Here is a 110,746-nt window from a genome sequence, read left to right on the forward strand (position 1 = left end):
ACAACGCGGTCGGCGGCGCGCACCCGCTGTCGCCGGCGGCGGTGTCCGCGCTGGTCGGCGCCGTCCGGGAGGCGTCCGGGACCGCGCCGGAGCCGGCATCCGCCGAGCCCCGGACGCCGCCGGACGCCCCGCACGGCAACTTCGGGCTGTCGGCGCGCGAGGCGGAGGTGATGCGGCTCATCGTCCAGGGCGCGTCCAACGGCGAGATCGCGGCGCGGCTGTTCCTGGCGGAGAAGACGGTGAAGAACCACGTCAACCGCATCTACGCCAAGCTCGGCGTCACCTCGCGCGGCGCCGCGATCGCCCGCTGGATCGGCACGGCCGGTGACCTGGGGCGGGACCGGTGACCGCTGCCGCGGCCGGGAACCGGTCCCCGGCCCCTGGGCCCACCCGCCCGGGCCGCCGATTGGGACGGCGGGCCCTGGGAATGGCGCCGCCCGCTCCATATTTTGGAGGTCGTAAAACGGCCGGGCGTACGTTCCCGGCCGGAAATCCGGCCGACCAGGAAAGGGCGTCGATGAACCTCGAATCGGTGCGGGAAAGGGTTCTGGGCGACGATCGCGGGGCCGACGTCTTCGAGTGGGCCGGGATGCTGATCCTGGTGGCGGCGGTCATCGCCGGCCTCTACGGCCTCGGCATCGTCGACACCACGACGAACGGCGTCAAGGGCGCGCTCACCAGCATCTTCGACGGCGACCCGGGCGGCGGTGGCGGCGGGGGCGGCGACAACGGCGACGACAAGACCTGTGTTATCGGCATCTGCTGGTAGAGGGAATCGGTGATGAACGTTCTGCTTCCGGCCCTGGTGCGCGCCGGCTCGTCGATGCGGGCGGGCGGGGAACAGGCCGCGCGCTTCTTCCGGGACCGCGTCGAACGGTTCGGTAATTCGGGCGACCGCGGGGCCGACATTTTCGAGTGGGCCGGGATGCTGATCCTGGTGGCCGCGATCATCGCGGGGCTCTACAGCCTCGGGATCGTCGACACGGTCACCAAGGCGGTCGAGGACGCGCTCAAGCAGATCTTCGAGGGCGACCCGGGCGGCGCCAAGGGCGACACCTGATGGGCTGCACGTGATGAGCGGCGCCGCGGCCTCGGGAGCGGCGGCCGCGGCGGCCGCGGTCGCGGGCGCGGCCGCCGGCTGGCTGTGCGCCCCGGTCACGGTCGCCTACCGGGGGCCGCTCACGCCCCGCGCCCGGACCGGGGTCGCAGTGCTGACGGGCGCGGTGCTCGCGGCGCTGGCGGTCCGGCTCGGCGGACGGGCGGACTCCGTGGCGTTCGCCTACCTCGGCGTGGTCGGCGTCCTGCTCACGGTGATCGACGCCGGGGTGCGGCGGCTCCCGGACAGGCTCACGCTGCCGTCCTACCTCGCGGGCGGCGCACTGCTGGCGGCGGCCGTCCCGGTCACCGCGCACGGCGCGCTCCGCTTCGCGCACGCCGTGATCGGGATGGCGGTGCTGTGGGCCTTCTACTTCGTCCAGCACTTCCTGCTGCCGCACGCGATGGGCGGCGGCGACGTGAAACTGGCCGGTGTCCTCGGCCTGTACCTCGGGTGGCTCGGTGAGGCGGCATGGGTGACGGGCGTGGTCGCCGGTTTCCTGTTCGGCGGCGTGTACAGCGTGACCTGGCTGCTCCTCGGCCGCGCCGGACGCAAGGACGAACTGCCGTACGGCCCGTTCATGCTGGCCGGCGCGTTGACGGGCATCCTGTTCGGCGGCTGGTTCGCGCGATGAACCGGGCGGGCCGCCCAGGGCGGCGGGGCAGGCCGGGTCGGCGGGGCGACGAGGGCGCCGCCACCTCCATCCTCGTCGTCGGGATGGCGCTGTGCCTGGTCGCGGCCGTGCTGCTGTTCGGCCGCGTCGCGCAGGCCGGCGACATGCGCAGCCGGGCGCAGCGCGGCGCGGACGCGGCGGCCCTCGGCGCGCTCGAACCGCTCCGGCTGCGGCTGGCGGAGATGGCGCTGTCCGGGACGCCGCCCGCGGGCCTCGGCGCCTGGCTGCTCGCCGACGACGCGCCGCAGAACGCGGCCGAGCGCTACGCCCGCGACAACGGCACGCGCGTCGACGGCGAGGTGCACCTCACCGGGCTGGACGGGACGTACGCGAAGGTCAAGGCCGTCACCGCCGACTGCCAGCTCAAGAAGGACGGCGAGCTCACCGAGCAGGAGAAGGACGACCTGCGCCACGGCCGCCACCTGTGCACCGACTCCAAAGGCGACCGGGGCATCGGCCGGGTCGGCAACGCCGTGGCGATCGCCCGGCTCGTCGTGCCGGACTGCACCTACGAGTTCTCCCCGGTCCCGCCCGGCGAGTCGGCGCCCGAGGAGCAGCCGACGGCCCCGGCCCGGCTCGTGTGCGACGGCACCGTCGCCTGGCCGGGCGGGGACGCGGCGGCCGTGGAGAAGAAGTTCAAGCTCAGGCTCGTCGACAAGGAGAGCGACGTCGCCTACAACGGCTTCCCGTACCAGAACATCGGATACGGCGGCGCGATGCCGCCGCCGGGCCCGCTGCCCGCGGGAACGCCGGAGATGATCCGCCGCGCCATCGCGTTCGCCGAAGCGCAACTCGGCACCCCGTACCAGTGGGGCGGGACATGCACGTCCCCGAGCCGCCTCGCCGCCACGATGGGGAACTGCGACTGCTCCTCGCTCGTGCAAATGGCGTACCGCGCGGCCGGAATTTCCATTCCCCGCGTCACCTACGACCAGTGGCGATTCGGGCAGGGCATCCCGGCCGGCCAGGAGAAGGCGGGCGACCTGGTGTTCTTCAGGATGGGTCCGCGCGGCCCCGAACATGTCGGCATGGTCGTCGATCCCGCCACGCACACGATGATCGAGGCGCCACACACGGGCGACGTTGTGAAGTTCGCCCCCTACGACGGCAACATCGGTTTCCGTCGCCCTTACGCGGGCTGATGAGAAAACCTGGGAATGGGCCCGGATTTGGGTCTCCGGACTCATTCGCGAAGGAATGGCGCGTGCGAGCCTGCGAGGCGTGTCCCCCCAGCAGCGCAGCCCGGACCGGCTCCCCGACCGCGGCGCGTCCGTTCCGGAGTACGCCGGGATCCTGGCCCTCGTCGCGGCGGTCTGCGCGTCGCTCTTCGTTCTCGGAGTCCCAGGTCAGACCAGTGACGCGGTCTGCCGGGCGCTGCACCGGATGCACCTGCGCGACGCCTGCGCGGCGGGCGGCGGGAACGGCGGCCGGACCGACCCCGACGAGCCCACCACCGCGTGCACGACGGGCATCGAGACGAAATACCTCGAAGAGACCGTGACGATCCCGACCCGCATCAACGTGCGGACCAACAGCCGCGGCACCGTCCAGCTCACCCGCAGGGTCGGGGCGGACGGAAAGACCACCTGGGAGGTCACCGACTTCACCTGGGGCGAAGGGGCCGCCGCGAGCCCCGATTTCGACTTCGGATTCGGCAAGTTCGGCATTTGGGGCGGCGGGCAGTTCACCAACGGGACGGTCTACTCCTTCGACAACGAGAAGGACGCGAAGAAGTTCTTCGACGACCTCGTCGACCACCGCATCGGGAACACCGCGAAATTCGTCGTCCGGACCAATCCCATCACCGGCGGATTCTCCTGGCTCATCGGCAAGACCCCGTGGGTCGGCAAGTACTACGACCGGTGGATCGGCGGCAGCGAGCCGGAGAAGAAGCCGTCCGCCGACTACCAGGAGGGCGGCCCGACCGGCGGGTTCAAGGGCGAGCTGAACCTGTGGAAGGTGAAACTGCCGTTCAAGGGGCGCGGCTGGCTGATCGACGGCACCCGCACCGACCACGAGACGGGGCAGCGCACCACCTACTTCACCCGGAAGGGCGAAGGCGAGGTCGGCGTCCTCGTCGACCTCGGCGACGTCTGGAAGGCGCTGCCCAAGGGCACCCGCGAACGCGCCGCCGCAGGCGCCGCCGACGCCCTCGCCCTCGCCGTCGACGAGATCGGCAAGCGGCTCGCCGGCAAGGGCGTCGAGCTGTCGCCCGCCGAGATCGACAAGATCAAGGGGCAGATCCGGCTCAACCCCAACATCGGCCTGAACGTCAAGCACCGGGGCCAGACCACCTGGGCGTACACCGAGGACAAGGACGGTGACCCGATCAGCCTCACCAAGACCGGCAACTCCCAGAACGTCATCTACTTCCGCGCCGATGGAAAGGCCAAGGGCTCCCTCGAGGGCGACAAGGGCGAGCTGACCGCCGGCAAGCAGTGGATCCTCAGCTCCCAGCGCACCGTCACCGACAAGACCCTCGACTACGACGACCCGCAGGACCGGCAGGCCTTCGAGGACTACGCGCGCACCGGCGACGACGGCGCCCTCGACCGCTACTTCGACGGCGGCGGCGGACGGATGTCCCGGCTGACCTACGACGTCGGCGGCGACACCGGCAAGCTCGACGCCAAGGGCGAGGCCGGCGGCAGGAGCAAGTTCGGCGGACTTTTCGAGAGCTCCACCGAACACCAGGTCAACACCCTCACCGGGGCCCAGTACTACAAGCCGGGGGAGGGATGGGTGCCGTGGAAGCGCTGCCTCGGCTGACCGCCTGCGCCGCCCTCGCCCTCGCCGCGGGCTGTTCCGCGCACCACGACCCGCCGCCCGTGCCGGCGGGGTTCCGCGAGTACCGCACCGGCGCCTACGCGTTCGGCTACCCGGCGGGCTGGACGCCGCACGGCGGCACCGACGACAGCGGCGCGCCCACGCTCGACGTCGACGGCCCGGAACTGCCGTCCGGCGTCGACGACGGCCAGATCCACCTCGCCCGCCGCGACCGCTTCACCGGCGGACTCGACGGCCAGATGGCCCAGTTCCGCGGCCTCGCCCTGCTGAACGGGTACCACCTCACCGCCGTCCGCCGCACCGCACTGGACGGCGCCGACGCACGCCGCGTCGAGGCCCGCTACACGATCACCTCGACCGACGGCACCCGCACCCCCATGCACCTGACCGGCCTCTACGTCCTCACCGGACGGCGCACCCTGCTCGAATTCATGATCCGTTCGCCCGACGGCGGTAGCGCCGCCGCCCGCGTCCCCGCGATCCTCGGGTCGTTCCGGCTGAGGGAAGGACGATGAGACGCCGCGTCGTGGTCCTCGCCGTCGCCGCCGCCGTCGCGTGGTCGGCGCTGTCCCTCCTGGGCCTCGCCTCGGTGGGCCGGGCCGCGCTGCTGGTCCTCGGGGTGATCCTGCTCGCCGCCGCGCCGCTCATCGTCGCCGCGGACGCCGCCGCCCGCCGCCGCACCCCCGTCCGCGCCACCGGCACCGTCCTGGCCTGCGAAGGCGAGGGCGTCGAGCCGTCCGGCTGGGAGTACACGCTGACCGTCCGCTTCACCTCGGCGGACGGCCGCGACCACGTCGTCACCGAGTCCGGCCGCCCGCGCCGCCGGCCGTCCGACCCGATGCCCGTCCGCTACGACCCCCGCGACCCCGCCCGCGCCCGCCTCGACCTCGGCACCGCCCCCGCCTGGACGGCCGCCGCCGTGGTCCTGCTCACCGGCGCCGTCGTCACCTGGTTCGCCGCCCGCTGAAGGAGACCGATGCCCGACCGCCGCCGCGCCGCCACGACGGTCCTGCTCACCGCGGCCGCCGCCCTGGCCGCCCTCGTCGTGCTCGCGGTCGTCGTGGCCGCCGCCGCCTTCGCCGCGCCGGGGTTCGCGTCCTCGGACGCCTTCTACTGGACGTCCGCCGCCGCGGCGGCCCTCGTCCAGCTCCCCATCGGCCTCCTCGCCGCCCGCCTCACCGCCCCGCGCCTGCGCCGCGCCGGCGTGTCCGGGGCCGCCGTCCCCGTCCTCACGGCGCTCGGCCCGGCCGTTCCCGCCGTCCTCGCCAACCTCCGCCCCGTCGAGCACATCGCCCCGCCGCTGAACGTCCTCGCGCCCCTCTGCGCCCTCGCCGCCGGCGTCCTCCTCGGCCTTCGCCGGCCCGCCCGCGAAAGCACGTCGCTGTACTGATTTGGGTCCCCCGTTGGGCCTCGAGACCCATGTGCCCCGCCCTCCCCTCTCGTTTCAATAACGGCACCATGCCTCCTGAAGACGGTGTCGACCTGCCGCCTCTCCCGCTGGACCTCCCGGGCTTCTCCATCACCCCGACACCCGACCCGGCGCCGGACGCACCCGAGCCCGGCCCGGCGGTGCCCGCTGAGCCGCCGTCCGCCCCGCTGGTGCCGGCGCCCTGGTCGGCCGTCCCCACGCCCCCCGCGGACCCGCCTGCCGCCGCCCCAAGCCGAGCGCGGCCCGGCACGCACCCGCGCACCACGCCACCACCGGCCGAGCCGCCCCTTGCCGAGCCCGCGCAAGCCGCCCCCGCGCCTGCTGAGTCCGCGCCTGCTGGCCCGGCGCGTGGCGAGCCCGCACCTGGCGAGCCCGCGTCCGAAGGACCCGCTCTTGCCGAGCCGGCACTGGACGAGCCGGCACTGGACGAGCGAGCGCCTGCCGGCTCCGCGTCTGCTGGCCCCGCGCGTGGCGAGCCCGCGTCTGATGGTCTCGCGTTTGCCGAGCCTGCGCTGGACGAGTCGTCACCGGACGAGGCGGCGGCTGTTGGCCCTGCGCCTGGTGAGCCCGCCGCTGGGGCGGGGCCGGCGGCCGTCGAGCCCGGCGACAGCCTTCTGCCTGCGCCGTGGTGGGGTGTCCCTGAGGCTCAATCCGCCGCGGGCACCGCCGACTCCGCTGCCGCCGTGTCGCCGGATCCCTCGGCCGCGTCCGCTGGGTCGGTGGGCGCGGCGGGGGAGGTGCCGGACGCGTCTTCTTCCGCGTCGGAGGACGTGCCGTTCCTGTCGGCGCCGCCGCCTCCTGACCAGGACCTCGGCGCGTCGGCGGAGGACAGGGCGCGGCCCGCGCCCTTCGGCGTTCCGAAGACCGGGCCGGCTGCGCGGCCGATGGCAGGCGCGCCGACAGTGGGCGTGTTGCCGCAGGCCGGCTTCCAGCAGCCGGGCCCTGAGATGGGGGCCCCGGCTCGGGGTCCGGAGGCGCCGCGCCGGAGAGGTCCGCGCCGTCCTCCGCCGGTGCTCATCGCCGGCGTCGCCGCGTTGCTGGTGGTCGCGGTGCTCGCCGCCGTGAAGTCGTTCGGCGGCGGGGGGTGCGGGGGACGGCTGGCGCTGCGCGTGGCGGCCGATCCGGCGGTGGCGCCCGCGGTGACCGCGCTGGCCGAGAAGTTCAACGGCGCGGACCACGAGGTCGGCGGGCGGTGCGTCGAGGTGTCCACGAACACGCTTCCGTCGTCGGCGATGGCGCTGGCGCTCGGCGGGGACCGGTCCGCCGCGCAGGCGCGCGCGGACGCCTACGTCCTCGACTCGTCGCTCTGGCTGGAGATCGCGGGACGGACCGCGGAGCGGACGGGCACCGCGCTGCCGAGGCCGGTCGGCTCGGTCGCGAGCTCGCCGGTGGTGTTCGCGGTGGCGCGGGACGTGGCGCCGGGCGCGCTGTCGTGGCGGGCGATGGCGCCGGGCGGGAACGCGTCCCTCCGGCTGCTCGCGCCGGAGCAGAGCGCGGCCGGCATGGTCGCGCTGCTGATGGCGAAGCAGGCGGCCGGGACGGGGGACAAGGCGATCGCCGGGTTCACCGGCATCCTGCAGTCCGCGCAGAGCGTGGACGGCTCCGCGCAGGGCGAGGCGGCGGCGTTCGACGGGCTCGTGCGGTTCGGCGGCGGGAGCACGCCCGTGCTGGCGGTGCCGGAGCAGACGGTCTGGCGGCACGCGGTGGCGGGCGGCACGCCCGTCCGGGCGGTGCTGCCGGCGGACGGCACGCTGAGCCTGGACTTCCCGCTGGTCACCGCGCCGGGGAGGAAGGCGGACGCGGCGCGCCGGTTCCTGGCGGAGGTCCGGTCCCGGGCGGGGGCGAGCGCGCTGGCGAAGGCGGGCCTGCGGCCGGCGGGCGGCGGCGCGGCGCCCGCCGTGTCGGCGGTGACGGGCCTGGCGGCGGCGCCCGCGACGGCCGCGGCGGCGCCGGGCGCGGTCAGCGAGGCGCTGGAGATGTGGCGGCGGATGCATCTCGGCACCCGCATGCTCACCGTGATCGACGTGTCCGGTTCGATGCTGGAGCAGGTGCGGGGGACGGGCCGGTCGCGGATGGCGGTGACGACGGGCGAGGTGGAGAAGGGGATGTCCCTGCTGCCCGACTCCGCCGACATGGGGCTGTGGGCGTTCTCGACCGGGATGGACGGCCGGCTCCCGTACAAGGAGCTGGTCCCGGTGGGGCGGCTCGGCGCGGCGGACCGGGGGCTCACGCACCGGGCCGCGATGCAGCAGGCGCTCGGCCGGATGCGGGCGAAGCCGGACGGGGACACCGGCCTGTACGACTCGGTGCTCGCCGCCTACCGCAGCGTCAAGGCCGGTTACCGCGGCGACATGATCAACATTGTGCTGGTGCTGACGGACGGGCGGAACGACTTCGCGGGCGGCCTGTCGGAGCAGGCTCTGCTGGGGCAGTTGAAGGCGGAGTACGACGCGAGCCGGCCGGTGCAGGTCGTCGGCCTCGGTTTCGGGCCGGGCGTCGATCTCGGCGCGCTGCAGCGCATCGCGCAGGCCACCGGCGGCGCGGCCTACCAGATCCGCGATCCGCGGCAGATCCACGAGCTGTTCCAGCAGTCGGCCGCGTTGAAGATCTGCGACGACCCGCGCCAGTGCCCCGTGGGGTGACCGGGCTCCGCCGACGGGCGCGAAAGCGGGTCGGCGGGTTGTTATCGTGCCGGAAGCTCCCTCAATCGGGCGAGGTGCGATGGTCGCGTTGGTGCTGGTTCCGGCGGGTCTCGTCGCCGGCCTGCTCCTCGCCCCGCTGGCGGTGCCGTTCACCGGCGCCGTGCCGTGGACGCGGCGGACGGCGATGGGGGCCGTCGCCGCGGCGGTCTTCGGGGTGCTCGGGTGGCGGGTCGGGGCGCATCCCGTCCTCGGCGCGCTGCTGTACCTCGCCGCTGCGGGCACGCTGCTGGCGTTCGTCGACGTGCAGGTCAAGCGGCTGCCCGACCGGTTCACGCTGCCTTCCTACGGCGCCGTGGCGGCGCTGCTGGCCGTGGCGGCGCCGTTCACCGGCGGCGGGTGGCGGCATTTCGAGCATGCGCTCATCGGGATGGCGGCCATGTTCGCGCTCTATGCCGTCCAGGCGTTCGCGGTGCCGTCGGGGATCGGGCTGGGGGACGTGAAGCTGTCGGGCGTGCTCGGCTTGTGCCTCGGCTGGTTCGGTGCGCGGGCGTGGGTGACGGGCCTGCTGGCGACCTATCTGCTCGGCGGCGTCATCGCGGTCGGGGTGCTGGTCGTCCGGCGGACGCGCAAGGGGGAGTTCCCGTTCGGGCCGTCGATGCTGGTCGGCGCGCTCGTCGGGGTGCTCGCGGCCGCCGGGTAGGACCGGGGGTCACGTGCAGGGGTTCTTCTGCCCCGCCTTCACGCCTCCGGTGATCTTGTTGAGCGTCTGCGGGGCGAGGCGCACGCCGTTCTTGCCGAGGACGAGCCGGACGCCGCCGGCGGGGGCGGAGCCGTCGGCGGTGAGCAGCGCGTCGGGGACGTCGCGGGCCAGCGCGGACGCCTGGGCCTCGGCGGACGGGTTGTAGACGAGCCGGCTCTCGGCGGCCGGCGCGGCCTGCTCCGTCTTCTTCGCGACCTTGAACCCGCGCTTGCCGAGCTGCTCGACGACCCGCCGGACCATCGCCTTCGGCGCGCCCGCGGCGACGACGGTGACCGCGACCTTGCCAGGGTCGGGCGGGGCCTGCTCGGCGGGGGCGGGCTTGGCCGGCGCGGCGGGCAGGTCGTTGTCGTGCCGGATCGCGTCGAAGAGCGGCTCGGCCTCGGACCGGTTCCACTGGACGCGGTTGGGGTCGGGTGCGTAGCCCTCGACCGGGACCGTGACGAACCGGACCTTGCCGGCGTCCATCCCCTTGAGGCCGTCCGCGAGCTTCTTCATGGTCGCGAGGTCGAGGCCGTCGTCGGTGGTGAGCGACTTGGTCGCGGCCTTGAGGAACTTGTAGGTCTTGGCCGGGTCGGTGAGCACCGAGCCGCTGGTGGCCTTGTCGACGACGGCGGCCATGAACTTCTGCTGCCGCTGGATGCGCTCCAGGTCGGAGCCGTTGCCGAGGGAGTAGCGGGCCCGCACGTAGCCGAGGGCCTGGGTGCCCTTGACGGTCTGCTTGCCGGCCTTGAGGTGCAGCTCCGCGCGCGGGTCGTCGACGGGCTTGTCGACGCAGATCTCGACGCCGCCGAGCGCGTCGACCATCCGCTTGAAGCCGGAGAAGTCGATCTGCACGAAGTGGTCGATGTGGATGCCGGTCAGGCTCTCCAGCGTCTTCCAGGTGCAGGTGGGGCCGGCCAGCGCGAACGCCGAGTTCAGCATGCCGAACTGGGCGGGGACGGTGCCGCCGCCGTCCTTCTCGCACGCGGGGATCTTCACCATGGAGTCGCGGGGGAAGCTGACGCCGACGGCCTGGTCGCGGTTGGGCGACAGGTGCAGCAGGATCGCGGTGTCGGAGCGGGCGCCGGTGACGCCGTCGGCGGCGTACTTGGCGTTGTCGCCCGCGCGGGTGTCGGACCCGAGCAGCAGGATGTTGAGCGACTTGTTGAGCTTCTTCGGCCGGTTCGTGCCGAGCCGCCCGTCGACGTGCTTCTTGTCGATGCCGCCGACGAGGTCGTGGTAGAGCCAGGCGGCGCCGGCGCCGCCGAGCAGGACGACGGAGGCCGCGCCGATCGCGGTCCAGCGCAGGAACGTGCGGCGGCGCGCCCGCGCCGCCACGGCGCGCCGCGGCGGGACGCCGTCGCCGTCGGGCGGGGTTCCGCCGCCGGCGGTGGAGGGAGTGGCGGTGTCGCTGTGGGCGGCGTCGTCCCCCGCGAGGTCGTCGCGGCCAGGGTCTTTGTCGCTCATTGGTCCAGTTTCGGGCGGGCCCTGTCCGGGGCGCGTGGTCTGGGAGGTGCGGGCGGGGGGCGGAGGTCACGTGTGTCTGCTTGTTTGATGCGCGATACGCCCGATCTGTTGTCATGTTCGGCCGAATTGTGGCCCGGATCCCTTGCGGCCGGGTTTTCCGTACGATCTCGGTCGTGGACGAGGCGTGGGTGATCGGCGGCCGGTTCACCATGCTCGACCGGATCGGCGCGGGCGGGACGAGCCGGGTGTGGCGCGCCTATGACGGGGCGGAGGAGCGGTACTGCGCGGCGAAGCTCGTCCGGCGCCGGGGCCGGACGTCGGTGCTGCGGGCGATCCGCGAGCAGGCGCTGAGGTCGGCGCATCCGCACGTGCTGACGCCGTACGCGTCGTGCACGGCCGGCGAGGACGTGCTGCTGGCGATGGACCTGGTGAGCGGCGGGTCGCTGGAGACGCTGCTCGGCGACTACGGGCGGCTGCCGCCGGCGTACGCGGCCGAGGTGCTGGACCAGGTGCTCGCCGCGCTCGGCCACATCCACGGCGCGGGGATCGTCCACCGGGACGTGAAGCCGGCGAACCTGCTGCTGGATCCGAGCCCGGTCGGGGCTCCGCACGTGCGGCTCGCCGACTTCGGGATCGCGCTCGGCGACGACGGTGTGCGCCTCACCACGACCGGGTTCGCGGTCGGCACGCCGGGCTACCTGGCGCCGGAGGTGCTCGACTGGGACCGTCCCGGGCCGCGGCAGGACCTGTACGCGGCGGGCATGGTCGGCTGGCGGATGCTCACCGGTGCGGGCGATCCGGAGCCGCGCCAGCGGATCGGGGCGCGGCCCGAGGGCGTCCCGCCGATGCTGTGGACGGTGCTGTCGCACCTGTGCGATCCGGATCCCGGACGCCGTTTCGTCGACGCCGCCGCCGCGCGCCGCGCGCTGTCGTCCTGCGACCTGGAGCTGCGGTTCCCCGTCCTGACCCTGGACGGCGAACCGCTCCAGATCTTCGAGCACCTGGGCCCGCCCCCGCCGCACCCCTGACCCGCGCGGCCTCAGGCCTTCTCGTAGCTGATGTCGACGCGGCGGTTCTTGGCCCGCCCGGACGGGTCGTCCTTGCCGCCGACGCTGTTGGGCGCGATCGGCCGCGTCTCGCCGTAGCCCTTGGCGTCGATGCGCAGTGCGGTGCCGCCGAGCGCCTTGGCCAGTTCGGCCTTGACCGCCTCGGCGCGCCGCCGCGAGAGGTCGAGGTTGTAGGGCGGCGAGCCGACCGCGTCGGTGTGGCCGGAGACCTGCACGGTGCCGCGCGCGTCGCGCAGGCGCGGCACGAGGTCGGCGATGCGCCGGCGGGCGGCATCGGTGAGCGCGGCCTTGCCGAAGTCGAACAGGACGTCCGCGGAGATGTGCACGGTGACCTGGGAGCCGTTGACGTCCTCGGTCTCGAGCGGGACGACGGCCCGGGTGAGGTCGATGGACCGGATCCCGCCGGCCGCGTCGATGGTCTTGATGGACCCGGGGATGTCGGGGGTGGGGGCGGCGGCCCCGGCCTGCCCGGAGGCCGAAAGGAGGACGGCGGCGGCCGGCAGTACGGCGGCCGCGAGGGCGATCGTCCGGCGCATGCCGCTCACCTCTCGATGGGGACGTCGCGGAACGCCGGCCACGAGCCGAGCTGGAGGTCGATGCTCTTCACGTTCGACGGCGGCGCCGCGAACGTGTGGCTGGTCATGGTGGTCCGGTCGTTCGGCAGGGTGGTCAGGACCTCGTCGCTTTCGAGGCGGCGGGTGCTGGAGTCGGTCACGACGACGTAGCGCTTGAGGTTCACCGGGTCGATCAGCGAGGCGTCCACGCCGTGCTTGCCGTTGAGGCGGTAGGGGGTGGGGTCGTTGCCGGCGCCGGTCACGTGCGGCGTCCACTGGAGGGTGAGGGTGGCGAGCTTGCCCTTGACCCGCAGGCCCATGACCGCGATGTCGACCTTGGCGCCGGGCGCCATCGGGCTGTCGAAGGTCGCCTTGGCGATGGGCTTGTCGAAGCGGTCGACGCTCGCCTTGGAGGCCGATCCCTGCACCGCGCCGCCGCCGGAGCCGCCGCCGGAGTCGCCGTCGAACACGGAGCAGCCGGTCAGGGCGCCGGCGAGGAGGAGGGCGGCCGCCGTCGTCGCGGCCAGGCGGTGTGACAGGCGCATGTGCTGCCCTTTCCGTTTCGTCGCATATGCAAAGTTCGTTCGCCATGGCACCATGGTGGCGGGGACATGATGCGTGATTGCGGTCGAGAATCTATCGTTTGCATCTGCGAATAGTCAAGGGGGGGCGGCGAAAGTGGGCGTTGCCGCGGAGACGGTCGATCGGAACCGGGCGCTCCAGACCGAGTGGTACGGCGAGCCGCTGGGCGATCGCGTCCGCCGGCTCCTGGACCGGCTCGGCCTCTCCCAGTCGGCGCTCGCCGGCGTCCTCGGGCTGTCCGCGCCGATGCTCTCCCAGCTGATGTCGGCGCAGCGCGCCAAGATCAGCAACCCGGCCGTGCTGCACCGGCTGCTGGCCGTCGAGGAGCTCGCCGCCGGTCCGGGCTTCGACGCGATGGCGGCGGCCGAGGTCAAGGAGCGGCTGGCGGCGATCAGCGCCGAGCAGGCCGCGACGACCTCGGGCCTGCGCGCCGCGCCGTCCGGCCGCGTCCCGGCGGGCGGCGCGGCGCCGGACGGCCGGGACGCGGCGGGTGCGGCGGGCGCGGGGGGCGGTGCGGCGCCGGGCGGCGGGGTCGCGGACGGCGCGCCCGTGCACGCCGAGCGGCCGGCGCGGCTCGTCCAGGCGCTGCTGCGCGAGGTCGCCTCGGCCGCCGAGATCGAGGCCGCCGCCGCGCTCATCGGCGACCGCTTCCCCGACCTGGCGGAACTGCTGCGCGTGTACGGCAACGGCCGCACGAGCGAGGCCGAGGCCCACTACGCCCGGATCATCCGGAACGCCCGAGGTCACTGAGCGCGTCCGCCGCCGGCCCGCCCGTCCCTCGCCGGCGCGGCGGCCGGGCGGTCATGCCCCGGCGTGCTCGTCTCCATTCCGCTGGGCCATAACGACTGGTTATGGGAACCGGGCGGTGCGGGAGCGCGTTTCCGGGGCTAAAGTCTGTGGTCAGGGTCACATACGGGTCTGCCTGTTATGTATGTCACAGCGCCCGTGGGGTGGCGTAAGGTCGCTTCGCTGGAAGCGCACACGAGGCGTCACCGCGCGCGTGCGGACGCCGCCTCAGGCCGGGGCGCGACGGCCGCGCGAGTGCGCTCAGACCGTGGTACGGGGACACGACGACCCGAGCTCAGGAGAGCGATCGATGAGCACTTTGGAGGCGCCGGCCAAGTCGCGCGCCCAGATCAAGGAACGCACGCTCCGCAAGGACAACTGGCGCCTGTATCCGATCACGACGTTCGTGATCTTCACGGCATGGGTGGTGTACGCGACCATCAGGGCCTTCTGGGGCGCGGCGTTCTACGTCCCCGAATACCACTACCTGACGCCGTTCTACTCGCCCTGCCTGAACGACATCTGCAGCAACGTCACCGTCAACGGCCACACCGGCGACGCCGCCGAGTTCGGCACCTTCCTGCCGGCCGGCACCCGGGGCTGGATCCCGTTCGCCATCATCACGCTGCCGTTCCTGCTGCTGTTCCGGCTGACCTGCTACTACTACCGCAAGGCCTACTACCGCTCGTTCTGGGCGTCGCCGCAGGCCTGCGCGGTGCGCGAGCCGCACGGCAAGTACACCGGAGAGCGCCGCTTCCCCCTCATCGGGCAGAACCTGCACCGCTACTTCTGGATGGCCGCGTTCCTCATCTCCGTCATCAACACCTGGGACGCGGTCCGCGCGTTCCACGGCAAGGACGGCGGGTTCGGCATCGGGCTCGGCACGATCATCCTGGTCGCCAACGTGGTCCTGCTGTGGCTGTACACGCTGTCGTGCCACTCGTGCCGGCACATCGTCGGCGGGCGGCTGAAGAACTTCTCCAAGCATCCCCTCCGGTACCGCATGTGGGGCTGGGTCTCCAAGATCAACCAGAACCACGGGACCTACGCCCTGATCACGCTGGGCTCGCTGGTGGTGGCCGACGCCTACGTCGCGTTCGTGGCCGGCGGCGTCTTCTCCGACCCCCGCATCTTCAACTGAGGCCAAAGGATCATGACTGAGATCGAGAGGCATGCCTACGACGTCGTGGTGATCGGTGCCGGCGGCGCCGGGCTGCGGGCGGCGATCGAGGCCCGCCTCCAGGGCAAGAAGACCGCGATCATCTCCAAGTCGCTGTTCGGCAAGGCGCACACGGTGATGGCGGAGGGCGGCGCCGCCGCGGCGATGGGGAACGTCAACCCCAACGACAACTGGCAGGTCCACTTCCGCGACACCATGCGCGGCGGCAAGTTCATGAACAGCTGGCGGATGGCCGAGCTGCACGCCAAGGAGGCCCCCGAGCGCATCTGGGAGCTGGAGCACTGGGGCGCGCTGTTCGACCGCACCAAGGACGGCAAGATCAGCCAGCGCAACTTCGGCGGGCACGAGTACCCGCGGCTGGCGCACGTCGGCGACCGGACGGGCCTGGAGCTGATCCGCACCGCGCAGCAGAAGATCGTCGCGCTGCAGCAGGAGGACCGCGCCGAGTACGGCGACTACGAGGCCCGGCTCAAGGTGTGGGCCGAGACGACCGTGACGCGGCTGCTCAAGGACGGCGACCGGATCTGCGGCGCGTTCGCCTACGTTCGCGAGACCGGCAGGTTCGTGGTGTTCGAGGCGCCCGCGGTGGTCCTCGCGACCGGCGGCATCGGCAAGGCGTTCAAGGTCACCTCGAACTCCTGGGAGTACACCGGCGACGGGCACTCGCTGGCGCTGCTCGCCGGCGCGACGCTGCTGAACATGGAGTTCGTGCAGTTCCACCCGACCGGCATGGTCTGGCCGCCGTCGGTGAAGGGGATCCTCGTCACCGAGTCGGTGCGCGGCGACCGCGGCGTCCTCAAGAACTCCGAGGGCCGGCGGTTCATGTTCGACTACGTCCCCGAGGTCTTCAAGGACCAGTACGCCACCACCGAGGAGGAGGGCGACCGCTGGTACGACGACCCCGACAACAACAAGCGGCCCCCGGAGCTGCTGCCCCGTGACGAGGTGGCCCGCGCGATCAACTCCGAGGTGAAGGCCGGCCGGGGATCGCCGCACGGCGGGGTGTTCCTCACCGTCGTCGACCGGATGCCGGGCGGCGCCGCGGAGATCGTCCGGCGGCTGCCGTCGATGCACCACCAGTTCAAGGAGCTGGCGGACGTCGACATCACCAAGGAGCCGATGGAGGTCGGCCCGACCTGCCACTACGTGATGGGCGGCGTCGAGGTCGACCCGGACACCGGCGCGGCGAAGGTGCCGGGTCTGTTCGCGGCCGGCGAGGTGTCCGGCGGCATGCACGGCTCGAACCGGCTCGGCGGCAACTCCCTGTCGGACCTGCTGGTCTTCGGCCGGCGCGCCGGACTCGGCGCGTCGGAGTACGTGGACGGCCTGCCCGAGCGTCCCGGCGTCCCCGAGGCGGAGGTCGAGGCGGCGGTCGCCGAGGCGCTCGCGCCGTTCGAGCGGGAGGGCGGCGAGAACCCCTACGCCGTCCACGCCGAGCTGCAGCAGACGATGAACGACCTGGTCGGCATCATCCGCAAGGAAGAGGAGCTGAAGCAGGCGATCGAGGCGCTCGGCAAGCTCCGCGAGCGGGTCGCCAATGTCGGCGTCGCGCCGGTCGCGGTGGGCGACGACGGCCGCGGCTACCACCCGGGCTGGCACCTGTCGCTGGACCTGCGGAACATGATGCTGGTGTCGGAGGCGGTCGCGAAGGCGGCGCTGGAGCGGCAGGAGAGCCGCGGCGGGCACACCCGCGACGACTACCCGCAGATGTCGGCGGAGTGGCGGAAGGTCAACCTGGTCTGCAGCCTGGCCGGGGACCCGTCGTCCCCGCACGTCGAGCTGAAGCGCCAGCCGATGGTGCCGATGCGCGAGGACCTGCTGGCGCTGTTCGAGACCGACGAGCTGAAGAAGTACCTCACGGCCGAGGAGCTGCCGGCCGACGTGGCCGCGGAGAGCGGTGCGACCGCCGCGGGCGCCGGGGACGACGAGGAGGGCGACGAGTGAGCTACGAGGCCAAGTTCAAGGTCTGGCGCGGCGACGACGGCGCGGGCGAGCTGACCGACTACACGGTCGAGGTGAACGAGGGCGAGGTCGTCCTCGACATCATCCACCGGCTGCAGGCGACGCAGGCGCCGGACCTCGCCGTCCGGTGGAACTGCAAGGCCGGCAAGTGCGGGTCGTGCTCGGCGGAGATCAACGGCATGCCGCGGCTGATGTGCATGACGCGGATGTCCACCTTCACCGAGGACGAGACGATCACCGTCACCCCGATCCGGACGTTCCCGGTGATCCGCGACCTCGTGACGGACGTGTCGTTCAACTACGAGAAGGCGCGGCAGATCCCCTCGTTCGACCCGGGCGACACCAAGCCCGGCGAGTTCCGGATGCAGCAGCAGGACGTCGAGCGCTCGCAGGAGTTCCGCAAGTGCATCGAGTGCTACCTGTGCCAGAACGTCTGCCACGTGATCCGCGACCATGAGGAGAACAAGCCCGAGTTCGCCGGGCCGCGGTTCCTCATGCGGATCGCGGAGCTGGAGATGCACCCGGCCGACCAGGCGGACCGGCGGGAGATCGCGGCGAAGGACCACGGCCTCGGGTTCTGCAACATCACCAAGTGCTGCACCGAGGTGTGCCCCGAGCACATCAAGATCACCGACGACGCGCTGATCCCGATGAAGGAGAGGGTCGTCGGCCGCAAGTACGACCCGGTCGTGTGGCTCGGCAGCAAGCTCGGCATCGTCAAGAAGGGCCAGGACACCCCGTCCGCCTGACGCGGTGGCGGCGGGCGGCGACGGCGGGCGGCGATGCCCCCGGACCGCCGCCCGCCGTACCGCCGTTCCCCATGAACGCCGTGCTCGCCGCCGGGGGCACGGCGCCCCCGTCCACCGTGCCTCCGCGCGAGCCGGGCGCCGGCGACCCACCGGTCGCACACGCCGCGATCAACCCTGGCGCCCGCGCGGCCGGGTGAATAGGGAAGAGTGCACATAACGCGTGACAAATTCGTGATTATCCCCCGGGACTCGTGCCGCCGGGTTCCCCTTAGCGTGGTGGACATGAGCCCCCTCGAACCGGGTTCGTTCCTTGCCGAGCTCACCCCGGCGGAACGCGGCGACCTGGAATCGCGCGGACGTGTCCGCGACTTCGCCCGGGGGGACACGCTGTTCGTCGAGGGGGACCGCTCCAGCTGGGTGGCGGTCCTGCTGAGCGGCCGGGTCAAGGCGTTCTCCTACCGCGAGCACGGCGGCGAGGCGCTGCTCGCGGTGCGCGGTCCCGGCGCGCTGCTGGGGGAGGTCGCCGCGATCGACGGCCTGCCCCGCTCGGCGACCGTCTCCGCGCTGGAGCCGGCGCGCGCGCTCGCCGTGACGGCCGAGGAGTTCATGGCGTTCCTGCAGGCGCACGGGCGCGTCTCCATCATCATCATGCGCATGCTGTGCCAGCGCTGGCGCGACGCGGACCGCAAGCGCGTCGAGTTCGGCATGTTCGACGCGACGGGACGGGTGGCGCAGCGTCTCGTCGAGCTGGCGGAGCGGTTCGGGCAGCCCTACGAGGGCAGGGCGGGCGCTGCGGGGCGGGCCGGCGGGCAGAACGGTGCGCCGAGCGGCGGGCCGAGCGGAGGGCAGAGCGTCCGGATCACGCTGAACCTGTCCCAGGAGGAGCTGGCCGGGTGGGTCGGCGCGTCGCGGGAGGCGGTCAGCAAGGCGCTGCGGACGCTGCGCCGGCACGGCTGGATCGAGACGGGCCGCCGCCGGCTGATCGTGCACGACCTCCAGGCCCTGCGCCGGCACGCGCGCTGACGGCCGCGCCGCCGCGCGCCGACGGCCGAGGCGGCACGCGGGCCAACGGCCGAGGCGGCCGCAGGCGGGCCCAAGTCCAGCCCGTACCCTGTGCAGGATGCAGCTACAGCAGCTCGCCTACTTCGTCGCGGTCGCGGAGGTGCGCCACTTCACGCAGGCCGCCGAGCTCCTGCGGGTGGCGCAGCCGTCGCTGTCCAAGCAGATCCGCGCGCTGGAGACCGAGCTGAACGCGCCCCTGTTCAGCCGCGCGCGAGGGAACATCACCCTGACGCCCGCGGGGGAGGCGCTGCTGCCGCTCGCCAAGCGCATCCTCGCCGACGTGGACACGGCGCGGCTGGAGGTGCAGGAGCTGACCGGGCTGCGCCGGGGGCGCGTCCGGCTGGGCGCCACGCCGTCGCTGTGCGCGGGGCTCCTCGCCGACGTCCTGCGCCGCTTCCACGACGACTACCCCGGCATCCAGCTGCTGGTGGAGGAGGGCGGGTCGCGGGACCTGGTGAAGGAGCTGACCCGCGGCTCGCTGGACCTGGCCCTGGTCATCCTGCCGCTGCACGGCGACCCGCCGCTGGACACCACACCGATACTGCGCGAGTACCTGGTGGTCGCCTCCCCGGTGGGGAGCGACGACGCCGACTCCCGCGCGACGCAGATGCCGCGCCGCTCCTACCTGCGCATCGAGGACCTGCGGAACCGCCCGCTGGTGATGTTCCGGCCCGGCTACGACCTGCGCGAGGCGACGATCAGCGCGTGCCGGGCCGCCGGGTTCGAGCCCCGGTTCGCCGTCGAGGGCGGCGAGATGGACGCCGTCCTGCGGTTCGTCGAGGCGGGCCTCGGGATCGCGGTCGTGCCGAGCATGGTCCTCGCGGGACGGCCCGGCCTGCGCGGGACGCCGCTCGTCCTGCCCGACGAGGAGGCCCGGCGCGGCCACCACGGTCCCGGGCTCCTGCGCACGATCGCGCTGGCGCACCGCAAGGACGTCGACCTGACGCACGCGGCGCGCGCCTTCCAGGACCTGCTGCTGACGTTCCTCGTGGAGGCGGGCGCGGCGGCCCGCCTCCCCGCCGGCGTGGAGACCCTCCTCCGGGACTGACCCGCCGCCCGCGACCGGCGCCGGCAGGCCGCTGATCAGGTTCGGCGGCAGGGCGGTCGCGGGCGTTGTACGGTTGCGGGACGGACGGCGGGCGGCGGCGAGGGGAGGCCGGTGTGGACGACCGCACCTCCCGGCAACGCCGCCTGCTGATGCTGCTGGCAGGCCTCTTCGGCTTCGCCATGACGGCCACCCTGTCCGCCGTCCCGAACGCGGCGGCCGTCGAGATCGTCCGGGTCGGGACAGCGGCGGCGGCGAGCGGCGCGGGCTCGCGGGGCATCGCGCCCTCGCTCGCCCGGGACCGCCGCGCCGCGCCCGCCTGGCCGCGCTTCTCCGCGGCGGACGTCCACCTGTGGAAACGGCTCGGGTTCGGCGCGGGCGAGACGCGGAGCCCGCACGCGGTCCTGCCGTCCGCAGCCGCTCCCGACCCGGCGCTCCGGCGGGTCCGCGCCGCGGCCGCCTGGTCGCGCACGGTCGTCCCGGCGTCCGTCCACACCGGCACCGTCCAGGTGCGAGGGCCTCCCATCGGTACGGGTTCCTGACGCTCATCCGTCATCGGCCGCAGTAGTCCTGCGGACGCTGCGGCGTCCCCGTATGGAGGCCTGTCATCTTCCGCTTCGCCATGCGGCGAGCGCGCCATGCGCTCGCCCGTTTCACCCTGCCCGTGCACGGTTTGGACGCGGCGTGCTGACCGCGTTCGCCCGCGCGTTCCGGACCCCGGATCTGCGCAAGAAGCTGCTGTTCACCCTGTTCGTCGTCCTCGTGTTCCGGCTGGGGCAGAACCTGCCCCTGCCGAACGTCGACGTGGCGGCGCTGAAGTCCGCCGCCGACGCCGCGAAGAAGAGCAACCAGCTGTACGGGCTGCTCGACCTGTTCAGCGGCGGCGCGCTGCTGAAACTGTCGGTCTTCGCGCTCGGCATCTACCCGTACATCACCGCGAGCATCGTCCTGCAGCTGCTGACGGTGGTCGTCCCGAAACTGGAGGCACTGAAGAAGGAGGGCCAGTCCGGCACCACGAAGATCACGCAGTACACCCGCTACCTCACGGTCGCGCTGGCGGTCCTGCAGGGCGCGAGCGTCGTCGCGATGACGTCCGCCGGGCAGCTGTTCCAGGGCTCGGACGGCATCCTGCGCGACACGGGCGTGTTCCCGGTCGCGACGATGGTCGTGTGCATGGTCGCCGGGACGGCCGTCACGATGTGGCTCGGGGAGCTGGTCACCGAGCGGGGCGTCGGCAACGGGATGTCGGTGCTCATCTTCACGCAGGTGGTGGCCGTCTTCCCCGGCCAGCTGTGGGGCATCTACCAGGCCAAGGGCGGGTTCGTGTTCGCGCTCACCATCGTCGTCGGGCTCGGCATCATGGCCGGGGTCGTCTTCGTCGAGCAGGCGCAGCGGCGCATCCCGGTGCAGTACGCCAGGCGGATGGTCGGCCGCCGCGTCCACGGCGGCACCTCGACCTACCTTCCGCTGAAGGTCAACCAGGCGGGGATCATCCCCGTGATCTTCGCCTCGTCGGTGCTGTACCTGCCGCTGCTCGCCACGCGGCTGTGGCCGGACGCGAAGTGGTCGCGGCAAATCCAGCCCTACCTGGACCAGGCGAACCCGTGGCACATGAGCGCGTTCTTCGCGCTGATCGTGTTCTTCACCTACTTCTACGTGGCGATCACGTTCAACCCGGTGGAGGTCGCCGGGAACATGCAGAAGTACGGCGGTTTCGTGCCGGGGATCCGGCCGGGACGTCCCACCGCCGAGTACCTCGACCACGTCCTGACCCGCGTCACCGCGCCCGGCGCGGCCTACCTGGGGCTCGTCGCGCTCATCCCGATGGCGGCGCTGGCGCTCCTGGACGTCGGCGACCAGTTCCCGTTCGGCGGGACGACGATCCTCATCGCCGTCGGGGTCGGCCTCGACACCGTCAAGCAGATCGAGAGCCGGCTCCAGCAGCACGACTACGAGGGGTTCCTGCGCTGAACCGGGCCCGCCGCCGGGACGCGCCGTCCCGGCGGCGGGCTTGCGTCACCGCGGGTCTAAAGGTGCGGGGTGAGGGCCGCGAGGAGGTGGCGCTTGGGCTTGGCGCCGACCATCTGGTGGACGACCTCGCCGTCCTTGTAGAGCGCCAGCGTGGGGAAGCCGAGGACGCCGTACCGGCTCGCGATGTCGGGGTTCTCGTCGCCGTTCAGCGACGCGATGGTGAGGCGGTCGCCGAGTTCGGCGTCGAGCTGCTCAAGGATCGGCGCGATCATCTTGCACGGCGGGCACCAGTCGGCCCAGAAGTCGACCAGGACGGGGCCCGGGGCGTTCAGGACCCGCTCGTCGAAGGTCGCGCTGGTCACGGTGATCATCGGTCGCCTCCTGGGGGACGGTGCAGCCCGGGCAGGCCCGGGCGAGTTGGGCGGCCACGTCGGCGCGGCGCCGGACGAGGGTGGCGATCTCCGCGTCGATCTCGGCGAGCTTGCGGCGGTAGACCGCGACCGGCTCGGGGCACGCGTCGCCGGTGGCGTGCCCGGAGCGCAGGCAGTCCACGAACGGGCGGGTGTCCTCCAGCGTGAACCCGGCCGCGAGCAGCGAGCGGATCTGCGCGACGAGCCGCAGGTCGGACTCGTCGTACTGGCGGTACCCGTTGGCGGCGCGGCGCGCGGTGATCAGTCCCTGCTGCTCGTAGAAGCGCAGCGTGCGGGTGCTGACGCCGGCGCGTTCGGCCAGCTCGCCGATCAGCATCGGAGACCTCCTTCGGTGGCCGTCAGCGACCGTACGCCTTGACGTGCGCGTCAAGGTCAAGCGGCGCGGGCCCGGGACGGAGTCTAAGCACCCCCGCGCACGCGCACGGGTTCAGCGGAATGGGACGGGTGAAGGGGCAGGATGTCCACGCCGGGAGAGGCGGAGCCGCCGGGTGAAGCGGAGCCGCCGCGCCGGGCGGAGCCGCCGGACGAGGTGGAACAGCGCGGCGGGCGTCGCGGCGGCGCACAGGATCGCGGCGCCGGCGTGCTGGTCGTCGAGGGGAGCCGCGCCCCAGCGGCGTCCGAGCCCTTCGTACCAGCCGCCGCCGAGGACGGTCCCGTCCAGCATGAGGACGATCCCAGCTGCGGCCAGCAGCACCGGCAGGACGACCGGTACCCGCGTACTGCTGAAGAACGCCAGCCCGATGCCGAGGAAGCAGGCCATCGCCAGCGAGTGGAGCGCGTGGTTGGCGAGCGCCGCGCCGAACAGGGGCGAGATGTAGTACGCGTAGAGGCTCAGAAGGAACAGCGCCGAGGACACGACCGGTTCCCTGAGGATCCGCACACCCCGGCTGTCGAGGACGGCGGCGAGCAGCGAGCCGGCCGACACGAGCCGCGCGGGACGCCCACACAGAAGGAGTATGGGCGCCACCACTCCGACCAGTACGTGCTGCAAGGCGTGGGCACTGAACAGGACCATGCTGTAGCGGGCGATGCCGCTGCCCATGGCGAACAGCAGGACGCTCAACCCGGCGGCCCACGCGACGCTACGGCGAACGGCCCACCGCCCTGCCCGCACCACGCCGATCCCGTAAAGGACGGCCCCAAGGAGGACGAGCACGAGGAACAGCGGGTCGATCCACCAGTGCGTCACGTACGCGGCGACGCCGGCGGGTCCGGGCAGCGGGAAGCCGAGCCGCAGCGCGACCGCGTCGATGGTGCCGGGCGACACCTCGGGCGGCGGGGTCCGCGACAGGCCGGTCGCCAGCGCCATCGTCGCGGCCATCGCGACGATCTCGGCCGAGCCGAGCCGGACGAACGGCCGGGGCGCCGACGCCAGCACCGGGATGGTGGCGCGGCGGTGCCACCAGCCCATGGCGCCGAGGGCGGCGAGCGCGGCGGTCTTCGCCACGATCAGCGCGCCGTAGCGCGATCCGAGGTGGAGGCCGCCGAGCCGGATCCACGCGTTCACCGCGCCGCTCGCCCCGACGACGGCGAACGCGGTCAGCGCGAGCGTGCTGTAGCGCTGCACGACGCCGGGCAGCCGGTCGCGGATCTCCGGCGCGAGCAGGACGAGGGCGACGAGCCCGCCGATCCACAGCGCGGCGCCCGCGATGTGGGCGGCGAGGCTGAACACGGCGAGCGCGTGGTGGGAGCCGGTCGCGGCGTGGCCGGTGAACAGCGGCGGCATCAGCCCGGCGAGCGCCGCGAGCAGCAGGTATCCGGCGGCACCGGGCGCTCCACGACGCCCGGCCGCCCACCAGAGCGCGGTGGACGTCCCGAAGACGAGGACGAGCGCGCGTCCCTGCGGCAGGTCGAGCAGGAACGTCCGCAGCATGGCGCCGTTGATCCCGGTGAGGCCGGTCCCGAACAGGTCGGACACGCTGAACGCCACGAACGCCAGCGTGCACAGCGCCCACGCCGCCGCGCTCAGCGACGCCGCCCGCAGGCACCGGCCGGCGGTCCCGGTCGCCGGGACGAACACGGCGGCGGCCAGCAGCCAGCCGACCGTCACGGTGGACGCGGCGTTCACGCCGAGCTTGGCGACGGTGAGGCCGGTCTCGGTCAGCGCGCCGGCCTGCGACAGGCCGGGCGCCGCGGCGGCGCCGAGCGACCCGCCGAACCGCACGACCAGCGCGAGGACGAGCAGGGCCGCGGCGAGCGCCGCCGTCACGAGGAGGGGCCGGTCGGGGCCGGGCGCCTGCCGCGGTTGCGTTGCCACGGCGGAAGATACGCACGGACCGGGACGGAAGGTTCATCGCCCACTAAAGTGTCCGCCATCCCGGCGACGCGTACGGGCATCAGGTGAGGGGACGATGAGCGCCAACGACGGTGGCAACACCTACCTGGAGAAGGTCGTCGCGCAGCAGGCCGTCCTGGAGGGCGACCTGCGGTCGCGCCGGTCGGCCCCGCCGCCGCCCGGCGCGGTGCCGCCGCCGGGGCCGCTGGCCAAGCGGGACCGCGCGCTCGGCGGGGCGCCCGCCGCGTCCCCCGAGCACGCGGAGGCGGGCCCGGTCGAGGTGCGCATCAAGGGCTTCTGGCGGTGGAAGAACGTGCTGGTCCCGCCGAACGCCTTCGTCGTGCACACCCGCCGGGGGCGCGCGGAGCCGCTGCACATCGGGCTGGGCGTGTCGTTCCGGTTCAACCCGTCCACGGACTCGTTCCTGGTGGTGCCGGGCGCGACGCAGACCATCCTGATCAACGCGTACTGCATCTGCAGCGAGCTGCAGGGCGTGCTCGTCCAGGGCTACGTCCAGTGGATCATCCAGGACTTCGCGACCGCCTACCGCAAGCTCGACTTCGGCGACGCGCAGGACCCGATGCGGGTGGTGAACCTGCAATTGCGCGAGCAGGCGGAGGCGGCGATCAAGGACAAGGTCTCCAGCATGGGCGTGCGGGACGTGCTGAGCGACAAGCAGCCGATCATCGAGGAGCTGACCGCGCGGCTGCGCGCCGTCGCCGAGGGCGAGGACCACAGCGACCGGGGACTCGGGCTGCGGATCGTCACCGTGCAGATCAAGGAGGCGGTGGTCAGCTCGTCGCGGCTGTGGGAGAACCTGCAGAAGCCGTACCGGGCCGAGCAGGGCCGGATCGCGCGGCTGGCGGAGCTGGAGGCGGAGGAGGCCGTCGCGCAGCGCGAGATGGCGGCGCAGCGGGTGAAGGAGACGCAGCGGCTGGAGCACGAGCGGGAGCTGGCGGAGCTGCGCTCGCGCAACGAGGCGGAGCGGTTCGACCTCGAGACGGCCGAGAAGCAGCGCCGCACCCGCCGCGAGCACGACGACGCCCGCGAGGTCGCCGAGCTGGAGACGGAGACGACCCGGCACGCGCTGCGGATGGAGCGCGAGCGGCACGCCGAGGAGGCCGAGACGGGCCGGCTGCGGATCGAGCGCGACCACGAGCTGAACCGGCTGCGGGTCGAGGGCGAGCTGGCGTTGCAGGAGACGCGGGCGCGCGCGCAGCACGAGACGGCGCTGCTCGGCCTGGAGCGCGAGCGGATCCGCGCGGCGATGGACAACGAGCAGGCGCCCGCGGCGATCCAGGCGCGGCTGATCGCCCGGCTGCCCGACATCCTGGAGCGGCTGCCGAAGCCGGACGAGCTGCGCACCGTGACCGTCAACGGCGCCGACCAGACCAGCGTCGCCGGGCTGCTCACCCAGCTCGCCGCGGTGATCGGCGCGCTGCGCGCGGCGACCGCCGAGTCCCCGGCCGTCACCGGCGGGGCGGCTCCGGAGGGAACCGGACGGGCAGCGCGGTGAGCGCCCGCTGGAACGGGCCGGGACGCCACCGCAGCTCGTCCACCGGGACGGCCAGCTCCATCTCGGGCAGCCGGTCGAGGAGCTTCTCGATGGCGACCGAGGCGATGAGCCGGGCCTGGCTCTTGGCCGGGCAGGTGTGCGGGCCCGCGTTGAACGCCAGGTGGGCGCGGTTCCCGGCCCACCCGGCGGCGGCCCGCGACGGGTCGGTGTTCGCCGCCGCGTAGGAGATCACGACCGGCTGGTCGGCGGGCAGCAGGCGGCCGCGGAACTCGACGTCCTGCCGCGGGTAGGTGATCCCCATGTTCGCCAGCGGCGGGTCGGTCCACAGGATCTCGTCGAGGGCGTCCTCGACGGGCAGGCTGCCGCCGGACAGGTCGCCGCCGAACCGGTCGTCGGACAGCAGCAGCCGCACGCCGTTGGCGATGAGGCTCTGCTCCGGCTCGATGCCGGCGCCGAGCAGCGTGACGAGCTGGTGCAGCATCTCCTCGTCGGTCAGTTCGGACGAGTGGGACAGCATCCACGACGTCACGTCCGCGCCCGGCTTCTCGCGCTTCAGCGCGACCAGCTCCATGATCGCGCCGCCCAGCAGCGCGTTGCTCGCCTCGGCGTCGACGCCCTCGATGATGCCGCTGAAGCCGATCCGCATCCGCTCGCCGAGGTCCGGCGGGCAGCCGAACATCTCCAGCATCACCAGGGTCGGCAGCGTCCGTGCGTATCCGGACATCAGCTCGACCTCGCCGTCCGCGGCGAAGCCGTCGATGATGAGGTCGGCGTTGCGCTCGACGTTCTCGCGCAGAGCGGACGGGTCGAGGCGGTTGAGGCCGTCGACGACCGGGGACCGCAGCCGCGTGTGCGCGGGGCCGTCCGCCGCCTGGCAGTTCTCCCGCCACATCATCACCGGCAGCACCGGGCAGTCGGCGGGCACGCCGGCCTGCCAGCGCCGCGCGTCCTTCGGGAACGTGGCCGGGTCGCGCAGTACCTCCAGGGCCGCGTCGTAGCCGATGACGAGCGTCGCGGGGACCCCCGGCGCCAGCTCGACCGGGGCGAGCTCGCCGTACTCGCGCAGCCGCGCGTAGACGCGCTCGGGCGCCTCCGCGAACTCCGGCCCGTAGATGGGCACGCGGTCGGTCTTCACGTGCGTTTCGGTCATTGCTGGGGGAACCTCACGGGCAGCGCGACCAGCGCGCGGTGGAAGGGGCCGGGACGCCATTCCAGCTCGTCCGGCGGGACGGCGAGCTCCATGTCGGGCAGCCGGTCGAGCAGCATCTCGATCGCGGCGGACGCGATGAGCCGCGCGTGCCCCTTCGCCGGGCACGTGTGCGCCCCGGCCGCGAACGCCAGGTGCGCGCGGTTGCCGGTGCGCTGGTGCGGGGTCCGCGACGGGTCGGTGTTCGCGGCGGCGTAGGAGATGACGACGGGCCGGTGGGCGGGCAGGACGCGGCCGCGGAACTCGACGTCCTGGCGCGGGAACGTCGCGCCGAAGTTCGCCATCGGCGGGTCGGTCCACAGGATCTCGTCGAGGGCGTCCTCGATCGGCAGGCTGCCGCCGGACAGGTCGCCGCCGAACCGGTCGTCCGAGAGGAGCAGCCGCAGCCCGTTGGCGATCAGGTTCTGCTCCGGCTCGGTGCCCGCGCCGAGCAGCAGCGCGATCTGCTCGGCCATCTCGTCGTCGTCCAGCTCCGCCGGATGCCCGATCATCCACGACGTCACGTCCGCGCCCGGGGTGGCGCGCTTGTGGGCGACCAGGTCGCGGGTCGCCCGGTTCAGCACCGCGTTGGCCTCCTCCGCGGACGTGCCGTCGAAGATCCCGCTCATCCCCTCGACGAGCCGGTCGCCGATCTCGGGCGGGCAGCCGAACAGCTCGTTGAACACCAGCAGCGGCAGCACCCGCGCGTACTGGCCGATGAGGTCGGCCTCGCCGTCGGCGGCGAAGGCGTCGACGAGCCGGGCCGCGGCCGTCTCGACATGGCCGCGCAGCGCCCCGGTGTCGACCCGGTCCAGGCTGTCGGTGATCACCGATCGGAGCCGGGCGTGCACCGGGCCGTTGGCCGACAGCGTGTTCGGCCGGTACATGAGCATCGGCAGGACGGGGCAGTCGGCGGGGACGTCCTGCTGCCAGCGGCTGCCGTCGCGCGGGAACCGGCCCGCGTCCCGCATGACCTCCAGCGCGGCGTCGTAGCCGATGACGAGCGTCGCGGGGATCCCCGGCGCCAGCTCGACGGGCGCGAGGTCGCCGTGCGCGCGCAGCGCCGCGTACACCCGGCGGGGGTCGGCGGCGAACTCCGGCCCGTAGAGCCGCCCGGGCTCGGTGCCGTCCGCTCCGGCGCCGTCCACGGGACGGGTCCGGTCGACGGTCACCGGGCCTCCCCGCCGAGCGTGAGCAGATGGTCGACGAGGGCGATCAGCGCGTGCGTGGACGACGCGCGGTCCCGCGCGTCGCAGGTGACCAGCGGCGTCGACGGCGCCAGGTCGAGCGCCTCGCGCACCTCCGCGTCGGGGAACTCCGGCGACCCTTCGAACCGGTTCACCGCCACCGCGTACGGCAGGCCCTGCTTCTCCACGATGTCCATGACGGCGAACGACTCCTGCAGCCGCGCCGTGTCCACCAGGATCAGCGCGCCGAGAGCGCCGCGCGCCAGGTCGTTCCAGAGCCGGGTGAAGCGCTGCTGGCCGGGCGCCCCGAACAGGTAGAGGACGAGGTCGTCGCTCAGCGTCAGCCGCCCGAAGTCCATCGCGACGGTGGTCGTCGTCTTGTCGTGGACGCCGGCGAGGTCGTCGACGCTCGCGCCGGCCTGCGTCATCCGCTCCTCGGTGCGCAGCGGCCGGATCTCCGACAGCGTCCCGACGTAGGTCGTCTTCCCCACCGCGAAGTGCCCCACGATGAGGATCTTGACGGCGGTCCGGACGGTCTCGCGCAGGTAGGGCCCGTCGTCGGCCGCCCGGGTTCCGGGGACCGGGGTGTCAGAGACTTGCGCGGAGTCCATCGAGCACCTCCTGCAGGAGCCGGGTCCGGGACGTCGGGGCGGCCTGCGCGGGCGCCCGTGTGGCGAGGTGGCCGCTGTCGACGAGGTCGGACAGCAGCACCTTGGTCACCCCGACGGGCAGCGACAGATGCCCGGCGATCTCCACGACCGACAGCGCGCCGCCCCGGCACAGCTCCACGATCCGCAGCTTCTCCGGCGACAGCCCCGTGCGGGGCAGGTCGCCGGCCGAGATCACCAGCGTGACCAGGTCGAACACGTTGCGGGACGGGTGCGCCCGGCCGCCGGTGACCACGTGCGGGCGCACCAGCGCGCGCTCGTTGCGGCGGCTCATGCGCGGCTGTCCGCGCCGGGGCGGGGCGGGCTGGTCAGCTCCTTGCCCAGCCGCTGCACCAGCTCCTGGAGCCGGAACGACACCGTCTCCATGTCCACGTGCTGCGTCGCCGACACCGCCAGGTAGGCGCCCGGTCCCGCCGCGACGAGGAACACGTACCCGTCGTCGAACTCGCTGACGGTCTGCCGCCACATCGTGCCCGCGTCGCCGCAGAACTCGGCGGTGCTGCGGGCCAGCGACTGCAGCCCGGACATCCCCGCGGCCTGCCGTTCCGCCTCGTCCCGGCCGATGCGCTCCGAGTGGGCCATCAGCAGCCCGTCGGCCGACAGCAGGATCGCGTACCGCGTCTCGGGCATCCGCAGGGCGTCGTCGAGCATCCATCCGAGCCGGTTCGTGCCGTCGTCCATCGCGCCGTTCCCCTCGTTCATGGCCGCAGGTCCTTTCCTTCAACGCCCGGCGGCGGCACCGGGGTGCCGGCCGCCGGCGTGCCCGCGCGGCCGGACCGGGTGCCGCGCTGCCAGGCGCCGAGCCCGGCGGCGGTCTCCCGCGGCGGGCGCACCGGCTCGGCCCAGGAGGCCGGGTCGGCCGCGTCCGGCTCCTCCGGTTCGGCGGCGCGGTCGGCGACCGCGACGCGGCTGCGTTTGGGGAGCCCATGCCGGGTGGACGGGACGTCCGCCGCGTCCGCCGCCCGCGCGCGCTCGCCGCCGCCGTTCGACGCCGCGGGCCGCGCGCGCGGGTCGTCGGCAACCTCGGTGAGCAGCTCGTCCGGCACGAACACGACGGCGCGCACACCGCCGTAGGGGGACCGCGAGTCGACCGACACGGTGAACCCGTACCGGGCGGCGAGCACGCCCGCGACGGCGAACCCGACGCGGGGCGGGTCGCCGAGCCGGTGCACGTCCACCGACGCCTCGCCGGACAGCAGCTCGGCGGCGCGCTGCAGCTCCTCGGCGTCCATCGCGACGCCCGCGTCGTCGATGGTGATGGCGACGCCGTTGTGCGCGGTGCGGAAGTTGACCTCGACGTTGGTGTCGGGACGGGAGTGGCGGGCGGCGTTGTCGAGCAGCTCGGCGAGCGTCAGCACGACCGGCTCGACGGCCCGCGCGGTGACCGCGACGTTCACCGGCCCCTCGAGGTTGACCCGCAGGTAGTCGCGGATGCGGGAGGTGGCGCCGCGCACCACGTCGGTCATCGACGACGCCGAGCGCTGCTGGCCGGGCCACGACCCGCACAGCACGGCGGTGGCCTGCGCGCGCCGTCCGAGCTGGGCGTTCATGTGGTCGATGCGCAGCAGGCCGTCGAGCACGTCGGGGTCGTCGTGCCGCTCCTGCATGGTGGAGATGGCGAGCTGCTGCTCGTTGGCGAGGCTCTGCACGGCGCGCATCATCGCGCGGAGGGTCGACTTGGCGGACTGGTCGGCCCGCTCCCTGACCCGCTCCGCGGACCCGGCGAACAGGTCCATCACCGTCTGCAGGGACTGGCCGAAGGCGGGCGCCTTGCGGGTGAGGTCGTGCAGCGGCCCGGCGACGCGCATGCCCGGGTTGTGGAGGGACTCCATCAGCTCGGGCAGCCGCACGCCGGCGAGGTGCCGCAGCTCCTTGTCACGCAGCTCGACACCGGCCGCGAGGGCGGCGTTCTGGTCGCGGAGCTCGGCGGTCAGCCGCCGCTGGCGGGCCAGCTGGACCGCGGCGGCGACACCGGCGGCGGCCACGACGACGAGCGCCGCCGCCAACAGGATTTGCACCATCAGGTCCTCGTGCACAGGAAGTCGGGCGAGGCGGGCCGGTGTCGGACCGTCTCTCGGTTGGTGGTTCGGGTTCCGGCGGCGTCGGCCGGGGAGGTGATACGCCGCGGTTTCGTGACCGTAAGACGAGGTGAGGGGGGTGCGCTTGTGCGCGCGCGCAGAGAATTTGCCGCGGGGCGCACGCCATGATCACTGGCAGTCCGATACGCGTTACTTTCCGGCGTGTCCTCCTGATTTAGCGGCGGTGATCGTACTACGCTCGCCTGCGGCGGACCGCCGTGGCCAGCGCGTTCCCGACGCCTGCTCCGGCGCGCCCGCCCGGGTACGGAACGGCGGCGGGGGGCAGCGGTGGACGACGGCGCCTACCAGCTCGTCCTGCGCTGGTCGGAGCAGATCGACTGCGTCCGCACCGCCGGCCAGGCGCGCCGCGAGCGCGCCGACGGCTACCGCTTCGTGCTGCCGCTCGACGGCGAGCTGACCCTGGCCCAGGACGGCCGGGAAGCGCGGCTGCGCCCCGGCACCGGCGGCCTCGTCACGCTGGCCGAGCCGTTCCGGATCAGCCTCGCGTCCGGGACCGGGCCGACGGCGGCCGCCCGCGCGCGGGACACCGGCCGGCGCGGCGCCCCCGCCCGGGCGCTCGTCATGACGATCCCGGCGCGCGAGATGGACCGCAGGCTGCGCCGCCCGTCGCCGGTCGCGACGGGCCTCGACCTGTCCAGCGGCCTCGGCCGCGTCGTCGCCGACATGGTCCGCGCCGTCGGCGAGGAGCGCCGCGCGCTCAGCGCCGCCCAGTTCGACGCCGCCTGCGACCGCATCACCGAGCTGCTCTGCGTGATCGTCGCCGGCCGGCAGCGGCCCGCCGCGCCCGGCCACCTCGCCGAGGTCGAGGCGGTGGTGCGCCGCTACGTGCGCGAGCACGCCACCGAGCCCGGCCTCACCGGCGCCGCCGTGGCGCAGGACCTCGGCTGGTCGCTGCGCCAGGTGCAGCTCGCCCTGCAGCACGCCGGGACGACACCGCGCGAGCTGATCCGCGAGGAGCGGCTCCGGCTCGTCCGGGACCGGCTGCGCAACCCGCAGGACCGCGACGTCACCATCACCGACATCGCGCACGCCACCGGGTTCTCCTCGGCCAGCGCGCTCAGCACCGCGTTCCGCCGCCGGTTCGGCGTGAGCCCCCGCGAGCTCCGGCACACCGCGCACTGACCGGTCAGGGCGGAGCGGCCGGGAGGGTGACGGTCACCGCGAGGCCGCCTTCGGGGCGGGGGCGGGCGGTGACCTCGCCGTCGTGGGCGCGGACGATCGACTGCACGATGGACGGGCCGAGGCCCGCGCCCTTGGCGGTGACGACGCGGTCGGCGTCGAGCCGGCGGAACGGCTCGAACAGGCCCGGCACCTCGTAGGACGGGACGGGCGGGCCGGAGTTGGCGACATCCAGGACGGCGCGCCCGTCCCGCGTGCCGGACGTGACGCGCACCCAGCCGCCTTTACCCGAAGGCGCGACTGCGTCGCCGCGGCCTGGTACTCGTCGTGCTGCCTGCGCATCAGGCGTTCGACGTCGGCGGCGGCCTTGGCGGAGTCGGGCGGGGTCCCGGGCGTCCCCTGCACGTCCACCACCGTCCGGTCGCGGCCGTCCGGCGCCCCCGGCTGGTGGGTCGTGACCCGCGCGAGGACCCGCGTCCCGGACCGGTCGAGCTGCTGGGTGAACAGCGCGTAGGTGACGGCGAGGAGCACCAGGCCGGCGGCGAGGAACAGGCCGCCGTAGGTCAGCGTGAGGCGGGCGCGCAGCGAGACCCGGCGCGGCCGGCCGATCGCGGCGATCTTCACGGGATCCGGTACCCCGCTCCCTTGACGGTCTCGATGACGGGCGGGCGGCCCCTGACCGCATTTGACATAGTGATCACTATCCGAATATCGTCCGCTATATGGATAGCGAAGACGATGAGAAACCGAGGCGGCTGACCCGCGCCGAGGCCAAGGCGCGCACCCGGCGCCGGCTGCTGGACGCGGCGGCGCGCACCTTCGCCCGCAAGGGGTACGCGGGGGCGTCGGTCGAGGAGATCGCCGAGGCGGCGGGCTACTCGATCGGCGCCCTGTACTCCAACTTCGGCGGCAAGGAGGAGCTGTTCGTCGAGCTGATGGTCGGCGGCGCCCGGGCCCGGGTCGAGCGCGGCAGGCAGACCATGGATGCCGTGCACACCGGGAACGAGGATCCCGAGTCGGCGCTCGGCCGCTTCTTCATGGAGGCCGCCGACAAGGACGACGACCTGCCCCTCCTGCAGGCCGAACTGTGGCTCTACGCCATGCGGAACCCGCAGCTGCGGGAGGCGCTGGCGGCCGCGCAGCGCGAGCCGCAGGCGGCCCTCGCCGAGCTCATGGAGCCGATCCTCGCGCGCGTCGGCGCCTCCGGCGCGGTCCCCGCCTCCGACGTCGCCACGGTCGCGAGCGCGATGTTCCAGGGCCTGCTGCGGCAGCGCCGCCTCGATCCGCCGAGCGTGCCGGACGACCTGCTCCGCCAGGCGATGCGGTGGCTGTTCGTCGGCATCGCCAACTCCCCCCACCCTTCGTCCGAGGAGCAGTCGTGACCCGTCAGGACATTCCCGTCGCCCGCCCCGCCGCCGTCGCCGGACCCCGAGCCGTCAAGCGCGTCTACCGGATGGCCGGCCTGATCATGGGCGGTATCTGGGCCTGGAACGCCGGCGAGCCGGTCTGGGAGCACGCCCTCAAGTTCGGGCTGCTGCTCTTCGTCGGCGTGCCGCTGCTGCACCTGGTCCAGAAGCGCCGAACGGCGGGGCGCCCGCGGCCGGGCCCGCAGCTCTCGCTCGCCCGCGCGGTCGTCGCCAAGGGCGTGCTCCTCGCCGCCGCGCTCGTCGCCTCCTACCTGCTGAGGTCGACGCCCCACGGCGACCTCTACGTCGCCGCCGGCCTGTTCGTCGCCATCGCCGGCATCGGACCGCTCCTGCACCGCCACCTCATGGCCGGTTGACGGCCTCACCGCCTCCGTGACGGCCCGTGCGCACTTCGTGCCGCAGCGTTGACGAGCCCGCAACGGCGGCGAAAACGCCGGACGCTGGGCTGAGCCCATGAGCATCTACGACACCATCGGGGGAGAGGCCGCGCTGATCGCCGTGGTCGACGACCTGTACATCCGCATCCTCGCCGACGACGAACTGAAGGGCTTCTTCGCCGGGACGAACCTCGCCCGGCTGAAGGGCCGCCAGGTCGAGTTCTTCGGGCAGGCGCTCGGCGGGCCGATGGTCTACGGCGGCGCCCCCATGAAGGACGTCCACCTCGGACGCGGCATCGAGCGCGCCCACTTCGAGAAGGTGGCGGGGCACCTCGTGGCCGCGCTCGCCGCCGCGGGCGTCCCGGACGCCGTCATCGCCGAGATCGTCGCGGTGGTGGCGCCGCTCGCGGACGACATCGCGAGCGGCGCCGTCACCGCGAAGTAGGCGGCCCGGCCGGGCGGGGGGCGCTATCCGGCGAGGAGGTCCTGCAGCTCGCGGACGGCCTCGCGGAGCCGGTCGGCGAAGTCGTGCATCGCGCCCGCGACCGGCTCCGGCGTGCTCAGGTACACGTTGAACCGGTCGGGCAGCAGGACGTAGGCGACGCCGATGCACTGCGCGCTCGTCGACCCGAACCCGAAGTACCGAATGTTCACCGACGGCGCCGAGCTGGTGCTGAGGTAGTCGTCGCGCATCGTCGTCCAGCCGGGCGAGTCGAACAGCGCCAGGTGCTCGGTGACGCCGAGCTCCGCGCCGCGCCGCTTCTGGATCAGCTGCAGCTCCCACAGGTGCTGCTCCGGCGCGCGGCCCGTCTGGCACTCCTTGGCGCGCCGGACGTGCGCCTCGGCGGCGGCGCGGAACGCGGCGCGGCGGGTGTCGGCGCCCGCGCCCGGGTCGTCCATCGCCTCGACGAACCGCAGCACCTCCGGGGTGACGACCCGCATCGCCTCGGTGCGCCCGTTGCGGTACTGGCGGGTCGCGATCGACTCGTAGGTGGCGCCGGTGAGGCCCTTCGCCCGCTTGTGCGCGAGCTGGTACGCCATCTGGACGAACGCGTCCGGCGACGTCTTCAGCGCCTTGGCGCGCTCGGAGCCGAAGTCGTCGAACGACACGCAGGTCGTGGCGGTCGCGGCGGCGTAGGCGGCGAACGCGGCGGCGGCGTCCCGGACGTCGGCGCGCAGCGCGTCGTCCAGCGCGAACTCGATCGCCTCGATCGCCGGCAGGCCCTGCGACCGGGCCCCGGAGCGCTGCGCGTGCGCCGCCGCGGAGTCGCCGAGCAGCGCGTCCACGAAGCTGAGGATCGTGGTGCCGTCCAGCCCGCAGTGCTCCACGTTGATCCCGGCGGTGCCGTCGGCGAAGACGACCAGGGAGACCGCCTTGTCGAACCAGCGGTTGCCGCTGTCGCCGTGCAGCAGCTCGTCGCACGCCTCCAGGTCGCTCTTCGGCGCCAGGTCCTCCAGGCAGACGCAGAACAGCGCGGTCTCGATGTCGTCGAGCGCCCGCGCGTTGGCGGGGTCGGCGGCGAGCAGCGCCTCCCGGCTCGCCGCCCACTCGGCGCGCGCCTTGGTGGTGAGGTGCCCGGCGGACGGCTCCGGCGCGGGCTCCGCCTTCATGATCGTGCCGAGGCCGGCGACCAGCTCGTCCAGCGCGTGCGGGACGCCGTCCGGGCCGATCACGTCCATCCGGACGATGTTGCCGCGGTAGAACACCACGATGTGCCTGGCCTGCGACGGGCCCGGCCACTCGGCGCTGTAGGGGGCGCGGACGGTGTCCTGCTCGGCGCCCGGGATGCGCGTGGTGGAGAACAGGAACTTGTTCTGCTCCATCGACAAAGGCGCGCCGCGCTGCAGGACGGGCGGGATCCGCTCGGCGTCCAGCCGCAGCTTGTAGTCCAGCGCCCCGGCGATCAGCCCGGCCGCGCGCTCGAGCTGCCGCTCCCCGGTGTCCTGGAACAGGAAGAAGAAGTTCGCGTTCAACGCGATCCGGTCGCGCCGGCCGAGGTAGCGGTACGGCCAGAAGGTGTCCAGCCAGCTGCGCACGCCGGGCTCGGCGTCGTAGCGCTCGAGCGCGGCGTGCAGGGCGCGGCCCGGGCCGTCCGGGCGGGCGAACGCCTCCACCGCCGCGCGCGTCTCCGCCAGCTCCGCCTCCGTCAGCAGCGGCGCGCACCACTCAAGGAACCGCTTGCAGGTCTCGTCGAGCGTGGGCAGCGGCACCCGGGGCAGCGCGTCCTCGTTGCCGAACGTGCGCGTCGACGGTTCAGGAGTGGCGTTCACGTGTCCCTCGTTCTCCATGCCTGCCCGGGCGTTCCGCACGCACGGGGCCAACGGTGTTCATTCCCCGCGCGGGCGCGAGACGTACAGGCTCGCGTAGAGCCAGCCGCCGTCCTCCACGCCGGACGGGTCGACGCCGGCGTCCGCCAGCGTGCCCAGCACGAGCGCATGCTCCTCCTCCGTCGCGAACCGCCGCTGCCGGAACAGCCCGTCGCGGCGGACGGTCGCGTAGCCCGCCGCCGCGAGCGTCTCGGCGATCGGGTCGAAGGGGAACATGCGCAGGATGAAGTGCGCCATCCAGGGCCGGCGCCCGCCCGCCGCCTCGACGACGCGCGCGATCGTCCGCTCGGTGACGTAACCGAGGCAACCGGTGGAAATGACCAGATCGGCGCGGGACAGCCGCGCGGCCTGCTCGCCGGTCGGATCGCCGCTTTCCAGGTCGGCGTGCACGGCGCCGTCCAGGAAACCGGCGTCGAGCGCATAGGAGAGCGCGTTCTCGGACGCGTCGAGACCAACGAAACGGACGCCATTCGCACGTGCACGGGAACGGACCAGCTCACGGTCGCGGGACAGGAGCGCGCCGCGGGTGAGCCGTTCGGCGTCGCGGCCGCCGTAGCGATCGTACAGCTCCGCCATGGTGGCGCCGTATTTCAGCAGCGCCGCGTTGATGCCGTAGGAGCAGCCGATGTCCACGACCGTCGGAACCGGCACGCCGCGGGCCTGCCGGTATTCGGCGATGAGCCGGGCGAAGTGCGGCTTGGCCAGTTCGGGGATGTTGTAGTCGAGACCGCGCAGAGTGCTGAAGTAGGCGCGCGGGTCCGGCTCGGTGTAGATGTGGTCCAGCGAGATCTTTCCGGTCGTGTCGGTGCGCACGTCGCGGTCCTTCCTGGAGTACGCGGGCGGGGGCCGGGCGTTTCTCGCTTCAGTCGAGCAGGGCGTCCACCCGGACGGCGCGTCCCTCCGCGGCCCGGTGCTCGGGCAGCACCCGGCCGAACAGCTGCCGCGTGCGCTCGACGCTGCCGATCACGCCGGGCCGCTCGCTGTAGGCGAGGATCGCGGTGTGCCGCGCGACGTCCCCGCGCACCTCGCTGACCCGGTGCAGCGAGTAGCGCCCCTTGAAGAGCTGCAGGTCACCGGGGCGCAACACCAGCCGCCGCACCAGGTGCCCGCCGCGCCCGGTGAGGACGGCGCGGACGTCCGCGAAGTTCTCGTCCGCCGCGGACCGGATGTTCGGGCAGTACTCGAAGACGCCGCCGTCGCGCGGAAGCTGCGTCAGCAGGCTCACCGTGAACTCGTTGGTGTCGAAATGCCACGGGTGCTCCATGCCGGGATTCACGACGTTCAGGCACAGCCCGGACAGCGGGTCGCCCAGTTCGTGGACGCGCGGCAGCCCGAAGCACGCGGCCACGAACCGCTGGAAAAGCGGGTCCGAATAGAGCCGGTGGACGATCAGGTCGGCGGGGATGAGGTCGCGCGCCACGAACGCGTTCCCGCGCTCGACGGTGATACGTCCCGGATGGTCGTCGGGCAGCGGCGTGGTGATGTCGGTGTTGTAGGCGTTCACCGTTTCGACGTCGTAATGAGCGTTCGGCGCGATGGCGGCGCATTCCGTCCGCAGCCGCTGCCGCAATGCGCCGCGAATGAAGTCCGGAAGGACGCAGCAGCCGGAATTCGCCAGCTCCTCCCGGACCCGCGAAACGACGGCGGTCCAGCCCGCGCCGTCCGGATCGTGCAGCGGATAGAGATCGGTGTCGACCAGTTCCGCGCCTGCCGCCCGGCCGGCGGCCCGAGCCTCCACTGCGCCCATGAAGATCCTTCCGCGTGGCGAACCCCACCCGGGTTTTAGCACATTCCCCGTGCGCATTCATGGCCGTGCTTTCCCGGCGGATTTGTCAGAATTCGATAAGCCCGGTCGGTGACCTGTGGCTTCGAACGGTCCACTGCACGCGCCGGCACACTGTCCGATGTGTCCCATATCACCAGATGATCGTGACCAGTCCGAACCTTCGCCCGGGTGACGGCGTCTCCAGACGGTTGGGACACTGGTCCACTACTCACCCCCAGGAGGGCGCATGGCGGACTGGCGGCTGACGGGCTTCGTCGAGGAACGCGAGCTCGGCCGCGGCGCGCAGGGCCGCGTGGTGCTGGCGCGGCACGCCGGGACCGGCGCGCCCGTCGCGATCAAGTACCTGACCGGCGGCGACCCGGCGGCCGTCGCCGGGCTGCGCGCGGAGGCGCAGATGCTCGGCCGGCTGACCAGCCCGTACGTCGCGCGGCTCTACCGGTTCGTGGAGAGCGGCGAGGGCGCCGCGATCGTGATGGAGGCGGTCAACGGCGCCTCGCTGAAGGCGGTGCTGGCCGAGCACGGCCGGCTCCAGCCGGAGGCGGCGCTGCTGGTGCTGAAGGGCTCGCTGCTCGGGCTGGCCGCCGCGCACGCCGTCGGCGTCGTCCACCGCGACTACAAGCCCGCCAACGTGGTCGTCCGGCCGGACGGGCTGAGCAAGCTCGTCGACTTCGGCGTGGCCGTGCTGGCGGGCGAGGGCTCGGCCGCCGGGACGCCCACCTACATGGCGCCCGAGCAGTGGCGCGGCGAGGCCGCCACCCCCGCCACCGACGTGTACGCCGCGACCTGCGTGTTCGTGGAGTGCGTGACGGGGCGGCGGCCGTTCGCGGCCGGGGAGCGCGCGGCGCTGATGAACCAGCACCTGACCGCCGCGGCCGACGTCGCGGACGTCCCCGAGCGGCTGCGCCCCCTCGTGGCGAAGGGCCTGGCGAAGCAGGCGGGGGACCGCCCGCAGGGCGCCGTCGCGTTCGTCGGCGAGCTCGAGGCGGCGGCGGTCGCCCTGTACGGGCCCGACTGGGAGCAGCGGGGCGTCCGGGCGCTCGCGGCGGCCGCCGTCGCGCTGGCGGCCCTGTTCCCGCTGGGCGCGCTGGCGGTCGCTCCGGGCGCCGCCGCCACCGGCGCCGGCGCCGGCGCGGCCGGAACCGCGGGTGCCGCCGGGACGGGCGGTGGCGTGTCCGCCAGTGCGGGATCCACGGGCGCGGCCGTCAGCAAGGGCTTCCTCGCCACCGCCGCCGGGAAGGGCGCCCTCGCGGCGGCGGGAGTCGCCGTCGTCGCCGCCGCGGCCGGCGGCGCCGTCTACGCGACGAAGGACTCCACCAAGAAGAAGGCCCCGCAGGACCATCCCGTCCTGACCCTGGCCGCCCAGAACGAGACCCTTCCTGGTACGTCCATCAAGGTGAACGGCGCGAAGTACGCAACGGTCAGCGGGCTGCACGACGCGGCGCTCCAGCGCCGCGTCAACGCCGCGCTCCGCGCCCCGCTCGACGACCTGATCGCGCTGGCGAAGGAGAGCCGCAGGCAGGTCGCCTGCGGGGGCACCCCGACCACCGTGAGCGTCCAGACGCGTGTGGGGCTCCAGGGGCCGCGCCTGGTGTCCGTCCGGTACTTCCAGATCTCCGACTGGTGCCAGAAGGCCGACGGGGCGCCCGGCGGCGAGGTCGTCACCGTCGACCTGCGCACCGGCCGCCGGCTCACCGCGGCCGACGTCTTCCGTCCCGGCACGCTCACCGCCGCCGGGGTGGGGACGCTGAAGTCCCGGCTCGTCCAGCGGGACGGGCGGCGGTGGGAACCCGACTGCTCCGCGGGCAGGACCTGGAAGCCCGCCGACTTCCAGCAGACCCCGGCCGAGGGCCTGTACAAGGGCGCCTCGAAGACGCCGCCGCACCTGAGCGCCTACCTCACCCCGACGGACTTCCAGCTCGCCTGGTTCAACTCCGGCAGCGACGGCTGCGGCAACCTCGACTTCGGCGCCCCCTACGCCAAGGTCCGCGATCTGCTGAAACCCGAGTTCGCCGCCCTGCTGCCGAAGTGACGCGGCGGGCACCGGGTAGGGGATCGAGGTGCAGACCTTCCTGCCCTACCCGGACTTCGCCGCCACCGCCCGCGTCCTCGACCCGCGGCGGCTCGGCAAGCAGCGGGTGGAGGCGCTCCAGGTGTTCCGCGCCCTCACCGTCCCCGGGTACGGCTGGCAGCGCCATCCCGCGGTGCTCATGTGGACCGGGTACGAGGAGGCGGTCGTCCGCTACGGCCTGGAGATCTGCGCGCGATGGTGCACACTCGGGCGCGCCGACACCTGCGCCGCGACGATGACCGCCGAACTCGCCACCGGCGGCGGCCCCGCGCGGGCCCGCGACCAGGAGGCGCTCGCCCGCGCCGGACAGCTGCCGCCGTGGCTCGGCGAGCCCGCGTTCCACCTCAGCCACCGCTCCGCGCTCGTCCGCAAGGACCCGGCCTTTTACGGTCCGATCTTCCCGGACGTTCCCGACGATCTCCCCTACGTCTGGCCCCGCTCGGACCGCGACCGCACCGGCCGCCCCGAGCGCCCCGGCGGCACCGGCCGCCCCGGGGGTCATACCGGGGCCGATGCGGGGTAGGGCCTGACCTCGGAGGTGGGCGATGAACGCCGATGGACGGCCGGACGGCCGGCCCCGCGGCGAGCGGCTGCTGCGCGATCTGGTGGCCGCCAGCCACGCGATCTCGCTGGAGCAGATGCCCGGCCTGGTCGCCGAGCACGCCGCGCGCGCCGGCCTCTTCGACGTGCGGATCTACGTGGTGGACCTCCAGCAGCGGGTGCTGCGGCTGCTCACCGGCCAGGGCGGCGACGCCGGCCGCCGGTCCGGGGACGAACCGGAGGAGCTCCGCGTCGAGGGCACCCTCGCCGGGCGGGCCTACCAGAACATGGCGGTGGTCACGGGGCACCCCGAGCAGGACGGCGCCCACCACCTCTGGGTGCCGGTCCTGGGCGGCTCGGCACGGATCGGCGTCCTGCGCGCCACCGTCGCCCCCGGCGACGAGGAGGCCGCGGCCGACGCCGAGTGCCTCGCCGGCCTGGTCGCGCTGCTGATCGTCAGCAAGGGGGCGACCAGCGACTCGCTCGCCCGGCTGGTGCGCACCCGCGACATGGCCGTGTCGTCGGAGAAGCAGTGGCGGCTGCTGCCGCCGATGACGTTCGCCAACGACGCGATGGTGATCGGCGCGGCGCTGGAGCCGGCCTACAAGCTCGGCGGCGACTCCTTCGACTACGGCCTCGCGGGCGACATCGTCCACCTCGGAGTCTTCGACGCGATGGGCCACGACACCTCGTCCGGCGTCACCGCCAACCTCGCGGTCGCGGCGCACCGCAACAGCAGGCTGCGGGGCGCCGGCCTGGTGGACTGCGGCCGCGCCATCGAGGAGGTGCTGATCGAGGAGGACGAGTCGGGCCGGTTCGTCACCGCGGTCCTCGCGGAGCTGGACGCCCGGACGGGCGTGGTGTCGTGGATCTCGCACGGCCACCCGGCGCCGGTGGTGATCCGCGGCGGCCGCTGGGTGACGGCGCTGGACTGCGACCCCGGCCACCCGCTCGGCACCGATCTCGGCATCGAGCCGGCGGTCTGCCGGGAGCAGCTCGAACCCGGCGACCGGCTGCTGCTCTACACCGACGGCATCGTGGAGGCGCGCGCCCCGAACAAGCAGGAGTTCGGGCTCGTCCGGTTCGTCGACTTCATCATCCGCGCCAACGCCGCCGGGCTCCCGGTCCCCGAGACGCTGCGCCGGCTGATCCACAGCATCCTGCGGCACCACGAGGGCCGGCTCGACGACGACGCCACCGTCCTGCTGCTGGAGTGGCGCGGCTCCGCGGGCATCCGGCGCGCCGCCCCCGACGCGGGGTGACCCGCGCCGGGGGTGCGGCCGCTCACGGCGCGCCCGATCAGGAGGCGTCCAGGGCGCGCATCAGCATCGGGTACGCGTCGTGGAGGTCCCGCTGCCAGTACGGCCAGGAGTGCTGGCCGTCGAAGAAGCGGGTGGTGACGGGGATGCCGAGGGCGTCCAGCCGGTCGGCGAAGGCGTGCGAGACGTCGTTCGCCGCGGCCTCGACGGGGTCGGTGAACGGGAGCCCGCCGAGCGATCCGGCCTTGCCGTTCCCGCTTGCCACGTACAGGCGGACGCCCGCGAGGCGGCTGGCGAGGTCGGCCGGGTTGTGCGCGTGCCAGATCGCCGCCTGCGCGTCGGGCTCGCCCCAGACGCGCCGCCAGTCGGTGCCGGGGCAGGAGAAGGACGGCCCCCAGCCGATCGAGTCGTCGCCCGGCTTGTACCCGTGAAGGGTGTCGACGTAGCCGCTGAAGGCGGCGGCCGCCGCGAACATTCCGGGGAAGCGCGCCGCGTACAGCATCGCGCCGAGGCCGCCCATGGAATTGCCGGCGATGACGCGGCGCCCGTTCGCCCGGTAGCCGTTCTCCAGGATGGCGGGGAGCTCCTTCATGTGGAAGGTCTCCCATTCGGGGGAGCCGCCCTTCCCGTAGTTCCACCAGTCAGAGTAATTGCCGCAGCTGCCGCCTTCCGGCATGACGACGATGACGGGGGAATGCGCGGTGAGTTCGGCGACGTCGGTATCGCGCGTCCAGGCGGTGTAGCCGTCGACGCCGCCGTGCAGCAGCCACAGGGTCGGCCATCTCCGGTCGGCGGTCCTGGACCATCCGGGCGGGAGGAGGAGGCGCACCTTCTCTTGCGCGCCCATCGCCGGGGACTGGACGGTGAGGTCGATGGTCCGCGGCGCGACGGCCTTCTCCGCGATCACCTTCGCGCCGGTCAGGGTGCCGGTCGCGGTCGTCGCGGCGGCTGCGGGACGGGCGGTGGGGACGGCGGTGGCGAGCGCGGCGGCCAATACGAGGGCGAGCGGCAGGGCGAGGAACCCCGGCCCTGCGACGGGGGTGGAGCGTCGGAGCAAAGCGGGCCTTCCGGGCATGCCGGCAGGGTGGGCCGGCGGAAAAGGGGAGCGCCGTGGTAACGGCGAATGCGCGCAGCGCGGCGAAGGGCGGGTCGCGCTTCCGCCGGCTGCCTTCGGGCCGTTGTCCGGCCCGGTACCGATGTGCGTTCCGAGATCGGGGATATTGCTACTTACTCCGAGTAGATTCCCGTTCCGGTTACGTTCCAAGCATCGCGGAAGAATCGCAAAGAAGATTGTTTCCGTACCCGCGTCGCGCCGGACGCCTTTTCGGGCGCCCGGCGCGTGCGGTGTTCGGGGTGTGCGCGATGTATTCGATGTTCCCGGTGCTTCGGGATATGCCGGGTTCCCGAGGTGCTCCGGGCCCGGCGGGCGCCGTCAGGCCTCTGGCACCGGCTCGGCGGTCGGGGCGTTCACGTACTTGACGGCCATCCGCACCGCGCCGCGCAGCAGCCGGTACAGGATCAGCGCCAGGCCCAGCAGCGGCAGCACCAGCAGCACGATCTGCAGTCCCGAGGCGGTCAGTTGGAGCGCGCCGGCGCCGTGCTCGGCCTCGGCGGCCAGCATCTGGATCTTCTGCCAGTCCATCCGGACCAGCCCGGGGACCTGCGTGGAGATCAGAACGAGCTGGAACAGCATCACCGGGCCGATGACCAGCACCCACATCGTGACGAAGACCTGCGGCCAGCGCTTCAGGTCGTTCAGCCGGGTGTCGGCGCGGCGCAGCAGCAGCGTGCGCCGCAGGATCGGCCCGATGTACTTGAACAGGTCGGGGACGCCGACGAGGTCGGACATGATGTAGTAGCCGTCGAACCGCAGCGTCGGCAGCAGCTGCTGCAGGATCTCCAGGTTGACGTACAGCACCGCGACGAGCAGCGGCTCGAACCCCGTCTTCAGGTACGCCAGCGTCAGCGCGACCACGAAGATGCCGTTGAAGTAGACGCCGGCGAGGTCGGCGCGCAGCCGCCCGAGCCGCCCGAGCCGGTACGACTCGGTGATGTCGGTGTAGAACGCCGGCCAGACCAGGTAGATGCCGCAGCCCATCACGCCGGGCCGGACGCCCCCGTACCGGCAGGCGGCGGCGTGCCCGATCTCGTGGAACGCGCACGACGCCACCCCGAGGCCCATGATCAGCAGGATGCTCACCGGGGCGAGGATGGTGTGCTGCAGCGCCGCGCTCATCGACCGGGTGGACAGCACCCAGGTCTCGGCGGACACGACGGCGGCCAGCGCGAGCACCAGCGTGACGGGCCGGAACAGCCAGCCGAACAGGCCCGCGACGAACCAGGTGACCGACTCGGGGAACACCGCGATCCGGAACCGGAGCCCGAGGAACGGGTCGGCCTTCACCACCGGCGGGGCGGTGCCGTCGCTGTAGGTGGTGACGCCGAGCGGGGCGAGCTTGCGGTCGGCGAGGTAGACGACCTGCTCGCCGGTGAGCCGGGCGCCGGCCTCCTGCGAGACCGCGTCGGCGACCCGGTCCAGGGCCGTCTCGATGTCGGTGCCGCGGGCGAGGTCGCGGTGCTCATGCAGCGCCTTCGCGACCAGGAACAGCAGCGGCGGGAGCCGGACGAGCTGCCGGTTCGGCAGGCAGACGAGCTGGGGCGGTTCGCGGTAGCCGGAGTTCTTGAACTCGCCGACGAGCTCCACGCCGTCGGCGAGGACCGGCAGCGTGAGGGACGCGGCGGGCTGCGCCGTCGCCACGGACCGCGCGCCGCCCGCGGCCTGCCCCGCGCCCGCCGGCTGCGCGGTACCAGCCGCCGGCTGCGGCGCGTCCGCCGGTTGTGGCGTATCCGCCGGCTGCGGCGCGTCCGCCGGTCGCGCGGGGGCGCTCGCGGTCGCCCGTGCCGGGGAGGCGGCCTTGCGGTGTGCTCCGCTCATGAGCCGTCGTTGTGGACGACGACCGGGACGCAGGTCGTCGTCGTGTAGCCGGCCTCGGCGAGCAGGCCGGTGCCGAGCAGTCCGGGCGTGCCGGTCGAGTGCGTGTACTGGCAGGCGTAGGAGGTCTCGGTGTCGGCGCCGCCGGACCCGCCGTCGTTGATGTTGGTGTTCTTGTTGCCGTTGTCGCCGCCGGAGAGCAGGGTCGACAGCACGGCCCGCTCCGGCAGCACCTCGCCGGACAGCCGGTCGAGTTCGGCGTAGCTGAACGTGTGAGGGTTGGTCTGGCTCATCGGTCGCCTAACAGGTCGTCAGAGATATACGGAAAAGGGGGGAAGGGCCGGCGGGAGAACGCCAGCCCTTCCCCATCGGGCCGGAGCCCGCTTGACGCATCGACTCGGATCAGTGACCCGAGACCACCGTGCTGCTGGCGCAGGTGAACGACGAGTTGGGGTTCTCGGAGCTGAGACCCAGCGCGCCGATGAGGCCGCCCTGCGAGTGGTTGATGGCGCTCTGGCAGTTCGGCACGACCGCGGTCGTGCCGCCGTCGTGGCCGCCGCCGTGGTTGAAGTTGAGGTTGTCGTTGTCGTTCTCGCCGCCACCGACGAGGAGGGTGGACAGCACGGCGCGCTCCGGCAGGACCTCGCCGGCCAGCGCGTCCAGCTCGGTGTAGCTGAAGGACTTCATGTGGTTCCTTTTCTTCCTTGTCACGCCCGGATCTCAAGGTGGAGCCCGGATGTCCCTTTCCCGCCACAGGTCGTGACGGATAGCTCTACGTATAGCACGCGTGACTGACCGTGTCCAAGTAGTGGTTCGGTCACTCAGGGTGTTGCGTCTCCCTCTCGCGGCCCTCCCGTCACCGTCGCCGTACCGCCGTATTGCCATCCGGCCCTTGCAGGTGTGGAGATCGGGGTTTGGGTAGGGGAAGAACCATCCGCGCAGAGCAGGAGGAGAGGCATGGCTGACAGCAGTTTCAGCATCGACGTGGCGCAGATCCGTCAGCGCGCCCGGCAGAAGATGGCCGACGGCCCGGTGACGTCCGGCTACAAGCGCAGCCCCGAGGAGGTCATCGGCGTCCTCAACGACGTGCTCGCCACCGAGATCGTCTGCTGGATGCGCTACGCGCAGCACGCGATCAGCGCGACCGGCATCGACCGCGCGCAGGTCGCCGCCGAGTTCACCGAGCACGCCGACGAGGAGCGCGAGCACGCGATGCGCGCCGCGGAGCGGATCAGCCAGCTCGGCGGCGACCCCGACTTCAACCCCGAGACACTGGGGAAGCGCTCGCACACGACCTACGAGACCTTCGCGGACGGCGACCTCAGGGGGATGCTCGAGGAGAACCTGGTCGCCGAGCGGATCGTCATCGAGTCCTACCAGGAGATCATCCGGTGGCTCGGCGACGGGGACGTCACCACGCGCCGCATCATGGAGGAGATCCTCGCCGAGGAAGAGGAGCACGCCGACGACCTCATGGACCTGCTCGGCAACTGAGCGCGGGGCGTTCCGGCGATTGGGCGCGTTCCCGCGGGTACCGGAGCCGTCATGGAATTCGGATACACCCTGCTCTGCGAGCAGACACCGCCCAAACAGCTCGTCACCGACCTCGTCGAGGCGGAGGACGCCGGCTTCGACTACTCCGTCATCTCCGATCACTACTTCCCGTGGCTGGAGGCCCAGGGGCACTCGGCCTACGCGTGGTCGGTGCTCGGCGCCCTCGCCCAGGCGACGCACCGCATCCCGCTGATGACGTTCGTGACCTGCCCGATCATGCGATACCACCCGGCAGTGGTGGCGCAGAAGGCCGCCACCGTCGGGATCCTCTCGGACGGCCGGTTCACGCTCGGCCTGGGCGCGGGCGAGAACCTGAACGAGCACGTCGTCGGGCGCGGCTGGCCCTCGGCGGACGTCCGGCACGCGATGTTCGCCGAGGCCGTCGAGATCATCCGGGCCCTCTTCTCCGGCGACTACGTCAACTATGAAGGCGAGCACTACCGCGTCGACTCGGCGAAGCTGTGGGACGTCCCGGACCGGCCCGTCCCGATCGGGATGGCCGCGTTCGGCGCGCGCGCCGGGCGGCTGGCCGCACAGCACGCCGACCTGCTCATCTCCGACCAGCCCGTCGGCGACGTGGGCCTACCGGCTGGCCGGCCGGCTCGGCATGGGCGGCCAGGGCGTGGTCTACCTCGCGCACGACGCCGCCGGCGCGCCCGTCGCGACTACCGTCCGTTAGGTTCCTTCGAGTGCCGCCTTTTCCTGCGACGACCCCGCCGTGGCCTGAGAATCCGGATCCGGGTATTGACGGGTTCCCGGTCGCTGTCTACGTTCTCACTAGAACGCGTTCTACCTAGGTGACCGGTCACCGATGTCGAGTGGCGCGACGGTTTCCGGACACCGCTCCCCGACGCCGCGGTGCTCCCGACCGCCCACCCGACATGAGCGGATCGGGCGTCCCGGGTCGCGGATCCCCCCCGCCCCTCCGGGTGCAGGCGCGACGCCCGAACGTCCCCGAAATGAGGGCTCCCTTGTCCCGCATCAAGAAGATCGCCGCCATGGTCTCCACGTCCGCCGCGGCCACCGCCATCGCCGTCGCCGCCACCGCCGCCCCCGCCCTGGCGTGGACGGCCGGCCCCTACACCGCCACCCTGTCCGGCAACATGACGATCGACGCGGGCACCGCAGTGACCTGCAGCGGATCCACCCTCAGCGGCGACCTCGCCGCCGACGGCTCGCTCACGGTCACGTCCGCGGGCATCTCCGGCTGCCCCGTCGGTGTCGAGCCGCAGGACCTGCCGTGGAGCGGCAGCCTGGGCGGCGGCAACGCCAGTATCAGCGGTTTCTCGGTCGAGGCCCTCGGCTGCACCTACGGCGGCACCATCAACGGCACCTACTCCGGCGGCGACACGCTCCCGGCCACCGTCACCTTCAGCAACCAGAAGGTCTCGGCGACGGGCGGGTTCTGCCTGGTGCAGTCCGTCACCCTCACGGCCACCTACGTCTTCTCCCAGTGACCGCCGAGAACTGACATCCCCGAGACCCGGGCGGCCCCGCGCCGCCCGGGTCTTCCGCAAGCCTCTGCTTACACGGCGATCCGGCATTTTCGCCCGATATCATGCGCGAAACGCGGAAGCAGGGCGGGGGCGGATGGCGGCCGAGGTTCTCGGGGGCAGGTACCGGCTGGACGAGCTGGTCGGCGCGGGCGGGATGGGGCAGGTCTGGCGAGCCTACGACCAGACACTGGACCGCGTTGTGGCGGTGAAGGTCATCGCCGGTCTCAACGCGGCGCCCGAGGCGGCCGCGCGGCTGCGGCGCGAGGCGCGGGCCGCGGCGAAGCTGACGGGCCCGCATGTGGCCGCCGTCCACGACTACGGCCGCGACGACACGGCGAACCGCGACTACATCGTCACCGAGTTCATCACCGGCACCGACCTCGGCAGGCGCGTCCGGGAGCACGGCCCGCAGGACCATGGCGACGTGGCCCGGTGGGGCGTGCAGATCTGCGACGCGCTCATCGAGGCGCACGAGGCGGGCGTCTACCACCGCGACCTGAAACCGCAGAACATCATGCTGACGGCGCGCGGTGCGATCAAGCTGGTCGACTTCGGCATCGCCGCGTACGCGGAGGCCGCCGACTACACCCGGATCACCGCGTCCGGCGTCGTCATCGGCACGCCCGCCTACATGTCACCCGAGCAGGTCGAGGACCGGGACGTCGACCACCGCAGCGACCTGTACTCGCTCGGCTGCACGCTCTTCGAGCTGCTGACGGGCCGGCCGCCCTTCACCGGGAAGGTCGTCACCATCCTGCTCGACCACGTCCGAACGCCGCCGCCCGCACCGGGTTCGATCCGTGCCGGAATCCCGTACTTCTGGGACGACCTCGTCGGCATGCTTCTCGCGAAGGATCCCGACCGCCGGATTTCCAGCGCCAATGCCCGGAAGGTCCTCGAACTCATCGTCTCCGCCGCGCCTCTGCTTCCATCCGCCTCCGAGGCCGGGCTGACTTCGCAGAAGCAAGCTGCCGCGTCGGGCGAAGCGCTCGGGGGCGCGGCGAAGCCCGACCTCGCCCAGCAGGCGGGCGTACCGGAAACCGGCCAGGCCGGCGAGTACGTGACCGGCCGGGTCAAATGGTGGAACGAGGAGAAGGGCTACGGCTTCATCACGCCGGACGGCCCAGGGCCCGACGTGTTCGCGCACTACTCCAACATCCTCATGGACGGCTACCGCACGCTGAGCGACGGCCAGCGGGTCCGCTTCACGGTCGTCCAGATGAAGCGCGGCCCGGCCGCGGAGAACATCACGCCTCTCTGACGGGGGACGTCAGGCGAGGCCGATCAGGCCGGGTTCGCCGTCACATGGTTCTGGTCCGTGCGAGCCACCTTCGCATGGAGGTCTTGTACTGCTCCGGCATGCGGAGGCGCTGAGCGTCTTCGAAGGGGACGATGGAGAGGGCCTTGTGCTCGTGGGAACTGCGCGCCGTCTCCGTCCCTGAATAGTGTGCTCCGTACGTGACGATGAAGACGTGCCTCATCGGCGTGATCTCATACACCCACGTGTCGATGATGGACTCGACCTTGACGGTGAGACCGAGCTCCTCTTGCACTTCCCGTTCGACACAGATTTCGGGGGCCTCGCCGATCTCCCGGCTCGGCGGACGGACCAGCGTCTTCTGAGGGGGCTGCTACCGGCATCGCTGGGTGGCGCGTTGGCCGGAGCGGCCGCGCCGGTCAACGACCGCGAGCCCCGACCGGCGGGCGGCCGAGGCTCGCGACGCCGCGCGCGGGGGCTGTCAGGCCAGGTCGTGCTCGCCGCCCTTGACCTCCCGCGCGAACACCCGCCAGGCCGCCGCATCGAACGCCAACTCCGGCCCCTCAGGATCCTTGCTGTCCCGCACCCCGACCACCGATGCAAGGTTGGCCACCTCGACGCAGTCACCGCCGCTATGGCCGCTGTAGCTGCTCTTGCGCCATCGCACGCTGGGCCTATGAGTCATAGCTCCTCCAATATGGTCTTAATCAAGGTCCGCGACTCCTCGACGGGTAGCGCGTGGCCGCGGAGCAGGTCCCAGCGTACGACTTTGTCTCTGACCCTGGAAGGCTTCTCGATCAACAGGCCTTCGCCTGCCGACTCGGTGTATGCGAGGTCTGGTTCTTCATCAAATCCAAGTATTGTGAAGCTGCCCTCGAGCCCCGCATGATAGCCGGAGTTGTTTGGCACGACTTGAACCATGGTGTTGAGTCGTTCGGACGCCTTGATCAGCGAATTAAGTTGCTCACGCATGATCTCGGGGCTCCCGACCGTGCGCCGTAGCGCGGCCTCATCCAAAACCAGCCAGGCATGAGGCGTGTTCTCGCGCGTGAGAACGGACTGTCGCTCCATGCGTTGCGCCGTCAGCTCCGAAGCGTTTCCTCTGTCGGTCGTGGTAATGATGGCGCGCGTGTAGCTTTCGGTCTGGAAGAGACCGTTGACTAGCTGCCCGCAGAAGATGCGGTAGGACGTAGCCCTCTTCTCGTACTCCAAGTACTCCGCGAAGCCGGGCGGAAGGATGAACTGAACCTCGACCTTCTTGGCGAGCTTCCACAGGCGGTGGTAGTGGCCGTCCGTCTTGAAGTAGGTGTCGAGGTCTATGGCGCTCTGCTCGGATGCCTTGCGGCCGCTCTCCATCGTGCTGATCCATTGCGGCGTGCAGCCGAGCGCGTCAGCGAGTTCCTTGCCGGTGAGCTTCGCGTTCTCGCGCATGCGGCGGAGTTCTTCGCCGAAGAAGACGCGAGCTTGGTTCTCAGCCATGAGGGCCTCCGAGGGGTAACCAGGCGGCTTGATTGAGTTGATCTCGCTCCGCTTGACCGGGGGTGTCCTGCGGTTACTACCGGACCATAACTCACGGTGTGAATGTGGTCACAGCATTTCGTCAACTCCGACACGAGGTTTCTTGGATGAGTTGCAGGACGATAGTGGCCGATTCACCGAAAAACGGGCACATGCCGTTCGGGCCGGGCTGGTACGGCGAGGCCATGGGCAACGGATTCGTGGCGCGTCGCCTCGACCGCCTGACCGACTACCAACTGCTCAACGGCTGCCTGCCGGAGGTGCAGGCCCTTGACGAGGGCGAACTCTGGCTGCTCTGCGACGCCCAGACGCGTCTCGCCGAGAGGATCGCGCTCGCCGAGTCCATCCGGAGGCAGCCGTGAGCATCTCCGACCACCACGAGCACACCGCGGGCGTCGAGTCGTACGTACGACTCCAGGCCCTCGCTATGCACCTCAAGGCACACGGCTTCGCGGTCGAGACCGTGGCCGGCGGTCTGATCGTCCGGAACATGTCCAGGGCCGGGTGCTGCGCCAATCAGAAGACGGCCGGCGACACGATCACCTGCCGTCCGTACCAGGCGGACAGCGGGCGCTACTGGTACTTCACGTCCTGGCAGCAGCCGATCGCCGAGACCGAGCGCATCACCGACGCCCTGGTGATGATCAAGGGATACCTGGGAGCCCCCGATTGAAGGCCCCCCGCCCCGGGACCTGGTGTCCCGACCCGGCTGCCTATCTGGCCGCACTGAGAGCGGAATTCCCGTCCTGGGGGATCATCGCCGACCCGGAACGCCCGATCTGGATGGCCGTGCGTGGCAGCGGCCTGTTCGTCAGAGCGACCGATGGCTTCACTCTCCGCCAGCGCCTCCTGGAGATATCCCGGCGATGACCCCGGCCCGTCGTCAGGCGAGCGAGCGGAGGCGGGCGCGCATCAGGAGGCAGCACGTCGCGGAGTGCGTGATCGTGCCGTCGAGGGCCATCTCCAGCGCCTCGTCGAACCGCATGACCAGCGGCTCGATGTGCTCGGTCGGTTCCGGTGCGGCCTCGCCCTCGGTCAGGTCGCGGGCGATGAACAGGTGGTTGCGGCACCGGACGATGGCCGTGAACGGGTCGACGTGGCCGCAGTCGATCCATTCGCGCGCGGTCAGCCCGAGTTCCTCCGCGAGCTCGCGCCTGGCCGCCGCGACCGGTGCCTCGCCGTCGTCGAGGCCGCCGCTGACCAGCTCGATCGACGGTCCGCCCAGCCCGTACTTGTACTCGCGGACCAGGAACACCCGGCCGTCCGCCGCGATCGGCAGGATCGTGACGCCGTCCGTCATCGTGACGAGGCCGATCAGGCCGGGTTCGCCGGACGTGTGGATCACGCGGTCCTCGCGGACGGAGATCCACGGATTCTCGTACACGGCGCGGGACGAGACGACCTCGGGCGCCGGATGCTCGATCACGTCAAGGACCCCCTCGCCCGTACCATGCTCGCCGTTGCGCGGGCGCATCGCAGGGGGCAGTCCACTACCGGCCTGCTCGCCGATGGTCCCGGCGCCGATCGGGCCGGTGGTGGGGGTGGTGCATACGGGCCCAAAGGTGCCCGGTTTTCGGTATGGCCGGAACGCGGGAGTTTTATTGTATTCTTTGTCAATACTTGCGAATGTGACTGCCGGGACAGTAGTTTCTTCGGGCGAGTGAGCGCAAGGCCGGGGCTGGCGTGCGGTCCGGCTCGGGTCTGATCGGCTGGGGAGTCATGAAGAAGCGAACCGACAGGAAGATCGCCATCGCCGGGACGGCGGCGGCGGCCGTGATCCTGCCCGCCGTCATGGTCGGGCTCGCGCAGGCCGGGGTCGGGGTGCCGAAGGGCAAGCCGCAGTCCGCCGGCAACGCGCAGCCGATCCCCTCCTTCGGGCCGCCGACCCAGCCGTCGCAGGTCACCGGGTCGCCCTCGCCGAGCACCTCGCCGTCCAAGCCGATCAAGGTCCCGGACGTCCCGCTCGCCAAGGGCGAGAACCCCTTCGGCACCGGCGGCTCGCCCGCCTCGAACGACCCCGACAAGAACACCGGCTCGCACGGCGAGAAGCCGCACCTGCCCCCCGGCACCGGCGACGGCAAGTACGCCAAGGCCCCCGACGGCGCGACCATCACCGCGGTGAAGAAGGTCAACGCGCAGGAGTTCGACGTCAGCATCGCCTCCCCGGCGCTCGGCGCGGTCGTGCAGACGCGGGTGTTCGTCCCCAAGGGCTGGAAGGCGAGCGGCACCGCGACCTACCCGGTCGTGTACGCCTACCACGGCGGCAACAACAAGTACACGTCCTGGAGCCACGACGGCCACATCGAGAACGTCGCGAAGAACTACAACGCGATGGTCGTCATGCCCGAAGGCGGCTCGAACGGCTCGTACAGCAACTGGTGGAACGGCGGCAAGGGCGGCATCCCGGAATGGGAGAGCTTCCACATCTCCGAGGTCATCCCGCTGATGGAGCACAATTTCCACGCCGGATCCTCGCGCGCCGCGGTCGGCCTGTCGTCCGGCGGGCAGGGCTCCATCACCTACGCCGAGCGCCACCAGGGGATGTTCAAGTACGCCGCGGCCTACAGCGGCCCCCTCAACATCAGCGCGCCCGGCATGCCCGCGGTGCTGACGGTGATGAACAACACCACCGCGATCTGGGGCGACCCGATCCTGAACCGGTCGAACTGGGAATCCCACGACGCGACCGCCAACGTCGGCAAGCTCAAGGGCATCGGCGTGTACGTCTCGTCCGGCAACGGCAAGCCCGGCCCCTACGACGACCCCAACACGCCTCCCGGCAACGCGGGACGGGTCGGCGAGGACCTCGCCGGGCAGATGAACGTCAACTTCGTGAACGCCGCGAAGCGGGCCGGCGTCCCCGTCACCGCCCACCTGTACGGGCCGGGCATGCACAACTGGAAGTACTGGCGCCGCGAGGTGGACCTCAGCTGGCCCACCATCATGGCGGCGATCGGCGCCAAGAAGATCTGATCGCGTGGGGCCCGCCCGGGCCGCGGTAGCGTGGCGCGGGTGAAGGGGTTGGCGCGGCGCGAGTTCCAGCTCGTGCTGTTGCGCCGGATGGCGGACTACCAGCCCGGCCTCGTCGAGGACGCGGTGCGCGCGCTGGACGGCACGCGCACCGAGATGCGCGAGGTCAACGCGCGCTGGCAGCGGATCCTGCGGTCCCGGACGTTCCCGCGCGGGCGGCGCCGCTACGAGGCGGTCCTCGGCCCGCCGGCGGACGCCGGTGAGCGGCGCGTCGGCGACGTCGTGTGCGAGGTGGCGTCGTGGCCGCCGTTCCCGCTGTGGCCCGGCCTCCGGTTCGAGATCACGATGGCGCCGGACGGGTCGGTCGCGCAGGAGTGGCTCGTCCGGGACCCGGGATCGCCGGTGCCGGCGCTGCGCACCGTCGACGACCTCGTCCCGTGGAGCTGCGTCGTCGGCGACCTCGCCGCCCGCTGGGACGGGCTCGCGCACCAGGACGGCGACGCGCCGAGCCGCTGGCACGTCGGCTTCACCGCGCCCGACGGATCGTCCTATGTGGCGCATTTCGTGTGGGGTCTGCTGCAGGACGTGGTGAGCGTCTAAAGTCGCCGGGTTGGCGCAATTTTGGGTGGTTGTTGGGGTATTCCGGCGTTGCCGCGTCCGCGACGATGGCATTTCCGCCCATAGCGTGGTGGGCATGTGCGCTCAGAAGGCCGGCCCATGCCGGAGGTGACCGGACACGCGCCCGGACGACCGTCCTGGGCGGAACTCGCGAGCCCCGACGCGAAGGCGTCCCGAGAGTTCTACGGCAGCCTGTTCGGGTGGTCCTGCTACACGCTGACCGTCCCGGAGTACGGCGACTACGACGTCTTCACGCAGGGCGGCGTCCAGGGGCCGGAGGTCGCCGGGATGCAGCAGCTCGCCGACGACGCGCAGCCGCCGTCCTGGTCGGTGTACTTCGACACCGATGACATCCAGGCCTCGATCGACGCGGTCAGGGCCGAGGGCGGGCACGAGCTGATGCAGCCCGTCCGCATCGCCGACCTCGGCGAGATGGCGCTGTGCGTCGACCCGGAGGGCGCCGGCTTCGCGCTCTGGGTGCCGGGCCGCCTCAAGGGCGCGGGCGTCGTCGACGAGCCGGGCGCGATGTGCTGGGTGGAGCTGGCCTGCCACGACGTCGGCCAGGCGCGCCGCTTCTACGGCAAGGTCTTCGGCTGGCAGGCGGCCGAGCGCCGGTACTACTCGCCGTACACGAACCTGAAACTGGGGGACCGGTCGTTCGGCGGCATCGTCGACCTCGACCATCTCCGCGAGAACGGGTACGAGGCCGAGCCGCACTGGATTCCGTACTTCTGGGTCGGCGACTGCGACGCCATCGCGGCCAGGACGGCCGAGCTCGGCGGCCGCGTCCTCCTCCCGCCCACCGACATCCAGCCGGGCCGGTACTCGGTGCTGGCCGATCCCGCCGGCGCCCGGCTGGCCGTGATCGCGCCGGGCGGCGGCCCACCGGAGGCCTGACGATGCCCGAGGCGATCAAACTCGCACCCGGCCGGCCGAGCTGGATCGACCTGGGCAGCCCGCACCCGGAGACCGCGCTGACGTTCTACCGCGAGCTGTTCGGGTGGTACTCCTACACGCTGACCGTCCCCGGCTACGGCGACTACACCGTGTTCACGCTCGACGACGTGCAGGGCCCGGCGGTCGCCGGGATGCAGTCGCTCGCCGACGACGCGCAGCCGCCGTCGTGGACCTGCTACTTCAAGGTGGAGGACTTCCGGACGACGATCGAGGCGGTGAAGGCCGGCGGCGGGCGGGAGTTGATCTCGCCGATGGACTACGCCGGGCTCGGCTCGATGGCGCTGTGCATGGACCCGGAGGGCGCGGACTTCGGCATCACTACGCCGGGCAACGAGATCAAGTTCGGCGCCGTCGACCGCCCGCTCACGATGTGCTGGGCCGAGCTCGCGTCCCGCGACGTCGAGCGGGCGCGGCGCTTCTACGGCGCGGTGTTCGGCTGGGAGGCGGTGGACCGCGTCTACTTCGGCTCGGTCTACACGAACTGGAAGCTGGGCGACTGGTCGGTCAGCGGCATGGTGTCCATGGACGACACCTGGCCGCCGCACTACCCGGCGCACTGGATCCCGTATTTCTGGGTGGACGACTGCGACGCGACCGCCGCCCGGGCCGCCGATCTCGGCGCGACCGTCCGCATCCCGCCCGCCGACATCCAGCCGGGCCGCTACTCGATGTTGACCGACCCGACCGGCGCCCGCCTCGCCGTCATCACCCCGAGGATCGCCACCGGCCCCGGCGGCTCCCCTTAGGAGAACACGCCGATGCCGTTCGCGACCGCGCGCTCGGCCCCGTCGGACGGGACGTTGCGGACCGTCGCCGCCGGCTCGCCGGGCCCGCGCGCCACGAAGGCGGACGACCCGCCGCCGTCGAGGTTCACCCCGGCGGACGCGCCGGCCCGCGCCAGCAGCGACGCCAGCTCGGAGACCGTCAGCCCGCCGCTGGCCTCCGACCGCCCGTCCACCACGACGAGGTACAGGTGGCGGCCGTCGCGGCTCACGCCGGCGGCGGTGCGCGGCGCGGGACCGGCCGCGTCCAGGCCGTCCAGCGGGCGGCCGCCGCGCAGGATCGGGAAGCCGCCCACCGCGAACCGGAACCGCACGTCGCCGGTGAGCCGGTAGCGGACCTTCACCCGGTCGCCCTTGTGCAGCTTCAGCAGCGCGGCGGCGCCCGCGTCGCGTCCGACGAGCACCGTCGTGCCCTTGGGGATCGCGCCCGCGCCCACCGTGTCCGTCACGTCCGTGACGACGCCGCGCCGCACCGCCACCTCCGCGGTGCCGGTGCTGCACGGGTCGTTGCGGGCGTCGTCGGTGCCGCAGACCGCGCGCTGCCGCGACACCGCGCCCCAGTCGCTGGTGAACGCGCCGACGCCGCCGACGGGCAGCGCGTACTGGTTGAGGCCGCCGAGTTCCAGCGTGCCGAGCCGGGAGCGGACCGTCCCGGCCAGGCGCAGGCTCGCGACGTGCCCGCGGCGGTCGGCGCCGACGCCGATCACGTCGCGGGCGGACGTCCCGGGCGGCAGCGCGGGCCCGAACCGCTGGCCGTCCGGCACGGCCGCCTTCAGCGCCCGGCCCCCGTCCACCTCCGGCCCCGACGACGAGCCGGTCGGCGGCACGCCCGCGTGGGTCTCGCTGATGTTGAAGAAGTCGCCGTTGACGCCCGCGACCGCGTGCTGGGCGTTCGCCATGGCCGACACGGTCGCGCGCTGCGCGATCGCGGGCGGGTGCAGCAGGCCGACCCGGACGTGCGGCGCGCGCAGGTCGACGTCGAGCAGGTCGCCGACCGCCTTCCCGCCGATCCCGGACGTCTCGAACGTCCGCGCGACGACCCCGGGCGACAGCGGCAGCGCCGAGGTGTAGCGCAGGTCCCCGACCGCCGCCGCGCGCGGCATCGCGCGGGCGGTGGACCGCTCGCCGGATCCGGCGCCGTCGGCGGCCGGGGGAGCCGGTGCGGCTCCCGCCGGCAGCGCCGTGCCCATGACCATGACCGCCGTGCTCATGACCGCCGCGACGGCGACCGTCCGCGTCCTCACCACCGGTACCACCCTTCTCCGCTCGGACAGCTCGATGATCATGGCGCGGCGAGGGTGAACCGGTGGTGCCGGTGGTGCGAACTTTCGTCAATGATCTTCCTGCTCGGAGGGGGAGCCGGGGGAGCCGGGGGGATTGACGGGCGCCGGAAACTAGAATTACGTTCGAATTCCTACTGGTCGGTACGGAGGGTGGACGATGCGGGCAGCGCGCGAGGCTTGGCGCCGGCTGGAACCGGTGCACGGCATGATCTACTTCGTGCCGGAGGGACCCGAGCGCTACGCCGCGCTCGGCCTGGACGGCGCGGCCGGCTACTTCGCCTCCCGGTCCGCCGCGTTCGGCCGGGCGTCCGCCGAGCTCGTCATCGCGACCTTCTACAACTTCCATCCCGGACTCGTCCGCGCCGCCCTGCCCGCCGCCTGGGACAAGGCGTCGCCGGAGCAGGTGCTCGCCGCCCGGCGGGACGCGGCCGGCGCCGCGCTGCGCCGCGCCGGCATCGACCGCGTCGACGGCCTCGAAGAGACCCTCGGCCTCGCCGAACGCGCCGCCGAGGCCGCCTGCGACCACCTGCACGGCCGCCCCCTGTTCGCCGCGCACGCCGCCCTGCCCTGGCCGGACGAGCCGATCGACCGGCTCTGGCACGCCCAGACCCTGCTGCGCGAGTTCCGCGGCGACGGGCACGTGGCCGCGCTGACGGACGCGGGCGTCGCGCCGCTCGAGGCCCTCGTCCTGCACGCCGCCACCGGCACCATCCCGACGCCGTTCCTCAAGGCCACCCGCGCCTGGCCCGCCGACGAGTGGGCCGCGACGGAGGAGGCGCTGCGCGCCCGCGGCCTCCTCGACGGCGACGAGCTGTCCGCCGAGGGCAAGGCGTTCCGGCAGCGGATCGAGGACCGCACCGACGAGCTCGCGCTGCCCGCCTACGCCGCCCTCGGCGAGGACGGCTGCGAGCGCCTCGCCGAACTGGCCCGCCCGTTCGGCCGCTCCGTCGTCTCCGCGGGGCTGCTCAACCCCGCGCGCTGACCGCTCCGGGGCCCGGAAACGGCGGAAAACCCTTGGCGCCGATTCCGGGCCCGCGGTTATCGTCGCGCGGCCGCGGAACATTTCCGCGGCGCTGCCCGGCGAGAGCCAGAAAAGGAGTGATCCCCGATGACCGCGACCTTCCTTGACCTGACGACCGTTCGCAACATCGGGATCATGGCGCACATCGACGCCGGAAAGACCACGACCGCCGAGCGGATCCTCTACTTCACCGGCGTCTCGCACCGCATCGGGGAAGTGCACGACGGCAATACCGCCCTCGACTGGACGAACCAGGAACGCGAACGCGGGATCACCATCACCTCCGCGGCAGGGGCAGTTCGCGAAGGTCAAGCTCTCCATCGAGCCGATCGAGGGGCATTATGAGTTCGTCAACCAGGTGACCGGCGGGCGCGTCCCGCGGCATTTCGTGCCGTCCGTGGACGACGGGTGCCAGGACGCCATGCGGACCGGCCCGCTCGCCGGCTTCCCCATGACGGGCGTGCGCGTCACCCTGCTCGACGGCGACCACCACCCGATCGACTCGTCCGAGCTCGCCTTCTCGATCGCCGGTTCGCTGGCCTTCAAAGGAGGCGGTCCGCCGTGCGTCGCCCGCGCTGCTCGAACCGGTGATGGCCGTCGAGGTCACCACGCCCGCCGAGCGCATGGGCGCGGTCATCGGCGACCTCAACGCGCGCCGCGGCCGGGTCGAGGGCACTCGCCCGCAGGGCGGCGCCGAGGTCGTCCGCGCCCTCGTCCCGCTCGCGGAGATGTTCGGCTACGTCGGCCACCTGCGCGGCGCCACCTCGGGCCGCGCGGTGCACTCGATGCAGTTCGACTGCTACGCCGAGGTCCCGCCCGGCGTGGCCGCCAAGGTGGTGGCCTCCGCCTGACCCGCCCGGCCGCACGGGCCCCGCCCGTGCGGCCGGCGCGGCCGGGCCGTCTCGGTACATTGAGGGCGCCTTGTCCCCCTTGCCGAAGGACGCCGGGATGAATGAAGAGATGCGCGGGAACGTCGCCGCGTACGAGCAGACCGTCCGCTCCTCGCTCGCGCTCGCCGCGACGCTCGGCGCGCCGGAGTGGGACCGCCCGACCGAGTGCCCGGGCTGGACCGTCAAGGACCAGTTCTCCCACCTGGTCTCGGTCGAGGCGGCGCTGGTCGGCGACCCCGCGCCCGAGGTCGAGGTCCCCGAGTTCGGCCACGTCCGCAACGACTTCGGGCGGATGCTGGAGGCCGGTGTGCACGCGCGGCGGTCCGTCCCCGGGCCGCGGGTCGCGGCCGAGCTGGCGGACGTGCTGGAGCGCCGCCTCGCCCAGCTGCCGAGCCTGGACCCGGACGAGCAGACCCGGCTGCCGAACGGGAAGCGCGGCACGTACGCGCTGTTCATGGCGTTCCGCGCGATGGACTGCTGGACGCACGAGCAGGACGTGCGCCGGGCGGTCGGCCGTCCGGGCAACCTCGACGCGCCGGCCGCGAACTGCTTCTGGGACATCCTCGCCCAGGGGCTGCCGCTGGTCGTCGCGCGCAAGGCGGGCGCGCGCCCGGGGCAGTCGGTGCTGTTCCGGATCGGCGGCCCGGTCGAGCACCGGGTGGCCGTGCTGGTGGACGGCGAGGGGCACGGCGCGTTCGCGGGCGAGGTGCCGGACGCGGCGACGGCCGAGCTGGACATGGACTGGGAGTGCTACGTTCGGCTCGCCGCCGGACGGTGCGGACCGGACGCGGTGAACGTCCAGGTCAAGGGCGACGCAGAGCTGGCCGGCCGAGTACTGTCCGGCATGGCCCTCACCCCGTGACCTGCCGGCGCCGCACGCGCACAGGCCGGTGCCTCGGACTGCTCAGTCCAGGAGGCCGAGGTACTGGGCAAGGCGTCCCTGCACCTGTGTCAGAACCCCTTCGTCCAACGTTCCGCTTCGGTCTTACCAGAACGGTCTTCATGAGGGGTTGGACTGCGGGGATCCGGATCCAGCACTTCTTGCCGACGCCGCCCTGGCCCACGCTCAGCTGGACGTCGAAGCGGGTCCGGCGCTTGGTCGAGCCGGAGATGGGGCAGGCGAGCACGAACGGCCACTCCGGATCGCCGTTGGACTCGCCGCCGGTCACCACCACGATGGGACGGCGCTCGTCATGAACGACTCGCTGTTCCTCGGGGATCAAGCGCAGGGCCTTGTCGGAGACGAGATAGACGCCGCCGGCCACGTAGGGTCCTGGCACTACTCCTCCAGAAGCCAGCGGGTCGCGTCGGCGCGATGTCCGGACAGGTGGTCGCTCTCCTCCACCAGATCCTCGACGCCACCGGGTTCGTCGTCGGGAACCGGATTGTCGGCCGCCCAGCGGCGCAACCGGGTCAGGCCGGGGCCGAGGTCGGGGAACGGCGGACCACCGGCGAGGTCGAGGCGAACCTCACGCCTACCGCCCCGCACGGCTTCCTGCATGGGGGGAGTCTGGTACGTCAGATCGCGGAGCTGGCCGGCGGACCACTCGCCGAAGTCGGCGAGCACCGCATTGATGATCTCGGTGAACTCCGCGTCGATGACCGTCTGGGGCGCGTCCATCAGGTGGATCGCGTACTCGCAGTAGCCGTTGTACGGGTCGACGCTCTCTTCAACCTGGACGTGCCCCGCCTCGCGCAGGTCGCGTTCGACTTCCTTCAGGCGGAGGCTGTGCGGTCCGTAGTGCCGCCAGCGCCATTCGAGACCCGACCCGGGCGGGAGTCCCCGCTCGACGGCCCGAAGATCGGCGAGGTAGAGCAGCTTCGTCAGTTTGGTGCGGTTCATGCGCATACCGTTGGCGCGGGCCGCCGCCAACAGGTAGGCGACGGCCGCCGCAGGGCCGCGCAGCGGCGCAGAAGCCGTCACGACGACCAGTGTAGGCCCCGCCCCCGTCATCGCCACCTCGCGCCATCGAACATATATTCGACTATATCTCGTCGCTCTCCGACTGTCATGGTGTCGTCGCTTATCGTAGCAAGTTGATTTCGAAGCGCAATCGGAAGCGGCGATGGATCAACGTGAACATCTCTTGAACGCTGATCGACGGTCGTGAACACTCAGTGGGCAGCGGTCCCGCCCCCGGTCACCGCTCCGCCTCCGGAGGACCAATGCCCATGGCGAAGATCATTGATCACGGCACCTGGCGGTTGACGCCCGCGGACGAGGGTCTGCACGAGCCCGGGCCCGAGGTGCTGTGGAACGAGTCCTACTACTTCGACTTCGCCGCGCCGGACGGGTCCGTCGCCGGGTACGCGCGGCTCGGCCTGTACCCGAACTGGGACCGCGCCTGGTACTGGGCGTGCGTCACCGGGAAGGACCGCCCGCTCGTCCTGATCGCCGACAACGACGCGCCGCTGCCGAAGCCGGGCACGACCGGCGTGCACACCGGCACGTACGACGCGACGCAGACCATCGCCGAGCCGTTCGGGCCGGTGACGATCGGGCTGGACGGGGAGGCCGCGGTCCTGCCCGACCCCACCGCCGCCTACGGCGACACGTCCGGCGCGGAGACGACGCGCCTCGCGTTCGACCTGCGGTGGGACACCGTCAGCGGCGTCTACCCCTACAAGGACATCCCGCGCTACGAGATCCCGTGCACGGTGTCCGGCACCGTCACGGTCGGGGACGAGACGATCGAGATCAGCGCGTCAGGGGAGCGCGATCACAGCTGGGGCGAGCGCGACTGGTGGAAGACGTCGTGGCTCTGGTCGTCCGGGCGGCTCGGCGACGGCACGTTCTTCCACTGCATGCAGGCCAACATCGGGTTCGCGATCCCGTGGCCGTCGTTCGCGGTGCCGCCGGGCGGCGAGATCGAGCACCGCGACGGCTTCTCCGCCGAGACCCGGTTCGCGGCGGACGGCCTGCCCGCGTCGTCGCACCTGCGGGTGCCGGGCGCCGCGATGACCGCGGCGCCGCTGGCGTTCGCGCCCGTCGCCGTCGTCTCGCCGGACGGCCGGATCGCGCACTTCCCGCGCGCGCTCTGCCGCTTCGACGCCGAGGACGGCCGCACCGGCCACGGCTGGACGGAATGGCACCAGCCGCCCGGCTGGCCGGACCACGGCTGGTCCTACCTCGCCGAAGGCGGCGCGCAGTGACCGGGGCGGTCGGCGGCGGCGCCGAGCTGACCGCCGGCTGGCTGACCGAGGCGCTCGCGCGGGACCTGGACGGTGCGTCGGTCACCGCCGTCGGCGCCGAGCCGGTCGGCACCGGCCAGGTCTCCGACAGCCTGCGCCTGCGCCTCACCTACGACGGCCCGGTCGGGCTGCCCGCCACGATGATCGCCAAGGTCCCGGCGGCGGACGAGGCGAGCCGCGCGGCGGCCCGCGCGATCCGCACCTACGAGGTGGAGGCGAGCTTCTACGCGGGCATCGCGGGCGGCCTCGACGCGAGCGTGCCCGCCTGCTACTTCTCCGCCTACGAGGCCGAGAAGGACGACTACGTCGTGCTGCTGCAGGACCTCGCGCCCGCGCGGCCGGGCGACCAGCTCGCGGGCGTCTCGCCGGACGAGGCCGCCGCCGCGGTCGACGAGATGGCCGCCCTGCACGCCGCCGGGTGGGACGATCCGGAACTCGCCGCGCTGCCCTGGCTGAACCGGCACAGCGCCGAGGCCGCCGAGTTCACCGCCGCGATGGTGACCGGCCTGTACGAGGGCTTCAAGGAGCGGTACGCGGCACGGCTGGAACCCGAGGTCATCGGCCTGATCGAGGACTTCCTGCCGGCGATGGGCGGCTACCTCGCCGCGCGGGACGGCGCGTCCACCCTGATGCACGGCGACTTCCGCGCCGACAACCTGCTGTTCGGCGGGCCGCGCCCGGTCGTCCTGGACTGGCAGACCTGCGCGTACGGGCCGGGCGCCGCCGACCTCGCGTACTTCCTCGGCTCCAGCCTGCCCGTCGAGGCGCGGCGCGAGCACGAGCGCGCGCTCGTCGGCCGCTACCACGCCGCGCTCACCGCGCGCGGGATCGGGCTGACCTGGGACGACTGCTGGGACGGCTACCGCCGGCACGCCTTCCAGGGCATCGTCATGGCGATCGGCGCGTCGATGCTGGTCGAGCGCACCGAGCGGGGCGACGAGATGTTCTGCACGATGACCACCAGGCACGCCCACCACGCCCTCGACCTCGACGCCGCGTCGCTGCTGTGACCGTCCGCCGCGGCGCCCCTCGTCCTCTCTCGACAGAAAAACGTTCTACTTGCAGCCCCGCCGGCGTCGGCGCCGCGATCCGGCGCCCGCTGCCTATGCGTGAGCTGGCCTGACGCGACCCCTTCCGGTCTACGCCTGGACTTGCTAGATTCCATAACAAGAATTCATTTCAGTCGTGTTCCGGGAGGTGCGATGACCGAGACCACGGCCGCGCCCGCGCGGCGCGATGCGCCGCCGTCGATGATCGAGCGGATGACGCTGATCCTCGACGCCTTCAACGGGCCCTCGGCCCGGCTCACGCTGGAGGACGTGGCCCGCCGCACCGGGCTGCCGCGCTCCACCGCGCACCGGATCCTCGACCAGCTCGTCCGGCAGCGGTGGCTCGCCCACCACACCTTCGGCTACGGCCTCGGGCAGCGCGCGCTCGGCCTCGGCGGGCAGGACGGCGGGCACGGCAAGATCCGCGAGGCCGCCGCGCCGTACCTGCACGAGCTGCAGGTCACCACCGGCCTCGTCGCGCACCTCGCGGTGCTGGACGGCGCCGAGGTCTTCTACCTGGACAAGCTCGGCGGGCGGCTCGCCTCCTCCGTGCCGTCCCGGGTCGGCGGCCGCGCCCCCGCGCACTCCACCGCGCTCGGCAAGGCGATGCTCGCCTGGCTGGAGCCCGAGCAGGTGGACGCGCTGCTCGGCACCGGCATCACCCGGCTGACCAGCCGCACCATCGGCGAGCTCGGCACCCTGCACCAGGAGCTGCACCGCGTCCGGCAGCGCCGCGGCCTGGCGTTCGAGCGCGGCGAGTCGTTCCCCGGCATCGCCTGCGTGGCCGCCGCGATCCGCGGCGCGGAAGGCCCGGTCGCCGGGCTCTCCCTGGTCGGCGACATCCACACGCCGCTGGAGAACGTCGCGCCCCTCGTCGTCACCGCCGCGCGCGAGACCGCGCAGGTGCTGTTCCCCGGTTCCGCCGCGGCGGGACGCGGCGGCCGGACCCGCCGCCCGCACGCCGACCGCCCGGTGCCGGAGCACACCTGGTCCACCGCCACCATGAACCGGCTGCTCGCCGTGGACGGCCGCGGCGACTGGATGTGACCCGCGGGTCCGGGTGAGCTCAGCCCCAGCCCCAGCGGTCGCCCTCGCCCCACGGGTCCGGGGCGAACGGCACCTCCGGCGGGTGCACGCCGAACCGGCTGCGGAAGAACAGCATCGGGCGCCGCCACACCCCGCCCGGCGCCTCGTGCACCCGGACCGACAGCACCCGGCCGATCACCACGTCGTGGTCGCCGGCCTCGTGCACGGCGTGCACGGCCGCGTGCACGTTCAGCAGGACGTCGCGGAGCTGCGGGGTGCCGTGCGGGGACAGGTCCCAGTCGAGCCCCTCGTACTTCAGGCCGCGGCTCGACCCGAACCGCGCGCACAGGTCGGCCTGCTCCTCGCCGAGGACGTTCACGCAGAACCGCCCGGCGGAGCGGATCCGGGGCCACGACCGGCCGCGCCGGTCCGCGCAGAACAGGATCAGCGGCGGCTCGAGCGACACCGACGCGAACGACTGGCAGGCGAACCCGACGGGCTCGTCCCCGTCGAGCGCGGTCACCACGGTGACGCCGGTCGCGAACTCCGCCATCGCCCGCCGGAACTGCAGGGGGTCGGGGGAGTCCGCGGGCTCTGCGAGCCCGCCGGTCTCCGCGGTGAGCGCTGGCTCTGCTGGCATGGGGTCACCTCGCGGCTGTGGGGCGCTGTCGCCGGTCTCGATGGACGGGAACGTAGGCACGCGCGGCGCCGCGCGCGCCCCCGCATCCCAATGAGTGGAAGGCCCTGCCGCACGCGCCGTCAAGTGGGCCGCCACGGCGTCCCTCCGGCGAACGTCCCGCTGATCGGGAGTGCACTGGACGGTATCAACCAAACGCCCGTTAGGTTTCCGGCAAGCCACCCAGAAGGACTGAGAACATGCCCACGGAGCTGACCTACGAGTCGACGCTGCGCGAACTCGCCACGGACCAGGGCGTCCTGCGCTACCACGAGGCCGGCGACGGCCCGCCCCTGCTGATGCTGCACGGCTCGGGCCCCGGCGTGACGGGCTGGCGCAACTTCCGCGGCAACCTCGCGCGGTTCGCCGAGCACTTTCGCTGCCTGGTGCTGGAGTTCCCCGGCTTCGGCGTGAGCGACCCGACCGACGAGCACCCGATGGCCGCCGCGTCCGGCGCCGCGCTGCGCTTTTTGGACGGGCTCGGCCTCGGGCAGGTCGACGTGATCGGCAACTCGATGGGCGGCATCGTCGGCACCCAGCTGGCCCTGGCGCACCCCGACCGGGTGCGGCGGCTGGTCACCATCGGCGGGATCGGCCGCAACCTCGTCAGCCCCGGCCCCGGCGAGGGCATCAAGCTGCTGATGGAGTTCACCGACGACCCGACCCGCGAACGCCTGGTCCGGTGGCTGCAGTCCATGGTGTTCAACCCGAAGGTGGTCACGGAGGAGCTGATCGAGGAGCGCTGGCGGCAGGCGACCGACCCCGACACCCTCGCCTCCGCGCGCCGCATGTACTCCACGGCCGCGATGACCGCGAGCTTCAAGGCGCAGGCCCGCTCGCCCGAGCCGCCCTACTGGGCGATGCTCCACAAGCTGAAGGCCGAGACCCTCATCACCTGGGGACGCGACGACCGGGTCAGCCCCGTCGACATGATGCTCGTCCCGATGCGGACGATCCCGAACGTGCAGGTCACCATCTTCCCGAACTGCGGGCACTGGGTGATGATCGAGCAGAAGGCGGCGTGGGAGAGCGCGGTGCTGGCCTTTCTGACTCGCAAGGACGAGGCATGAGCGTCGGCGAACCGGGGGGCGTGGGGGGTCGTCCCCCCTCGGACGGGCAGGGCATGAGCGGCGGGGAGGCCGGCTGGGACGGCGAGTACGACCTCGTCATCGTCGGCAGCGGCGGAGGCGGCATGGCCGCCGCGCTCACCGCGCACGACGCCGGGCTGAAGCCGCTGATCATCGAGAAGGGCAAGAAGTTCGGCGGGTCGACCGCGCTGTCCGGCGGCGGGATCTGGATTCCGAACAACCCGACGCTGAAGGCGCGCGGCCACGACGACAGCCGCGCGTCGATCCGCCGCTACCTCGACCTGCTCACCGAGGGGCGTGTCCCGGCGGCCCGGCTCGACGCCTACGTCGACAACGGCCCCGCCGCGATGGAGCTCATCTGCCGCAGCAGGTGGATGAAGTTCTTCTGGACGAAGGGCTACGCCGACTACCACCCCGAGCTGGAGGGCGGGCGGCCGCTCGGCCGGTCCATCGAGGCCAAGCCGTTCGACACCCGCAAGCTCGGCGAGGACGAGCGGTACCAGCGGCCGAACAACATGAAGGGCCCGCTCGGGCTCTGGGTGACCGCGAAGGACTACCACGACCTCGCGATGGCCAAGCGGACGTGGGCGGGCCGGCGCGCGTCGCTGGTCGCGGCGTGGCGCGTGTCGTCCAACATGGTGCGGCGCCGGCACATGGCGACCGGCGGGCGCGCGCTCGTCGCGCGGATGCGGATGGCGCTGAAGGACGCGGGCGTCCCGCTGTGGCTGACGACGGCGATGACCGAGCTGGTCACCGACGGCGACGGCCGCGTGGTCGGCATCGTCGCGCGGACCCGTGACGGCGAGACGCTGCGGATCCGCGGGCGCAAGGGCGTCCTCCTGGCGACCGGCGGGTTCGACCACAACCAGGACATGCGGGACAAGTACCTGCCCAAGGGCGGCCACGAGGACTTCGCCATGGGCGCCCGCGAGAACACCGGCGACGGGATCCGGCTCGGTGAGGGCCTCGGCGCCGCGGTCGACCTGATGGACGACGCGTGGTGGATGCCGGCCGTCCGGCACCCGCTCGGCGCCGTGATCCCGCTGGTGTCCGAGCGCGCCATCCCGCGGCAGGTCATCGTGAACGCCGAAGGCAGGCGGTTCACCAACGAGGCGGCCCCGTACGTCAACTTCGTCCACGACCAGCTGGAGGGCGGGCACGTCCCCGCCTTCTTCGTGATGGACGCCAAGGCCCGCGCCCGCTACCCGTTCGCGCAGATCCTGCCGGGCGCGCCGATCCCGAAGGCGTTCTACGACAAGGGCATCGCGTTCAAGGCGGACAGCCTGGAGGAGCTGGCGGACAAGATCGGCGTTCCGGCGGACGCGCTGAAGGAGACCGTCAGCACGTTCAACCGCCACGCCCGCGACGGCAAGGACCCCGACTTCGGCCGCGGCGACTCCGCCTACGACCGCTACTACGGCGACCCGAACCTGAAGAACCCGAACCTCGACCCGCTGGAGACCGCGCCGTACTACGCGTTCCGGCTGGAGGTCGGCGACCTCGGCACCAAGGGCGGCCTCGTCTCCGACGAGCACGCCCGCGTCCTGCGCCAGGACGGCTCGGTGATCGACGGCCTGTACGTCACGGGCAACTCGTCGGCGTCGGTGATGGGCAACGAGTACGCCGGCCCCGGCGCGACCATCGGCCCGTCCATCGTGTTCGGCTACATAGCGGCCCGGCACGCCGCCGGTCTCGGCACCGCGGGCGGGGACGAGACGGACGGGGACAAGGCAGGCGGGGACGCGGCGTCGGGACGGGCATGACCGCATCGCTCAAGGCGCGCGTCGTCGAGGTCGTCCGGGAGACGCCCGACGCGAACTCGCTCGTCCTGGAACCGGCGGAGGGCGAGGAGGGCCGGTTCGCCTACCGGCCCGGCCAGTTCCTCACGGTCCGGGTGCCCGCCGGCGACGGCTGGGTCGCGCGCTCGTACTCGCTGTGCAGCTCGCCGGTCTGCGACGAGCGGCTGAAGGTGACGGTGAAGCGGGTCGCCGAGGGGATCGGGTCCAACTGGATCTGCGACAACGTCGCGGCGGGCGACGTGCTGGAGGTGCTGCGGCCGGCCGGCGCGTTCACCCCGCGCTCCCTGGACGAGGACCTGCTGCTCGTCGCGGGCGGCAGCGGCATCACCCCGGTGATGTCGATCCTCAAGTCGGTCCTCGCGGGCGGCACCGGCACCGTCACGCTGCTGTACGCCAACCGCGACGAACGCTCGGTGATCTTCGCCGCGGAGCTGCGCGGGCTCACCGAGGAGCACGGCGAGCGGCTGACGGTCGTGCACTGGCTGGAGTCGGTGCAGGGCCTGCCGACGCCCGCCGCGTTCCACTCGCTCGCCCGGCACTTCACCGGCCGGGAGGCGTTCGTGTGCGGGCCGGGCGTGTTCATGGACATGGCGGAGGCGGCGCTGACCGGCCTCGGCATGCGGGTGAACGTCGAGCGCTTCTTCTCGCTGACCGGCGACCCGTTCGAGGAACCGGACGCGCCCGAGCCGAAAGAAGTCGGCGAGACCGGCGAGACGGACGCCGCCGAGGTCGAGGTGGAGCTCGACGGGGAGACCCGGACGGTGCCGTGGCCGCGCTCGCAGCGGCTGCTGGACGCGCTGCTGCGGGCCGGCGTCGACGCGCCGTTCTCCTGCCGGGAGGGCAACTGCTCCGCCTGCGCCTGCGTGGCCCTGGAGGGGGAGGTCGCGCTCGACGCCAACTCGGTCCTCGACGAGCGGGATCTCGCCGACGGCCTCATCCTCGCCTGCCAGGCGAGGCCGGTCAGCGACCGGCTCAGGATCAGCTACGACGGCTGACGGACACATCGGAGGACTCGATGACCAACCCCGTGCTCGACGCGATGATGGAGCGGGCGGAGGAGATCCGCGCGCTCGGTCCGTCCAACGAGTCGCTCGGCCGCCTGGACGACCAGGCCGTCAAGGCGCTGCGCGACACCGGTGTGATCCGCCAGCTGCAGCCCCGCGCGCACGGCGGGCTCGAGGTGCACCCCCGCGAGTTCGCCGAGACGGTGATGGGGATCGCCTCCCTCGACGGCTCCACCGGCTGGGTCGCCGGGATCGTCGGCGTCCACCCGTGGGAGATGGCCTACGCCGACCCGAAGGTCCGCGAGGAGATCTGGGGGCAGGACCCCGACACGTGGATCGCCTCGCCGTACGCGCCGATGGGCATCGCCCGCCCGGTGGACGGCGGCTACGTCTTCAACGGCCGCTGGCAGTTCTCCTCCGGCACCGACCACTGCGACTGGATCTTCCTCGGCGGGATGCTCGGCGACGAGGAGGGGAAGATGGCGCATCCGCCGCGGTCGCTGCATCTGATCCTGCCGCGCTCGGACTACGAGATCGTCGCCGACTCCTGGGACGTCGCCGGGCTCAAGGGCACCGGCAGCAAGGACATCATCGTCAAGGACGCGTTCGTCCCGTCCTACCGGACGCTCTGGTACGACAAGGTCGTGGACGGCTCGGCGCCGCGCGAGGCGGGGCTGACCGACCCGTCCTACCTGATGCCGTTCTCGTGCGTGTTCCCGCTCGGCATCACCGCCGCCGTGATCGGCATCGCCGAGGGCGCGCTGCACCACCATCTCGCCTACCAGCGCACCCGCGTCCAGATCACCGGCACGAGGATCAAGGACGACCCGTACGTGCTGTACGCGATCAGCGAGGCGGCCGAGGAGATCAAGGCGTCCCGGACCGCGCTGCTGGACAACTGCTCGCGGATGTACGACCGGGTCGCGGCGGGCGAGGAGATCAGCTTCGCGGACCGGGCGGCGGGCCGCCGCACCCAGGTCCGCGCCGCGTGGCGCGCCGTGCAGGCGATGAACGAGATCGTCGTGCGGTCGGGCGGCAACGCGATGCGCACCGGCAACCCGATCCAGCGGTTCTGGCGGGACGCCCACGTCGGCCTGGCGCATGCGATCCACGTCCCCGGCTCGGTGTACCACGTCTCCGCGCTGACCGACCTCGACATCGAGCCCCCGCAGGGCCCGATGCGCTCCATGATCTGACGTCGAGTTGCGGCGAGTCGTCGTTATCCGGGCCCGCATAACGACGACTCGCCGCAAGTCAACGAAGTGCGGGCCGGACGAAGGGAGCGAGGACAGTGACGCACATCCGAGGGCTGGGCTATCTGAGGGTCCAGACCCGGCACATCGACCGCTGGCGCGAGTTCGCCCTCGACGGGCTCGGGTTCGCCGAGGGCAGCGGCCCCGACCCGGACGGCCTGTACCTGCGCATGGACGAGCGCCGGTCCCGGCTCCAGCTGGTGCCCGGCGACACCGACAAGGTGCTGGCGGTCGGCTGGGAGGTCCGCGACCAGTACGCGCTCGCCGCCGTCCGCGAGGACGTCGAGAAGTCCGGCACGGCCGTGACGGCGCTGACCGCGAAGGAGTCCGCCGCGCGCGACGCCGAGGAGGTGATCGCGTTCACCGATCCCGGCGGCACGCCCGTCGAGGTGTTCTTCGGGCCGGTCCTGGACCACAGCCCGCTGCGGACCGGGTTCGCGCAGAAGTTCGTCACCGGCGCGATGGGCATGGGCCACGTGGTGCTGCCGACCCCGAACTTCGCCGAGACCGTCACCTTCTACAACGAGGTGCTCGGCTTCCTGCCGCGCGGCGCGATGAAGGTCGGCGGGCCGGTCCGGATCCGCTTCATGGGCGTCAACCAGCGCCACCACAGCGCCGCGATCTGCCCGGCGCCGCACGACGGCGCGCCCGGCCTGGTGCACCTGATGGTGGAGGTCGACACCCTCGACGCGGTCGGCATCGCGCTGGACGCGGTGAAGGAGCGCGGCTTCTCGATCTCCTCGACGCTCGGCCGGCACACCAACGACAAGATGGTGTCGTTCTACGTGCGCGCGCCCGGCGGCTGGGACATCGAGTACGGCTGCGAGGGCCTGCTCGTCGACGAGACGTACTACACCGCCGAAGAGATCACCAAGGACAGCTACTGGGGGCACGACTGGTCGGGGTCCGAGCCGCTGGCCGCCTTCGTCCCGCCCGGGAAGTGACCCGGTGAGCCCTCGTTCCCCGGTCGAGCCCGTCCTGCTGGGGGACGACCGGCCGGCCGGGGACGTCACGTTCGCGGAGCTGGTCGCCGCCCGCGCGGACGACGACCGGACCGGCCTGTGGTTCGAGGACCGCTCGTGGACGTGGCGCGAGGTCGTCGCGGAGGCGCGGCTGCGCGCCGGGCTCGTCCTCGCGGCGCGCAGGCCCGGGCCCTGGCATGTCGGCCTGTTCCTGGAGAACGGCCCCGAGCACCTGTTCTGGCTGCTCGGCATGGCCCTCGCCGGTGTCCCGGTGGTCGAGCTGAACCCGACCCGGCGCGGCGCGGAGCTGGCCCGCGACATCGCGCACACCGACTGCGCGCTGCTGGTCACCGAGACGTCGAGGGCGTTGCTGATCGAGGGGCTCGCCGCGAACGTGCCGGTGCTGACGGTGGACGCCGCCGCCTACGCCGAGGCGCTCGCCGCCGCCCGTCCCGCCCCGATCGAGCCGGTCGCCCCGGACACGATCTTCTCGCTGGTGTTCACGTCCGGGACGACGTCGGCCCCGAAGGCGGTCGTGTGCACGCAGGGCAGGCTCGGCCGGATCGCGGTGCAGCAGCGCGACCGGCGCGGCCTCACCCGCGACGAGGTGTTCTACGTCGTGATGCCGATGTTCCACTCCAACGCGCTGATGGCGGGCATCGCGCCGGCGGTGGCGACGGGCGGGTGCGTCGTGCTGCGGCGGAGGTTCTCCGCGTCGGGTTTCCTGCCGGACGTCCGCCGCTACGGCGTCACGTTCTTCAACTACGTCGGCAAGCCGCTGAACTACATCCTCGCCGTCCCCGAGAAGCCGGACGACGCCGACAACCCGCTGCGGATCGCGTTCGGCAACGAGGCGGCGCAGCGCGACATCGAGGAGTTCGCGCGCCGGTTCGGCTGCACCGTCATCGACGCCTACGGGTCGAGCGAGGGCGAGATCCGGCTCACCCGCGTGCCGGGCACGCCGCCGGGCTCGCTCGGCGTCGCCGAGGCGGGCACCGTGGTGATGGACCCGGAGACGCTGCGCGAATGCCCGCCCGCGAAGTTCGGCCCGCACGGCGAGCTGCTGAACGCCGACGAGGCGATCGGCGAGATCGTCGACATGAAGGGCGCCGCGAAGTTCGAGGGCTACTACAACAATCCCGAGGCGACGGCGAAGCGGGTTCGCAACGGGTGGACGTGGTCCGGCGACCTCGCCTACCGCGACGCCGACGGCTACTGGTACTTCGCCGGCCGCGACAGCGACTGGCTGCGGGTGGACGGCGAGAACTTCGCCGCCGCGCCCGTCGAGCGGCTGCTCGCGCGGTTCGACGCGTTCGCGGACGTCGCCGTCTACGCGGTGCCCGACGAGCACGTGGGCGACCAGGTGATGGCGGCGGTCGCGATGGCCCCGGGGCGCGCGTTCGACCCCGGGGCCTTCGCGGCCTTCCTGGACGCCCAGCCCGACCTCGGCACCAAGTGGGCGCCGCGCTACGTCCGGATCGTCGCGGAGCTCCCGCGCACCCCGACCAGCAAGGTGGTCAAGCGTCCGCTGCGGGACGAGGCATGGGACACCGCCGACCCGGTCTACGAGCGCCGCGACGGCCGCTACGTCAGGCGGTCGCCGGGTAGTCCGCGCTGAGGGTGACGTCGCGCCAGCCGGCGAACTCCGTGCGGAGCCGGTCGAGCCGCGCGTTGGCGACGTCGAACGCGACCTGGCCGAGGAGCAGCCGCAGCGGCGGCTCGCAGGGCCTTGCCGAGCGGGTTGTGGGCCAGGACGGTGAGCGTGCGCCCGAGCACGACCGCCGGGGTGGTCGGCCAGGCGTGCAGCATCTGCATCAGGTTCGGGCCGACCCGCTCCCTGCGCGGCGCGCGGCGTCCCCTGGTCCGGGGACGCGCGGATTGGGGGCGCGCGAGCTTGTGCAGGTGCGCGGCCGCGTCCTCTTCGAGGTTCAGCGCACGCGCCAGCGTGTCGACGACCTGCGCCGACGGGTTCCGCTACCGTCCGGCTCAGCCCAAACGGCGGTTCCCGCCGCTGGTTCCAGTCGATGTTCTAGGACCTCGACCGAGGTCGAGGTCAAACTCGCCGTCCCGGCCGGAAAGTGATGCCCGATTCGCTCGGTCCCGTGCGGATTTGTCATATCTCACTAGGATGCTGCCGTGCACGACGATCAAGACGGCCCCGCGGCCGCCGGCACCGAGTCCCTCGACCTGGCGACCGCGCCGCTGCGGCCGCTGCCCGACGACCCGGCGGGCGGCGACGAGCCGGCCCCGGAGACGGCCGGCGAAGCGGCCGCCGGCGAGCCCGAACCCGGGATCTGCCAGCACTGCGCGCGCCCGCTCCCGGCCGGCGCGTCCCGGTTCTGCAGCGACGCGCACCGTGCCGCGCACGCCCGCGAGGCCGAGCAGCGCGACGCCGCCGGGACCGTCGCCCTGCGGACCTTCGGCGACGACGTCGAGCGCCTTGGCGTCCTGGTCGTCGACCTGGTCAAGGCCGCCGCCGCGCTCGGCGAGCGGCTCGACGGGGAGGTCCGCGGCGCGATCGACGGCGCCGAGGAGGCGCTCGCCGAGGCGCGCGCCGAGCGCGCCGCCGCCGCCGAGGCCGACGCCCGCACCCGCGAGGCCGAGGCCCGCGCCGAGGCCGCCCGCGAGGAGGCCGCCGCCGCGCTGGAGGAGCTGCAGAAGGGCATGGCGGCCGCGAAGTCCAGCGTCGCCGCCGCGCAGGAGAGCGAGGCCGCCGCCTGGAAGGAGGCCGGCGCCGCCCAGCAGGCCCGCGCCACCGCCGCCAACGAGGCCGCGCAGGCCGACGGGCTCCGCAAGCACGCCGAGGCCGCCTGGCGGACCGAGCACCAGGCCCGCACCGACGCCGAGAACGAGCGCGACGCCCTCTCCGGCCGCCTCGCCGGCGAGCAGACCGCGCTCGCCACCGCGCACGCCGAGCTGAAGGAGGCCCGCGCCGAGCTGGACGAGGCGCGCTCCCGGCTTGACGCCGCCGCCGAGACCGAGCGGCGGCTGCGCGAGGAGCTGACCGCCGCGCAGGCCGAGGCCGCCCGGCTCACCGCCGAGCGCGAGTCCGCGACGGCCCGCGCCGACGAGCAGGCCGCGCGCGCCGACCGCGCCGAGAAGCTCGCCGACGAGACCGCCGCGCGCGCCGAGGGCGCCGACGCCCGGATCGAGCGCGCCGAGCAGCGCGCCGAGATCGCCGCCGAGCGCGCCGACCGGGACGCCGCCACCGTCCGCTCGCTGCAGGACACCCTGCGCGCGGCGCTCGACCTCCCGGCCGTCGAGGAGCTCGCCGGGGGCCAGGGCGTCAAGGTCGGCGAGGCCGGCGCGATCATCGCCAAGCCCGGCGGGCTGATCGGCGTGGAGCAGGTCCCGGACGTCCTGGACGGCGAGCTCGCCGCCCGGTTCGCCCGCGCCGTGCTGGCCGTCCGCGTCCACCAGGCCACCCAGCGCGCCATCCAGGAGACGTCCGCCGACTGACGCTCGGGCCGCCGCACGCCAAAAAGTGGGGAAAGTTTCCCCGTTTAGGGTTGCTGCTCGGGCCCTTCCGTGCCACGCTTAAGTGGAGAACGATTCCCCGCTTGGGTGTGGCGGGAGCACGCCTTCCGCCACCACGGCACCGAAGGAGCCGTCATGGCCTCCGTTGACCTCCCGCCGAAGCTGGCGCGGATGAGCCGCGGCCCGCTCCGCCTGCTCGGCTGGGGCGTCCCGATGGGCCCGCTCGTCCTGCTGCGCACCCGCGGCCGGCGCAGCGGCCTGCCCCGCACCGCGCCGGTCGCCCTGCTGAAATTCGAAGGACGGCAGTGGCTCGTGTCGCCGTTCGGCGAGACGCAGTGGGTCCGCAACGCGCGCGCGGACGGCCGGGCCGGCCTCGGCCGCGGCCGGCGGCTCCGGCCGGTGCGCCTCACCGAGATCGACGACGACCGTGCACCTCGCGTCCTGCGCGCCTACGAGCGCAAGTTCCGGATCGTCCCGTTCGTCCGCGACGCCTTCGCCACCGAGAAGCCCCGTCCGGTCTTCCTTGTCGAACCGGAGTCCTGACCGGCTACTCGCCGTCGTAGACGAGGAGGCCGTCGGGACGCAGGCGGGCGCCGGACGTGGGCGGATGCCCGGTGAGACGGCCGTCGTGGGCCAGATGCAGCACCGGACGGCCACGGGCGAGGACGGCGAAGTCGGCGATCAGCCGCCGGTGGCAGCGCCACCACACCGACTCGCTGCACATCACCGCCGTGCACGTCCGGTCCGCCACCGGGAGCAGTTCGTCCACCGCGGCCACGAACTCCGGGTCGCGGGTGTGGCCGGCGTAGCCGCGGAACGAGTCGTTGCGCCAGAACGTGTCGGGCGAATCCGGCGCGGTCCTGCGGAAGCCGCCGAGCCGCTTCTCCCACCGGTAGCCGATCCCCGCCTCGGGCAGCCACTCGCGCAGCGCGTCGCGCTGGACGTCCGGGTTGCGGCGGCTGCCGGGCGCGGTCCGCACGTCCACCACCGCCCGTCCACGTCCGCCATGACTCGGGCCGGCCGTGCAGGAACAGGAACGGCCGTCCGTCCGGGGCGCCGGACTCGGCGAGGTGGAGGGAGCGGCGCCTCGCCGGGCTCGTCGCCGTGGACGCGCGCAACATCGTCGCGGTGCTCGATGCGCTGGCCGGGCGCGGCGTCGTCGAGCGGCGCCCGGACGAGGCGGACAGGCGCCGCCGCACCATCGCGCTCACCGAGCGGGGGAAGGCGCTCGTCACGGCGGTCGCCGACGCGGCGGCCGAGGAGCAGGACGCCTTCCTCGGTGCGCTCGACCAGGCCGAGCGCACCCGGTTGAACCTGCTGCTGAGACGGCTCTACGCGTCACATGTCGACGGCCCGGCATGACCGTCGCCGTCGCACTCGTCCATCACCTTGATCGACCCGATCAGCGCGGCCTCCTGGATCGACGAGCGCAGCGCCGGGCACGTCTCGTACGGGTCCGCGGCGAGCTCGGGGCAGGCGGCGCGGGCCCGCGCGGTCCACTGGATGCTCGTCTGCTCCCAGCTCGACTTGCGCACCAGCACCTCGGCGGCGCACCGGCGGCAGCGGACGGGCACCAGCGGCCCGTCCACCAGCCGCTCGTCCTGGCGGACCGTCACGCCGAGGCCCCTTCGGCGGCCCGGCGCGCGAGGTTCTCCTCGACCTCCTTCTGCCACGACTCGACCGGCCGCGTCGTGTCGATCTCGAATTCGAACCGGTCCGTCATCTCCGGCTGCACGTCGGCGACGTCCACGTAGAACTGCTGGTACCAGCGGCGCAGCTGGTAGACGGGGCCGTCCTCCTCGCACAGCAGCGGGTTGTCGATGCGGGCCTTGCGCTTCCAGATCGCGACGTCCTGCTCGAACCCGGTGAGGATGAAGGCCGACAGCTTCTCCGCGGTGGCCTCGGCGACCTCCGGCGGCAGCTTGTCGCTGTGCTGGACGATGATCCCCGAGTGCAGCGAGAACGAGTGCTCGTCGATCGGGTAGTGGCAGTTGATCAGCACGGACTGCAGGTCGTAACCCTCGTAGTGGTACGTCAGCTCGTCGATCATGAACGACGGCCCGTGGTAGGACGCGACGGAGCTGTTGCCGAGCATCCGCGGCCCGCCCCGTCCGCTGCCCTCGCGGCGCGCGTCCGGCCGGCTCTTGCCCTTCATGATCTGCGTCGCGACGGTGCCCTCGAAGATGTTCTTGAAGTACGTCGGGAACGAGTTGTGGATGTAGAAGAAGTGCGCCATGTCGACGACGTTGTCGATGATCTCGCGGCAGTTGGTGTGGACGACCTGCTCCGTCCAGCGCCAGTCCGTCCAGTCGTCGCGGGTCGCGCCCTCGATCACCGGGATCGTCACGTCGTCCGGCGGCGGATTGCCCTCCGGGTCGTTCCAGACGAACAGCAGCTGGTTCTTCTCCATCGTCGGCCACGCCGCCGTGCGCGCGCGCAGCGGCACGCGCCGCGCGTACGGGATCTTCTTGCAGCGCCCGTCGCCGCCCCAGCGCCAGTCGTGGAACGGGCAGGCGATCTCGTTGCCCTTCACGGTGCCGTCCGACAGGTCGCCGCCCATGTGCCGGCAGTAGCCGTCCAGGACGTTGGTCCTGCCGTCCTCACCGGTGAAGACCACGAGCTTCTGCCCGAACGCGTGCACCGTGTGCGGCTTGCCGTCCTTGTACTTCTCGGCCAGCCCGAGGCAGTGCCATCCCCGGGCGAAACGGGAGGAAATGGCCTCCGCCTCGATCTTGCGGACGGCGTCCGGCTCGGTTGCTGTCACGTGGATCATCCCTTCGGCGATGGACGGGTGATTCGAACGGTAGGTCGGGCGCCGCGGCCCGGTCCCGGAAGTCCCGGTGGCCGGGACGCGCGTCCCCGCGCCGGCATGGTGACATGGTGTCCTGCGAGGGCCGCGACGGAGAAGGCGGGAGCGAGGAGCGGGGATGAGCAACGAGGTCCTGGAGGCCGTGCGGGAGCTGCTGCCGGGCATCGCCGAGCGGGCCCGGTCCGTGGACGAGAAGGGCCGCATCCCGGCCGAGACGATGAAGGAGCTCACCGCCGCCGGGGTGTTCCGGATGCTGCAGCCGTCCCGCTACGGCGGCGCCGAGGACGACCCGGTCGCCTTCTACGAGGTGGTCCGCGCGGTCTCCGGGGCCTGCGGCTCGACCGGCTGGGTGACCGCCGTCCTCGGCGTCCACTCCTGGCATCTCGGTCTCTTCCCGGACGAGGCGCAGCGGGAGGTGTGGGAGCCGGGCCCGGACGTGCTGGCCGCCTCGTCGTACGCGCCGATCGGCCGGCTCACCCCGGTGGACGGCGGGTTCGAGGTGTCGGGGCGGTGGGCGTTCTCGTCCGGCTGCGAGTTCGCGGACTGGGCGCTGCTCGGCGGCCTCGTCGTCGGCGCCGAGGGCCGCCCGGTCGACTTCATGACGGTCCTCGTCCCGCGGACCGACTACGAGATCCGCCGGGTGTGGGACTCGATGGGCCTGCGCGGCACCGCCAGCGACGACATCGTGGTGGAGCGGGCGTTCGTGCCCGCGCACCGCGCCATGCGCAACTTCGACCAGGCGCAGCTGCGCACCGCCGGCCGCAAGGTCAACACCGGGCCGCTGTACCGGCTGCCGTTCGGCACGATCTTCACCACCACCGTCGCGGCGAGCGTGATCGGGATGGCGGCGGGCTGCCACGAGCTGTACGTGCGGCGGATGCGCGACCGGATCCGGCTGAGCCTCGGCGGCGGCCGATTCGTCGAGGACCAGTTCGCGCAGGTCGCGGTGGCGCGGGCGGCGTCGGAGATCGACGCGGCGATCCTGCAGACCGACCGGAACGTCCGGGAGATCTACGCGTACGCGGTCCGCAACGAGAAGATCCCGATGGAGCTGCGGCTGCGCGCGCGCCGCGACCAGGTGCGCGGCACGGAGCGGGCCATCGAGGCGATCGACATCCTGTTCAAGACGGCGGGCGGCAACTCGCTGCACCGCGGCAACGTGATCGAGCGGGCCTGGCGGGACGCGCACGCGGGCAGCGTGCACGTGGCGAACGACGTCGAGCACGCGCTGTCGATGTACGGGCGCGGCGAGTTCGGCCTCGCCGTGGAGGACAACCTGGTCTGACGGCGAGTGCGGCGGCATCCTCGTCGGGTGACGCCGAAAAGGCTTTGGCCGCGATGACGTCCGGCTGGTACGTTCCACGGGATCGTGAAGCAACGCGAGGAGGTGAGACCCATGAACGCTCGATCGAAGTGGGTGCTCCCCCTTCCGTCACGATCGCGCGGCTGACACAGGTGTCGCCGGGAGCGCCCGACAACGGCACTCCCGAAAGGCACCACCATGCATTCTCTGCGCTTCACCGCCGACACGTCGTCGAACGGCGTCCGCGAACGCGACTTCACCGTCGACGGGCTTCCCGGCGTCCTCTGGTCGCCGGAATCCCGCACCGGGCGCGCGCCCCTGATCCTGATGGCCCACGGCGGCGGCAACCACAAGAAGTCGCCCGCGATGTCGGGCCGCGCGCACCTCCTCGTCACCCGATGCGGCTTCCACGCCGCCGTCATCGACGCGCCCGGGCACGGCGACCGTCCCCGCACGCCCCACGACGAGCAGGAGATCGCCGAGCTGCTCCGGGCCAGGGCGGCGGGCGAGCCGGAGGGCCCGATCGTCGTCCGCTACAACGCCCACCTCGCGGAGCGGGCCGTCCCGGAATACCGCGCGACCCTCGACGCCCTCCAGGAACTGCCCGAGATCGGGCCGGGCTGGCCGGTCGGCTTCTTCGGCCTGAACATGGGCACCGCGATCGGCGTCCCCTTCGTGGCGTCCGAACCCCGGATCTCCGCCGCCGTCTTCGGCCTGCACTGGCCCGACGCCCTGGCCGAGGCCGCGCGGCGGATCACCGTTCCGATCGAGTTCGACCTCCAGTGGGACGACGAGCACATCCCGCGCGAATCCGGCCTCGCGCTGTTCGACGCCTTCGCCTCGAAGGAGAAGACCCTGCACGCCAACGCCGGCGCGCACAAGCAACTGCCCCGCTTCGAGGCGGACAGCGCCGCCCAGTTCTTCGCCCGCCACTTCACCCGCACGTCCTAACCGTTGACTTGCGGCGAGTCGTCGTTATGAGCGGCTCCATAACGACGACTCGCCGCAAGTCAACGCGGTTCGCGCATGCTCTGGACGGCGCGGTAGGCGAAGGCCATCGCCGAGCCGATCGGGATGCCCGGACCCGGGTAGACGGGGCCGGTGAACGATGCGCTGGTGTTCCCGGCGGCGTAGAGCCCGGGGATCGGGCGGCCGGCGCCGTCCAGGACGCGGCCGTCGGGGTCGGTGCGCAGCCCGCCCTTCGTCCCGAGGTCGCTGAGCACGATCTCCGCGGCGTGGTACGGCGGCTCGTCGACCGGGACGAGGGCGGGCTTCCCGCCGGTGAAGAACAGGTCGTAGGGGTCCTCGCCGCGGTGGAAGTCCTCGTCGGCGCCCTTCGCGGCGAAGCCGTTGAAGCGTTCCACGGTGGCGGTGAGCGCGTCGGCCGGCAGACCGGTCCGCGCGGCGAGAGCGGCGAGCGAACCCGCCTCGACCCACGTGCCGGACGCCACCTGCTCGTCCAGTGCCACCGGCGGGACGGAGATCGCCGGCAGGCCCTTCGAGCGGGCGTCGAAGATCAGGTAGAAGGGGCCTTCGGCCGCCGCGAGCCGCCGCCCCATCTGGTCGTACGGCAGCGACTCGTTGGCGAACCGGCGGCCCGAGCCGTCCACGATGAGCCCGCCGCGCAAGCCGAGCGTGAACGCGGGCAGGCCGTCCGGCGTGCGGACGCCGGGGCAGAACCACGCCTGGTCGAGCAGGCCGGTGGACGCGCCCGCCGCGACGGCCGCGGTGATCGCGTCGCCGGTGTTGGCGCCGTCCGGGGCCATCGTCCAGGCGGCGGCGCCGGGGACGCCGTGCTCGCCGCGCAGCGCCGCCGACGACTCGAAGCCCCCGGCCGCGAGCAGCACGCCGCGCCGGGCGCGGAGCCGGCGCGGGCCGTCCGCCGTCGCCGCGATGACGCCGGTGACCTCGCCGTCCTCGACGACCAGGTCCGTCAGCGCGGTGCCGGTGCGGACGTCCCCGTTGCCCGTCGCGGTGATCGCCAGCAGCAGCCGGCCGATCAGCGCCCGGCCCTGCACCAGCGGCCTGGACGCCGAGTGCCCGCGTCCCGCCCGGTCCCGGTCGACCGGCGGCCGGACGAGCCCCGCCAGGTCGCCGAGCCGCTCGGCGGGCAGCGGCAGCGGCACGAACGAGCGGCCCATGTCCATCCGGCCGGGAGCGTCGAAGTAGTCGGGGAACGGCTGGAACTCGAACTCGATCGCCGGATCCCGCTCCAGGAAGTCCACCAGCTCCGGCGCCGTCTCCAGGAACGCCTCCCGGTGCGCGGCGGTCCCGTCGCCGATCAGCGCCCGCAGGTAGGCGCGCGCCGACTCGGCCGAGTCGCCGATCCCGGCCCGCTCCTGCACCCTCGTGCCGGGCAGCCAGATCGCCGACCCCGAGTACGCCGACGTCCCGCCGAGCACCCGCGTCTTCTCCAGGACCGCCGTCCGCAGCCCGCCGGAGGCCGCGGCGAGCGCCCCGGCCATCGCGCCGGCCCCCGAACCGGCCACCACCACGTCGTATCCGTCGTCCCACGGTTCCCCGGCGTTGCCCACGTGACGTCCCTCCGAGCCTCGGGTGCTGGCGCGGCCACAACGTAAGCGGGGCCGCGGCGCACCGGGACGCCCGGTCCCACTGACCGGTATCGACGATCGCGGGACGTGCCGGGACTCCGGATATTGTTCCTTGTCAGCACCGGAAAGGACCCGTGGGGGAGATCGTGGCGAGGATCGCGTCGGCGCGGCTGTCCGCCGAGCCGAGCTCACCCGAGCAGCACGACCGCCGCCGCCGCATACTGCGCGCCGCGGCGCGCATCGGCGCGGAGAAGTCCTTCGAGCGCGTCCAGATGCACGACGTGGCGAAGGCCGCCGGAGTGGCGATCGGCACCCTGTACCGGTACTTCCCGTCGAAGGTGCATCTGTTCACCGGCGTGATGGCCGCGCAGGTCGACCGGCTCCGCGACCAGGTCACCGAGCCCGACCCCGACGTCGCCCCCGAGGACGCCGTCGCCGACCTGCTGGTGCAGGCCAGCCGCTACCTGATGGCGCAGCCGGTGCTGTCGGCGTCGATGCTGCACGCCTCCAACACCGCGCACGCCGCGACGGTCGCCGACACCGTCCACATCGACAACACCTTCCGCGAGATCCTGCTGCGCGCCGTGGGCATCGAGGTGCCGACCGCGCAGGACGTCACGCTCGTCCGGCTGCTGATGCAGTGCTGGTACGGCGTGCTGCAGTCGAGCCTGAACGGGCGCGCGTCCATGGCGGACGTGGAGAGCGACATCCGGCTGGCCTGCAGGCTCCTCCTCGCGCCCCGCTCCAACGCGCCCGGGAACGCCGCCGAGTAGACGCCGAAGGCCGCCCCTCCGCGCCGGGGGCGGCCTTCGGGCTCTCAGCCGGCGTTGGTGCCGGTGGTGTCCAGCTCGGCGACGCTGTAGGCGGCGTAGGTCCGGTGCGGGTCGCGCTCCGCGAAGTACGGGGTGACCTGCGCGCCGAACTCCTCGATGGAGAACACGCCGTTCGCGGCGGTGAACTTCTTCTCGACGGTCGGCGCGGCCATCAGCGCGACCATGTCGCCGTACACGATGAACACCTGGCCGCTGATCCTCTCCGCCGCAGGCGAGGCGAGGTAGCCGACGAACGTGCCGACCCGCTCGGGCGCCATCGCGTCGAGCCCGCCGGGGGAGGTGCCCTCGCCGAAGGTCGCCTCGGTCATCGAGGTGCGCGCGCGCGGGCAGATCGCGTTGGCGCGGACCCCGTACCGGCCGAGCCCGGCGGACGTGGACAGGGTGAGCGCGACGATGCCGGCCTTCGCGGCGGAGTAGTTCGGCTGGCCCGCCGGCCCGAACAGGAACGCCTCGGACGCGGTGTTGACCACGCGGCCGTAGACCGGGCCGCCGGCGGCCTTGCTCGCCGCCCGCCAGTGCACCGCCGCGGCCCGCGACACCGCCGCGTGCCCCTTCAGATGGACGCGGACCACATCGTCCCAATCCGGCTCGGACAGGTTGAACAGCATCTTGTCGCGCAGCACGCCGGCGTTGTTGACCAGCACGTCCAGGGAGCCGTAGGTGTCGACGGCGGCGGAGACGAGGGCGTCGCCCATGGACCAGTCGCCGACGTCCCCGGTGACCGCGACCGCGCTGCCGCCCGCCCCGGTGATCTCGGCGACGACCTTCTCGGCGGCCGGCCCGACGTCGTTGACGACGACGTTGGCGCCCTGCGCGGCCAGCGCGAGGGCCTCGGCGCGGCCCAGCCCGGCGCCCGCGCCGGTGACGATGGCGGTCCGGCCCGCCAGGGAGAGGTCAGCGTTCATCGATGCTCCCGGTGTGTCCGTGCGTAGTCGGCCGGACCGGAGGCTAGTACGTGTTCTACTTACGCCGCGGCAAAGGTCCCGCTCAGCGGGCCCGCCCCATCTCCGTGATCAGCACGAACCGCCAAGCCGGACGGCCCCCGCCACCCGCAAGAACGAATTCTCAGCCCGCCGCCACGACATTCCACTGATGCCGATGAACCCGCAGGCCGACCGCCGCCCCGCGCCGCAGACGCCGCCGTGGCCCGCCGGGTGATCGGCGCGTTCGTCCGCGCGAGCGACATCTCCTCCGCCGCCGTCCGTTCAGGTGTCTCGCGCCCACCCGTACTTGGCCTCGTAGCCGTCGCGCTCGTCGGCGAGGTCCCTGCGGTGCCGCTGCACGGCGGCCCGGCAAGCCCGCCCTCTACCGCATCGCCGACAGCAACCTGCGGCTGTATCTGGCCGCGCTGCGGGCGGCGCACGAGCAGGCGCGGCGGGGCCGTCCGGAGGCGGGGTTCCGGATCGTCCGGCGGCGCTGGAGCTCGTGGCGGGGACGCGCCGTCGAGCCGCTGGTGCGGCAGGCCCTCGAGCGCGCGGATCTGCCCTGGCCGGAGGTGGAGGCGGTCGGCGGATGGTGGAACCGGCGGTTCGATCCCGAGGTGGACCTGGTCGGCGCCGACCGCGCGCCCGTCGCGGGCCGCATCGGGTTCGCCGGGTCGGTCAAGTGGCTGGCGAGTCCCTTCGACGACCACGACCTCGCCGGTCTGCGGCGTGCGGCCGTCCAGGTTCCGGGGCTGGATCCGGCCACGGCCGGGCTCGCGGTGGTGTCCCTGTCCGGCGTGCGGGCGCGCGAGGGTGTCGGGCTCGTGTGGACGCCGGAGGACGTGGTGGCGGCCTGGCGTTCCTGATCGCGGATCAGCCGAGGGCTTCTTCGACCGCGCGGCGGACGACCTTGCCGGTGGCGTTGCGGGGGAGGGGGTCGGTGGTGGTCTTCCAGCGGGACGGGACCTTGAAGTAGGCGAGGCGGTCGCGGACGAAGGCGGCGAGGTCCGCCTCGGCGGCGGGGGAGCCGCGAAGGACGACGACGGCGAGGACCTCCTGGCCGAGGTCGGGGTGCGGGACGCCGAGGACGGTGCACTCGCGGACGCCCGGGTACTCGGCGAGGACGTTCTCGACCTCGGCCGGGTAGACGTTCTCGCCGCCGCGGATGATCAGGTCGGAGCGGCGGGCGGTGAGGTGGAGGCGGCCCTGCTGGACCGTGCCGATGTCGCCGGTCCGCAGCCAGCGGCCGGGGCCGATGGCGCGGCCGGTGGCGTCGTCGTCGCGCCAGTAGCCGAGCATGTTGTAGGCGCTGCGGACGCAGACCTCGCCCTCCGCGCCCTCGGGCAGCGGCCTGCCGTCCGGGTCGCGGATCTCGAGCGTGACTCCGGCGACGGGGCGGCCGACCGTGCCCGGGGCCTCGGCGAGGTCCATGGGGGACGCGACGGTGACGCCGGTGCAGGTCTCGGTGAGGCCGTAACTGTCGACCAGGGCGTTCGCGGCGGGCGGGAACGCGGCGCGCAGCCTGTCCTTGAACGCCGGGGAGGACGGCGCGGACGCCAGCGCGAACCCGGTGAGGGAGGACGTGTCGTAGCGGGACAGGTCGCCATGCTCGATCATCCGGTGCGCCATCGTGGGGACGGCGCCCCAGTTCGTGACGCGTTCCTTCTCGATCAGCCGCAGGACCTCGTCGACGTCGAAGGCGCCCTCGTGCATGACGACGGCGCTGCCGGTGGCGAGCCGGGGGACGGCGAGGTTGTGCAGGCTCGCGATGTGGAACAGCGGGAGGGCGAGCAGGTAGCGGCGGGACGCGGGGTCGGTGGGGTCGCCGAACGCGGCGAGCAGCGCGTCGTTCAGGCGGTGGTACTCGATCACCGAGGTGAGGTTGCGGTGCGAGTGCACCGCCCCTTTCGGGCGGCCCGACGTGCCGCTGGTGTAGAGGATGACCGCGGGGTCGTCCTCGGCGGCGTCCGGGACGTCGAGGGGCGCGGACGGGTGCCGGGCGGCGAGTGCCGGGACGTCCTCCTCGATCGTCAGCACGCGGGTACCGGTCGGCATCCGCGCGGCGCGCTCGGCGTCGGCGACGACGACCGCCGGCTCGGTGTGGCCGAGGGCGTACTCGATCTCGCGGGGCGCCCACCAGGCGTTGTAGCCGACGGCGATCGCGCCCGCGGCGATCGCGCCCCAGAACGCGACGATCCATTCCGGGCTGTTGGCGGCGGCGATGGCGACGCGGTCGCCGGGCCGCACGCCGTGCTCGTCGCGCAGCGCCTTCGCGAGCGACGCGGCCTGCGCGGCGTGCTCGGCGAAGGTCAGCCGGCGGTCCGCGGTGACGATGTAGTCGCGGTCGCCGAACGCGGCGGACCGGGCGAGCACCTCGCCGAGGCCGCGGGCCCGCCCGGCGAACACCGGCAGCCGGGTGCCGAGCACCTCCTCCTCGCGCAGTTCGAACTCGCCGCCGGGGCCGGTCAGCCGCTGCATGATCTCCATCGCCGTCGTGGGCATGGGGCCACCTCCTCGCGTGGCCGAAGGCTCTCACCGCGGCCGCGGGGGCCGGCGGGCCTTTCCGCTGAGCGAGACGGCACGACCGGCGCCGCCGCGACCGCCGCGCCGCACCACCGGGAACCGTTGAGCGCCGTCGCTCCCGGTCAGCGGGACGTCCGGAACGTCCGGGCCTCCCGCTGATTAACGTCGAGTGGCCGCCACCTCGGGCCCGCGGCGACCCGCACGACTCACCCAGGGAACTCGATGACCAACCAGTGCACCACGCACCGCCTCCTGTCCACCGAACCGGCCTGGGGACGCGCGAGTGCGTGACGAGACCATCGCGGACCTGCTGCTGGCCAGGCTCGGCGACCGGCGGCCCGGGCTGCGCAGCCGCGAGCGGACGTGGACGTGGGACGAGGTCGTCCGGGAGGGCGCGGCCCGCGCGTCGCTCGCCCGGGAGCTGCGCCGCGACGGACCGTTCCACATCGGCGTGCTGCTCGACAACGTGCCCGAGTACGTGCTGTGGCTCGGCGCGGCGGCGCTGAGCGGCGCGACGATCGTCGGGATCAACCCGACCCGGACCGGCGCGTACCTGGAGCAGGAGGTCCGGCGCACCGACCTCCAGCTGATCGTCACGGACGCGGCCGGCGCGAAGCTGCTCGACGGACTGGACGTCGGCGTCCCGCGCGACCGCCTCCTCCTGATCGACGACCCCGGCTACGCCCCGCTCGTCGAGCGGCACGCCCGCGAGCCCGAACGCGACCCGGCGGTCACGCCGAAGACGCAGATGCTGCTGCTGTTCACCTCCGGCACGACCGGCGCGTCCAAGGCGGCGCGCTGCTCGCAGGGGCGGCTCGCCGAGCTGGGCCGAAACAACAGCGCCAAGTACGACGTCAAGCGCGACGACATCAGCTACTGCCCGATGCCGCTGTTCCACGGCAACGCGCTGATGGCGCTGTGGGCGCCGTCGCTGGCCGCCGGGGCCTGCGTCGTGCTGACGCCGAAGTTCTCCGCGTCCGGGTTCCTGCCGGACGTCCGCTTCTACGGCGCGACGTTCTTCACCTACGTCGGCAAGGCGATCGGCTACATCCTCACGACGCCCGAGCGGCCGGGCGACGCCGACAACACCCTCACGCACGGGTTCGGCACCGAGGCGTCCCCCGAGGACAAGGCCGAGTTCCTGCGCCGCTTCGGCGCCCGGCTCGTCGAGGGGTACGGGTCCAGCGAGAGCGCAGGGATGATCAAACGGGTGCCGGACGCGCCGCCGACCGCGCTCGGCATGCCGATGCACGGCGGCGTCCGCGTCGTGCACCCGGAGACGCGGGAGACGTGCGCCCGCGCCGTCCTCGACGAGCACGGCCGCGTCACCAACCCGGAGGAGGCCGTCGGCGAGATCGTCGACGTCGACGGCGCGGAGAAGTTCGAGGGGTACTACAACGACCCCGAGGCGGACGCCGAGCGCGTCCGGCACGGCTGGTACTGGACGGGCGACCTCGGCTACATCGACGAGGCGGGCTTCCTGTACTTCGCGGGACGCGCCGGCGACTGGATCCGCGTCGACTCCGAGAACATCTCCGCACTGCTCACCCAGACCGTGATCCGCCGCCACCCGAAGATCGTCGACGCGGTCGCGTTCGGCGTCCCCGACCCGCGCTCCGGCGACCAGGTGATGGCGGCGATCGAGGTCCCCGCCGGCGTGGAGTTCGCGGACCTGGACTTCGCCGCGTTCCTCGCCGCGCAGGACGACCTCGGCACCAAGGGCGCGCCGCGCTTCGTCCGCGTCTCGCACGCGCTGCCGACGACGGGCTCCGGCAAGCTCAGCAAGAAGCAGCTGCAGCTGGAGGGGTGGCGCACCACCGACCCCGTGTTCCGCTGGGCGGGGCGGGGCGCGCCCGGCTACCGCCCGATGAGCGACACCGACAAGGCGGCGCTGCGCGAGGAGTTCACCGCCGCCGGCCGCGAACGCTTCCTGCCCTGATTCCACCGGATACGGCCGAACCGGCCCGACGACCACGAGAGGCGTACATGGATCTGCGTGAGTCCGCGGCGCACCAGGAACTGCGCGCGGAACTGAGGGCCTACTTCGCGGCTCTGCTGCCCCCGGACGTCCGCCGCCGGGCCGGTGAGGAGGGCGTCGGCGGCGGCACGTTCCGCGAGATCGTCAAGATGCTCGGCAAGGACGGCTGGCTCGGCTACGGCTGGCCGGCCGAGTACGGCGGGCAGGGCAAGTCGATCGCCGAGCAGTACGTGTTCTTCGACGAGGTGCAGCGCGCCGGCCTGCCGTTCCCGTTCGTCACCGTCAACACGGTGGGCCCGACGCTGATGCGGTACGGGACCGAGGAGCAGAAGAAGAGGTTCCTGCCCGGCATGCTCGCCGGCGACATCGTCTTCGCGATCGGCTACTCCGAGCCGGAGGCCGGCACCGACCTGGCGTCGCTGCGCACCAGGGCCGTCCTGGACGGCGACCACTACGTCGTCGACGGCAACAAGGTGTTCACCAGCGGCGCCAACACCGCCGACTACATCTGGCTCGCCGCCCGGACGAACCCGGACGTGCCGAAGCACAAGGGCATCTCGATCATCATCGTGCCGACCAGCGCGGACGGGTTCTCCTGGAGCCCGATCCAGACGGTAGGCGGGATGGTCGTCACCGCGACCTACTACAACGGCGTCTGCGTCCCGGCGACCGAGGTCGTCGGGGAGGTCGACGGCGGCTGGCGGCTCATCACCACGCAGCTCAACCACGAGCGGATCGGGCTCGCCGCGCTCGGCGGCCGGATGATCCGGCTGTGGGAGGACGTCCGCGACTGGGCCCGCGAGAACGGCGTCATCGACCTGCCGTGGGTCCGCGCCGACCTCGCCCGCAGCCACGCGCGGCTGGAGGCGATGCGGCTGATGAACTGGAAGATGACGATGGCCGTCGAGGCCGGGGAGCTGACCGGCGCGCAGGCCGGCGCCGCGAAGTCCTACGGCACCGAGACGCACGTCTTCGTGCAGCGGACGCTGACCGGGATCCTCGGCGCGGCCGGCCGGATCCGCCCCGAGTCGCCGGGCGCGGTGCTGTACGGGCAGATCGAGCAGCTGTCCCGGCAGGGCATCGTCAACACCTTCGGCGGCGGCGTCAACGAGGTGCTGCGCGACATGGTCGCCGTGCAGGGGCTCGGGCTGCCGCGGGTGAAGCGGGCATGAGCGGCGCCGGCGAGGACTACGAGGAGCTCCTGCGGGCGTGGGTCGGGCGCGAGCTGGTCGCGCGCCGCCCCGGCCAGGACCCGGTGAACGTGCCGATGATCCGGCACTGGGTCGAGGCGATGGAGGACCCGAACCCCGTCTACCTGGACGAGGACGCCGCGAAGGCCACCGGGCGCGACGGCGTCGTGGCGCCCGCGTCGATGATCCAGGCGTGGACGATGCGGGGCTACGCCGCGACCGTCCATCCGTCCGCCGAACGCAGCGGGTTCGACGAGCTGGTCGCGCTGCTCGCCGAGGGCGGCTACACCTCCGTCGTCGCGACGGACTCCGAGCTGGAGTTCGAGCGCGAGCTCGTGCCGGGCGACCACGTCTCCGTCGAGGAGCACGTCGAGTCGATCTCGGCGGAGAAGCAGACCGGCCTCGGCGCGGGCCGATTCGTCAGCACGGTGAAGACGTACCGGGACGCGTCCGGCGAGGTCGTCGCGACGCAGCGGTGGCGGACGCTCCGGTACCGTCCGGCCGAGAAGCCCGCGCCCGACAAGCCCAAGGCGCTGCGGCCGCGGCCCGCGATCAACCCCGACAACGCGTTCTGGTTCGAGGCGGCCCGCGAGCACCGCCTCGTCGTCCAGCGGTGCGCCGACTGCAAGTCGCTGCGGCACCCGCCCGGCCCCTGCTGCCCCCAGTGCGGCTCGTTCGCCTGGGACACCGTCGAGTCGTCCGGCCGCGGCCACGTCTACACCTTCACGGTCAACCACCACCCGCGGCACCCCGCGTTCGACTACCCGCTCGTCGTCGCGGTGATCGAGCTGGCCGAGGGCACCCGGCTGATCGCGAACATGGCGGGCGTCGAGCCCGCGGACGTCGCGGTCGGCATGCCCGTCGTCCTCGACTGGATCGACCCCGACCCCGACCTTTCGCTGCCGGTGTTCCGCCCGGCCGCGCACGAGGAGCGCTGATGGACTTCACCCTTGGCGAGGAGCTGGAAGCGGTCCGGGACCTGGCCCGGCAGATCTTCACCGACCACGCGACGCAGGAGCGCATCCGCGCCGCCGAGCGGTCCGGCACCGGCACCGACCCGGCGCTGTGGGCCGAGCTCGCGTCCGCCGGCCTGCTCGGCGTCGCGCTGCCCGAGGACGCGGGCGGCGCCGGCCTCGGCGTCGGGGCGCTGTGCGTCCTGCTGGAGGAGCAGGGCCGCGCCGTCGCGCCCGTCCCGCTGTGGCCGACGCTCACCGCCGCGCTCACCCTCGCCGCGCACAACACCTCCGGACTGCTGGTGTCCGGCGCCGCCGACGGGACGGCCCGGCTGACGCTCGCGCTGGAGGAGTTCGCGCCCGCCGACCCGGCGCACCCGCGCTGCGAGGCCGTCCGCGACGGCGACGGATGGCGCCTCACCGGCACCAAGGCGTGCGTCCCCTACGCCAACGGCGCCGACTTCATGCTCGTCGCCGCCCGCACCCCGACCGGCCCCGGCCTGTTCCTGCTCGGCACCGGCGTCGACGGGACGAGCTGGGAGTTCCCCGACACCACCGCGCACGACGCCGCCGGCGCCCTCGTCCTCGACGGCGCGCCCGCGCAGCGGCTCCCCGCCGGGTCCCTGGACACCGCGCTGCGGCTGGCGCGCGTCGCGCTCGCCGCCGTCCAGACCGGCGTCGCCGACGGCGCGCTGCGGCTCGCCGCCGACCACCTGTCCACCCGCGAGCAGTTCGGCCGCCCGCTCGGCACCTTCCAGGCCGCGCAGCACCAGCTCGCCGACTGCTACATCGAGATCGACGCGCTGCGCGTCTGCGTGTGGCACGCCGCCTCGCTGATCGCCGCGGGCGAGGACGCCGAGACCGCCGTCCTCGTCGCCAAGTGGTGGTCGGACGAGGGCGGGCTCAACGTCGTCCACCGCGTCCAGCACCTGCACGGCGGCATCGGCGTCGACGTCGACTACCCCGTCCACCGGCACTTCCTGTGGGGCAAGCAGATCTCCGGGATGCTCGGCGGCGCGTCCGCCGACCTCGAGACCCTGGGCGCCGCGCTGTGAGCCGCGTGTACGACGAGGTCGCCGTCGGCGACGAGCTCCCCGAGCTGGCGATCCCGCTGACCCGCACGATGATCGTCGCGACCGCCCTGGCGAGCCGCGACTACCAGGACGTCCACCACGACCCGGCGCTCGCGCGGGAACGCGGCTCCAAGGACGTCTTCATGAACATCCTGACCACCAACGGGCTCGTCGACCGGTACGTCACCTCCTGGGCGGGGCCCGCCGCCCGGGTGAAGGCGATCAGGATCCGGCTCGGCGCCCCCAACCACCCGGGCGACACCATGGTCCTCACCGGCACCGTCTCCGCCAAGCACGACGACGGCCGCCGCGTCGAGATCGCCGTCCGCGGCGTCAACGCGATCGGCCCGCACGTCACCGGGACCGCCGTCGTCGAACTTCCAGGAGGCGCCGCGTGAGCGGGCTGCCGGGCGCCGCCGCGATCGCCGGCATCGGCGCCACCGAGTTCTCCAAGGAGTCCGGACGCAGCGAGCTGCAACTCGCCTGCGAGGCCGTCCTCGCCGCCATCACCGACGCGGGGCTGGAGCCGTCCGACGTCGACGGCCTGGTCACCTTCACCGCCGACACCAGCAGCGAGATCCACATCGCCCGCAACCTCGGCATCGGCGAGCTGACGTTCTTCTCCCGCGTCGGGTACGGCGGCGGCGCCGCCTGCGGCACCGTCCAGCAGGCCGCGATGGCCGTCGCGACCGGCGTCGCCGACGTCGTCGTCTGCTACCGCGCGTTCAACGAGCGGTCCGGCGAACGCTACGGCCTCGGCCAGGCGGACCGGCCGATGGACGTCAGCGCCGACCGCGCCGCGTACTCGTGGATGACCCCGTTCGGCCTGTCGACCCCCGCCCAGTGGGTCGCCATGTTCGCCACCCGCTACATGCACGAGTACGGCGTGACCAGCGAGGACTTCGGACGCGTCGCCGTCGTCGACCGCGCCCATGCCGCCACCAACCCCAAGGCCTGGTTCCACGGGCGGCCGATCACCCTCGAGGAGCACCAGGCGTCCCGCTGGATCGCCGAACCCCTCCACCTGCTCGACTGCTGCCAGGAGAGCGACGGCGGCCAGGCCCTCGTCGTCGTCTCCGCGCGGCGCGCCCGCGACCTGCCGCACACGCCCGCGCTCATCTGGGGCGCCGCGCAGGGCTCGGGCAACGACCAGCACATGATGACGAGCTACTACCGCTCCGAAATCTCCGGCATCCCCGAGATGGGCCTCGTCGGACGGCAGCTGTACGCGCAGTCGGGCCTGACGCCCGCCGACATCCAGGCCGCGATCCTCTACGACCACTTCACCCCGCTCGTCCTGCCGCAACTCGAAGAGCTCGGCTTCTGCGCCAGGGGCGAGGCCAAGGACTTCATCGCCGACGGCAACCTCTCCCTCACCGGCCGCCTGCCGTTCAACACCCACGGCGGCCAGCTCGGCGAGGCCTACATCCACGGCATGAACGGCATCGCCGAAGCCGTCCGGCTGCTGCGCGGCACCTCGGTGAACCAGCCGGGCGACGTCCACAACGTCCTGGTCACCGCCGGAACCGGCGTCCCGACCAGCGGCCTGATCCTCGGCGCGGACCAGTGAACGCGCCGGCGAGAGGGCGGTGGCCGTCAGACGACATTCCACCAGGGTTCGCCGGAAGCCCAGTGGGCCGCCCAGCCCGCGAATCCGCTGCGCCCGGTCGTATGGCCGAACTCGGAGCCGAACGGCTGGGCGCCTTCTCCGCAGATCATCCAGACATGACCGCGGTGCGGGCCGGTGACGACGAGATGCCTCGGACGACCCTGGCGGCCCTCACCTCCTGCTAGCCCGCCGCCGAGGCCGTGGCGATACGATCATGGCCACCCGGTACTCGGATCGCTCCCCGCCAGGTGATCTTTGAAGCAGGTGAGGCTTATGGCAGAGCCGATGAGGTGGCGGGGCGGAGCCATCGTTCCGTCGACCATGTGGTCCTCGGGGAATCTCAAGGTCACCTGGCCATTCTGCGCTCTGACCCTGAACGACTCCAGAATCGTTCTCAAGGCCGCTTGGAAGAGATTCGTGTTCACCCCGGCCAACGTGGCCGAGGTCTATCCCTGCCAGACCGGCTGGCTTTCCGGCATCGGCATCCTCACCCCGGGCGGCCGGGTGCTGATCTTCCTGACCCATCAGCCTCACGCGGTACTGACGGCGCTGGAAGCCGCGGGCTTCCCGACTTCAGCCGAGGATCCGGGTTTTTACGGGTACATCCGGTGATCCGGCGAGCTCACCGAGATGATCGGCGCCCACCCCGCCGGTGTCCCCGGGGCCGCGCCCTCGGTTCGCGCTGCCGGTCTCTTCACGGGCGGTGCGGGCCGTGCGCGCGAAGGAGGTGCGCTCAGGGAAGGGGAGGGCGAGCAGGCACGCTCAAGCGCGCGGGCGTCACTCTCGGAGCACGCCCCTGAATCAGTGGCGGCGGGTGAGGAGCAGGTGCAGGAGGCAGAGGACGGCGAGGGCGGTGCAGGCGGCGAGGGCCGCCGTGGCGCCGAGGGGGAGGAGGGCGCCGCCGAGGACGGTGCCGAGCCCGATCCCGGCGTAGAGGGCGGAGGCGTTCAGCCCGACGACGACGGCGGTCTCCTGCGGCGCGGCGCTGATGAGGCGGACCTGCTGGGCCGGGGTCTGGAACCAGGTGGCGGCGCCCCAGGCGATCATCAGCAGCGCGGTGGCCGGGAGCCAGGACGTGCCGGTCGCGGACGCGCAGGTGAGCAGGGCGAGGGTCGCGGCGAGAGCGGTGTAGCCGGCGGCCTGGACGCGGACGGGTCCGTGCCGGTCGACCCGCGCCCCGGCCGCCAGGTTCCCGGCGACGGCCCCGGTCCCGTAGAGGAACAGCAGCCAGGGCTCGGCGCCCTCGCCGGCGCCGAGCGCCCGCATGATCGGGACGGCGAAGGCGTACAGCCCGTACCCGGCGGCCATGCCGAGGACGGTGAGCGGCAGCACGGCGACGACGCCGGGGGGCGCAGCGCGGCGAGCCGCCGCAAGAGCGGGATGCGGGGGCCGCCGGGGAGCGCGGGCATCGCGCGGAGCACCCCCGCGGCGGCGACCGCGCACAGCGCCGCGACCAGCGCGAGCGCGGCGTGCCAGTCGAGGGTCCGGGCGGCGAGGTTCCCGAGCGGGACGCCGAGGGCGGTGGCGACGGTGAGCCCGCCGACGACGACGGCCAGCGCGCGGGCGCGCTGCGCGGGCGCGACGAGCGAGGCGGCGACCGCCCCGGCGTTCGGCGTGAAGGCCGCCGCGCCCGCCGCGGCGACGACGCGCGCGGCCATCAACACCGCGAAGTTCGGCGCGAGCGCGGAGCCGATGTTCGCGGCGGCGAGCACGCCGAGGGCGGCGACGAGCAGGGCGCGCCGGGGGACGCGGGCGAGGACGGTGGCGAGCACGGGCGACAGCACGGCGTAGGTGATCGCGAACGCGGTCGCGGACTGCCCGGCGGTGCCTTCGGAGACGTGCAGCGAGGACGCCATGCCGGGCAGGAAGCCCGCGACGACGTAGGCGTCGGTCCCGACGGCGAAGGTGCCGAGCCCGAGGATCAGCGTCGAGCCGAGCCCGCGCGGGGACTCGGCGGCGCCCGTCCGCTCTTGACGACGTATCGGGGTATTCAACGTCCCTGTTTCCTCCGTGAAACGGCCACGACGTGGCGGCGGTCAGCCGGTGAGGCGGGCGTAGTTGCGCCGGGTGCGGGCCGCGCCCTGCGGGGCGCTCTCCATCAGGTCGGCGATGGTGGTGCCGGCCAACTCGCGGCGCCATGCCAGCTCGGCGCGGCGCATCAGGCCGGAGATGCCGCAGGGGGCGTCGAACTCGCGTCCGGCGTCGCGTCCGCCCTCTCCGCGCTGCCGGATCTCGGTGCAGCGGAACGCCTCAAGGGGCCCTTCGATCGCGGTGACGACCTCCATCACGGAGATCTTCCCGGGCGGCCGGGCGAGCGACCAGCCGCCCCGCACGCCCGGCGCGGACGCCAGGATTCCGGCGCGGGCGAGCGGCTGGAGGCGCTTCTTCAGGTACTCCTGCGGCAGGTCGAACCAGGCGGCGAGCCGCCGGATCGACACCGGCGCGGCGTCGTCCAGCCAGCCGAGCGTCACGCAGCAGTGCAGCCCCCACTCGACGCCCTCGCTCATCCGCATGAACCGGGACTATACACGTCCCGGTTCATGCGATGCGGCCGGGGAAGGCGCCTCGGCCGGCAGCAGGGCGTCGAGGGCGGCGGCGGCCCGGACGAGGGCCCGGGAGCGGGCGTCGATGGCCGCCTCCCGGGCGGCGAGGGCCGCGTCCAGATCGTCCCATCGGCGTGCGCGGCGCAGCTCCGGCATGAAGGCCTGGAGCGGGGCGATGCGGTGGCCGGCCAGGCGCAGCTGGTGGACGATCCGCGCGTCCCGGACGTCGGCGGGGGAGTACCTGCGGGTGCCGCGCGGGGCGGTCCGGGCCGGGACGACGAGGCCCTCGGCGTCCCAGTGCCGCAGGGTGGAGGGCCGGACGCCGAGGGCGGAGGCCAGCTCGGACACGGTCATCGCGTCGGACGGGCGGACGTCGCCGATGGGCTCGGCCGTGATCGCCGCCGCGGCCTCCCGGGCGAGGGAGAGGCCCCGTCGCTCGGCGGCGAGGCGGGCGTGCGCTTCGTCGAGGAGGGCGAGCACGCCGGAGCCGGGACGGGCGTGCGCGGCCCGCATGATCCGCTTGGCCTCGACGGGGCCGGTGCCGGCGGCGAACGCCCGGTACGCCACGGCGGAGCGGACGTGGGCCTCGGTGTAGCGCCGGTAGCCCGAGGCGGTGCGCGCCGCGGGCGGGAGCACGCCGTCGCGTTCGAGGTTGCGCACCTGCTGGACGGAGCATCCCGCACGGCGCGCGACGTCGACCGTGCGAAGGGACGATTTGCGACTTGCCACCCCACCAGCTTGGCGACTGGCACGCCAAGCCTCCACACGCACTTGAATGAAACGCTCGAATGCATGGGCATCGACGAGATCATCGAGTTCGCGGGCGGGTTCGACGGCGTGCTGGTCCTCAGGCCGCGGCCCGGCGACGGTTCGCCCGAGATCGCCTGGGGCGACGCGTTCTTCTACTACGCGCCCGACGGGAACGTCCCGACGACGACGCAGCCGTTCGCGACGATCGTGACGAAGGACCATCCCGGCGACGAGGGGTCGCGGCTGGACCGGCCCGGCGCGTTCCGGGTGAACGTCGCCGCCGGGAAGGACGCCGCCGAGCGGTGCGCGGCGCCCTCGGACCCGAGCTCGGCGGACGTCCTGCAAGCGCACCCCGTCTACGGGAACGCGGGCTGGCTCTGCGTGGTGAACCCGGGACCGGCGACCGAGGCGGAGCTCCGGGACCTGCTCCACACCGCGCACGCCCAGGCCCGCCGCCGCAACGAGCGCCGCTCCGCCCTCCGGCAGCCCTGACCGGTGCAGCCTCAGGGGAGGACGGACAGGTCGATGGACGAGACGGCGGCGGCGTCGTGGTGGAGGGTGTACCGGCCGCCGAACAGCGACGGCAGGTCGGCGAGCGGGATGAGGTGCGGGAAGTCGGCGGTCGCCACCCGGACGCGGAGCCGGTGGCCTGCGGGCACGGTCGCGAACACCGGCCGGACCTGGAGGTCGTACCGGGTCAGCTTCCCGGGCGTGACCGGACTCTTCGCCGCTCGGGTGAGCGGATGGTAGGGGTACACCCAGCCGCCGGGCGCGCCCTTCCAGCTGCGCTTCCCGTCGACCGCGCGCATCGAGCCGAGGAGCGCGCCGCCGCTGAGGTCGGTGGACGTCCCGTCGGGTGCGACGTCCTCGAGGGTGAGGGCGAACAGCGTCTCCGGGCGGGTGGACGCGGCGCGCAGCGTCACGCCGATCGGCCCGGCGAGCTTCAGCGGTGCGGACAGCGAGGGTGAGGTGTAGGTCGTCTCGCCCGGCCCCTTGACGGGCTTCTGCTGGGAGCCCGTGCAGGGCAGGGCGATGTGCGCGGCGGCGGACACCTCCGACAGCAGCCCGGCGGCGAACTGGTCGGTGGAGCGGCTGCACGGGCTCGACAGGCCGGTGAACGCGAGGGAGTCGGCGGGCTCGGCCCCGGTCGGCGCGGTGGAGGTCAGGCGGCCCTGGGAGCGCAGGTACATCCGGGTCGGGCGCGCCTGCGCGAGGGGGTAGCCGGTGGTGTCGTAGCGCCGTCCGCCGGGCTCGACCACGTGGAGGGGCGTGCGGGTGGAGACGGTGCCGCGTCCCTTGAGCCAGTGGTCGAACCAGTTCAGCTGGAGCGCGTTGAGGTCCTGCCCGGTGCCCATGCCGATGTGCGTCCAGGGGCCGTAGAGCAGCTGGTACTTGTCCGAGGCGGGCTGGCCGGGCGCCATGGGGGCGGTCACCGGACGGCCCGCCGCCGCGTTCTGCAGCCCGCTGTAGAGGAGCGGTTCGCCGCGCTGGAAGACGTCGTAGAGCCCGCCGACGAGGTAGACCGCGACGCCGTTGGCGACGATCTTGCGCAGGACGTTCTCCGGCGCCCGCTGCTTCCACCAGGCGTTGTCGTACCTGCGGGGGCCGTTGGTGAGCATGTCGCGCGCGATCGTCAGCTCGAACGGCCCGGCCTGCAGGAGGTGCTGGTAGGACAGGGCCAGCGCGGCAGCCGGGTCCTCGGGCAGTTCGAGCAGTGGCGTCGCGACCCGCGTGACGCCGTAGCCGAACACCAGGCCGATCGGCGACTCGACGTTCAGCGCGCCGCCGCTGACGAACAGGTCGCGGTAGGGGTCGGCGGACGCCGCCATCGGGAAGATCGCCTTGAGCGGGGAGTGCGGGCCGACCGCGGCGGCCGTGAACAGCTGGTCGATCGCCAGGTACGACAGGCCGAGCATGCCGACCTTGCCGCTGGAGTTCGGCAGCCGCGCCGCCCAGTTGACGATCTGCGCGCCGGCCTGCGCCTCGGCCGGCTCGAACAGGTCGAACTTGCCCTGCGAGCCGCCGGTTCCGGGGACGTCCACGACGAGCCCGAGGTAGCCGCGCTCGACGAGGTAGGGGTTGAGCCCGCCGATGCCCGCCGGGCCGAGTCCGGCGGAGTCGAGCCCGGCCGACACCGTCTTGCCGTACGGCGTGAACCCGACGATCACCGGGAAGGGGCCGCGCGCGGGCTTTCCGGTCTTGCGGTCGGTGGGCATGTGCAGGTCGGCGCGCAGCAGCGTGCCGTCCTTGAGCCGCAGCGTGAGGTTGCGCTTCACGGCGATGCCGTAGGGCGCCGCGGGCGCGGGAGCGGCCGAGGCGGGGACGGTCAGCGCGGCGAGGAGCAGCATCAGGGAGCACACGGCTGCGAGGCGGCGCATGGCGACTCCTGGGGTCGGAGGTGCTTGAGCGGGACGGTAACAACCCGCGCGGCCGGCGGGAACCCCAAACGAACAAAAATGTTTATTTAAAACCCCGCCCGCCGGGTACCGCTGAGCGGGACGTCCCAGCCGATTCCGGGCGACCGGGGCCACCATGGACTGCCATGGGCGAACTGACGATTCCGGCGGTGCTGGCACGGGCGGCGGAGGCGTATCCGGACGCCGAGGCCGTGGTGGACGGGGACGTCCGGGTGACGTTCGCGCAGCTGCGGGACCGGGTGCGGGAGGCGGCCGCCGCGTTCGCGGGCGCCGGGATCGAGCCGGGCGACCGGATCGCGATCTGGGCGCCGAACGGGCTGCCGTGGGTCGTCACCGTGCTCGGCGCCATGGGCGCGGGCGCGATACTCGTCCCGCTCAACACCCGGTACAAGGGCGACGAGGCGCGCTGGCCGCTGACCCGCGCGCGCGTGAAGATGCTGTTCGTCGCCGACGGGTTCCTCGGCATCGACTACCCCGGCATGCTCGGGATCGACGCGACCGGCGCCTACCCCGGCCTGCCCGATCTGGAGGCCGTCGTCACCTTCAACGGCGAGGAGCGGCCGGGCGTGACGTCCTGGGCCGGGTTCGCCGGCAAGGCCGCTCCGCTCGCGGAGGCGGACGCGCGGGTCGCCGCCGTCCGCCCCGGCGACGTCGCCGACATCCTGTTCACGTCCGGGACGACCGGGCGGCCCAAGGGCGTGATGTGCACGCACGAGCAGAACCTGAGGACGTTCGAGGCGTGGGCGGCGCGGACCGGTGTGCACGCCGGCGACCGTTACCTCATCGTGAACCCGCTGTTCCACACGTTCGGCTACAAGGCCGGCGTGCTCGCGTGCGTGCTGGAGGGCGCCACGATGGTGCTGCAGCCGGTGTTCGAGGTCGCCGAGACGCTGCGGATCATCGAGGCGGAGCGGATCACGGTGCTGCCCGGCCCGCCGACGGTCTACACCTCGCTGCTGGACGCCCCCTGCCGCGCCGAGCGCGACCTGTCCTCGCTGCGGCTCGCGGTGACCGGCGCGGCCAACGTGCCCGTCGCGCTCGTCCGGCGGATCCGCGCGGAGCTGTTCCCGCAGGTCCTCACCGCCTACGGGCTGACGGAGTGCACCGGCACGGTGACCGCCTGCTCGCTGGACGACGATGACGAGACGATCGCGACGACGTGCGGCCGGGCCCTCGACGACGTCGACGTGAAGGTCGTCGACGGCGCGGGGAACGCGGTGCCGGCGGGCACCGACGGGGAGGTCCTCGTCCGCGGCTACAACGTGATGCGCGGCTACCTCGACGACCCGGAGGCGACCGCCGAGACGATCCGGGACGGCTGGCTCGACACCGGCGACCGGGGCCGCCTCGACGAGCGCGGCAACCTGACGATCACCGGCCGGACCAAGGAGATGTTCGTCGTCGGCGGCTTCAACGTGTACCCGGCGGAGGTCGAGGACGTCCTCGCCCGGCACGAGGCGGTCGCCGAGTCCGGCGTCGTCGGCGTCCCGGACGCCCGGTTGGGCGAGGTCGGCCGCGCCCACGTCCGGCTGCGCCCCGGCCGCACCGCGACCGCCGACGAGCTGATCGCGCACTGCCGCGAGCGCCTGGCCAACTTCAAGGTGCCCCGGGAGGTCGTCTTCGTCGACGACCTCCCGAAAACGGCGACCGGCAAAGTCCGCCGCGTAGACCTCAAATAACCGTCGAGTTGTGGCGTGTCGTGGTTATCGCCGCCGTCATAACCACGACACGCCACAAGTCAACGGAGGTCAGAGGGCGGCGGTGACGCGGGCGCGGTGCTCGGCGGGGGTGCCCCAGGCGGAGCGCAGGGCGCGGGCCTTGCGGATCCACAGGGACGGGTCGTACTCGTCGGTGTAGCCGATCGCGGCGTGCACCTGCAGCGCCGTCCTCGCCGCGAGGTAGCAGGCGTCGGACGCGGCGACCTTCGCGGCGGACGCGTCCCGCGCGAAGTCGCCCGTCCCGTACGACAGGGCCGCGCCGTAGACGAGCGGCCGCGCGAACTCCAGCTCCACCAGCGCGGTGGCGAGGTGGTGCTTGACGGCCTGGTACTCGCCGATCGGGCGCCCGAACTGCCGCCGCGTCTTCGCGTACTCCACCGTCACGTCCAGCAGGGCGCGGCCGAGGCCGATCTGCTGCGCGGCGCACAGCAGCACGCCGAGGTCGGGGAGACCGGACGATCCGCCGGAGACCCGGAACAGGCGGCGGGCCGGGTCGAGGGAGGCGACGCGCTCGCCCGCCCGCACGGTGGTGCCGTCCGGGGCGATGACCAGGTCGGCGACGTCGGCGTCCAGCGCGTGCGGGACGGCGACCGACACCAGCGCCCCGCCCTCGGCGATCCGCGCGAGCAGGCCGCCGTCGGTCAGCACCTCGGCGGCGGCGAGCGTCTCGACGTACGGGCCGGGCGCGGCGGCGCGGCCCAGCTCCTCCATCGCGACGGCCAGCTCGACCGGCAGCGGCCCGGCGCCGCCGTGCTCCTCCGGTACCGCCAGCGCGAACACGCCCGCCTCGGCGGCCCGCGCCCACAGCGCCCGGCCCGGCGCGGCGTCGCCCGCCGCCCACGCCCGGACGGCCTTCGCGGGCTGCGCGCCGGCCAGCAGCCGGCGCAGCGTCTCGCCGAACATCCGCTGCTCGGCGGAGAGGACGAACTTCACCGGGACCCCCTCGGCAGGCCGAGCAGCCGCTCGGCGATCACGTTGCGCTGGATCTCGTTGGTGCCCGCGTAGATCGGGCCGGCGAGGGAGAACACGTAGCCCTCCAGCCAGTCCGAGCCGAGCTCGCCGTCCGCGCCGAGCAGGTCCAGCGCCGTCTCGTGCAGCGCCACGTCCAGCTCCGACCAGAAGACCTTGTTGAGGCTGGACTCCGCGCCGATGTCGTCGTCCCGCGAGATCGTCTCGAAGCCCTTCAGCCGGTACGCGCGGGACCGGATCCACGCGTCCGCGACCCGGTCGCGCAGCGCGGTGTCGGACGGGTCGGCGCGCTCCTTCCACAGCTCGACCAGCCGCTCGGCCGCGGCGGTGAACCGGCCGGGGCTGCGCAGCGTGAGACCGCGCTCGTTGCCGGCGGTGCTCATCGCGACGCGCCAGCCGTCGCCGGGCGCGCCGATGACGTCCTCGTCGGGGACGAACACCCTGTCCAGGAACAGCTCGGCGAACGCGGGCCTGCCGTCGAGGCGGCCGATCGGGCGGACGGTCACGCCCTCGGCGTCCAGCGGGAACATCAGGTACGTCAGGCCCTTGTGCCGCGACGACTCCGGGTCGGAGCGGAACAGCCCGAAGCCCCGGTCGGCGAACGCGGCGCGCGAGCTCCACGTCTTCTGCCCGTCCAGCAGCCAGCCGCCGTCGGTGCGGGTCGCGGTGGAGCGCAGCGCGGCGAGGTCGCTGCCCGCGCCGGGCTCCGACCACGCCTGCGCCCAGATCACCTCCCCGGCCGCCATCGGGGGCAGGATCCGCGCGAGCTGCTCGGACGTCCCGTGCTTGAGCAGCGTCGGCGCCAGCAGGTTGATGCCGTTCTGGCTCACCCGGCCCGGCGCGTTCGCCGCGTAGTACTCCTCCTCGAAGATCAGCCACTGGAGGACGGACGCGCCGCGCCCGCCGTACTCCTGCGGCCACGACACGACGCCGAGCCGCGCCTCGCCGAGCCGGCGCTCCCAGTCGCGGTGGAGCGCGAAGCCCTCCTCGGTCTCCAGCGACGGCAGCGGCTCGGCCGGCACGTTCGCGCGCAGCCAGTCCCGCACCTCGGCGCGGAACTCCTCGTCCGCCGCCCCGAATTCAAGATCCATGCGGTGCCTCCTCCTCCCTTCTTTCTAACAACTGTTTGGTAGAGTAGCGACCCGCCCTCCCGGCGACCGGGACGGGGCGGATCGCCCGAAGGCCGCGGCGCCGTGGTGACCTGACCGGAATCCCGGATCGGATGCCGCCGATTTCCGTTTCGCGGGCATCCGGTAAGAAGGTGCCGTGCCCGCACTGAGACTGGACGCGGCGGCCCTGCCGCCCGAACTCGACGACCTGCGCCGGGACGTCCGCGCGTTCCTCGCCGAAGAGATCGCCGCCGGACGGATCGTCCCGCACGCCGACAACTGGCTGGCGGGCTGGGATCCGGCGTTCAGCCGGCGGCTCGGCGAGCGCGGCTGGATCGGCATGACCTTCCCGCGCGAGTACGGCGGGAGCGCGGCCGGGTCGCTCGCCCGGTTCGTCGTCACCGAGGAACTGCTCGCGGCCGGCGCGCCGGTCGCCGCGCACTGGATCGCCGACCGGCAGTCCGGGCCGTCGCTGCTGAAGTTCGGCACCGAGGAGCAGCGCCGCGCCTACCTGCCCGGCATCGCGCGCGGCGAGATCGGCTTCGCGATCGGCATGTCCGAGCCCGACTCCGGCTCCGACCTCGCGTCCGTCCGGACGAGGGCCGAGCGGACCGGCGGCGGCTGGCGGGTCAACGGCACCAAGGTGTGGACGAGCGGCGCGCACGTCGCGCACGCCATGATCGCGCTGGTCCGGACGGGGCCGGCCGGGGAGAGCCGGCACGAGGGCCTCACCCAGCTGATCGTCGACCTCGGCGCGCCCGGCGTGCGGATCCGCCCGATCCGGCTGCTGACCGGCGAGCACCACTTCAACGAGGTCGTGCTCACCGACGTGTTCGTTCCCGACGACCGCGTCCTCGGCACGGTCGGCGACGGCTGGCGGCAGGTGACCAGCGAGCTGTCGTTCGAGCGCAGCGGCCCCGAGCGGATCCTCAGCACGTTCCCGCTGCTCGCGGCCGTCGCCGGACGGCTCGCCGGGCGCGGCGCGGACGCCGCCGACCGGACCCGGATCGGCCTGCTCGTCGCGCGGCTGTGGGCGCTGCGGCGGATGTCCCTCGCGGTCGCCGCGCGGCTCGCCGCCGGGGACGCGCCCGCCACCGAGGCCGCCGCCGTCAAGGACCTCGGCACCCGGTTCGAGGGCGCGCTGATCGAGACGGTCCGGCTGCTCGCCCGGGTGGAGCCCGACCTCGCGTCGTCCGATCCGCTCGCGGCGCTGCTGGCGCAGTCCGTCCTGCACGGTCCCGGGTTCACCCTGCGGGGCGGGACCAACGAGATCCTGCGCGGCGTCGTCGCCAAGGCGCTGCTGCCGAGGGGAGAGGCCCGGTGAACGACATCGTCCAGGACCTGGTCGACACCGTGGACGCCGTGTGCGCGCGGCACGCCGATCCGGAGCGGGACTGGAACCCGCGCCTGTGGGACGAGCTGGAACGAGTCGGCGTGACGCTGCTGCCCGTCCCCGAGGAGCGCGGCGGCGCCGGAGCGGACCTCGCCACGACCGCCGAGGTGCTGCGGGTGCTGGGCCGGCACGCGGCGGCCGTCCCGGCGGCGGAGACCGCGCTGCTGGCCGGGTGGCTGCTCGCGGAGGCCGGCGCGGACGTCCCGTCCGGGCCACTGACCGCCGCCGTCGCGGGCCCGGACGTCGCGCTCCGCGAGGACGCCGGCGGCGCGTGGACGCTGACGGGCACGCTGCCGCGCGTCCCGTGGGCCCGGCACGCCGAGGGCGTCGCGGTCCTGGCCGGCGGCCGCGTCGCCTTCGTCCCGCGCGGCGGCTACGAGGTCGAGGAAGGCGCGAACCTTGCGGGCGAACCGCGCGACACCGTCCGGCTGCAGGACGCCGCCGCGCGGGTGCTCGCCTCGGCGGCGACCGAGAAGGCGTTCCGGGAGCGCGGCGCGCTCGGCCGGGCGGCGCTGATGGCCGGGGCGATGGAGGCGGCGACCGGCCTCGCGGTCCGGTACGCGGGCGAGCGCGTCCAGTTCGGCCGGCCGCTGGCCCGGTTCCAGGCCGTCCAGCAGCACCTCGCCGAGATGGCGGGCGAGACGCTGCTGGCGACCGTCGCGGCGCAGGCGGCGGCGGCCGACGGCACCGGCTTCGCGGTCGCGGCGGCGAAGGCCGCGGCGAGCGAGGCCGCCGGGACCGTGTGCCGCCTCGCCCACCAGGTCCACGGCGCCATCGGGTTCACCGACGAGCACGGGCTCCGGCACTTCACCACCCGGCTGTGGGCGTGGCGCGACGAGTGCGGCAACGAGGCGGAGTGGGGCGAGGCCGTCGGTGCCCGCGCCGTCGACGCGGGCACCGAGGGGCTCTGGCCGCTGATCACGGCGGGCGCGGACGGCTAGGAGCCTCCAGAGGGCCGGCGCCCGCCCGGTTCAGCCGCGGGCGGGGAGCCGGTCCGCCACGCCCACCTTGAGGACGGATGTAGAGGTACTGGTCGGCGCGCGGACGCAGCTCCGGCTCCAGGCGCGCGACCGCGGCGGCGAGAGATCGCGGCGGGAGCGCTGGGCGGCCACCCGGTCCGCCACCCCCTCGTCGGCGGAACCGGCGGCGGGGTCCGCGCCCGTCCGGGCGACGGCCCGCCAGAACCGGGCCTCCCGCCGCCGGTGCCGGCCGACGAGCCGGGTCGCGAACCCGTACAGCCAGGGCAGCGCGTCCGCGCGGTCCGGGTCGTCGCGGTGCCGCTTGCCGGACGCCTCCAGGAACGTCTCGGCCAGCAGGTCGTCGGCCAGGTCGCGGCCGAGCCGGCGGGCGAGGTAGCGGTGGATCGCCGGCGCGTGCCGGTCGTAGAGCTCGGCGAACGCCTCCGGGTCCCGCCGGGACCGCTCGATGATCGCCCTGTCGTCGTCTCGATGCATCTCGTCCCGATGCACCCGTGTAGGCGCGGGCGCTAAGGGAGGCGGACGCCGACGAGCTTGGTGAGGAGCCGGTCGATCTGCTGTTCCAGCGGCTCCCAGGGCAGTTCGGGCAGGTTCACGCGCATCGAGGCCGCGCCGTGCACGGCGGCGCGCAGGTCGAGCGCCACGGCGGTCGCGTCGCCGGCGGGGGCGAGGCCCCCGTCCATGCAGCGCTGGACGGCCTCCACGGTGCGCTTGCCCAGCTCCATCCTGAACGACACATCGCACCGCTGGTTGACGCCGCTCTCGTGCAGCACCTTGTAGAGGCCGGGGTGTTCGCGCGACCAGGCGCCCATGACCTGCACGCGCGCGCGCAACCCGCCGACCGGGTCGCCGGCCGCCGCCTCGGCCTCGTCGCAGGCCCGCACGAGGTCGGCGTTACTGCGCCGCATCGCGGCGAGGACCAGCGCGTCCCGGTCGGCGAAGTGCAGGTACACCGACGTCGCCGCGATGCCGATCTCCCGGGCCACCGCGCGCAGCGACAGCGCCTCGTCGTCGCCGAGCTGCTCCAGCAGCCGCAGCGCGGTCGCCACGATCTCCTCGCGCAGCCGTTCGCCCTGGCCGCGCCGGTTCCGCCCGCGCGACGGCGATGCCGATCCCATGCGGGCATTCTAATGCGGCGGCCGTTGCGCTACAGTCGTAGCGCTACAGCTGTTCAGTCAATGGGAAGGTCCACCATGACCACGACCACCACCGCCGCCGAACGGGAAGCGAACAAGGCGACCGTCCTCGCCTTCTACGAGGCCGGGCTCAACCGCAAGGACTTCGACGCCGCCGCCCGGCTGATCGGGGACCGCTACGTCCAGCACAACCCGCGCATCGCCGACGGCATCGAGGGCTTCCGCGGCTTCGTCGACACGATCCGGGCGGAGTTCCCCGACCTGCGCGCCGAGGTCAAGGGCCTCTACGCCGACGGCGACCGCGTCATCGCGCACGTCCACGGCGTCCGCGTGCCCGGCCAGGCCGGCACCGCGATCGTCGACATCTTCCGGTTCGAGAACGGCAAGATCGTCGAGCACTGGGACGTGATGCAGCCGATCCCGGACACCGCCGCCAACCCCAACGGCATGTTCTGAGGCCGCCATGACCACCGAAACGGTCTCCGGAGAACGGGAAGGCGCGCAGCGCTCCGCGCCCGACCCGCGGCGATGGTGGGCGCTCGCCGCCGTCGCCGCCGCCCAGCTCATGATCGGCATCGACATGACGATCATGAACATCGCGCTGCCGTCGCTGCAGCGCTCCCTGCACCTGTCCGACCCGGGACGGCAGTGGGTGATCACCGTCTACGCGCTCGGCTACGGCGGCCTGCTGCTCCTCGGCGGCCGGCTGTCGGACCTGATCGGCCGCCGCCGCGCGCTGCTGATCGGGCTGGCCGGGTTCGCGCTGGCGTCCGCGCTCGGCGGCGCGGCCCCCGGCCCGGGCACGCTGCTCACCGCGCGCGCTGCCCAGGGCGTCTTCGGTGCGCTGCTCACCCCGTCCGTACTGGCGACGCTCGCCGCCTGCTTCCCCGCCCCGGCCGAGCGCGGCCGGGCGTTCGGGATCTACGGGACGGTCATGGGCAGCTCGTCCGGGCTCGGCGTCGTGCTCGGCGGCGTCCTCACCGACTACCTCGACTGGCGCTGGTGCATGTTCGTCAACGTGCCGATCGCCGCCGCCGCGGCGGCGGGGGTGCTCTACGCGGTCCGCCCGGTGCCGCGCACGCCCGGCGTGAAGATCGACGTCGTCGGGGCGCTGCTCGCCACCGCGGGGCTGATGGGCCTCGTCCTCGGCTTCGCCCGTGCCGAGCCGGACGGCTGGGGCTCCGCGACCACCGTCGGGCCGCTGGCGGCCGGCGTCGCGCTGCTCGTGGCGTTCGCGTGGGCGCAGACCCGGGTGTCCGGGCCGCTGCTGCCGCCGCGTGTCGTCCTCGACCGGCGGCGCGGCGGCTCCTACCTGGCGGTCCTCGGCCTGGCCGTCGGGATGTTCGCCGCCCTGTTCTTCCTCACCTTCTACCTGCAGAACGTGCTCGGCTACTCGCCGGTGCGGGCCGGCGTCGCGTTCCTACCGCTCACCGCCGGGCTGATGCTCGGCGTCCGGGGAGTGAGCCTGCTGCTCGTCCGGGCGCCGGTGCGGGCGCTGCTCGTCCCGGGCCTGCTGGTGATCGCCGCCGGGCTCGCGCTGCTCGGCACCGCCGGAGTCGACAGCGGCTACTGGACGCACGTGCTGCCGGTGTTCCTGCTCGTCGGGCTCGGCACCGGGTGCGTGCTCGTCACCGCCAACAGCACGGCCACGCTCGGCGCGGGACCCGACACGGCCGTGGCCGGCGCGGGCGTCATGACATCGCAGCAGATCGGCGCGTCCCTCGGCACCGCCCTGCTCAGCACCGTCGCCGGGACGGCCGCCGCGCACTACCTGCGGGCGCACCCGGGCGGGGCGGCGCGCGCGGCCGTGCACGGCTTCGACGTCGCGAGCCTCGGCGCGGCCGGCGCGCTGTGCCTCGTCGCGGCGGCGGTGTTCCTCATCACCGGCCGGGCGTCCGCCGCCCGGCCGTCATGAGGTCTCCTCGTCCTCGTAGCCGGTGCCGGACAGGCCGTAGCGCTCCTCGTCGGAGGGGCGCGGGCCCTCCGGGCCGTCCCGGCCGAGCCGCAGCATCCGCGAGATGCGGACGGTGCGGAACTCGCGCCCCGCCGCCGTGAACGCGTGCCCGCTCGCCGCCTCGATCTGCTCGGCGGCCCGCTCCCACTCCGCCAGCTCGGCCGGATCGGGCGGGTCGCCCTGGAACTCGCGCAGCCGCGGCAGCAGGTCGGCGAAGTAGCGGGCCAGCCGGCGGCGCGTCTCGTCCGGGTCGTCGCCGCCGGTCAGCGGCGCCCAGCCGTTCTCCTTGACCTCGACCGCGATGAACGTCGGCGGCAGCAGCACCACGCCCGGGTGCGTCCGCACCGCGTGCCGCGCCTCCGCCAGCACCATGGCCGGGACGGAGCCCGGCACCGGCATGAAGCCGACCAGGTTCAGCCGCAGCTGCGCCTCCCACCGGCCGGCCGGCGCCGCCGGCTCCAGCAGATGGCCGCGGAGCATCCCGTCGCCGCACGCGCCGGGCGTGTCGGTCGGCCGCGGCGGCTCCATCACCCGGTCGCCGAGCAGCGTGTACTTCTCCACCCGGATGATCCGGTAGCGCCGGTCGCCGATCTCCCACTCGTCCTTCGGCAGCTGCGCGCCCTCCTCGGGGTCGAGCCGGGCCGCCGCCGCGAGCATCGCCCGCGCGACGCCGGGCGGGTGGCCGCCGTCCGCCGCGTCCCGGCGCAGGTCCGCGGCCAGGCCGTAGCGGGCGGTGGACGGGTCGGTCGAGCCGAGGCAGCCGATGCGCCACTCGGCGCCGGTCTGCACCGCGTACCCGAAGTCGGGGGACCCGGCCGGAAGGAGCCTGGGGAACGCCAGGATCGCGTCGCCGATCTCGCGGTCCCGCACGGCCGCGACGGGATCGAGGGAGGCGACCAGGTTGATGTGGTCGTACCCCGGCATCAACGGGAACGTCATGTCCTCATGTTCGGTACCCGCGCGCCGTCCCGCAGCGGAATCCGCGGAACCGGGCGGCCGCTGACGTGCGACTTCTCCCTGTCGACGGCTTATGTCCGACAGATGATGCGCTCCGCGCGGCCGCGTTCCGGGCGCCGTGCCCGGCGCCGCGTCCTCCGCCTCCCGGCGGCGGGCGCGTCTAGACTGGTGGCCGGATCGACACCGGGGGATGAGGCGATGGTCCCGGATTCCCGCGACACGGCTCGCACCGACACGGCTCTGGCAGACTCGGCGCTGTTCGGCGCGCTGGTCACCGAGGTGCCGTTCGGCGTCGCGTTCCTCGACGGCCGGCTGCGCCTGCGCCGCGCCAACGCGGCCCTGCGCGCGCTGCTGCGCGGCGGCGGCGCCGGCGGCCGCAACGGCGTCAACCCCGTCGGGCGGCGGCTCGCCGAGGTGCTGGACGGCGAGTTCGCGGCGGTCCTCGAACCGGCGCTGCGCGGCGTCCTCGGCGACGGCCGCGCGGTCACCGGCCTGGAGGTCCGCGGCCCCGCGCCCGCCCCCGACTCCGGCGCGGGCCCCGCCCCCGGCACCGATCCCGGCGGGCCCGACGCGTGCGGCGAGCGGGTCTGGGTCTGCGCCTGCCTGCCGGTGCGCGGGCCCGGCGGCGCGATCCTCGGCGCGGCGCTGATCGTCCAGGACGAGACGGTCCGCCGCGCGGTCGAGGACGCCATCACCCGCCGCACCGAGCGGTACCGGTCGCTGGTCGAGGCGACGACCCCGGTGGTGTGGACGACCACCGCGGACGGCGCCGCCGGCGAGGACGCGCCGCACTGGCGCGCCGTCACCGGCCAGACCCCCGAGGCGTACGCGCAGGGCGGCTGGATCGCGGCCGTGCACCCGGAGGACTACGACCGCGTCGCCGCCGAGTGGCGCGACTGCATGCGCGACGGGCGCGTCCTGGAGGTGGACTGCCGCGTCCTCACCGCGGCCGGCGGGCGGCGGCACTTCGAGGTGCGGGCCGTGCCGATCCGGCGGGACGGCGCGGTGATCGAGTGGGTGTGCGCCGGGACGGACGTCACCGGCCGCCGCGACGCCGAGGAGATGCGCGGCCGGCTCACCGGCCAGCTGTCGGCCGCCGCGCTGCGCACCGCCCGGCTCCAGCAGGCCACCTCGATGCTCGCCGAGGCGCTGACCGTGGGCGAGGTCGTCCGGGTCATCGTGGAGGTCGGCCAGTCCGCGGTCGGCGTCGACCACTGCACGGTCGCGCTGCTGGACGAGGGCCGGACGCGGCTCACCCCGATCGTCCCGGCCGACCCGCCGTCCGGCGTGGACGCGGACACCGGACCGGACACCGGACCGGACACCGGACCGGACGCCGGACGCGACGGCTCGGACGGCTCGGACCGCTCGGACCCGTGGCCGGACACCGTCGCCGTCGCGGAGCCGACCGTGCTGTCGGCGGCGGCGCGCGACGGCCGCCCGTTCGTCGCCGAGAACCCCGCCGAGCTGCGCCGCCAGCTCGGGGAGGCCGCCGCCGCGACGGAGATGCTGCGCGGCCCCGGCGAGCAGGCGTGGGTGGCGCTGCCGCTGCTGGCGGCGGGCGCGCCGATCGGGGTGCTGCGCTTCGCCTTCACCCGCACCCGGTTCCTCACCGAGGACGAGCAGGTGTTCCTGGAGGCGCTCGCCGGGCAGTGCGCGCTGGCGGTCGAGCGGGCGCTGCTGTTCGAGCGCGAGCACCGCACCGCCGAGCAGCTCCAGCGCAGCCTGCTGCCGGGCGACCTGCCGAGCTCCCCGGAGCTGCGGATGGCCGCCCGCTACGACCCGGTGACCCGGCACGTGCAGGTCGGCGGCGACTGGTACGACGTGTTCAAGCTGCCCGGCGGCCGGCTCGCGGTCGTCGTCGGCGACGTGATGGGCAAGGGCGTGCTGGCCGCCGCGATCATGGGCCGGGTGCGCAACGCGCTGCGCGCGCTCGCGCTCACCGACCCGCGGCCCGCCGCCGTCCTGTCCGGGCTGGACCGGCTGTTCAGCGCGACCGAGGACGCCGAGCAGTTCACCACCGTCGCCTACCTGATGATCGACCCGTCGACCGGGCGGGGCCTGTACACCAGCGCCGGGCATCCGCCGCCGCTGCTGCTGCCCGCGGGCGGGCCGGCGGGGCTCAGCGACGTCGAGGCGGGCACCCCGCTCGGCTGGCCGAGCCACCGGCAGCAGACGAGCTTCTCGCTGTCGCCCGGCGACACCGTCGTGCTGT

113 protein-coding genes and 3 pseudogenes (2 of these 116 only partly in view) are annotated in these 110,746 nt (G+C 73.2%); 72 read left to right on the plus strand and 44 right to left on the minus strand.

Features of this window, described 5'->3' with window-relative positions; translation table 11 throughout:
- From F8568_RS09425 to F8568_RS09475, 11 genes are all read left to right on the plus strand, one after another.
- Window positions 1-347, plus strand: partial view of a response regulator gene (locus tag F8568_RS09425; RefSeq protein ID WP_151593130.1) — the 3' portion only. 343 nt of this gene lie to the left of the window's left edge; the window shows 347 of its 690 coding nt (coding positions 344-690); the start codon falls outside the window, past its left edge; the stop codon is at window positions 345-347.
- Between the two features lie 170 nt (window positions 348-517).
- Entirely contained in the window at window positions 518-769 is a 252-nt protein-coding gene (locus F8568_RS09430) for a hypothetical protein (RefSeq protein ID WP_151593131.1), read from the plus strand.
- A 12-nt stretch (window positions 770-781) separates the two neighbouring features.
- Complete coding sequence (locus F8568_RS09435) at window positions 782-1,060, plus strand: hypothetical protein (protein ID WP_151593132.1); 279 nt, start codon at window positions 782-784, stop codon at window positions 1,058-1,060.
- 13 nt (window positions 1,061-1,073) lie between these two features.
- Window positions 1,074-1,730: a prepilin peptidase gene (locus F8568_RS09440; protein WP_151593133.1), complete on the plus strand. Its 657-nt coding sequence runs from the start codon at window positions 1,074-1,076 to the stop codon at window positions 1,728-1,730.
- The gene (locus F8568_RS09445) at window positions 1,727-2,911 is read left to right on the plus strand and encodes a C40 family peptidase (RefSeq protein WP_151593134.1); all 1,185 of its coding nucleotides are present in this window, start codon (window positions 1,727-1,729) and stop codon (window positions 2,909-2,911) included. Before F8568_RS09440 ends, F8568_RS09445 begins: the two co-directional genes overlap by 4 nt.
- A gap of 79 nt (window positions 2,912-2,990) precedes the next feature.
- Window positions 2,991-4,538 carry a hypothetical protein gene (locus F8568_RS09450; RefSeq protein ID WP_160573554.1) on the plus strand — a complete coding sequence of 516 codons (1,548 nt, stop codon included), beginning with the start codon at window positions 2,991-2,993 and terminating at the stop codon, window positions 4,536-4,538.
- The gene (locus tag F8568_RS09455; protein WP_151593135.1) at window positions 4,517-5,071 is read left to right on the plus strand and encodes a hypothetical protein; all 555 of its coding nucleotides are present in this window, start codon (window positions 4,517-4,519) and stop codon (window positions 5,069-5,071) included. The genes F8568_RS09450 and F8568_RS09455 overlap by 22 nt, the downstream gene beginning before the upstream one ends.
- Window positions 5,068-5,523, plus strand: a complete 456-nt coding sequence (locus F8568_RS09460; RefSeq protein WP_151593136.1) for a DUF3592 domain-containing protein — start codon at window positions 5,068-5,070, stop codon at window positions 5,521-5,523. Before F8568_RS09455 ends, F8568_RS09460 begins: the two co-directional genes overlap by 4 nt.
- A gap of 9 nt (window positions 5,524-5,532) precedes the next feature.
- Window positions 5,533-5,946 carry a hypothetical protein gene (locus tag F8568_RS09465; RefSeq protein ID WP_151593137.1) on the plus strand — a complete coding sequence of 138 codons (414 nt, stop codon included), beginning with the start codon at window positions 5,533-5,535 and terminating at the stop codon, window positions 5,944-5,946.
- 1,049 nt (window positions 5,947-6,995) lie between these two features.
- Complete coding sequence (locus tag F8568_RS09470) at window positions 6,996-8,627, plus strand: substrate-binding domain-containing protein (RefSeq protein ID WP_160573555.1); 1,632 nt, start codon at window positions 6,996-6,998, stop codon at window positions 8,625-8,627.
- Between the two features lie 79 nt (window positions 8,628-8,706).
- A complete protein-coding gene (locus F8568_RS09475) occupies window positions 8,707-9,327 on the plus strand; it encodes a prepilin peptidase (protein ID WP_151593139.1) in 621 nt (206 codons plus the stop codon).
- Window positions 9,328-9,336: 9 nt separating this feature from the next.
- On the opposite strand, the gene F8568_RS09480 is transcribed toward F8568_RS09475, so the two are convergent.
- Entirely contained in the window at window positions 9,337-10,833 is a 1,497-nt protein-coding gene (locus F8568_RS09480) for an LCP family protein (RefSeq protein WP_151593140.1), read from the minus strand.
- A gap of 173 nt (window positions 10,834-11,006) precedes the next feature.
- Between F8568_RS09480 and F8568_RS09485 the strand changes: the two genes are divergently transcribed.
- Window positions 11,007-11,861 carry a serine/threonine-protein kinase gene (locus F8568_RS09485; RefSeq protein WP_160573556.1) on the plus strand — a complete coding sequence of 285 codons (855 nt, stop codon included), beginning with the start codon at window positions 11,007-11,009 and terminating at the stop codon, window positions 11,859-11,861.
- Window positions 11,862-11,872: 11 nt separating this feature from the next.
- On the opposite strand, the gene F8568_RS09490 is transcribed toward F8568_RS09485, so the two are convergent.
- Complete coding sequence (locus F8568_RS09490; protein WP_151593142.1) at window positions 11,873-12,436, minus strand: OmpA family protein; 564 nt, start codon at window positions 12,434-12,436, stop codon at window positions 11,873-11,875.
- 5 nt (window positions 12,437-12,441) lie between these two features.
- Complete coding sequence (locus F8568_RS09495) at window positions 12,442-12,999, minus strand: hypothetical protein (protein ID WP_151593143.1); 558 nt, start codon at window positions 12,997-12,999, stop codon at window positions 12,442-12,444.
- Window positions 13,000-13,132: 133 nt separating this feature from the next.
- Between F8568_RS09495 and F8568_RS09500 the strand changes: the two genes are divergently transcribed.
- From F8568_RS09500 to secY, 8 genes are all read left to right on the plus strand, one after another.
- A complete protein-coding gene (locus F8568_RS09500; protein ID WP_151593144.1) occupies window positions 13,133-13,786 on the plus strand; it encodes a helix-turn-helix domain-containing protein in 654 nt (217 codons plus the stop codon).
- Between the two features lie 346 nt (window positions 13,787-14,132).
- Window positions 14,133-14,963 (plus strand): hypothetical protein, encoded by an 831-nt coding sequence (locus F8568_RS09505; RefSeq protein WP_151593145.1) that lies wholly within the window; start codon window positions 14,133-14,135, stop codon window positions 14,961-14,963.
- A gap of 12 nt (window positions 14,964-14,975) precedes the next feature.
- The gene (locus F8568_RS09510; RefSeq protein WP_151593146.1) at window positions 14,976-16,946 is read left to right on the plus strand and encodes a fumarate reductase/succinate dehydrogenase flavoprotein subunit; all 1,971 of its coding nucleotides are present in this window, start codon (window positions 14,976-14,978) and stop codon (window positions 16,944-16,946) included.
- Window positions 16,943-17,713, plus strand: a complete 771-nt coding sequence (locus F8568_RS09515; RefSeq protein WP_151593147.1) for a succinate dehydrogenase/fumarate reductase iron-sulfur subunit — start codon at window positions 16,943-16,945, stop codon at window positions 17,711-17,713. Before F8568_RS09510 ends, F8568_RS09515 begins: the two co-directional genes overlap by 4 nt.
- 282 nt (window positions 17,714-17,995) lie before the next feature.
- Entirely contained in the window at window positions 17,996-18,736 is a 741-nt protein-coding gene (locus F8568_RS09520; RefSeq protein ID WP_151593148.1) for a Crp/Fnr family transcriptional regulator, read from the plus strand.
- A gap of 97 nt (window positions 18,737-18,833) precedes the next feature.
- A complete protein-coding gene (locus tag F8568_RS09525) occupies window positions 18,834-19,823 on the plus strand; it encodes a LysR family transcriptional regulator (RefSeq protein WP_151593149.1) in 990 nt (329 codons plus the stop codon).
- Between the two features lie 113 nt (window positions 19,824-19,936).
- Window positions 19,937-20,362: a hypothetical protein gene (locus tag F8568_RS09530; RefSeq protein WP_151593150.1), complete on the plus strand. Its 426-nt coding sequence runs from the start codon at window positions 19,937-19,939 to the stop codon at window positions 20,360-20,362.
- Between the two features lie 142 nt (window positions 20,363-20,504).
- Window positions 20,505-21,791, plus strand: a complete 1,287-nt coding sequence (secY, locus tag F8568_RS09535; RefSeq protein WP_151593151.1) for a preprotein translocase subunit SecY — start codon at window positions 20,505-20,507, stop codon at window positions 21,789-21,791.
- 56 nt (window positions 21,792-21,847) lie between these two features.
- Here the strand turns inward: secY and trxA are convergent, their stop codons facing one another.
- The 3 genes from trxA to F8568_RS09550 all read right to left on the minus strand — a co-directional run bounded on the left by trxA (window position 21,848) and on the right by F8568_RS09550 (window position 24,479).
- Window positions 21,848-22,162: a thioredoxin gene (gene trxA / locus F8568_RS09540; RefSeq protein ID WP_151593152.1), complete on the minus strand. Its 315-nt coding sequence runs from the start codon at window positions 22,160-22,162 to the stop codon at window positions 21,848-21,850.
- Window positions 22,044-22,538: a MerR family transcriptional regulator gene (locus F8568_RS09545; RefSeq protein WP_151593153.1), complete on the minus strand. Its 495-nt coding sequence runs from the start codon at window positions 22,536-22,538 to the stop codon at window positions 22,044-22,046. The genes trxA and F8568_RS09545 overlap by 119 nt, the downstream gene beginning before the upstream one ends.
- A 111-nt stretch (window positions 22,539-22,649) precedes the next feature.
- The gene (locus F8568_RS09550) at window positions 22,650-24,479 is read right to left on the minus strand and encodes a cytochrome c oxidase assembly protein (protein WP_151593154.1); all 1,830 of its coding nucleotides are present in this window, start codon (window positions 24,477-24,479) and stop codon (window positions 22,650-22,652) included.
- A 94-nt stretch (window positions 24,480-24,573) separates the two neighbouring features.
- On the opposite strand from F8568_RS09550, the gene F8568_RS09555 reads away from it, so the two are divergent.
- Window positions 24,574-26,013, plus strand: a complete 1,440-nt coding sequence (locus F8568_RS09555) for an SPFH domain-containing protein (RefSeq protein ID WP_151593155.1) — start codon at window positions 24,574-24,576, stop codon at window positions 26,011-26,013.
- Here the strand turns inward: F8568_RS09555 and F8568_RS09560 are convergent.
- The 6 genes from F8568_RS09560 to F8568_RS09585 are packed head-to-tail and all read right to left on the minus strand — an operon-like array spanning window position 25,967 to window position 31,075.
- The gene (locus F8568_RS09560; protein WP_151593156.1) at window positions 25,967-27,163 is read right to left on the minus strand and encodes a cytochrome P450; all 1,197 of its coding nucleotides are present in this window, start codon (window positions 27,161-27,163) and stop codon (window positions 25,967-25,969) included. The genes F8568_RS09555 and F8568_RS09560 overlap by 47 nt on opposite strands.
- Complete coding sequence (locus F8568_RS09565) at window positions 27,160-28,371, minus strand: cytochrome P450 (RefSeq protein WP_202124732.1); 1,212 nt, start codon at window positions 28,369-28,371, stop codon at window positions 27,160-27,162. Before F8568_RS09565 ends, F8568_RS09560 begins: the two co-directional genes overlap by 4 nt.
- Window positions 28,368-28,997, minus strand: coding sequence for a GTP-binding protein (locus F8568_RS09570; protein ID WP_151593157.1), 630 nt, complete (start codon window positions 28,995-28,997; stop codon window positions 28,368-28,370). The genes F8568_RS09565 and F8568_RS09570 overlap by 4 nt, the downstream gene beginning before the upstream one ends.
- Complete coding sequence (locus F8568_RS09575; protein WP_151593158.1) at window positions 28,975-29,328, minus strand: DUF742 domain-containing protein; 354 nt, start codon at window positions 29,326-29,328, stop codon at window positions 28,975-28,977. The genes F8568_RS09570 and F8568_RS09575 overlap by 23 nt, the downstream gene beginning before the upstream one ends.
- A complete protein-coding gene (locus F8568_RS09580; RefSeq protein WP_236008578.1) occupies window positions 29,325-29,756 on the minus strand; it encodes a roadblock/LC7 domain-containing protein in 432 nt (143 codons plus the stop codon). Before F8568_RS09580 ends, F8568_RS09575 begins: the two co-directional genes overlap by 4 nt.
- Window positions 29,753-31,075, minus strand: coding sequence for an ATP-binding protein (locus tag F8568_RS09585; protein ID WP_151593159.1), 1,323 nt, complete (start codon window positions 31,073-31,075; stop codon window positions 29,753-29,755). Before F8568_RS09585 ends, F8568_RS09580 begins: the two co-directional genes overlap by 4 nt.
- A 345-nt stretch (window positions 31,076-31,420) precedes the next feature.
- Here F8568_RS09585 and F8568_RS09590 point away from each other — a divergent pair, with 345 nt between their 5' ends.
- Window positions 31,421-32,275, plus strand: a complete 855-nt coding sequence (locus F8568_RS09590) for an AraC family transcriptional regulator (RefSeq protein ID WP_328600799.1) — start codon at window positions 31,421-31,423, stop codon at window positions 32,273-32,275.
- Window positions 32,276-32,279: 4 nt separating this feature from the next.
- Here the strand turns inward: F8568_RS09590 and F8568_RS47925 are convergent, their stop codons facing one another.
- Window positions 32,280-32,957 (minus strand): ATP-binding protein, encoded by a 678-nt coding sequence (locus F8568_RS47925; protein ID WP_151593161.1) that lies wholly within the window; start codon window positions 32,955-32,957, stop codon window positions 32,280-32,282.
- Between the two features lie 37 nt (window positions 32,958-32,994).
- On the opposite strand from F8568_RS47925, the gene F8568_RS09600 reads away from it, so the two are divergent.
- The 3 genes from F8568_RS09600 to F8568_RS09610 all read left to right on the plus strand — a co-directional run bounded on the left by F8568_RS09600 (window position 32,995) and on the right by F8568_RS09610 (window position 34,521).
- Entirely contained in the window at window positions 32,995-33,654 is a 660-nt protein-coding gene (locus tag F8568_RS09600) for a TetR/AcrR family transcriptional regulator (protein ID WP_151593162.1), read from the plus strand.
- Window positions 33,651-34,055 carry a hypothetical protein gene (locus F8568_RS09605; protein WP_151593163.1) on the plus strand — a complete coding sequence of 135 codons (405 nt, stop codon included), beginning with the start codon at window positions 33,651-33,653 and terminating at the stop codon, window positions 34,053-34,055. The genes F8568_RS09600 and F8568_RS09605 overlap by 4 nt, the downstream gene beginning before the upstream one ends.
- 97 nt (window positions 34,056-34,152) lie before the next feature.
- The gene (locus tag F8568_RS09610) at window positions 34,153-34,521 is read left to right on the plus strand and encodes a group I truncated hemoglobin (protein WP_151593164.1); all 369 of its coding nucleotides are present in this window, start codon (window positions 34,153-34,155) and stop codon (window positions 34,519-34,521) included.
- A gap of 23 nt (window positions 34,522-34,544) precedes the next feature.
- Here F8568_RS09610 and F8568_RS09615 read toward each other — a convergent pair whose 3' ends face one another.
- The 3 genes from F8568_RS09615 to F8568_RS09625 are packed head-to-tail and all read right to left on the minus strand — an operon-like array spanning window position 34,545 to window position 38,151.
- The gene (locus F8568_RS09615; RefSeq protein ID WP_328600800.1) at window positions 34,545-36,347 is read right to left on the minus strand and encodes a choline/carnitine O-acyltransferase; all 1,803 of its coding nucleotides are present in this window, start codon (window positions 36,345-36,347) and stop codon (window positions 34,545-34,547) included.
- Window positions 36,348-36,404: 57 nt separating this feature from the next.
- Window positions 36,405-37,217, minus strand: a complete 813-nt coding sequence (locus tag F8568_RS09620; protein WP_151593166.1) for a class I SAM-dependent methyltransferase — start codon at window positions 37,215-37,217, stop codon at window positions 36,405-36,407.
- A gap of 49 nt (window positions 37,218-37,266) precedes the next feature.
- Window positions 37,267-38,151 (minus strand): HalD/BesD family halogenase, encoded by an 885-nt coding sequence (locus F8568_RS09625; protein WP_151593167.1) that lies wholly within the window; start codon window positions 38,149-38,151, stop codon window positions 37,267-37,269.
- A 265-nt stretch (window positions 38,152-38,416) separates the two neighbouring features.
- On the opposite strand from F8568_RS09625, the gene F8568_RS46660 reads away from it, so the two are divergent.
- Genes F8568_RS46660 through F8568_RS09640 form a run of 3 tightly spaced genes read left to right on the plus strand, consistent with a single transcriptional unit; the run spans window position 38,417 to window position 42,060 of the window.
- Window positions 38,417-40,219, plus strand: coding sequence for a serine/threonine-protein kinase (locus tag F8568_RS46660; RefSeq protein WP_202124733.1), 1,803 nt, complete (start codon window positions 38,417-38,419; stop codon window positions 40,217-40,219).
- A 28-nt stretch (window positions 40,220-40,247) separates the two neighbouring features.
- Window positions 40,248-40,781, plus strand: a complete 534-nt coding sequence (locus F8568_RS09635; RefSeq protein WP_151593168.1) for an MSMEG_6728 family protein — start codon at window positions 40,248-40,250, stop codon at window positions 40,779-40,781.
- Window positions 40,782-40,803: 22 nt separating this feature from the next.
- The gene (locus tag F8568_RS09640; RefSeq protein WP_151593169.1) at window positions 40,804-42,060 is read left to right on the plus strand and encodes a PP2C family protein-serine/threonine phosphatase; all 1,257 of its coding nucleotides are present in this window, start codon (window positions 40,804-40,806) and stop codon (window positions 42,058-42,060) included.
- Window positions 42,061-42,097: 37 nt separating this feature from the next.
- Here the strand turns inward: F8568_RS09640 and F8568_RS09645 are convergent, their stop codons facing one another.
- The 4 genes from F8568_RS09645 to F8568_RS09660 all read right to left on the minus strand — a co-directional run bounded on the left by F8568_RS09645 (window position 42,098) and on the right by F8568_RS09660 (window position 45,676).
- Entirely contained in the window at window positions 42,098-43,132 is a 1,035-nt protein-coding gene (locus tag F8568_RS09645; protein ID WP_151593170.1) for an alpha/beta hydrolase, read from the minus strand.
- Between the two features lie 357 nt (window positions 43,133-43,489).
- Window positions 43,490-44,992: a hypothetical protein gene (locus tag F8568_RS09650; RefSeq protein WP_160573557.1), complete on the minus strand. Its 1,503-nt coding sequence runs from the start codon at window positions 44,990-44,992 to the stop codon at window positions 43,490-43,492.
- Window positions 44,989-45,282, minus strand: coding sequence for a hypothetical protein (locus F8568_RS09655; protein WP_151593171.1), 294 nt, complete (start codon window positions 45,280-45,282; stop codon window positions 44,989-44,991). Before F8568_RS09655 ends, F8568_RS09650 begins: the two co-directional genes overlap by 4 nt.
- A 109-nt stretch (window positions 45,283-45,391) precedes the next feature.
- Entirely contained in the window at window positions 45,392-45,676 is a 285-nt protein-coding gene (locus F8568_RS09660) for a hypothetical protein (protein ID WP_151593172.1), read from the minus strand.
- Between the two features lie 270 nt (window positions 45,677-45,946).
- On the opposite strand from F8568_RS09660, the gene F8568_RS09665 reads away from it, so the two are divergent.
- The 4 genes from F8568_RS09665 to F8568_RS47930 all read left to right on the plus strand — a co-directional run bounded on the left by F8568_RS09665 (window position 45,947) and on the right by F8568_RS47930 (window position 49,300).
- Entirely contained in the window at window positions 45,947-46,483 is a 537-nt protein-coding gene (locus F8568_RS09665) for a ferritin-like domain-containing protein (protein ID WP_151593173.1), read from the plus strand.
- A gap of 51 nt (window positions 46,484-46,534) precedes the next feature.
- On the plus strand, window positions 46,535-47,344 hold the full coding sequence (locus tag F8568_RS09670) for a TIGR03557 family F420-dependent LLM class oxidoreductase (protein WP_236008579.1): 810 nt from the start codon (window positions 46,535-46,537) through the stop codon (window positions 47,342-47,344).
- A 158-nt stretch (window positions 47,345-47,502) separates the two neighbouring features.
- On the plus strand, window positions 47,503-48,000 hold the full coding sequence (locus tag F8568_RS09675; RefSeq protein ID WP_160573558.1) for a hypothetical protein: 498 nt from the start codon (window positions 47,503-47,505) through the stop codon (window positions 47,998-48,000).
- A gap of 133 nt (window positions 48,001-48,133) precedes the next feature.
- Window positions 48,134-49,300, plus strand: coding sequence for a protein kinase domain-containing protein (locus F8568_RS47930; RefSeq protein ID WP_151593174.1), 1,167 nt, complete (start codon window positions 48,134-48,136; stop codon window positions 49,298-49,300).
- Between the two features lie 40 nt (window positions 49,301-49,340).
- Here F8568_RS47930 and F8568_RS09685 read toward each other — a convergent pair whose 3' ends face one another.
- From F8568_RS09685 to F8568_RS09695, 3 genes are all read right to left on the minus strand, one after another.
- Window positions 49,341-49,652: an NUDIX domain-containing protein gene (locus F8568_RS09685; protein WP_151593175.1), complete on the minus strand. Its 312-nt coding sequence runs from the start codon at window positions 49,650-49,652 to the stop codon at window positions 49,341-49,343.
- Between the two features lie 126 nt (window positions 49,653-49,778).
- Window positions 49,779-49,964, minus strand: coding sequence for a DUF397 domain-containing protein (locus F8568_RS09690; protein ID WP_407924465.1), 186 nt, complete (start codon window positions 49,962-49,964; stop codon window positions 49,779-49,781).
- Window positions 49,965-49,978: 14 nt separating this feature from the next.
- Window positions 49,979-50,776 (minus strand): helix-turn-helix domain-containing protein, encoded by a 798-nt coding sequence (locus F8568_RS09695; protein ID WP_151593177.1) that lies wholly within the window; start codon window positions 50,774-50,776, stop codon window positions 49,979-49,981.
- Window positions 50,777-50,940: 164 nt separating this feature from the next.
- Here F8568_RS09695 and F8568_RS09700 point away from each other — a divergent pair, with 164 nt between their 5' ends.
- Complete coding sequence (locus F8568_RS09700) at window positions 50,941-51,177, plus strand: hypothetical protein (RefSeq protein ID WP_160573560.1); 237 nt, start codon at window positions 50,941-50,943, stop codon at window positions 51,175-51,177.
- Entirely contained in the window at window positions 51,174-51,488 is a 315-nt protein-coding gene (locus F8568_RS09705) for a hypothetical protein (protein WP_151593179.1), read from the plus strand. The genes F8568_RS09700 and F8568_RS09705 overlap by 4 nt, the downstream gene beginning before the upstream one ends.
- Before the next feature lie 210 nt (window positions 51,489-51,698).
- On the opposite strand, the gene F8568_RS09710 is transcribed toward F8568_RS09705, so the two are convergent.
- Window positions 51,699-52,241, minus strand: coding sequence for an NUDIX domain-containing protein (locus tag F8568_RS09710; RefSeq protein WP_160573561.1), 543 nt, complete (start codon window positions 52,239-52,241; stop codon window positions 51,699-51,701).
- Window positions 52,242-52,534: 293 nt separating this feature from the next.
- Between F8568_RS09710 and F8568_RS09715 the strand changes: the two genes are divergently transcribed.
- From F8568_RS09715 to F8568_RS09730, 4 genes are all read left to right on the plus strand, one after another.
- Window positions 52,535-53,788, plus strand: a complete 1,254-nt coding sequence (locus F8568_RS09715) for an alpha/beta hydrolase (RefSeq protein WP_151593181.1) — start codon at window positions 52,535-52,537, stop codon at window positions 53,786-53,788.
- A 39-nt stretch (window positions 53,789-53,827) separates the two neighbouring features.
- Window positions 53,828-54,385 carry a hypothetical protein gene (locus F8568_RS09720; RefSeq protein ID WP_328600801.1) on the plus strand — a complete coding sequence of 186 codons (558 nt, stop codon included), beginning with the start codon at window positions 53,828-53,830 and terminating at the stop codon, window positions 54,383-54,385.
- Between the two features lie 117 nt (window positions 54,386-54,502).
- Window positions 54,503-55,300 carry a VOC family protein gene (locus F8568_RS09725; RefSeq protein ID WP_151593182.1) on the plus strand — a complete coding sequence of 266 codons (798 nt, stop codon included), beginning with the start codon at window positions 54,503-54,505 and terminating at the stop codon, window positions 55,298-55,300.
- 2 nt (window positions 55,301-55,302) lie between these two features.
- Window positions 55,303-56,106, plus strand: a complete 804-nt coding sequence (locus F8568_RS09730) for a VOC family protein (RefSeq protein ID WP_151593183.1) — start codon at window positions 55,303-55,305, stop codon at window positions 56,104-56,106.
- Here F8568_RS09730 and F8568_RS09735 read toward each other — a convergent pair.
- Window positions 56,103-57,389 (minus strand): phosphodiester glycosidase family protein, encoded by a 1,287-nt coding sequence (locus F8568_RS09735; protein ID WP_202124734.1) that lies wholly within the window; start codon window positions 57,387-57,389, stop codon window positions 56,103-56,105. The two genes, F8568_RS09730 and F8568_RS09735, sit on opposite strands and share 4 nt — an antisense overlap.
- Before the next feature lie 193 nt (window positions 57,390-57,582).
- On the opposite strand from F8568_RS09735, the gene F8568_RS09740 reads away from it, so the two are divergent.
- The 4 genes and pseudogenes from F8568_RS09740 (at window position 57,583) to F8568_RS09755 (ending at window position 60,198) form a co-directional block, all read left to right on the plus strand.
- Window positions 57,583-58,407 carry an SCO6745 family protein gene (locus tag F8568_RS09740; protein WP_151593184.1) on the plus strand — a complete coding sequence of 275 codons (825 nt, stop codon included), beginning with the start codon at window positions 57,583-57,585 and terminating at the stop codon, window positions 58,405-58,407.
- A gap of 174 nt (window positions 58,408-58,581) precedes the next feature.
- Window positions 58,582-58,791, plus strand: coding sequence for a GTP-binding protein (locus tag F8568_RS47940; protein WP_236008602.1), 210 nt, complete (start codon window positions 58,582-58,584; stop codon window positions 58,789-58,791).
- Window positions 58,739-59,297 (plus strand): annotated as a pseudogene (fusA, locus tag F8568_RS09750) (elongation factor G); the annotation flags it as partial. The gene F8568_RS47940 and the pseudogene fusA, both read left to right, overlap by 53 nt.
- Before the next feature lie 97 nt (window positions 59,298-59,394).
- On the plus strand, window positions 59,395-60,198 hold the full coding sequence (locus F8568_RS09755) for a maleylpyruvate isomerase family mycothiol-dependent enzyme (protein WP_151593186.1): 804 nt from the start codon (window positions 59,395-59,397) through the stop codon (window positions 60,196-60,198).
- A gap of 417 nt (window positions 60,199-60,615) precedes the next feature.
- Here F8568_RS09755 and F8568_RS09765 read toward each other — a convergent pair whose 3' ends face one another.
- Window positions 60,616-61,260: a Panacea domain-containing protein gene (locus tag F8568_RS09765; protein WP_160573563.1), complete on the minus strand. Its 645-nt coding sequence runs from the start codon at window positions 61,258-61,260 to the stop codon at window positions 60,616-60,618.
- A gap of 248 nt (window positions 61,261-61,508) precedes the next feature.
- Between F8568_RS09765 and F8568_RS09770 the strand changes: the two genes are divergently transcribed.
- The 3 genes from F8568_RS09770 (at window position 61,509) to F8568_RS09780 (ending at window position 64,624) form a co-directional block, all read left to right on the plus strand.
- Window positions 61,509-62,489 carry a DUF7064 domain-containing protein gene (locus F8568_RS09770; RefSeq protein ID WP_151593188.1) on the plus strand — a complete coding sequence of 327 codons (981 nt, stop codon included), beginning with the start codon at window positions 61,509-61,511 and terminating at the stop codon, window positions 62,487-62,489.
- A complete protein-coding gene (locus tag F8568_RS09775) occupies window positions 62,486-63,538 on the plus strand; it encodes a phosphotransferase (RefSeq protein ID WP_151593189.1) in 1,053 nt (350 codons plus the stop codon). Before F8568_RS09770 ends, F8568_RS09775 begins: the two co-directional genes overlap by 4 nt.
- 192 nt (window positions 63,539-63,730) lie before the next feature.
- The gene (locus F8568_RS09780) at window positions 63,731-64,624 is read left to right on the plus strand and encodes an IclR family transcriptional regulator (protein ID WP_151593190.1); all 894 of its coding nucleotides are present in this window, start codon (window positions 63,731-63,733) and stop codon (window positions 64,622-64,624) included.
- Between the two features lie 19 nt (window positions 64,625-64,643).
- Here F8568_RS09780 and F8568_RS09785 read toward each other — a convergent pair whose 3' ends face one another.
- Window positions 64,644-65,243: a flavin reductase family protein gene (locus F8568_RS09785; protein ID WP_151593191.1), complete on the minus strand. Its 600-nt coding sequence runs from the start codon at window positions 65,241-65,243 to the stop codon at window positions 64,644-64,646.
- Window positions 65,244-65,479: 236 nt separating this feature from the next.
- On the opposite strand from F8568_RS09785, the gene F8568_RS09790 reads away from it, so the two are divergent.
- The 6 genes from F8568_RS09790 to F8568_RS09815 all read left to right on the plus strand — a co-directional run bounded on the left by F8568_RS09790 (window position 65,480) and on the right by F8568_RS09815 (window position 73,003).
- Complete coding sequence (locus tag F8568_RS09790) at window positions 65,480-66,349, plus strand: alpha/beta fold hydrolase (protein WP_151593192.1); 870 nt, start codon at window positions 65,480-65,482, stop codon at window positions 66,347-66,349.
- Window positions 66,346-68,130 (plus strand): FAD-binding protein, encoded by a 1,785-nt coding sequence (locus tag F8568_RS09795; RefSeq protein WP_236008580.1) that lies wholly within the window; start codon window positions 66,346-66,348, stop codon window positions 68,128-68,130. Before F8568_RS09790 ends, F8568_RS09795 begins: the two co-directional genes overlap by 4 nt.
- On the plus strand, window positions 68,127-69,161 hold the full coding sequence (locus tag F8568_RS09800; protein ID WP_151593193.1) for a ferredoxin--NADP reductase: 1,035 nt from the start codon (window positions 68,127-68,129) through the stop codon (window positions 69,159-69,161). The genes F8568_RS09795 and F8568_RS09800 overlap by 4 nt, the downstream gene beginning before the upstream one ends.
- A 20-nt stretch (window positions 69,162-69,181) precedes the next feature.
- A complete protein-coding gene (locus tag F8568_RS09805; RefSeq protein ID WP_151593194.1) occupies window positions 69,182-70,366 on the plus strand; it encodes an acyl-CoA dehydrogenase family protein in 1,185 nt (394 codons plus the stop codon).
- A 95-nt stretch (window positions 70,367-70,461) separates the two neighbouring features.
- Complete coding sequence (locus tag F8568_RS09810) at window positions 70,462-71,367, plus strand: VOC family protein (protein WP_151593195.1); 906 nt, start codon at window positions 70,462-70,464, stop codon at window positions 71,365-71,367.
- Window positions 71,368-71,371: 4 nt separating this feature from the next.
- Window positions 71,372-73,003 carry an AMP-binding protein gene (locus F8568_RS09815; RefSeq protein ID WP_328600802.1) on the plus strand — a complete coding sequence of 544 codons (1,632 nt, stop codon included), beginning with the start codon at window positions 71,372-71,374 and terminating at the stop codon, window positions 73,001-73,003.
- Here F8568_RS09815 and F8568_RS51455 read toward each other — a convergent pair.
- Window positions 72,970-73,329 carry an MmyB family transcriptional regulator gene (locus F8568_RS51455; RefSeq protein WP_160573574.1) on the minus strand — a complete coding sequence of 120 codons (360 nt, stop codon included), beginning with the start codon at window positions 73,327-73,329 and terminating at the stop codon, window positions 72,970-72,972. The two genes, F8568_RS09815 and F8568_RS51455, sit on opposite strands and share 34 nt — an antisense overlap.
- A gap of 192 nt (window positions 73,330-73,521) precedes the next feature.
- Here F8568_RS51455 and F8568_RS09825 point away from each other — a divergent pair, with 192 nt between their 5' ends.
- Both F8568_RS09825 and F8568_RS09830 read left to right on the plus strand, forming a co-directional pair.
- Window positions 73,522-74,844: a coiled-coil domain-containing protein gene (locus F8568_RS09825; RefSeq protein ID WP_151593196.1), complete on the plus strand. Its 1,323-nt coding sequence runs from the start codon at window positions 73,522-73,524 to the stop codon at window positions 74,842-74,844.
- 153 nt (window positions 74,845-74,997) lie between these two features.
- Window positions 74,998-75,405, plus strand: a complete 408-nt coding sequence (locus F8568_RS09830) for a nitroreductase family deazaflavin-dependent oxidoreductase (RefSeq protein ID WP_151593197.1) — start codon at window positions 74,998-75,000, stop codon at window positions 75,403-75,405.
- A gap of 4 nt (window positions 75,406-75,409) precedes the next feature.
- Here F8568_RS09830 and F8568_RS09835 read toward each other — a convergent pair whose 3' ends face one another.
- The gene (locus F8568_RS09835; RefSeq protein WP_151593198.1) at window positions 75,410-75,850 is read right to left on the minus strand and encodes a DUF488 domain-containing protein; all 441 of its coding nucleotides are present in this window, start codon (window positions 75,848-75,850) and stop codon (window positions 75,410-75,412) included.
- 107 nt (window positions 75,851-75,957) lie between these two features.
- On the opposite strand from F8568_RS09835, the pseudogene F8568_RS09840 reads away from it, so the two are divergent.
- Window positions 75,958-76,224: pseudogene (locus tag F8568_RS09840) on the plus strand (MarR family winged helix-turn-helix transcriptional regulator); the annotation flags it as partial.
- Here F8568_RS09840 and F8568_RS09845 read toward each other — a convergent pair.
- Both F8568_RS09845 and F8568_RS09850 read right to left on the minus strand, forming a co-directional pair.
- A complete protein-coding gene (locus F8568_RS09845) occupies window positions 76,194-76,478 on the minus strand; it encodes a ferredoxin (protein WP_151593200.1) in 285 nt (94 codons plus the stop codon). The pseudogene F8568_RS09840 and the gene F8568_RS09845 sit on opposite strands and share 31 nt — an antisense overlap.
- Entirely contained in the window at window positions 76,475-77,635 is a 1,161-nt protein-coding gene (locus F8568_RS09850) for a Rieske 2Fe-2S domain-containing protein (protein ID WP_151593201.1), read from the minus strand. The genes F8568_RS09845 and F8568_RS09850 overlap by 4 nt, the downstream gene beginning before the upstream one ends.
- 154 nt (window positions 77,636-77,789) lie before the next feature.
- On the opposite strand from F8568_RS09850, the gene hsaA reads away from it, so the two are divergent.
- Window positions 77,790-78,956 (plus strand): 3-hydroxy-9,10-secoandrosta-1,3,5(10)-triene-9,17-dione monooxygenase oxygenase subunit, encoded by a 1,167-nt coding sequence (hsaA, locus tag F8568_RS09855; protein WP_151593202.1) that lies wholly within the window; start codon window positions 77,790-77,792, stop codon window positions 78,954-78,956.
- 216 nt (window positions 78,957-79,172) lie between these two features.
- Entirely contained in the window at window positions 79,173-79,925 is a 753-nt protein-coding gene (locus tag F8568_RS09860) for an alpha/beta fold hydrolase (RefSeq protein ID WP_151593203.1), read from the plus strand.
- Window positions 79,926-79,984: 59 nt separating this feature from the next.
- Here F8568_RS09860 and F8568_RS09865 read toward each other — a convergent pair whose 3' ends face one another.
- On the minus strand, window positions 79,985-81,508 hold the full coding sequence (locus F8568_RS09865; RefSeq protein WP_151593204.1) for an FAD-binding protein: 1,524 nt from the start codon (window positions 81,506-81,508) through the stop codon (window positions 79,985-79,987).
- A 152-nt stretch (window positions 81,509-81,660) separates the two neighbouring features.
- Between F8568_RS09865 and F8568_RS09870 the strand changes: the two genes are divergently transcribed.
- Window positions 81,661-82,299, plus strand: coding sequence for a TetR family transcriptional regulator (locus tag F8568_RS09870; protein ID WP_328600803.1), 639 nt, complete (start codon window positions 81,661-81,663; stop codon window positions 82,297-82,299).
- 44 nt (window positions 82,300-82,343) lie between these two features.
- On the opposite strand, the gene F8568_RS09875 is transcribed toward F8568_RS09870, so the two are convergent.
- Complete coding sequence (locus F8568_RS09875) at window positions 82,344-83,264, minus strand: 3-oxoacyl-ACP reductase (RefSeq protein WP_151593205.1); 921 nt, start codon at window positions 83,262-83,264, stop codon at window positions 82,344-82,346.
- 548 nt (window positions 83,265-83,812) lie between these two features.
- On the opposite strand from F8568_RS09875, the gene F8568_RS09880 reads away from it, so the two are divergent.
- On the plus strand, window positions 83,813-84,148 hold the full coding sequence (locus tag F8568_RS09880; protein WP_202124736.1) for a hypothetical protein: 336 nt from the start codon (window positions 83,813-83,815) through the stop codon (window positions 84,146-84,148).
- Between the two features lie 7 nt (window positions 84,149-84,155).
- Here F8568_RS09880 and F8568_RS09885 read toward each other — a convergent pair whose 3' ends face one another.
- The gene (locus F8568_RS09885; RefSeq protein WP_151593206.1) at window positions 84,156-85,784 is read right to left on the minus strand and encodes a class I adenylate-forming enzyme family protein; all 1,629 of its coding nucleotides are present in this window, start codon (window positions 85,782-85,784) and stop codon (window positions 84,156-84,158) included.
- A gap of 304 nt (window positions 85,785-86,088) precedes the next feature.
- On the opposite strand from F8568_RS09885, the gene F8568_RS09890 reads away from it, so the two are divergent.
- The 7 genes from F8568_RS09890 to F8568_RS09920 all read left to right on the plus strand — a co-directional run bounded on the left by F8568_RS09890 (window position 86,089) and on the right by F8568_RS09920 (window position 93,220).
- Window positions 86,089-87,744 (plus strand): AMP-binding protein, encoded by a 1,656-nt coding sequence (locus F8568_RS09890; RefSeq protein ID WP_151593207.1) that lies wholly within the window; start codon window positions 86,089-86,091, stop codon window positions 87,742-87,744.
- A gap of 47 nt (window positions 87,745-87,791) precedes the next feature.
- Entirely contained in the window at window positions 87,792-88,955 is a 1,164-nt protein-coding gene (locus F8568_RS09895) for an acyl-CoA dehydrogenase family protein (RefSeq protein WP_151593208.1), read from the plus strand.
- A complete protein-coding gene (locus F8568_RS09900) occupies window positions 88,952-89,911 on the plus strand; it encodes a bifunctional MaoC family dehydratase N-terminal/OB-fold nucleic acid binding domain-containing protein (RefSeq protein WP_151593209.1) in 960 nt (319 codons plus the stop codon). Before F8568_RS09895 ends, F8568_RS09900 begins: the two co-directional genes overlap by 4 nt.
- Window positions 89,911-90,981 (plus strand): acyl-CoA dehydrogenase family protein, encoded by a 1,071-nt coding sequence (locus F8568_RS09905; RefSeq protein WP_151593210.1) that lies wholly within the window; start codon window positions 89,911-89,913, stop codon window positions 90,979-90,981. The genes F8568_RS09900 and F8568_RS09905 overlap by 1 nt, the downstream gene beginning before the upstream one ends.
- Complete coding sequence (locus tag F8568_RS09910; protein WP_151593211.1) at window positions 90,978-91,397, plus strand: MaoC family dehydratase; 420 nt, start codon at window positions 90,978-90,980, stop codon at window positions 91,395-91,397. The genes F8568_RS09905 and F8568_RS09910 overlap by 4 nt, the downstream gene beginning before the upstream one ends.
- Window positions 91,394-92,569: a lipid-transfer protein gene (locus tag F8568_RS09915; RefSeq protein ID WP_151593212.1), complete on the plus strand. Its 1,176-nt coding sequence runs from the start codon at window positions 91,394-91,396 to the stop codon at window positions 92,567-92,569. Before F8568_RS09910 ends, F8568_RS09915 begins: the two co-directional genes overlap by 4 nt.
- A 312-nt stretch (window positions 92,570-92,881) precedes the next feature.
- Entirely contained in the window at window positions 92,882-93,220 is a 339-nt protein-coding gene (locus F8568_RS09920; protein WP_151593213.1) for a hypothetical protein, read from the plus strand.
- A gap of 189 nt (window positions 93,221-93,409) precedes the next feature.
- Here F8568_RS09920 and F8568_RS46670 read toward each other — a convergent pair whose 3' ends face one another.
- The 4 genes and pseudogenes from F8568_RS46670 to F8568_RS50255 all read right to left on the minus strand — a co-directional run bounded on the left by F8568_RS46670 (window position 93,410) and on the right by F8568_RS50255 (window position 95,880).
- Entirely contained in the window at window positions 93,410-93,940 is a 531-nt protein-coding gene (locus tag F8568_RS46670; protein WP_328600804.1) for an MFS transporter, read from the minus strand.
- Window positions 93,941-94,062: 122 nt separating this feature from the next.
- Window positions 94,063-94,602 (minus strand): annotated as a pseudogene (locus F8568_RS50980) (MFS transporter); the annotation flags it as partial.
- 42 nt (window positions 94,603-94,644) lie between these two features.
- Entirely contained in the window at window positions 94,645-95,121 is a 477-nt protein-coding gene (locus tag F8568_RS09930) for an RrF2 family transcriptional regulator (RefSeq protein ID WP_151593214.1), read from the minus strand.
- A gap of 9 nt (window positions 95,122-95,130) precedes the next feature.
- Complete coding sequence (locus tag F8568_RS50255; protein WP_151593215.1) at window positions 95,131-95,880, minus strand: MerR family transcriptional regulator; 750 nt, start codon at window positions 95,878-95,880, stop codon at window positions 95,131-95,133.
- A 63-nt stretch (window positions 95,881-95,943) separates the two neighbouring features.
- On the opposite strand from F8568_RS50255, the gene F8568_RS09940 reads away from it, so the two are divergent.
- On the plus strand, window positions 95,944-96,393 hold the full coding sequence (locus F8568_RS09940) for a DUF6194 family protein (RefSeq protein ID WP_151593216.1): 450 nt from the start codon (window positions 95,944-95,946) through the stop codon (window positions 96,391-96,393).
- Between the two features lie 11 nt (window positions 96,394-96,404).
- Here F8568_RS09940 and F8568_RS09945 read toward each other — a convergent pair whose 3' ends face one another.
- Complete coding sequence (locus F8568_RS09945) at window positions 96,405-98,279, minus strand: CocE/NonD family hydrolase (RefSeq protein ID WP_151593217.1); 1,875 nt, start codon at window positions 98,277-98,279, stop codon at window positions 96,405-96,407.
- Between the two features lie 164 nt (window positions 98,280-98,443).
- Between F8568_RS09945 and F8568_RS09950 the strand changes: the two genes are divergently transcribed.
- The gene (locus F8568_RS09950) at window positions 98,444-99,997 is read left to right on the plus strand and encodes a FadD3 family acyl-CoA ligase (protein ID WP_151593218.1); all 1,554 of its coding nucleotides are present in this window, start codon (window positions 98,444-98,446) and stop codon (window positions 99,995-99,997) included.
- Window positions 99,998-100,066: 69 nt separating this feature from the next.
- Here the strand turns inward: F8568_RS09950 and F8568_RS09955 are convergent, their stop codons facing one another.
- Window positions 100,067-100,969, minus strand: coding sequence for an acyl-CoA dehydrogenase family protein (locus F8568_RS09955; protein ID WP_151593219.1), 903 nt, complete (start codon window positions 100,967-100,969; stop codon window positions 100,067-100,069).
- Window positions 100,966-102,096 (minus strand): acyl-CoA dehydrogenase family protein, encoded by a 1,131-nt coding sequence (locus F8568_RS09960; protein WP_151593220.1) that lies wholly within the window; start codon window positions 102,094-102,096, stop codon window positions 100,966-100,968. Before F8568_RS09960 ends, F8568_RS09955 begins: the two co-directional genes overlap by 4 nt.
- Before the next feature lie 175 nt (window positions 102,097-102,271).
- On the opposite strand from F8568_RS09960, the gene F8568_RS09965 reads away from it, so the two are divergent.
- Window positions 102,272-103,438 (plus strand): acyl-CoA dehydrogenase family protein, encoded by a 1,167-nt coding sequence (locus tag F8568_RS09965; RefSeq protein WP_151593221.1) that lies wholly within the window; start codon window positions 102,272-102,274, stop codon window positions 103,436-103,438.
- Window positions 103,435-104,448, plus strand: coding sequence for an acyl-CoA dehydrogenase family protein (locus F8568_RS09970; protein WP_151593222.1), 1,014 nt, complete (start codon window positions 103,435-103,437; stop codon window positions 104,446-104,448). The genes F8568_RS09965 and F8568_RS09970 overlap by 4 nt, the downstream gene beginning before the upstream one ends.
- Before the next feature lie 30 nt (window positions 104,449-104,478).
- On the opposite strand, the gene F8568_RS09975 is transcribed toward F8568_RS09970, so the two are convergent.
- Both F8568_RS09975 and F8568_RS09980 read right to left on the minus strand, forming a co-directional pair.
- On the minus strand, window positions 104,479-104,961 hold the full coding sequence (locus tag F8568_RS09975) for an RNA polymerase sigma factor (protein ID WP_151593223.1): 483 nt from the start codon (window positions 104,959-104,961) through the stop codon (window positions 104,479-104,481).
- A gap of 32 nt (window positions 104,962-104,993) precedes the next feature.
- Complete coding sequence (locus F8568_RS09980) at window positions 104,994-105,602, minus strand: TetR/AcrR family transcriptional regulator (protein WP_151593224.1); 609 nt, start codon at window positions 105,600-105,602, stop codon at window positions 104,994-104,996.
- Window positions 105,603-105,677: 75 nt separating this feature from the next.
- On the opposite strand from F8568_RS09980, the gene F8568_RS09985 reads away from it, so the two are divergent.
- Window positions 105,678-106,076: a nuclear transport factor 2 family protein gene (locus F8568_RS09985; RefSeq protein ID WP_202124738.1), complete on the plus strand. Its 399-nt coding sequence runs from the start codon at window positions 105,678-105,680 to the stop codon at window positions 106,074-106,076.
- Between the two features lie 7 nt (window positions 106,077-106,083).
- A complete protein-coding gene (locus F8568_RS09990; protein ID WP_151593226.1) occupies window positions 106,084-107,535 on the plus strand; it encodes an MFS transporter in 1,452 nt (483 codons plus the stop codon).
- On the opposite strand, the gene F8568_RS09995 is transcribed toward F8568_RS09990, so the two are convergent.
- The gene (locus tag F8568_RS09995) at window positions 107,530-108,513 is read right to left on the minus strand and encodes a DUF5954 family protein (RefSeq protein ID WP_151593227.1); all 984 of its coding nucleotides are present in this window, start codon (window positions 108,511-108,513) and stop codon (window positions 107,530-107,532) included. The genes F8568_RS09990 and F8568_RS09995 overlap by 6 nt on opposite strands.
- A 216-nt stretch (window positions 108,514-108,729) precedes the next feature.
- Between F8568_RS09995 and F8568_RS10000 the strand changes: the two genes are divergently transcribed.
- A protein-coding gene (locus tag F8568_RS10000; protein WP_151593228.1) for a SpoIIE family protein phosphatase crosses the window boundary here: on the plus strand, window positions 108,730-110,746 show its 5' portion. It continues 206 nt past the right edge of the window; the window shows 2,017 of its 2,223 coding nt (coding positions 1-2,017); its start codon is at window positions 108,730-108,732; the stop codon falls past the right edge of the window.

The organism is Actinomadura physcomitrii (assembly GCF_008923205.2).
Lineage (GTDB): Bacteria > Actinomycetota > Actinomycetes > Streptosporangiales > Streptosporangiaceae > Spirillospora > Spirillospora physcomitrii.

What these genes read in the sequence shown, in the direction of transcription:
- F8568_RS09430 (WP_151593131.1), top strand. Translation starts at nt 518, where the DNA reads ATGAACCTCGAATCGGTGCGGGAAAGGGTTCTGGGCGACGATCGCGGG.
- F8568_RS09435 (WP_151593132.1), top strand. Translation starts at nt 782, where the DNA reads ATGAACGTTCTGCTTCCGGCCCTGGTGCGCGCCGGCTCGTCGATGCGG.
- F8568_RS09440 (WP_151593133.1), top strand. Translation starts at nt 1,074, where the DNA reads ATGAGCGGCGCCGCGGCCTCGGGAGCGGCGGCCGCGGCGGCCGCGGTC.
- F8568_RS09445 (WP_151593134.1), top strand. Translation starts at nt 1,727, where the DNA reads ATGAACCGGGCGGGCCGCCCAGGGCGGCGGGGCAGGCCGGGTCGGCGG.
- F8568_RS09460 (WP_151593136.1), top strand. Translation starts at nt 5,068, where the DNA reads ATGAGACGCCGCGTCGTGGTCCTCGCCGTCGCCGCCGCCGTCGCGTGG.
- F8568_RS09465 (WP_151593137.1), top strand. Translation starts at nt 5,533, where the DNA reads ATGCCCGACCGCCGCCGCGCCGCCACGACGGTCCTGCTCACCGCGGCC.
- F8568_RS09475 (WP_151593139.1), top strand. Translation starts at nt 8,707, where the DNA reads ATGGTCGCGTTGGTGCTGGTTCCGGCGGGTCTCGTCGCCGGCCTGCTC.
- F8568_RS09480 (WP_151593140.1), bottom strand. Translation starts at nt 10,833, where the DNA reads ATGAGCGACAAAGACCCTGGCCGCGACGACCTCGCGGGGGACGACGCC.
- F8568_RS09490 (WP_151593142.1), bottom strand. Translation starts at nt 12,436, where the DNA reads ATGCGCCGGACGATCGCCCTCGCGGCCGCCGTACTGCCGGCCGCCGCC.
- F8568_RS09495 (WP_151593143.1), bottom strand. Translation starts at nt 12,999, where the DNA reads ATGCGCCTGTCACACCGCCTGGCCGCGACGACGGCGGCCGCCCTCCTC.
- F8568_RS09505 (WP_151593145.1), top strand. Translation starts at nt 14,133, where the DNA reads ATGAGCACTTTGGAGGCGCCGGCCAAGTCGCGCGCCCAGATCAAGGAA.
- F8568_RS09510 (WP_151593146.1), top strand. Translation starts at nt 14,976, where the DNA reads ATGACTGAGATCGAGAGGCATGCCTACGACGTCGTGGTGATCGGTGCC.
- F8568_RS09520 (WP_151593148.1), top strand. Translation starts at nt 17,996, where the DNA reads ATGAGCCCCCTCGAACCGGGTTCGTTCCTTGCCGAGCTCACCCCGGCG.
- F8568_RS09525 (WP_151593149.1), top strand. Translation starts at nt 18,834, where the DNA reads ATGCAGCTACAGCAGCTCGCCTACTTCGTCGCGGTCGCGGAGGTGCGC.
- trxA (WP_151593152.1), bottom strand. Translation starts at nt 22,162, where the DNA reads ATGATCACCGTGACCAGCGCGACCTTCGACGAGCGGGTCCTGAACGCC.
- F8568_RS09545 (WP_151593153.1), bottom strand. Translation starts at nt 22,538, where the DNA reads ATGCTGATCGGCGAGCTGGCCGAACGCGCCGGCGTCAGCACCCGCACG.
- F8568_RS09555 (WP_151593155.1), top strand. Translation starts at nt 24,574, where the DNA reads ATGAGCGCCAACGACGGTGGCAACACCTACCTGGAGAAGGTCGTCGCG.
- F8568_RS09560 (WP_151593156.1), bottom strand. Translation starts at nt 27,163, where the DNA reads ATGACCGAAACGCACGTGAAGACCGACCGCGTGCCCATCTACGGGCCG.
- F8568_RS09570 (WP_151593157.1), bottom strand. Translation starts at nt 28,997, where the DNA reads ATGGACTCCGCGCAAGTCTCTGACACCCCGGTCCCCGGAACCCGGGCG.
- F8568_RS09575 (WP_151593158.1), bottom strand. Translation starts at nt 29,328, where the DNA reads ATGAGCCGCCGCAACGAGCGCGCGCTGGTGCGCCCGCACGTGGTCACC.
- F8568_RS09580 (WP_236008578.1), bottom strand. Translation starts at nt 29,756, where the DNA reads ATGAACGAGGGGAACGGCGCGATGGACGACGGCACGAACCGGCTCGGA.
- F8568_RS09585 (WP_151593159.1), bottom strand. Translation starts at nt 31,075, where the DNA reads ATGGTGCAAATCCTGTTGGCGGCGGCGCTCGTCGTCGTGGCCGCCGCC.
- F8568_RS47925 (WP_151593161.1), bottom strand. Translation starts at nt 32,957, where the DNA reads ATGCGGTCAGGGGCCGCCCGCCCGTCATCGAGACCGTCAAGGGAGCGG.
- F8568_RS09600 (WP_151593162.1), top strand. Translation starts at nt 32,995, where the DNA reads ATGGATAGCGAAGACGATGAGAAACCGAGGCGGCTGACCCGCGCCGAG.
- F8568_RS09610 (WP_151593164.1), top strand. Translation starts at nt 34,153, where the DNA reads ATGAGCATCTACGACACCATCGGGGGAGAGGCCGCGCTGATCGCCGTG.
- F8568_RS09625 (WP_151593167.1), bottom strand. Translation starts at nt 38,151, where the DNA reads ATGGGCGCAGTGGAGGCTCGGGCCGCCGGCCGGGCGGCAGGCGCGGAA.
- F8568_RS46660 (WP_202124733.1), top strand. Translation starts at nt 38,417, where the DNA reads ATGGCGGACTGGCGGCTGACGGGCTTCGTCGAGGAACGCGAGCTCGGC.
- F8568_RS09640 (WP_151593169.1), top strand. Translation starts at nt 40,804, where the DNA reads ATGAACGCCGATGGACGGCCGGACGGCCGGCCCCGCGGCGAGCGGCTG.
- F8568_RS09645 (WP_151593170.1), bottom strand. Translation starts at nt 43,132, where the DNA reads ATGCCCGGAAGGCCCGCTTTGCTCCGACGCTCCACCCCCGTCGCAGGG.
- F8568_RS09650 (WP_160573557.1), bottom strand. Translation starts at nt 44,992, where the DNA reads ATGAGCGGAGCACACCGCAAGGCCGCCTCCCCGGCACGGGCGACCGCG.
- F8568_RS09655 (WP_151593171.1), bottom strand. Translation starts at nt 45,282, where the DNA reads ATGAGCCAGACCAACCCTCACACGTTCAGCTACGCCGAACTCGACCGG.
- F8568_RS09660 (WP_151593172.1), bottom strand. Translation starts at nt 45,676, where the DNA reads ATGAAGTCCTTCAGCTACACCGAGCTGGACGCGCTGGCCGGCGAGGTC.
- F8568_RS09665 (WP_151593173.1), top strand. Translation starts at nt 45,947, where the DNA reads ATGGCTGACAGCAGTTTCAGCATCGACGTGGCGCAGATCCGTCAGCGC.
- F8568_RS09670 (WP_236008579.1), top strand. Translation starts at nt 46,535, where the DNA reads ATGGAATTCGGATACACCCTGCTCTGCGAGCAGACACCGCCCAAACAG.
- F8568_RS09675 (WP_160573558.1), top strand. Translation starts at nt 47,503, where the DNA reads ATGAGGGCTCCCTTGTCCCGCATCAAGAAGATCGCCGCCATGGTCTCC.
- F8568_RS47930 (WP_151593174.1), top strand. Translation starts at nt 48,134, where the DNA reads ATGGCGGCCGAGGTTCTCGGGGGCAGGTACCGGCTGGACGAGCTGGTC.
- F8568_RS09695 (WP_151593177.1), bottom strand. Translation starts at nt 50,776, where the DNA reads ATGGCTGAGAACCAAGCTCGCGTCTTCTTCGGCGAAGAACTCCGCCGC.
- F8568_RS09715 (WP_151593181.1), top strand. Translation starts at nt 52,535, where the DNA reads ATGAAGAAGCGAACCGACAGGAAGATCGCCATCGCCGGGACGGCGGCG.
- F8568_RS09725 (WP_151593182.1), top strand. Translation starts at nt 54,503, where the DNA reads ATGCCGGAGGTGACCGGACACGCGCCCGGACGACCGTCCTGGGCGGAA.
- F8568_RS09730 (WP_151593183.1), top strand. Translation starts at nt 55,303, where the DNA reads ATGCCCGAGGCGATCAAACTCGCACCCGGCCGGCCGAGCTGGATCGAC.
- F8568_RS09740 (WP_151593184.1), top strand. Translation starts at nt 57,583, where the DNA reads ATGCGGGCAGCGCGCGAGGCTTGGCGCCGGCTGGAACCGGTGCACGGC.
- F8568_RS47940 (WP_236008602.1), top strand. Translation starts at nt 58,582, where the DNA reads ATGGCGCACATCGACGCCGGAAAGACCACGACCGCCGAGCGGATCCTC.
- F8568_RS09755 (WP_151593186.1), top strand. Translation starts at nt 59,395, where the DNA reads ATGAATGAAGAGATGCGCGGGAACGTCGCCGCGTACGAGCAGACCGTC.
- F8568_RS09770 (WP_151593188.1), top strand. Translation starts at nt 61,509, where the DNA reads ATGGCGAAGATCATTGATCACGGCACCTGGCGGTTGACGCCCGCGGAC.
- F8568_RS09780 (WP_151593190.1), top strand. Translation starts at nt 63,731, where the DNA reads ATGACCGAGACCACGGCCGCGCCCGCGCGGCGCGATGCGCCGCCGTCG.
- F8568_RS09785 (WP_151593191.1), bottom strand. Translation starts at nt 65,243, where the DNA reads ATGCCAGCAGAGCCAGCGCTCACCGCGGAGACCGGCGGGCTCGCAGAG.
- F8568_RS09790 (WP_151593192.1), top strand. Translation starts at nt 65,480, where the DNA reads ATGCCCACGGAGCTGACCTACGAGTCGACGCTGCGCGAACTCGCCACG.
- F8568_RS09795 (WP_236008580.1), top strand. Translation starts at nt 66,346, where the DNA reads ATGAGCGTCGGCGAACCGGGGGGCGTGGGGGGTCGTCCCCCCTCGGAC.
- F8568_RS09800 (WP_151593193.1), top strand. Translation starts at nt 68,127, where the DNA reads ATGACCGCATCGCTCAAGGCGCGCGTCGTCGAGGTCGTCCGGGAGACG.
- F8568_RS09805 (WP_151593194.1), top strand. Translation starts at nt 69,182, where the DNA reads ATGACCAACCCCGTGCTCGACGCGATGATGGAGCGGGCGGAGGAGATC.
- F8568_RS09830 (WP_151593197.1), top strand. Translation starts at nt 74,998, where the DNA reads ATGGCCTCCGTTGACCTCCCGCCGAAGCTGGCGCGGATGAGCCGCGGC.
- F8568_RS09850 (WP_151593201.1), bottom strand. Translation starts at nt 77,635, where the DNA reads ATGATCCACGTGACAGCAACCGAGCCGGACGCCGTCCGCAAGATCGAG.
- hsaA (WP_151593202.1), top strand. Translation starts at nt 77,790, where the DNA reads ATGAGCAACGAGGTCCTGGAGGCCGTGCGGGAGCTGCTGCCGGGCATC.
- F8568_RS09860 (WP_151593203.1), top strand. Translation starts at nt 79,173, where the DNA reads ATGCATTCTCTGCGCTTCACCGCCGACACGTCGTCGAACGGCGTCCGC.
- F8568_RS09875 (WP_151593205.1), bottom strand. Translation starts at nt 83,264, where the DNA reads ATGAACGCTGACCTCTCCCTGGCGGGCCGGACCGCCATCGTCACCGGC.
- F8568_RS09885 (WP_151593206.1), bottom strand. Translation starts at nt 85,784, where the DNA reads ATGCCCACGACGGCGATGGAGATCATGCAGCGGCTGACCGGCCCCGGC.
- F8568_RS09895 (WP_151593208.1), top strand. Translation starts at nt 87,792, where the DNA reads ATGGATCTGCGTGAGTCCGCGGCGCACCAGGAACTGCGCGCGGAACTG.
- F8568_RS09900 (WP_151593209.1), top strand. Translation starts at nt 88,952, where the DNA reads ATGAGCGGCGCCGGCGAGGACTACGAGGAGCTCCTGCGGGCGTGGGTC.
- F8568_RS09905 (WP_151593210.1), top strand. Translation starts at nt 89,911, where the DNA reads ATGGACTTCACCCTTGGCGAGGAGCTGGAAGCGGTCCGGGACCTGGCC.
- F8568_RS09920 (WP_151593213.1), top strand. Translation starts at nt 92,882, where the DNA reads ATGGCAGAGCCGATGAGGTGGCGGGGCGGAGCCATCGTTCCGTCGACC.
- F8568_RS09930 (WP_151593214.1), bottom strand. Translation starts at nt 95,121, where the DNA reads ATGCGGATGAGCGAGGGCGTCGAGTGGGGGCTGCACTGCTGCGTGACG.
- F8568_RS09940 (WP_151593216.1), top strand. Translation starts at nt 95,944, where the DNA reads ATGGGCATCGACGAGATCATCGAGTTCGCGGGCGGGTTCGACGGCGTG.
- F8568_RS09945 (WP_151593217.1), bottom strand. Translation starts at nt 98,279, where the DNA reads ATGCGCCGCCTCGCAGCCGTGTGCTCCCTGATGCTGCTCCTCGCCGCG.
- F8568_RS09950 (WP_151593218.1), top strand. Translation starts at nt 98,444, where the DNA reads ATGGGCGAACTGACGATTCCGGCGGTGCTGGCACGGGCGGCGGAGGCG.
- F8568_RS09960 (WP_151593220.1), bottom strand. Translation starts at nt 102,096, where the DNA reads ATGGATCTTGAATTCGGGGCGGCGGACGAGGAGTTCCGCGCCGAGGTG.
- F8568_RS09975 (WP_151593223.1), bottom strand. Translation starts at nt 104,961, where the DNA reads ATGCATCGAGACGACGACAGGGCGATCATCGAGCGGTCCCGGCGGGAC.
- F8568_RS09980 (WP_151593224.1), bottom strand. Translation starts at nt 105,602, where the DNA reads ATGGGATCGGCATCGCCGTCGCGCGGGCGGAACCGGCGCGGCCAGGGC.
- F8568_RS09985 (WP_202124738.1), top strand. Translation starts at nt 105,678, where the DNA reads ATGACCACGACCACCACCGCCGCCGAACGGGAAGCGAACAAGGCGACC.
- F8568_RS09990 (WP_151593226.1), top strand. Translation starts at nt 106,084, where the DNA reads ATGACCACCGAAACGGTCTCCGGAGAACGGGAAGGCGCGCAGCGCTCC.
- F8568_RS09995 (WP_151593227.1), bottom strand. Translation starts at nt 108,513, where the DNA reads ATGACGTTCCCGTTGATGCCGGGGTACGACCACATCAACCTGGTCGCC.